This is a genomic window from Streptomyces sp. NPDC002868, from assembly GCF_055563295.1.
Genome location: NZ_JBVHDR010000005.1, coordinates 115343 through 228807, shown reverse-complemented (window position 1 = coordinate 228807; position 113465 = coordinate 115343). Strand labels below are relative to the sequence as shown.

Here is a 113465-nt window from a genome sequence, read left to right as displayed (position 1 = left end):
CGGCCGACTTGGAGCTTCCCGCCGCCCGCGGCGCGCAGATTGCGCACCCACTGGGAGTGGCCGCGCGCCGAGATCAGGTACGGGCCGCCCTCGTAGGGGAGCGGGTTGACCGGGATGCGCCGCCACTCGCCGCTGGTCCGGCCGCGTACGGAGAGCTCAGCGGTGCCCATCAGGCTGATACCGCGGCGGGCGAGCCAGCCGATGGCGCCGTTGAGGATGTTGTCGAACCGGCCGGGCTTGATGTAGTGCGCCTGCGACATGGCGATCTCCCTGCGTCAGCTGGTGCGCGCGAGCAGTGCTCTCCTTGAGAGCAGTCTGCACCGGATCGACGTCGGCTTCGCCTTGATCTCCACTGTTCTCGACGCCCACCGCACCCCCCGTTCGTGCGGGCCGCGACCCCGACGCCGTACTGCGCAGGGAGTACGCGTGATCGCCACGCCTGGCTGACGCCCGCCCGGCCGGGCCCGGTCTAGCGTGGCCGTTATGGAAGAGCAGCGCACCGGCATGTGCGGTGGTCCCCCGTGGGCACGGGGCGGACCACCGGGCTTGCGTCATTGGGAGGCACGGCGGAACGCCGCCAGACTGCCCTGGCCGTCGACCCTCGCAGTGGCCGTGTTCGTCATGGTGGGGTCGGGGTTCGCGGCGCACGGCCAGCCGGACCGCGAGCCGCTCGACGCCTTCGCGCGGGTGCTGCTGCTGGCGGGCCCCGCCCTGCTGCTGCTGCGCAACCGATGGCCGGTCGTCTCCGTCTTCGGCGTCTCGGCGGTGGCGCTCATCTACTTCGGTGCGGGCTATCCCTACGGACCGGTCCTCTTCATCCTCGCCGTGGCCGCTTTCGCGGCCGTCGTCTCCGGGCACCGGCGCGCTGCCTGGTGGGCGATTGGCGGTTTCTGGGTGGGGCATGTGCTGATCGGGCACTGGCTCTACCAATATCTGCCCCCTGAGAAGGACAACGCCACGCCCTGGGGGCAGGACCTGTTCATCGCCGCCTGGGCGGTGGCGATCCTCGCGGCCTCCGAGCTCGTACGCGTACGTCGTGAGGTCTGGGCCCGTGAGCGCGAGGAGCGCGCCGCCGCCGAGAAGCGCCGCGCCGACGAGGAGCGGCTGCGGATCGCGCGTGAACTGCACGACGTCCTCGCGCACTCCATCTCGGTCATCAACGTCCAGGCGGGCGTCGGCCTCGCGCTCCTCGACACGAACCCCGAGCAGGCCCGGACCGCGCTCACCACCATCAAGGCGGCGAGCAAGGAGGCGCTGGGCGAGGTGCGCCAGGTGCTCGACACGCTGCGTACGCCCGGAGACGCCCCGCGCGCGCCCGCGCCCGGTCTCGACCGGCTGCCCGAGCTCGTCGAACAGGCCGCGAGCGCCGGACTGGGCGTCGAGGTCGTAACGGAGGGCGAGCGTGTGGCGCTGCCGCCCGGCACCGATCTCGCCGCCTTCCGGATCGTCCAGGAGGCCCTGACCAACGTCGTACGGCATTCGGGATCGCGCACCGCGCGGGTGCGGATCACCTACGCGCCCGGCCGGCTCGGTCTGCGGATCGACGACGAAGGCCCGGCCACCGGATCGGACGCGGGCGGCAGCGGCAACGGCCTTGTCGGAATGCGGGAGCGGGCCGCCGCGCTCGGTGGCACGATCGAGGCCGGGCCACGGCCGGACGGCGGTTTCCGGGTGTGGGCCGACCTCCCGGTGCAGCCTAAGGAGACGATGTGATCCGGGTATTGCTCGCCGACGATCAGCTGCTGGTCAGGGCAGGGTTCAGGGCGCTGCTCGATGCCCAGCAGGACATCGAGGTGGCGGGCGAGGCCGCCGACGGCGAGGAGGCGGTGCGGCTGGTGGGCGAACTGCGCCCCGATGTCGTGCTGATGGACATCCGGATGCCCCGGCTGGACGGCCTCGCCGCCACCCGCCGGATCACCGGCGACGAGCGGCTGGACGGCGTGAAGGTGGTCATGCTCACCACCTTCGAGCTCGATGAGTACGTCTTCGAGGCGATCCGCTCCGGCGCGTCGGGCTTCCTGGTGAAGGACACCGAACCGGAGGAACTGCTGCGTGCGGTAAGGGCGGTGGTGGAGGGGGACGCGCTGCTGTCCCCGGGCGTGACGCGCCGGCTGATCGCGGAGTTCGCGGCCCGCTCCAAGCCGCCCGCGGACGCCGAGCGCCTTGGCGAGCTCACCGAACGGGAGCGCGAGGTGATGGCCCTGGTCGGCATCGGTCTGTCCAACGAGGAGATCGCCCGTCGCCTGGTCGTCAGCCCGCTCACCGCCAAGACCCATGTGAGCCGCACCATGGTGAAGCTCGGCGCCCGCGACCGGGCCCAACTGGTGGTGCTGGCCTACGAGTCGGGGCTGGTGCGACCGGGCTGGCTCGGCTGACCGTGCGCCCGGGAAAGCGCCACAGCACGGTCACGACGCGTACGACGAAGGCGATCGCCGCCGCTGCCCCGCCCGCGACGAGCAGCCCGCGCTCGGCGGCGTACGGCATGGTGAACATCAGTTTCGGTCCCGCGATCGCACCGAAGGTCAGTGCCGCGACCAGGGTTGCGCTGATGAGCGCGTAGCCGATCTCGACTGTCATCGCGTCCCGGTCCGCCTGTGTACGTCGCCCCATGACCGAAGTGTCACAGGGGCGGCGGCCGACGGGCAAGGAGTCCCGCCGGCCGCCGCCCCCCTCCGGAGCGTGGCGTCGGTCAGTCGCCGACCGTCACCCGCTCGGGCTCGGAATCCGGTACGGACTTCGCGACCAGGACGGTCTTTTGGCGACCGGGTCCCCGCCGGGTGCGCAGCCCCGTCAGCGTGATGAGCAGTCCGGCCGCCGCGACCGCCGTCACCACCACCAGGCCGGGCCGGAAGCTGTCCAGCACCTCCTGCGGGGAGCCGCCCTCGCTGCCGCCCGCGGTGATCACCGCGGTGACCACGGCCAGGAAGATGGCCCCGCCGACCTGGATCGAGGTGTTCAGCAGGCCGGAGACCATGCCCTGTTCGTGGTCCTCCACTCCGTTGGTGGCCTGGATGTTGAGCGAGGGGAAGACCAGCGCGCAGGCCGCGCCGAGCAGCAGCATCGACGGCAGGATCACAGCGGCGTAGCTCGGCGTGAGGTCGATCTGGAGGAAGAGCGCGTACGCGACCACCAGCAGCGTGAAGCCGACGGCGATCACACGTGGCGTGCCGAACCGGTCCACGACCGAGCCGATCTTCGTCGAGGAGAGCGCCACCAGCGCGCCTGCCGGAAGGAAGGCCAGCGCCGTCTGCAGCGCCGACCAGCCGAGCAGGGACTGCATGTACTGCGTGACGAGGAACTGGAAACCGACGTACGAGCCGAAGAAGAAGGCCGCGCCGAGATTGGCCCGGATCTGGCTTCCCGCGCGCAGCACACCCAGCCGGATCAGCGGGTGCGAGCTGCGCCGTTCGATGGTGACGAAGGCGGTGAGCAGCACGGCGACGGCCAGGAAGGACAGCAGGGTGCGGGCCGAGGCCCAGCCCGCTTCGGGGGCCTGTACGACGGTGAAGACGAGCAGCAGCATCGAGGCCGTGCCGGTGACGGCGCCCGGCACGTCGTACCCCTTGCCGGAGTCTTCACGGCTGCTCTGCGGGATCAGCTTGATGCCGGCCACGAGCGCGATCAGGGCGATGGGCGCGGGCAGCAGCATCGTCAGCCGCCAGCTCACCTCGGTGAGCAGCCCGGACAGCACCAGGCCCATGGAGAAGCCGGTGGCGGCGCAGGTGGTGTAGATGGCGAGCGCGCGGTTGCGCTGCGGTCCTTCTTTGAAGGTCGTGGTGATGATCGAGAGCCCGGCGGGCGCGGTGAACGCGGCGCTCAGCCCCTTGATGAAGCGGCTGGCGATCAGCAGCGGTCCGGAGTCGACGAGTCCCCCGAGCAGCGAGGCAAGCGCGAAGACGGCGAGCGCGATCAGGAACACCCGGCGCCGGCCGAGGAGGTCGGCGGCGCGGCCGCCGAGCAGCAGGAGGCCGCCGTATCCGAGGATGTAGCCGCTGACGATCCACTGCAGGGTCGAGGTGGACAGGTCGAGATCGGTGGCGATCGAGGGCAGGGCGACGCCGACCATCGAGACGTCGAGGGCGTCGAGGAACATCGCGGCGCAGAGCACGAGCAGGGTGCCCCACAGCCGCGGGCTCCAGCGCTCCTGCACTACGGGGTCGGTGAGCGGAGAGGTCATGGAGAGGACAGTACATGCGCATGCATTGAATGCAAGTGCATTTAATTCCGATGCAACAAAATGGGCCTTTTCTGCTAACGTGCGGTCATGGCGGCGAAGAAGTCCGAGCGAGCGCTCGCGGATGAGTGGCGGGAGGTCCTCGCGCTGCATGCCCGTACGATCTGCGAGCTCGACCGCGAGCTGCATCAGCACGGGCTCGGCGCCAGTGACTTCGAGGTCCTCGATGTGCTCGCCGAAGAGCAGGCGGAGGACGGCGCATGTTCCTTTCGCGTGCAGGAGCTGGCGTCCCGGGTCCATCTCAGCCAGAGCGCCCTGTCGCGGCTGATCGCGCGGCTGGAGAAGGACGGCCTTGTCATGCGCGGGATGTGCCCCAAGGACCGGCGTGGTGTGCAGGTCTCGCTGACCGAAGCTGGCCGGGCACGCCATGCCGAGGTGCAGCCGCTGCAGCGCGCGGTGCTGTCCCGGATGCTGCCGGGCCCGTCCGAGTAAGCCCGGGCCCGTACGCGTAAGTCCGTGTGACCGTCTATGACCAGGTGACGGCGGACTGCTCGCGCCACAGCTTCGCGAGCTCCGCGTCGCCCGTGACGGACACAGCGGTCTGCGGCAGCCGGTTCCAGAGCGTCAGATAGAGCTGCTCGGCCCTGCCGCTCAACTCGCAGTCCGCGGGACCCTCTTCGCTGGGCTCCGTGCGGGGCGCGTCCGTCGATACCCATACGGTCCACACGTCATCGGTGTCGATCGGCCGCACGCGCAGTGAGCGCGGCGCCTCGGAGCGCACCCGGCTCCGGGAGCGGGCGTGGAAGCCGGTCAGCAGCTCGGCGATGCCGTCGGCCGCGAACTCCGCGGTGATCGGACTGGGCTGGCCGCCCAGGGCCGACTCGACGTCGGCGCGGTGGATCGTGGTCTCGTGCGCCTGCCGCCGGGCCCAGAATGCGAGTGGCGACGGCGCGGGCAGGAAGGTCCAGCACTCCACGTCCGCGGGCGCCTCGCTCAGCGCCGCCACCAGCAGACCGTGACCGTCCCTGAACCACTCGACCAGCTCGTCACCGTCGAGCTCCGACAGCTCATCGGCGGGGTGGAAGCCGACGTATCCCTCGGTGATGAAGGCCGTCGCCCAGCGGTGGACCATGCCCGTGTGCCTGAGCGCGTCCCGCACCTGCCAGCCGGGGCACGTCGGCACTCTCGCGCCCGGGCCCGCTTGGACGGCGGCCGCGGCCAGCAACTGGCCCTCCCGGACGAGGGATTTGATCAGCTCGGCGGTCTCCATGCGGGAAATTGTGCCACTGGGCTCAAGCCCCCTGGGGGTGCGCGGAGCGCGGGCGTCCGCGCAGCAGCTGTACGAAGAAACCGAGGGCGACGGACTGGATGAGCACCGACAGCACCAGGGCGGTGTACATGAACCACGCGGCCGAGGAGACCGCCTCGCCGAACATCGAGCCGACGACGAAGAAGCCGAACACGGTCGGAGCGGTCAGCAGGAACAGCCATATGCCGGCGAACGAGGCGTCCTCGTGATGGACGAAGACGGTGTCGATCGTGACGTAGACCGTCGCCACGGCGACCAGCGCCAGATACGCCTGAGAGGCGCGATTGCCGAAGGCGAGTCGCGTCAGCGTGCCGAGCCGTTCAGACTTCATGGCCTTCTCCCCACCTGGACGTCATTGCTCCCATGGTGGGTCCGGGGCGGCGGTTCTGCCTGAGTACGCCTACTCAGTTGTCCCGCGGCGCCGACGCATTGCGGGCCGTGTACCCCATCAGTGCCGCGCCACCCGCGAGGGCGGCCACCGTCGTCAGCGCCACGGGCAGCGAGAACCAGTCGGCGAGGAAGCCGATCGCGGGCGGCCCGAGCAGCATCCCGCCGTAGCCGAGCGTGGACGCGGCCGCGACCCCGCCGGGGCCGGCCAGCGCGCCCGCCCTGGCCACCGCCACCGGGAAGATGTTCGCGAGGCCCAGGCCGGTGACGGCGAAGCCCAGCAGCGCGAGCCACACGCTGGGCGCGAGCGCGCCGAGCAGCATGCCGGCCGCGGCCGTCGTGCCGCCCGCGACAAGGGTGCGGGTCTGGCCGAGCCGCTCCAGCATGGCCGTGCCGGAGAGCCGGCCGGCCGTCATGGCCAGCGCGAAGAGGGAGTATCCGGCGGCGGCGATGCCGGGGTGTGCGTGCAGATCCTCTTCAAGGTGCAGCGCGCCCCAGTCGGCCATCGCACCTTCTCCGTACGCCGTGCAGAGCGCGATCACGCCGAAGAGGACGACGAGTTGGCGCGTACGTCCCTTCAGCCGGCGCGGCACCGGCTCTTTCGCCGTGGGCCCGGCTGGCGGTGCCGGGTGGCGCAGCAGAACGGGTCCCGCGACGGCGGTGACCAGCAGGCCGACGGCGGTGAGGGTGAGCAGATGCACGGTGGGGGAGAGGCCGCCCGCGACCAGACCGCCGAGGCCCGCGCCGATCATGCCGCCGAGGCTGAACGCCGCGTGGAAGCTCGGCATCACCGGCCGCCGCATGGTCGCGACCAGGTCGACCGCCGCGCTGTTCATCGCGACATTGATTCCGCCGTACGCCGCACCGAAGACCAGCAGCACAAGGCCGAGGGTGAGCGCCGAGTGCGTCAACGGCGGGAGCGCGATGCTCAAAGACAGCAGTACGGCGCTGACGACGGTCACCGGATGGCTGCCGAACCGGCGGCAGAGCCGGCCGGTCAGCGTCATCGTCACCACCGCGCCCGCCGAGACCCCGAGCAGCGCCAGCCCCAGATCGCTCGCCGACGAGCCGGTCTGCTGCTTGATGGCGGGGATGCGGACCACCCAGCCGGCGAAGAGAAAGCCGTCGAGGGCGAAGAACACGGTCAGCGCGGTACGGAGGCGGAACAGGGAGGGTGGGGCGGGGTTTCCGCCGGGTCCCCCCGGAACGGCCGTCCGTAGTTTGTTTAGGTGCGGCACAAACTCAGCATAGGGGCCCGGGACCGATCCGTACAAGGCGGCTGCTCAGCCCCCGGATCATGGGAGACTCGCCTCCATGAACGGCAAGGCGACGACCACCAAAGCAAGGCCGGAGAGGGGCCGCAGCGCGCTCGGCCCCGCGCTGGAACTGGTTCATACGGGCCGTGCGCCCACCCGCGCCGTGCTCACCGCCGAACTCGGCGTCACCCGCGCCACCGCCGGGGCGGTGGCCGCGGAACTCGAAGCGCTCGGCCTCATCCGGGTCGACTCCCGGCCCGGCGCCGCCGCCGGCTCCCAGGGCCGCCCCTCGCACCGGCTCTCCGTCGACGACACGGGTCCCGTCGTCCTCGCCGCCCAGGTGCACGCCGACGGATTCCGCGCCGCGCTGGTCGGACTAGGCGGCCGCACCGTCGCCACCGCCCCCGGCTGCGTCACCGTCTCAGCCGACCCCGCCCAGGTGCTCGGCGAGGTCGTCGACGCGGGCGCGGCCCTGCTGCACGAGAGCGGGCGACGGTGTGTGGGCGCGGGCCTCGCCGTGCCCTCCGCGGTCGCCGAGCCGGACGGCACCGCTCTCAACCCGCTGCACCTCGCCTGGCCCGCAGGCGCCCCCGTCCGGGACATCTTCGCCGAGCGGGTACGCGCGGCGGGCATCCAGGGCCCCGCCTTCACCGGCAACGATGTCAACCTCGCGGCGCTCGCCGAGCACCGGCACGGCGCGGGCCGCGGCGCCCAGCATCTGCTCTGCGTCGCCACAGGTCACCGCGGCGTCGGCGGCGCGCTCGTCCTCGACGGCCGTCTGCACACCGGTAGTTCGGGCCTCGCCCTCGAGGTCGGCCATCTCACCGTCAACCCCGAGGGCCGCCCCTGCCACTGCGGCAGCCGCGGCTGCCTCGACGTCGAGGCCGACCCGCTCGCCTTCCTCACCGCCGCGGGCCGCGACCCGGGCCCCGAGGTCTCGCTGCTGCAGCAGTCCCGGCAGCTGCTGCGTACGGAGTACGACGACCCGGCCGTACGGAACGCGGGCGAGGAGCTCATCGACCGCCTCGGACTCGGGCTCGCCGGGCTGGTCAACATCCTCAACCCCGACCGGATCATCCTCGGCGGGCTGCACCGCGAGCTCCTCGACGCCGACCCCGAGCGACTGCGTGCCGTGGTTGCCGACCGCAGTCTGTGGGGTCGCAGCGGCGGAGTGCCGATCCTGGCCTGCACGCTGGACCACAACAGTCTGGTGGGAGCGGCGGAGTTGGCGTGGCAGCCGGTCCTGGACGACCCGCTGGGCGCACTCGGCTGACGGGCGACGACACCCGTCCGGGGGCACGATGGACGCTTCGCGGCGCACTTTCGGGTAGGCGACGACCTATGACCCAGAAGCCTTCCGGCGCGGAGCACCATGCGCACCGGCTCCGGAACCTGCACAGCAGGATTCTCGCGTCACCCCTCGGGCTCGCCTGGAACCGCGGCCGCGAGGTGGAGCTGATGCACCGCGCGATGGGCTTCGCCGCACTCGGCTTTCTGACGCTTGTCCCGCTCCTGATCGTTGTCGCGGCGGCCGACCCGGCGAGCGGACAGGGCTTCGCCCGCTGGCTGGGCCAGGCGCTCGGGGTCTCGGAGGCATCCCAGGACGAGGTCGAGCGGCTGTTCGGCCTGCCGGGGCAGGCGCTGCAGCGTACGACCGCGTTCGGTCTCGCCGCGCTCACCGTGTTCGGTCTGACCTTCGGTTCGGCGGTACAGACCGGCTACGAGAAGGTCTGGGACCTGCCGACGGCCCGCTGGCACACCATGTGGCGGCATGTCGTCTGGCTGGCCCTGCTCGTCTTCTCCCTGGTGGTCTTCGCCAGCACGCCCGTGCCCACCGACGCTCTCTGGGAGACGATCCTGGGCGCCCTGGCAGATCTGATCGGCACCTGCATCTTCTTCTTGCTGTCCCAGCGTGTGCTGCTCGGCGGCCGGGTCCGCTGGCGGGCCCTGCTGCCGGGGTCGGCGGCGACGGCCGTGGGCCTGCTCGGCCTGCGGGTCTTCTCGCAACTCGTCTTCTCACCGCTGATCGCGTCGACCGCCGTCACCTACGGCCCGTTCGGGACCGTGCTGGTCATCCAGTCCTGGCTCGTCGGTGTCGGCGTGGTCGTCTACGGAGGAGCGCTCGTGGGACGCCTCATCCACGAAGGAAGCGTGCGGCGCCGACTGGGAGGCGAGCCGGAAGACGCTCCCTAGGCCCAGCAGAGGGCGATGGCGCGGGGCGGACCCCCGACCGGAGGTCACCACTGCCGCCCGCGGGGGAGCCCGTCCCGCTGCGGGGCCGAGAGGTGGAGCACCTCGTAGCGGTCGCCTGTCGCCTCGGGCGTTCCGTACTCCCAGAGCGTGAAGTGCAGCAGCTCCCAGTGGCGCGGATCGACGGCAAGTGCCGCGCACACCATGCCGTCCAGCCGCGCCAGGCGCCGCGTCTCCCGTACCGCCTCCTCGATCACGGCGGCGAGCGGAGCAGGCTGCGGAATCCGCTGCTTGCGCCGCACGGCGGTGCGCGGCGCGGCGGCGGCTGCAGGCCCCTCCTCGTACGCGAGCCCGGTCCAGTGCTGCACCTCGGGCCGCCCGAAGTCATCGACGATGCCCTGGAATCCGGGCCCCCAGAGGAAACGGTTCATGCCTTCGGGAGCGGCCCACAGATAGAACGGCGCGTACTGATTCACCGATGAGTCGTGGCCGCGCTCGCGCATCAGATACGCCTTGAGGCCGAGCCCGGAGAAGTCGTCGAGGAGATGCCCCTTCGTCGCGACCCGCTTGCGGATGATCCCCATGTCGTAATCGGCGGGCAAGGTGATTTCGTACTGCATGGCATGCATCAGGCGCTCCCGGTCGTACGCAGCAGGGTGAGCAGTCCCCGTACCGCCGCGTCGAACGCGGCCGTCGAGCCGGACGCGCGAGCCAGCACATAGCCGCCCTGCACGGTCGCGACGATCGTCGCCGCGATCTCGGCGGGCACCAGCGCGGTACTCAACTCTCCTCGCTCCCGGCCCTCCTGGACGATCGCGCCGAGCCGGCCGCGCAGCCAGTCCAGCGTCTCGTCGACCGGGGCGCGCAGCTCGTCGCTCGCGATGACGTCCGGGTCCATCGTCAGGCGTCCCACCGGGCAGCCGCGCAGCACATCGCGCTCCCGCAGCAGATACGCGCTGATCCGCTCGTACGCGGTCCCCTCGCCGCTCAGCGCCGCCTCCGCGGTGGCCCGCATCTCGTCCGCCGTACGCCGGATCGCGGCCAGCGCCAGATCGGGCTTGCCCGTGAAGTGGTGGTACATGCTGCCCTGGCCGGCCCCGGCCTGCTGCTGGATCGCCTTGGGGCTGGTGCCCACGTAGCCGCGCTCCCACAGCAGCTCGCGGGTGGCCTCGATCAGCCGCTCGGGTGTGCTCATGAGCCCACTGTACATACTAGTAGGTACAGAATCCAGAGCGACCGGGAGCAGCCACGAAAGCCCTGAATACTCCCCGGGTGGTACGCGCAGTGCCGCTGGCCGTACGACGACTTCGACCCCCTCCCGGCGGGAGCCTCAAAGGCGACAGGCAACCCACGCACCACCATCGCCACCGAGGAGCTGAGCCGAGATGAACACCCTGGCGTACGCAGACGGGCCAGGCCCGTGGATTCTCTTCTTCCCGCTGATCTGGGCGGCCGTCGTCGTCGGCGTCGTCACCGTTCTGCGCCGCACCGGAGTGTGGCGCGGCCGCCGCGGCCCCTGGCAGGGACCCCGCTCGACGCAGAGGCCTGGCTCGGTGCACGGCGAGAACTCGCCGATCGCGCTGCTCGGCCGCCGCTTCGCCGCCGGTGAGATCGACGAGGACGAGTACTGGCGGCGGCTGTCCGTCCTGGACGAGCAGTTCGGCCGTGTGGGCAAGGACGGTGCGGCATGACCGCCACCGCCACCCGGACCCGCACCGCAGCCCGGGTCGTCGACGCCGTGAAGATCTACGGCAAGGGCGATACCGAAGTGAGGGCCCTGGACGGGGTGAGCGTCGACTTCCCGGTCGGCCGCTTCACAGCGATCATGGGGCCCTCGGGCTCCGGCAAATCGACGCTGATGCACTGCGCCGCCGGGCTCGACACCCTCACCTCGGGCTCCGCCCTCGTCGGCGACACCGACCTCAGCGCTCTCGACGACCGCCGGCTCACCCTGCTGCGGCGCGAGCGCATCGGCTTCGTCTTCCAGGCGTTCAACCTCATCCCCACCCTCACCGTCGCCGAGAACATCACGCTCCCCATGGACTTGGCGGGGGAGCGGGCCGACCAGGAGTGGCTCGACGCCCTCGTCGACACCGTCGGTCTGCGCGACCGGCTGCACCACCGGCCCAGCGAGCTCTCCGGCGGCCAGCAGCAGAGGGTCGCCGTGGCCCGCGCCTTCGCCGGCCGGCCGGACGTCGTCTTCGCCGACGAGCCCACCGGCAACCTCGACTCCCGCTCGGGCGAAGAGGTGCTGCGGCTGCTCGGCCGGGCAGTGCGCCAGACGGACCGCACCGTCGTCATGGTCACCCACGACCCGGTCGCCGCCGCGCACGCCGACGAGGTCGTCTTCCTCGCCGACGGGCGGCTCGTCGACCGGATGGAGGCGCCGACCGCCGATCGCGTCCTCGACCGGCTGAAGGCCTTCGAGGCCAAAGGGGCGACGACATGAGTGGCAGCCGTGCCTCGCTGCTCATCAGCCTCAACTCGCTGCGCGCCCACAAACGGCGTTTCGCCGGGACGTTCACCGCTGTACTGCTCGGCGTCGCCTTCCTGGCGGGCACCCTCGTCATGGGCGACACATTGCGCGGCAGCTTCGACACGCTGTTCGCCGGCGCCAACGGCGGCACCGACGCCGTCGTCCGCAGCTCCAACGTCGTCACCGTCTCCGGCGAGAGCCAGGGCACCCGGCAGCCCGTGCGCACGGATCTCGTCTCGAAGATCGAGAAGACGCCCGGCGTCGCGGCCGCCGTGCCCAGCATCCAGGGCGCCGGACAGTTGGTCGGCGCGGACGGCAAGCCCATCGGCGGGCAGGGCCCGCCCACCGTCGCCGGCAACTGGATCGACGACCCGAAGCTCAACCCGTACCAGCTCGCCGAGGGACGTACCCCGGCCGGAAGCGGCGAGGTCGTCGTCAACCGCGGTGCCGCCGGCAAGGGCGGGCTGAAGATCGGCGACCGCACCGTGCTGCGCACCCCCGACCCGGTGCAGGTCACCGTCGTCGGCCTGGCCACCTTCGGCGGCGAGGACGGCATGGCCCAGGTCACCTACACCGGGATGACCCAGGCCGACGCCGAGAAGTACCTCACCCCGAAGCCGGGCGAGGCGGCGTCCATCCAGGTGCGGGCCGGACCCGGCATCAGCCAGCAGGAACTCGTGGACGCGCTGACGCTCGCACTCCCCAAGGGAGTCGAGGCGATCACCGGACAGGAGTCCACCGAAGAGAACCAGGACATGATCTCCGGTCAGTTCCTGAATCTGTTCACCACCCTGCTGCTGGTCTTCTCCGGCATCGTGCTGCTGGTCGCGACCTTCTCCATCTACAACACCTTCGCGATCGTCATCGCCCAGCGCACCCGTGAGAACGCGCTGCTGCGCGCGCTCGGCGCCTCCCGCCGTCAGGTCGTCGGCTCGACGCTCGTCGAGGCGGCCGTCGTCGCACTGGTCGCGTCCGCCGCGGGACTGCTCGGCGGCATCGGCATCGCCGCCGGACTGCAGGCGCTCTTCCCCCTCATTGGTTTCCCCTTCCCGGAAGGCAGCCTGGTGATCAGCGGCGTCTCGATGCTGCTGCCGCTCGCCGTCGGCGTGCTCGTCTGCCTCGGCTCCGCTCTGATGCCCGCCGTACGCGCCGGGCGCACCGCACCGCTGGCAGCGCTGCGCGAGACGGCCGTCGATCACTCGGCAGCCTCGCGGACACGTGCGTACGCCGGAACGGGCGTCGCCCTGGCCGGTATCGGCATCATCCTGGTCGGCGTCGTCGCATCCCCGTCCCTCTGGCTCGCCGCCGCGGGGGCGGTGCTGGCCCTGGCCGCCTTCGTGGTGCTCGGTCCTGTCGCCTCCTCGCTCGCCGTGCGCGTCCTGGGCAGGCCCCTCGACCGGCTGCGCGGAGTCTCCGGCAGCCTGGCCAAGCGCAAGGCCCTGCGCAGCCCCAAGCGCACCGCCGCCACCGCGACCGCGCTGATGACCGGCGTCGCTGTCGTGTCCCTGTTCACCGTCTTCGGCGCCTCGCTGAAGGCGACCATGGACCAGACGGTCTCCCGGTCCTTCGCCGGCGATGTCGCGGTCAGCGTCCCGGCGTTCGGCGCCGGCGGCAGCGGACTCAGCCCGAAGCTCGCCCCGGCCATCGCCGCACAGCCCGAGGTGCAGACCGCGGTAGGCCTCGGCAAGGGCGTCGCGGAGGTCGACGGCGCGGGACGCCGGCTCACCGTCACCGACCCGGTCGCGCTCGGCAGGGCCTTCGACCTCGGCACGGTGCGGGGCTCGCTCGACGGGCTCGGCACGAACGGCATGGCCGTGGCGGACACCGAGGCGGACAAACGGGGCTGGAAGCCCGGCTCCACCGCCGAACTCGCCTTCACCGACGGCAAGAAGCAGACCTTCACGGTCCGCGCGGTCTTCGAGCAGTCGGAGCTGGCGGGCGACTATGTCATCACCCGAGAGGCCTGGGCCCCGCACCGGGGACAGGACTCCGACACCCTGATCGCCGTCAGCTTCAACGACGGGGTGTCCACCGCCGACGGCACCGCGGCGGTCGAGAAGACCGCGGCGGCGTACGGCAATCCCGAGGTGCAGACCCGCGACGAGTACGCGCAGACCGCGGCCGGAGCCATCGACATGATGCTCACCCTGGTCTACGCCCTGCTCGCGCTCGCCGTGGTGATCGCGCTGCTCGGCATCGCCAACACCCTCACCCTCGCGATCCACGAACGGACCAGGGAACTGGGGCTGTTGCGTGCCGTCGGACAGACCAGGAGCCAGCTGCGCTCGATGGTGCGCTACGAGTCGGTGCTGGTCGCCGCGTTCGGCACGGCAGGTGGCCTGGCGCTCGGCGGACTGCTCGGCTGGGTGCTCGTCAAGGCGTCCGAGGGCGCCGGCGACACCGCCTTCGCGTTCGCCGTACCGCCGGTGCAGCTCCTGGTGGTCGCGCTGGTCGGTCTGTTGGCCGGAGCGGTTGCGGGCTGGCGGCCCGCGCGCCGCGCCGCCCGCCTGGACGTACTGCGCGCCATCGCCACCGAATAGTGCGGCAGAAAATCCAGCCGCCCGGCGATTGAGGGCCGGGGTCTGGGGCGGAGCCCCGGTCAGTGGACCCCGCTCAGTGGACCCCGCTCAGCTCGCGATGGTTGACCGCACGGTGGCGTGTTTGCACAAGGGGCCGTCGGTTGTCGCCCCGTACACCACCGGATACGGCGGCAGCGCCACGGGCGACGGCGCCGAGAGCGTGAACCAGACGCTCTTCCCGGTGTCGCCCTGGGGCCGTACGCCCCAGCTCTCGCTCACCGCCGCTATCAGCGCGAGCCCGCGGCCGGAGGTGGCGAAGTGGTCGGAGTCCTCGACCGTCGGGATACGTGGATCGTGGTCATGAACCGAGACCGTGAGCCGGTCGAGCAGCAGCTCGATCTCCACGGTGCACATCTTGTCCGGCTCGGCGTGCTGGTGGACATTGGTCAGCAACTCGGTGACGCCGAGTGCTGCCTGGTCGATCAAGGGATCGAGATGCCAGTAGCGCAATTGCGCCGAGATGATTCTGCGGACCTGACCGATCCGCGACGGCAGGGCCTGGAGCTCCACCGTGCAGTGCCTGCTTGGCTGGCTGATCACGGCTGCGACTCCCCGAATGAGGTCCGGAAGAAGACGAAGGATCGGATCCAGCAGTTGGCTGGCTGCTGATTTGTCCGGCGGGCTGGATCGCAGCGTGACCGCCGGTGCACCCTGAGTGATGTGAGACCAGCGTGAACCATTGACCACGGTCCCGCAACTCGCAGCACCCGGGTGGTTACTCTCAGCTCCTGGTGCCGCCTGCGCCGCGCAGCGCCTCCAGGAAGCGCCCGGCCAGCGCCCGGCCCTCAGGCCTGCGGCTGCGCTGTCCCATCGTGAGCCGGTACCTCTTGCCGTTGACCGTCGCCACCGTGCTCGCCTCATCGGCGAACCAGGGCTTGCCGGCCCTGACCCCGCGGACAGGAGCACTCTCGATCACCCGGCCGTAGCTGGTGAGCAGCGCCAGCCTGCCGTCCTTGATCCGCACTTGTCCGGCCTTCGTCAGCGAGCGCGGCCACCGTTCGATCCGTACGCCCGTAGCGCTGAATTCGGGCTCTGCCATCCCCATGGACTCTCCGCCCCTTCACACCGTTTCCTGTTGGCAGTCTGCACAACTCCGGGCGTATGCACCAGTACGTGTGGAAGGACCCGGGCAAGTCCAGCCCTGCAAGTGACTCCTATGGATGCCCAAAGTGAACGTTTGTGCAGGTGGGGGGCTTACTGTGGCATGTGGGGACCGAAGTCGACAGGACGAGGAACGGCGCGCATGAGCACGAGTGAGAAGCCAGTGACGGGCGAGGCGATGCCGACCGTCGATGTGGACCGAAGCAATCCGGATTACCGGGCCTGGCTGAAGGAGGCGGTGCGCAAGGTCCAGGCCGACGCCAACCGCTCCGCCGACACCCACCTGCTGCGATTCCCGCTGCCCGAGGAGTGGGGCATCGACCTCTACCTCAAGGACGAGTCCACCCATCCGACAGGCAGCCTCAAGCACCGCCTCGCGCGATCGCTGTTCCTGTACGGCCTGTGCAATGGCTGGATCCGGCCTGGCAAGCCCGTCATTGAGGCGTCCAGCGGCTCGACCGCAGTCTCCGAGGCGTACTTCGCCAAGCTGATCGGCGTCCCCTTCGTCGCGGTGATGCCGCGCACCACCAGCACCGAGAAGATCCGGCTGATCGAATTCCACGGCGGCCAGTGCCACTTCGTCGACGACTCGCGGAAGATGTACGAGGAGTCGGCGGCGCTCGCGGAACGGACCGGCGGCCACTACATGGACCAGTTCACCTACGCGGAACGGGCGACCGACTGGCGCGGCAACAACAACATCGCCGAATCGATCTACCAGCAGCTGAAGTTGGAGCGCTATCCCGAGCCCGCGTGGATCGTCGCGACGGCCGGCACCGGCGGCACCTCGGCGACCATCGCCCGCTACGTCCACTACATGCAGCACGACACCCGTATCTGCGTCCCCGACCCGGAGAACTCCTGTTTCTTCGACGGCTGGACGAACCACGATCCGCACGCCAGCAGTGACTGCGGCTCCCGCATCGAGGGCATCGGACGGCCGCGCATGGAGCCGAGCTTCGTGCCCGGGGCCATCGACCGGATGATGAAGGTGCCGGACGCGGCGAGCGTCGCCGCCGTACGTGCCCTGGACGCGGCCATCGGCCGCAAGGCGGGCGGCTCCACCGGCACCGGCCTGTGGAGCGCGCTGAAGATCATCGGCGAGATGCTGGCCGACGGGCGCAAGGGGAGCGTGGTCACGCTGCTCTGTGACCCGGGCGACCGCTACCTCGACAAGTACTACTCCGACGCCTGGCTGGACGAACAGGGCCTGGACATCGCCCCGTACACCGTGGCGATCGAGGAGTTCCTGGACAGCGGCGTCTGGCCCGGCTGACCGCGTCGGTTCATGTCACTGCGCGGCGGACCGGGCGAGCCTGCGGCCTAGATTGCGGACCGCGCCGCGGAAGGACGTGGCCAGCCCCGGGCGGCCCAGCTTCAGGACGGCGAGCATCGGCGCCGGGGCGTCCGCCGCGAAGGTCCACTGCACCCGGGTGCCGTTCGCGGTGGGGGTGATCCGCCACTCCTCCAACAGGGCACGAAGACCAGGTGCGTTGGTCTCGTCGACGCGGTAGGCGTACCGCTCGCCGGGGTCCGTGGCCAGGATCGTCTCGAGGAAGAGGACGCCGCCTTTGAGCCTGATCTCGCGGCCCGCGCCCCCGTGGGTGGGTGTGGCCGAGCTGACAGCGGTGAACCACGAGGCCCAGCCCGGGACATCCTCGGCGAGCGCTTCGTACAAGGCCTGCGGCGAGGCCGACAACTCGGCCGAGAAGACCAGGCGCAGCGGGGCCGACTGGACGAAGTCGAGTTCCACGGGGCGGAGTCGGCGTGCCATGGACCGTACCTCCAGCTGGAGAGGGGTGGGGCGGGGCCCGCACACCATAGCTGGCGGACCGTCAGTTGTCCGTAGCAGGCGGCCTCGGCCGTGTGAGGAGTCCGTCCAGCGCGCGGCCGAACACCAGCCGCGCCACCCGGACGACCAGAGGGTCGAACAGCCGGGGAACCGGCCGGATACGGAGCTCCTCCACCCAGACCACCACGGCGCCGGACCCCTGGGGGAGCACCTCGATCTCCGCCCAGCCCTTGATCACGTGGCCGCGCTTCTCCAGCCGGCACAGCCCCGGCGCGCCGTCCTCGGGCGGCTGCCAGTGGACGACCTCCATCGGATCGTCGAAGCCGAAGCGGCCAAGTCCGAAGCGGTCAAGCCTGAAGCGGCCAGGGCCGGAGCGGCCAAGTCCGGAGCGCGCCACGAACACCGTGCCGACCCGGGTGGGTGACGGTGTCACCGAGGACACGGTTGTCAACGGCACCTGAGCGGCGTGCGCCCGCCAGTCGGTGACCCGCAGCCAGGCCTCATCGGCGGGCAGAGTAACGGCCCGTGCGATCCGGAAGGTGGTCACCCGGCGTCAGCCGTCCTGCCCGTCGGCGACCTCGCGACCGCCCGCCACCACCAGGCCGGGCAGATGCTCCGCGATCTCCTCGCGCGCCGCGGCCGAAAGACCCGCATCGGTCACCAGCGTGTCCACCTCCGCGAGCCGGGCGAACGAACTCAGGCCCACCGTCCCCCACTTGGTGTGGTCGGCGACCACCACGACCCGGCGCGCGGCCTGGACGAAGCGGCGGTTCGTCTCGGCCTCCGCCAGATTCGGCGTGGAGAGTCCGGCCTCCACCGAGATGCCGTGCACCCCGAGGAACAGCACATCGAAGTGGAGCGAGCGGATCGCCTGGTCGGCGACCGGCCCGACCAGCGAGTCGGAGGGTGTACGCACACCGCCGGTGAGGACCACCGTCGCGGCGCCGGAACGCTGGCCGCCCGCCGCACCCGCCCGCTGCGCCGCGTGGAACACATCCGCGACCCGCACCGAGTTGGTGACCACTGTCAGATCCGGCACCTCGAGCAGATGGTGCGCCAGCGCATAGGTCGTGGTGCCGCCGGACAGCGCGATCGCGCTCCCGGGCACCGCCATCTGCGCGGCCGCCCGCGCGATGTCCTCCTTGGCGCTCAGCTCAAGCGCCGACTTGGCCTCGAATCCCGGCTCGTGCGTGCTCGCCTCAACCACCGGCACCGCGCCGCCGTGGACCTTCTCGATGACCCCCTGCCGGGCCAGGGCGTCCAGATCCCGGCGCACCGTCATGTCGGAGACATTGAGCTTGCGGGTGAGCTCGTTGACCCGCACCCCGCCGCGCCTGCGCACCTCGTCGAGGATCAGGGCGCGCCGCTGCTCCGCGAGCAGGTTCTGGTTGTCGGTCACTGCCGGGGCCGGTCCTTCCATGTCGTCGTACACCGCTCGTCGTACCCGCTCGTCGTACACCGCCTGGGGCGAAGGTGGCTCATCCTCGCACGGGCGACGCGGCCCGTCTCGGGGAGATTCGGTGAGAGCCGTGCGGTGAGCTGCCATGATCCGGGATTCTGGTCATGAACTGCCGCGCGGCCGCGCACTGGTCGATCCTCCCATCGAGAGAGCGAGTCACAGAATTGTCCCCTGCCACTCCGGTCCCGCAGAGCGGAGGGCCCGCGCTGGAACTGCTGGTCCACGGCGTCGGCGGCGCCACCCCGCAGGACATGCTCGGCGACCCACGTACGGTCCGGATCTCCGGCGACGAGAAAGCCGCGGTGTTCCGGCGCACCGACGACGAGGAGGCGGAGCGCCACCCTGAGCGGTACGCGGACCGGCCCATCCCCGAGGCGTACTGCTGGTCCAACCTCACCTCGGGCAACGGCGCGCGGGCCCTGTGGCTGCTGCTGCTCCCCTTCATGGTGGTCAACCTCGCGCACTGGATGCGGCCCCGCGCCAAGGGCCGCGCCAGGACGACCCGGTTATACGGAGTGCTGGTGCGGCTCGTCGCGCTCAGCCTCACCGTGCTGCTGACGGCCGCCGCCTGCGAAGTCGCGCTGGACCTGGTGGCGTGGCAGTGCGCGGGCTCTCCCGACTGCACCCGGGAGAGGTCCTGGCTCGGCTTCCTGTCGAGCGCTCAGGGTGGCTGGTGGTCGCAACCGGGCCGCCGTCTCGCGCTCGCCGCGGTGGTTCCGGCCGCGCTGGTGGGGCTGCTGTGGTACCTCTCCAACCGCACCTGGAGCGCGTACGAATCCCAGCGGCCGCCGACCGGCGAAGACGTGGGGGAGGGCGAGGAAGGCCCGGACGAGGACGCGGACGAGGACGGGGACAAGGGCGAGGACAAGGGCGGCACGAAGCCGACCGTGCGGCCCGCGCTCGGCAGGCCCGGATTCTGGTACGGCCGCCGGCTCGTCGCCCGGCTGCGCGCCGCGCACACCGCAGCCGGATTCCTGACCGTCTCCGCCGCGGTCGCAGGGGCCGCCGCCCGCCACGACCGCCGAGCCGCCGGCACGGCGCTGGAAATCTGCGGTCTGCTGCTGGAGGCAGCTCTCGTCGTGGGGCTGCTCGCCGTGCTCTGGGTCGTCATCCGCAGGGGCCGCAGCGAGCGGCGGATCGACGCCCGCATCGATCGCGCCGCCGTCCGCTATCTGCCCGGCGCCGCCCTCGTACTGCTCGTGCTGTCCCTGCTGTACGCCTCCTGGTCCCGCCCCGGCTGGGTCTCCAGCGCCACCCTCCCCGGCGATGTCACCTTCCGCGTCATCGCCCTCGCCCAGGGCGCCCTGGTTGTTTCCCTCGCAGTGGCCGCACGCGTCCTGCACCGCCGCGCGCGCCACCCGCGTACCGCCATGTCCGGCTTCGGCGGGCCCGCCGTCGCGATGCTCGCATGCGCCCTGGGCGGGGTGATGACCGGCGGAGTCGCCCAGCGTGTGGCCGACTGGCTGGACGGCCCCGGCACGCCCGGCATGGACGGGGAGGGCTCGATTCCGGGGCCTCCGGTGCTGCTCAGTTGGCAGGCCTCGGTCATCCCCGTGCTGCTGATCGTCCTGTTCGTCCCGGCCGTCGTCCTTGCCGTACGGACCTGGCTGAAGGCCCGCCGGCTCGCGGGCCCGGTCGAGGCGGACTACGACGAGGGCCGCCCGGACGCCGTCCGCACCCGGCGGATAGCGGGCACCCGCGCCCGGGCCGCCCTCACCGACGCCGCCCCCTGGTTCGTCGGCATCGTCTCCGGCGCCACCCTGCTCCTCGGCGCGGGCGCGGTCGCCGGCGCCTGGGCGAGCGGCGAAGTGCCCGGCAAGGCGTTCGGTCACCGCGACGGCTTCGTCGAGTCCGCAGCGGAGGCCGCACAGTCCATCGGCTCCTGGCTAATCGGCTTCGGCTTCATACTCTTCGTCACCTGGGGCCGCCGCGCCTACCGCGACGCCTCGGCCCGGCGCACCATCGGCATCCTCTGGGACGTCGGCACCTTCTGGCCGCGCGCGGCACACCCCTTCGCACCCCCCTGCTACGCGGAGCGTGCCGTCCCCGACCTCACCTGGCGGATGTGCACCTGGACCGGACTCACCGGCGGACGGCTCGTCATCTCCGGCCATTCGCAGGGCAGTGTGCTGGCCGCGGCGGCCGTCTGGCAGCTGCCCGCCGCCACCCGCCGCCGGGTGGCGCTGCTGACGTACGGATCACCCCTGGAGCGGCTCTACGGCCGCTGGTTCCCCGCGTACTTCGGACCCGTCGCCCTGCGCGAGCTGCGCGGCGAGGTGAACTGCTGGCGCAATCTGTGGCGGCGTACCGACCCGATCGGCGGGCCGGTGCTGGTCCCTGCCGAGGGCGAACACCCCGCGGTGGACCGGGATGCACTCAAAGACCCGGTGGTGTACGGGCGTTCGGAACGGCATCCGCTGCCGGAACCGATCCTCGGGCACTCCGAGTACCAGGCCGACAAGGCCTTCGACAGGGAACGCCGGGAGCTTCTCGACCGGCTCACCCCGGCGGTGCCCCGGCAGGTCCAGGCGGAGACTCAGGCCCAGGGTCAGGCGGGGACTCAGGCCCCGGGTCAGGCCCAGGCTCAGGGCAGTTCGGGCAGATCCTCCGGGTAGAGCAGGGTCAGGTCGTCGGTGCTCGCCTCGGCGAGCTCGGCGACCCGGCCCGCGTGCCGCTCCACCATCGACTCGAAGGTCTGGCGGGCGGTGCGGCCGTTGCCGAAGGCGGGCCCCTTGGGCAGTGCGGTGAAGTACTTCAGCAGCGCCTCGCCGGTGCCCGTGCCCAGCCGGTACTCATGCTCCTCGGCCTGCTGCTCCACGATCCGCAGCAGCTCCTCGGGCACATAGTCGCTGAAGGTGATGGTCCGTGAAAAACGGGACGCCACACCGGGGTTGACGGACAGGAACCGCTCCATCTCCGCGGTGTACCCGGCGACGATCACCACGACAGCGTCCCGGTGGTCCTCCATCAGCTTCACCAGTGTGTCGATGGCCTCCTTGCCGAAGTCCCGCCCGGAGTCCTCGGGAGACAGGGCGTACGCCTCGTCGATGAAGAGCACTCCGCCGCGCGCCCGGTCGAACGCCTCCTGGGTGCGGATCGCGGTGGAGCCGATGTGCTCGCCGACCAGGTCCACCCGGGAGACCTCGACGAGATGGCCGCGCTCCAGCACCCCGAGCGAGGCAAGGATCTCGCCGTACAGCCGTGCCACGGTCGTCTTGCCGGTGCCGGGGGAGCCGGTGAAAACCAGGTGGCGGCGGGCGGAGGCGGCCTTCAGCCCCGCCTCCTGGCGGCGCCTGCCGACCTCGATCATGTTGGTGAGCGTGCGGACCTCGCGCTTGACGCTGTCCAGGCCGACCAGCGCGTCCAGTTCGCCGAGGACCGCGCCCGAGGTGCGCACGGGCTCGGCCGGCGCGGCCTCGGGGGCGCGCTGGTCGGGGATCGCGCTGAGCAGCCCCGGCGACTGGGTCGCGGTCAGCACGGCCGTCGTCTGCTCGGCCCCCGGCCGTACGCCGCTCTCGTCGCTGGTGCAGTCCTCGACGACCGAGCCGTCGTCCTCCGCCAGCTCGTAACCGCCGCGCGCACAGCGCTCGGTGCGGCAGCGGCTCAGCGTCGTGCGGCAGCCGTCCATCACATGGAAGCCGTAGCCTCCGCTGCCCGTGACCCGGCAGCCGCGGAAGGTGCCGCGGCCCTCCGCCGACACATAGAAACCGGCCTCGGCGGGCGAGGTGACCGTACAGCGTTCGATCACCGGATCGGCGCCCTTGGTGACGATCACGCCGGTCTGTGCGGCGTCGATGGTGCAGCCGTTGAGTGTGCCGCCGCTGCCGTGGTCGCGGAACCAGGCGCCGGTGGACGCCTCCCTGATCCGGCAGTCGTCGAGTTGCGCCGTCGCGCCGTCGCTCACCGACACCGCGGTGTTGCGGACCTGGGAGAGATCACTGTCGACGACATCGGCGCGCGAACCGCGGTCGAGTACGAAGATCGCGTCCGGGACGTCGTGCACGCGGCAGGAGTCGAGCACGGCGGTCGCGCCGTCGCTGACCCAGACGGCCGGATAGTCACCCGTACTGTCATGGATCTCGCACTGGTTGGCGTCCACCCGCGTGCCCGGGTCCCAGACCGACAGGCCGTTGCGCCCGAAGCGGCGCACCGTCGACCGCGTGAGCGTGAGCACGGACCGGGAGCGCAGATCGATCGCGTTCTCCGGGATGTCGTGGATGTCGCAGTCGGAGAGCGTGAGTACGGCGTCCGTGTCGAGGGTTATGCCGTCGGCCGAAGTGCGGTGCACGGTGGAGTCGGTGAGATGGGCGCTCGCGCGGGACGCGATCTGGACGCCGGTGCCCTTGATCTCGTACACCTCGCAGCCGATCGCATCGAGGCCGCTGCCCTCGCCGGTGACGGTCAGGCCCGCGCCCGACGCATGATGTACCCGGCAGCGCTCCAGCCTCGGATGCGCGCCGCCACCCACGGAGACGCCGGACCGGCCGGCCGAGACCACCTCGCACTCCTCGAACACCCCGCCGGCGCCGTCCAGTACGCCGATGCCGACGCCCGCCGGGTTGTCGACGGTGCAGCGGCGGACGGTGGGGCGGGCCGCGCCGCGCACTTCGAGACCGGCAGCGGAACGGGTGACGATCCGCAGATCGATCAGCTCGGGAGTGCCGTCCTCGACCAGCAGCGCGGGCGCTGACGCGTCCTGCCCCTCCACATGGAGGTCCTGGACGATGGCGGAAGCGCGCACGGTGAGAGGCACTCCGTCGGCGGGCGCGATGCGCACCGAGCCGACCGCGCCCTCGGAGCCGCGCAGGGTGACCGCCCGCTGGACGACGAGATTCTCGCGGTACGTCCCCGGCGCGACGGTGAGGATGTCACCGTCCCCTGCGGCCTCCAGGGCTGCGGCGAGTGAGGGGTACTCGCCCGTGCGGCGCCGCCACCGCGATGTGCCGGTGTGCGTCACCTGGACCGTGCCCTGTGCCATGGTGCTGCTCTGCCCCCACCTCGTGATCCTGCTTCCGCCGCGTCTCCGAAGGGGACGCCCCCTGACCCCCGAGGGGGATGCCCAACCGTAGCGCGCGCGACGAGTGGGAGTTGACGAGACGTGACCGGTCAGCTGCCCGCGCCCGTACGACCCCAGTCGGGGCCGGCCGCGGCCCATGCCCGGTCAAGGCGCGCGTATCTGCGCCGTACAAGTCGCGAGACGACCAGCCGTCTGGCACATTCGACGAGTCCCGCGGCGGCGAACGCGGCGCCTGTCCCGGCCAGGACGGCGTGCACGCCGGCAGTCGCCGCGTCCATCGGGCGAGTGACGATCCGGCCGGCGCGGTCGGTCCAGATGGTGAACGTGTCGCCGGGCCGCACGGTCCGCAGCACGGTGGAGACCGTACCGGTGTGCCGACTGCCATCCGCCGCCGTCCACTTCGCGACGATCGGCCGGCGCTTCTCGTGGGCCGCGGAGGACTCGGGGTCGTACGCGGCGGGCTTGTGCGCCGGGGCCGGATTCAGCACCGTCGCGGTGACCGCGTGACGCTGCTCGCGCTGCATGCGTACCGACTGGCGCAGCGACTCGTCGGTCAGGCTCCCGGTGATCCAGCCGACGGCCGGGGCCGCGGTGACGAGAAGCACGGCGGCGACGAGCGCCACCCATGCCTCCAAGCGATCGGTCGCGCGGCGCAGGGGATTGCGGCGCCAGCGCCAGACTCCTGTGGCTGCTCGCACTGTCCTGCACCCCCTTCCGCGTCCGTCATAGCCCGGTACGGCACGGCATAAGCACGAGTGGCGCGAAGAGAGAGGAAAGTCACCCGCCACTCACCCCGCCAACAGTCCAACGCGTCTGTCACCGCGGGGTGTTCCCGGGTTTGAGGGTTCCCAGGTCGTGGTGACCTATGCGAGGACGCTGACGGTGTCGCCGGCCTGGATGACGCCGGTCCGCTCCGGCACCAGGTACTGCCCGAAGACCACCTTGTCCCCGACGCGGCGGTGCCGGGCGAGGGTCCGCAGCGGCTCCTTGCCACGCTCGGCAGTGCGCTGGTCGGTGGTGGTGATGACGCAGCGGCCGCAGGGCCTGGCCACCCGGAAGGTGACCTCGCCCAGGGCGATCCGCTGCCAGTCGTCCTCGGCCCAGGGCGCCGTGCCGTCGACGACGACATTCGGCCGGAACCGGGTCATGGGCAGTGGTCCCTCGTCGGCGTGATCACCCTGTGCGATGAGGGAGTTGAGAGCGTCGAGTGAGGCGAGGGTGGTGACGAGCAGCGGATACGCGTCGCCGAGATGGACCGTCTGGCCGGGGAGTGCGTACTGAGAGTCAATGGGGCGCCGAGTGGCCGGGTCGTCGAGATGGACGAGCCGCACCTCGGCGCCCAGATAGTCGCTGAACCAGTCGTCCGCGGGCCCCTCGACAGGCACCGTCTCGACCTTGTCCCCGAAAAGTTGCACCGCGACAGTCCCGACCGGCTCGGGAACGGCGACGGTCAGCGGCTCGTGCCCGGGCGCGGTCAGCCGGATCCCGCCGTCCGGCATCGCCTCGGCACGGGCCAACGCCAGCCGTGGCTGCTGGCGTTGGGTGACCACCTTGGCCGAGGGGTCGATCAGCGTCCACCGACGGTCCCCGGCGAGTCCCCACGGCTCTACAGCCGCCTCGCCGAGTGCGTACCCCGCCACCGATTTGACTGGGTGGACATGGATGGAGCGGATGGTTGGGTTGGGCATACAGCCATAGTGCCAGCCCCCGCTGACATCCGGCCGGTCAGTACCCCCGGCCCTGGTACGGACGGTTGTACGGGTCGTCGTAGGGGGCGGGCGTCGGCGCAGGACGCGCGGCCGCAGGGCGCATCGCCTCGTAACCGGTGGGCACCGGACGCTGCTGCGGCTGGGCCTGGGGCTGATGGCCCGGGTACCCGCGCGGCACGGAGGCCTGCTGAGGGATGTACGGCGCGGGCGCGTGCTGCAGCGGCACGGGCTGCTGCATCTGCTGCGGGTAGCCGTACGAGCCGTAGGAGGGAGAGGACTGCGAGGGGCCCGCCGGGAGGGCGGGCAGGGCCGCGGGGAGCGCCGGCAGATAGCTGTTGCCGGTGTCGTACGCAGCAGGCACTCGGATCGGGGCGATCTGAGGCGTGCCCCGCTCCGCGACCAGGGAGTCGTAGATGGGGGTGTCGGGGAACGACGGAGCGGAGTAGTAACCGCCGCCGTAGGTGGCGCGGGGGGAGGTCATGGCACATAAGTTAAGCCCACGATGTGCTGGTTGGGGAGCCCGATAAGAGGGTTGTTTCAGTAGATGCGAGTGACCGCGGATCCCCAATGCGAGCGAACCCGGGAAAAACGGTCGCCGGGAAGCGCATAGATCGTGTAAAGGGCAAGCTGAGAGCGGGTTACCCACGGGTCGGCCGGGGCGTCCCGGGCGCCCTGGGGATTAGGTTGGCGGCAGATGAATTTTCCGGGACACCCCGACTCGCGATGGGGGCGAGCATGTCCATGCTAAAAGGAGCCAATACTCCGGTGCCGGCGCAGCACGTTCGCGTCGAATTGGGATGGCGTACAGGTCCCGGTGCACCGGATGTCGACGCCTCTGCGCTCCTCCTCGCATCGGGAAAGGTCCGCTCCGACGCGGACTTCGTCTTCTACAACCAGCCGTCGCACGCCTCGGGAGCCGTACGCCACGAGGGGAAGCAGAGCGCGCCGGACAACGTGACGGATCTGCTGTCGGTCGACCTCGCGCGCGTGGAGCCCGCGATCGAGAAGATCGTGCTGGCCGCTTCGGCGGACGGCGGCAGCTTCGGGCAGGTGCCCGGCCTGTACATCAAGGTGCTTGACGCGGCGTCCGGCGCCGAGATCGCGCGGTACGACAGCCAGGACGCGACGGTCGAGACGGCCTTTGTGCTCGGCGAGCTGTACCGGCGCCAGGGCGCGTGGAAGTTCCGCGCGGTGGGGCAGGGCTACGGCACCGGACTCGAGGGCCTGGCGACGGACTTCGGCATCTCGGTCGACGAGCCTCAGCAGGCGGCCCCGGCTGCCGCTGCGACGGCTCCTGCAACGCCCGCGGCGCCCGTCGCGCCCGCCCCCGTGAAGCCCCTGTCTCCGCCGTCGGCGCCCGCTCCTTCCGCTCCCGTACGTCTGAGCAAGGTGACGCTGACGAAGGAGACCCCGTCCGTATCCCTGACCAAGCAGGGCGGCACCTCCGGCGCGATGCGCGTCAACCTCAGCTGGCAGGTGCGCAAGCAGTTCCAGGGCTGGGGCGCCAAACTCGGCCGGGCCGTCGCCATGCACGCGGACCTCGACCTCGACCTGTGCGCGCTCTACGAACTCGCCGACGGCCGCAAGGGAGTCGTCCAGGCCCTCGGCAACGCCTTCGGCTCGCTCCAGCAGCCCCCGTACATCCATCTCGACGGCGACGACCGCACCGGCGGGACATCCGGCGAGAACCTCACCATCAACCTGGACCACAAGGACCGGCTCCGCCGCGTCGTCATCTTCGTGACCATCTACCAAGGCGCTCGCAGCTTCGCCGATCTGGACGCGACGGTCACCCTCCAGCCGCAGCACGGCGCCGCCATCGACTTCTCGCTCGGCGAGTGCACCGTACCGTCGACCGTCTGCGCGCTCGCACTGATCACCAACACCGGCTCGGATCTCGTCGTCCAGCGCGAAGCCCGCTTCCTGGTCCCGGAGCGCGGTGTGAGCCCGCAGCGGACGATCGACTACGCGTACGGCTGGGGCATGAACTGGACGCCCGGCAGGAAGTAACGCTGGTTGGGCAGGTCACCGGTCCGGCGTGGCCTCGGGACGGGCGTACGTACGCCCCTTCCAGGCCGCGCCGCGCCCGCGGTGGTGCTGTACCGCCGAATCGACGGTCATCAGCAGATACAGCAGGGCGGTGAAGGGCAGCAGGGGCGCGAGCAGCAGCGGCTGCCGGTAGTAGCGCAGCATCGGGAGATACGTCCCCGTCATCACCGCCCACGCGAGCCCCCCGGCCCAGCCGGCCGCCGCATCGTGCCCCCACACGCCGGCGCACAGTGTGACGGGCGGCGCGAGATACACCAGCGCGAGCCCCACCACGGTCCCGGCCAGCAGCAGTGGACTGTGCAGCAGTTGGGCGTACGCGCTGCGCGACACCATCCGCCACAGGTCCGCCAGCCGCGGATACGGCCGCACGCTGTCCACCCCGTCCGCCAGCCCCAGCCAGATCCGGCCGCCTGAGCGCTGCACGGCCCGCGCCAGCGACACATCGTCGATCACCGCCTGCCGGATCGACTCCGGAATGCCCGCCCGCTCGGCCGCCTCCGCGCGCAACAGGACGCAGCCGCCCGCCGCGGCCGCCGTCCGCGACCCCGGGCGGTTGACCCACCGGAAGGGGTAGAGCTGCGAGAAGAAGTAGACGAATGCGGGCACGATCAGCCGCTCCCACCCGCTCGCGACGCGCAGCCGCGCCATCTGGGAGACGAGGTCCAGCCCGTTCATACGGGCCGCGGCCACCAACTCGCGCAGACTGTCCGGCTCATGCGCGATATCGGCATCGGTGAGGAGCAGATACTCGGGACCGTCGGCCCGGGCCAGGGCGATGCCGTGCCGGAGCGCCCAGAGCTTCCCCGTCCAGCCGGGCCCCGGCTCGCCGGGGGAGACCACACACAGCGGCAGCCCGCCATGGCGCTCGGAGAGGGAGCGGGCCAGTTCCCCCGTGCCGTCCGTACTGCCGTCGTCGACCAGCACGATCTCCGCACGGCCCGGATAGACCTGCGCCAGCAGGGAAGGCAGGCTGAGCGGCAGCACCTCGGCCTCGTCTCTCGCGGGCGCGACAACGGCGACATCCGGCCAGTGGTCGGGGGCCTCGCGCGGGGGCAGTCGCTGGTCCGTAAGCCAGAAGAAGCCCTGCCCGAGCAGCAGCCACCCCCATGCGGCCAGTGATCCCACGGCGATCCAGGCAACGGCGCTCATTTGCCGCAGTCTGCCCCACTGCGCCGGTACCGCAAGGGCAGTCGACTATGGTGACCGGGTGAAGATCGCGCTCATGGACTCCGGAATCGGCCTGCTTGCGGCGGCCGCCGCGGTACGCAGGCTGCGGCCGGACGCGGATCTCGTCCTCTCCTCCGACCCCGACGGCATGCCTTGGGGCCCGCGTACGCCCGATGATGTCGCCCGGCGTGCACTCGCCGCGGCCCGCGCGGCCGCCCTGCACCGCCCCGACGCGCTGATCGTCGCCTGCAACACCGCATCGGTGCACGCCCTGCCCACCCTGCGCGCCGAGCTGGAGCCCGGGATCCCGGTCATCGGCACCGTCCCCGCGATCAAGCCGGCCTCGGCCGGCGGCGGCCCCGTCGCGATATGGGCCACGCCAGCCACCACGGGCAGCCCGTACCAGCGTGGTCTCATCCGGGATTTCGCCGACTCGGTCGCCGTCACCGAGGTGCCCTGCCCTGGGCTCGCGGACGCCGTGCAGTGGGCCGACGAGAGCGCCATCGACGCGGCTGTGGCAGCCGCGGCCGCCCTCACGCCCAGTGACGTAAGGGGCGTCGTCCTGGGCTGCACCCATTACGAGCTGGTCGCCGACCGGATCCGTGCCGCTGTCGGACACCCCGTGGCCCTGCACGGCTCGGCCGGGGCGGTCGCCGCGCAGGCACTTCGCCGTATCGGCGAGCAGCCGGCCCCCGACGCCGCTCCGAGCAACCGGCTCACGGTGCTGCTCAGCGGCCGCGAGTCCACCCTCCCCGAGCAGGCGCTCAGTTACCTGGAAGGCGGCCTGGTGGAGGCAGTGAGCCCCGCCCACTGATCGTGATCGGGCCAGCTCAGCGCTCGTCCCAAGGCCCCTACCGGGGCCGCTCCTCCCTTGTGATCCATACGGTCGAGACCATGCCCTGCCGCAGGAATCTGAGTACCCTGCTTGCCATGAGGGACCACTTCCGCGAATCGGGGCACCCCACAGCGCCCCCGCCCGCGATCTGGACCGGCCGTGCGACCAACCGCATTCAGTGGCTGCTCGCCGCGGCGGGTGCCGCCTGCATGGCGCTCGGCATCGAGCTGGCCGTCGACTACGCATGGACCACGGACATCGTCCCACTGCTGATGTCCGTGATCGGCTGCGTCGCGGCGGGCCTGATGATCCTCTACGGGACCCTCGCCTTCGTCCATGTGGCGGTCAAGGTCGACAGCGATGCCGTCGAGGTGCGCTGCGGCCACATCGGCCTGCCGCGTCGGCGGATCCCGCTCTCCCACGTGGTGGACGCGGAGTTCGTAGCGAAGGTCACCCCGTGTCAGTGGGGCGGCTGGGGGTACCGCTGGCGCCCGGAGATGGGCACGGCCGTGGTCGTACGCCGCGGCGAGGGCCTTGTTGTCACGTTGGGCGACGGCAGGATCTTCACGGTCACCGTCGACGACGCGGAAGCGGCGGTGCGGGCGATCCGCGACCGCCTCCACCTGACGGGTACGACCAAGCCCACGGGGGCGTAGCGCTGCGCCGCCGTCGGCCTCTGAGGCCCGGCTGAACCGTGCAGCCCTCTTGAAGACTGGTCGCCGCTATGTCGCCGCTATACCGCGCGACTGTCCGCCTCCGTCCGGCGCGCCACCTGCGTACCCGCCCCCACCCCGCCCTCGGCCGCCACGCGCGCCGTCGCCAGGCCCGCGAGCAGCCCCGCGCCCGCCGTCACCGGGGCGAAGCTCAGCGCATTGCCGACGCTCGCCAGCACCGCCAGCGCCGTGAGCGCGGCGCCCGCGCTCAGTACCACCGGCGTGGACCGTGGCGAGCGCAGTAGGCCGTACAGCATCCAGCCGAACGCCGCCCCCAGCAGCGCCACCCCCACCACACCCTGCTCGGCCGCCTGCTGCAGCGAGGCGGAGTGCGGTTTGCCGTCGGAGCCCAGCGACTGCTGAGCCGTGCTGCTCAGCTTGCCGAAGCGGTCGGGGCCCACGCCCCGTATCGGATCCTCCTGGGCGAGCGCGATCGCGTCCCGCCACAACGCCACCCGGTTCTGGGTCAGCTGGCCCTCCAGCGAGACGGTCAGTCCGTCCGGCAGGGCGTCTTCGGCCACGCCCCAGGACGTGGCGACGACCAGGCCGGCAGCGAGGGCCAGACCTGCGATCGCCACCGTCCGCCGGCGCATCCGAACGGCCGCGAGCGAGCAGAGCAGTACGCCGAGCGCAGCAGCGAACCCGACCATGGATCCGAGTGCGAGCGCGGTGCAGGCGACGGCGAGAGCGAGCACCCGCAGCCCGAGGCGCAGCACGGGCGGACGGGCCGCGGAGGCGGCGCAGCAGGCCGCGCCCGCGGCGAGGACCAGCAGCGCGGCGGCCGCGCCCGTATGCCCGGGCTGGGTGGCCGCTCCGACGTTCGCGCCGGGCACTCCCTGCCGCGAGGCGATCGCCAGGCCGAGGGCCGCGAGTGCCGCGGCCGACGAGGCGGCAACGGGCAGGAGCGTGCCGCAGATGCGGCCGCAGGCATACCCCGCGGCAACGGCGAACACGGCGAGCAGCACACCCTCGGGCCGGGCCTCGCGCCCCGCCGCGCTGATCAGCGACCAGACGGCGCACCCGCTCAGGACGACGACGCCGGCGACATCGCTCGCGCCGCCGCGCTCCCGCGCCGCGGACCGGCTGTCCGGTGCAGCCATCCCGTCGACCCCCCGACCTGTGACGGGCCCTGCCGTAGCAGCCGAACCGGGTCGGGTGGCAGGGACTGGCGCACACGGTAACGGCAGAGACGGGGGTTTGTGGATGGGTTGCGCAGGAACGTTGCTGCGGCCGAGGCTTCGGCAGTCCGGCGCCCGTCCCGGTCGGCACTGCCGACAAGCGCGGTCCGCACTGCCGACAGCGCGGACCGGACTGCCGGGAGCACAGCCTGCCGCCGTAGACTCCGCCAGGTGAGCGCCACCATCACCACCGTCGACACCCCTCAGCCCGCCACCGCCGGCCGACCGTTGCTGCGCCGGTTCGTACGGCCGGGTGCCGCCGCGCTTTCGGGGGTGCTGCTCTTCGTGAGCTTCCCGCCGCGGCCCCTGTGGTGGCTGGTGCTGCCCGCCTTCGCGCTGCTCGGCTGGACGCTGTCCGGACGTCGGCCGCTGCCCGCCCTCGGTCTCGGCTACCTCACCGGCCTCGGCTTTCTGCTGCCGCTCCTCATCTGGACGGGCGAGGAGGTCGGCCCGGTGCCGTGGGTGGCACTGGCCGCGGTGGAAGCGGTGTTCGTCGCGCTCGCCTGCCTGGGCATCGCCGCGGTCTCCCGGCTGCCGGTGTGGCCGGTGTGGGCAGCCGCCGTGTGGATCGTGGGCGAGGCGGCCCGCGCCCGGGTGCCGTTCGGCGGCTTCCCCTGGGGCAAGATCGCCTTTGGCCAGGCGGACGGCTTTTTCCTGCCGCTCGCGGCGCTCGGCGGGACGCCGCTGCTCGGTTTCGCCGTCGCACTGTGCGGATTCGGGCTGTACGAGACCGTCCGCCGGGTCCTTGCCTACCGGCGCGCCGGCGAGCTGCCGCGCAGCGCCGCGGCCGCCGCGCTCCTCAGCGTGCTCGTCCCCGTCACCGCGGCACTCGCCGCCCTGCCGCTCGTCGACGACTCCGCCGAGGACGGCACCGCGACCGTCGCCGCGATCCAGGGCAATGTGCCGCGCCTGGGGCTCGACTTCAACTCCCAGCGCCGTGCGGTCCTCGACAACCATGCGCGCCGCACCGAGCAGCTCGCCGCCGATGTGAAGGCGGGCAAGGTGGCCAAGCCGGACTTCGTGCTGTGGCCGGAGAACTCCTCGGACCTCGACCCGTACCGCAACGGCGACGCCCGGGTGGTCATCGACGACGCGGTGAGGGCGATCGGCGTGCCGACCGTCGTCGGCGCGGTGGTGACTCCCGACACCGGGAAGCTCCGCAACACCCTCATCGAATGGGACCCCACGCGCGGCCCCGTCGACACCTACGACAAGCGCCATGTGCAGCCGTTCGGCGAGTACATCCCGATGCGTTCCCTTGTACGGCTCGTCAACTCGGACGTCGACCGGGTCCGCCGGGACTTCGGCCCGGGCCACAAGGTGGGCGTTTTCGATCTGGCGGGCACCAAGGTGGGCATGGTCACCTGCTTCGAGGCGGCATTCGACGACGCGGCGAGGGACACCGTCACGCACGGTGCCCAACTGATCTCCGTACCCAGCAACAACGCCACTTTCGGGCGCAGCGAGATGACGTATCAGCAGCTGGCGATGTCGCGGGTGCGGGCGGTCGAGCACGGGCGCTCGGTCGTCGTCCCCGTCACCAGCGGCGTCAGCGCGGTGATCATGCCGGACGGGAAGATCGTCCAGAAGACGAAGATGTTCACCCCGGACGCGCTGGTCGCCGAGGTGCCACTGCGCTCGTCGCTGACTCCGGCGACCCGGCTGGGGACCTGGCCGGAGCGCTTCCTGGTGCTGGTCGGGGTGGGCGGTCTGGGCTGGGTGGTCGTTCGAGGCGTACGGACTCGGCGGGAGCAGCGGGAGCAGCGGGAGCAGCGGGTGGAGCGGGTGGAGCCATCGGAGCGGTCGGAGCAGGGCCCGGTCGACGCCGGTTAGGGTCGAAGCCATGGCAACCCCTGACTTCATCCGCGAGATCCGGGCCACCGCCGGGCATCAGCTTCTCTTCCTGCCGGGCGTCAGCGCGGTCGTCTTCGACGACGAGGGGCGGGTGCTGCTGGGCAGACGTGCCGACACCGGCAAGTGGTCGATCATCGGCGGGATTCCGGAGCCCGGGGAGCAGCCGGCGGTGGCGGCTGTGCGGGAGGTGTACGAGGAGACCGCGGTGCAGTGTGTCGCTGAGCGGGTCGTGCTCGTGCAGACGTTGCGGAAGCCGGTCACCTACCCCAACGGCGATCAGTGCCAGTTCATGGACGTCTGCATTCGCTGTCGGGCGGTGGGCGGACAGGCTCGCGTCAATGATGACGAGTCGCTGGAGGTGGGGTGGTTCTCTGCGGACGCGCTGCCGGAGCTGAAGGAGTTCTCGCTCTTCCGGATCAAGCAGGCGCAGACCGAGGGACCGGCATGGTTTGAACCCACCATCGAGCAGTGAAGTATGGGTGGCGACCACATCGGTCGGGGGGTGATCACTGCCTAGGGTGCGAAGCATGACCGCGCCCACCACACCAGGTCCCGCACCTCAGTCTCGTCCTCGTCATCCTCGTACGGTCGACCTCGACCTCGGCGGCCGTACGGCACTCGTCACCGGCGCGGCGGGCGGCATCGGCCGAGCCTGCGCGCTGCGGCTCGCAGCCGCCGGTGCGAAGGTCAGAGCCGTCGACCGGGACGCCGATGGCCTTGAGGCCCTGGCCGCGGACTCCCCGGGGCTGGCCGGCGCCGTGGAACCGCAGGTCCTGGACCTCACCGATCTCGATGCGGCGGAGGCGGCGGCCGCCGGTGCGGACATCCTGGTCAACAACGCGGGGCTGCAACTGGTCCGGCCCATCGAGGAGTTCCCGCCGGACGTCTTCCACACTGTGCTCACCGTGATGCTGGAAGCGCCGTTCCGGCTGATCAGGGGCGCCCTTCCGCACATGTACGCCCAAGGGTGGGGCCGAATCGTCAATATCTCTTCCGCACATGGGCTGCGAGCCTCTGCCTTCAAGTCCGCCTATGTGTCCGCCAAACACGGTCTGGAGGGGCTTTCGAAGACCGCAGCCCTGGAGGGTGCTCCACATGGGGTGACGTCCGTATGTGTCAATCCCAGCTATGTACGGACACCACTGGTCGAGCGACAGATCGCCGATCAGGCCGCGGCCCATTCCGTGGCCGAGGAGCGCGTCCTCGCCGACGTACTGCTCAGGGACTCCGCGATCAAGCGCCTGGTAGAGCCGGAGGAAGTCGCCGAAGCGGTGCTGTATCTGTGCAGCCCGCAGGCCTCCTTCATTACCGGCACCTCGCTCGCCATCGACGGTGGCTGGACCGCCCACTAGACATCCGGGGCTTCCCGAGACATCCCGCGGCCGCCTGCTGAGGGTGACGCGGTTGTCCACAACGGCTTCGTCGTCCACAGGGCTGGTGCGACCACCCGTACGGCAGGTAATCCTGTGTCCATGTCCCACGATCAAGCCTCCTACCTGGAGCTCCTCGCACGCGGTGCCGCCACCGAGGCGTACGACCGGCCCGTGCTGCTCGCCCGCGCGGGCGGCGCGGCACCGGACGAGCTCGCCGCCATCGAGCACGCCAAGCAGCTCGCGCTGCGGGTGCGCGCCGAGCTGGAGGGCCGGCGACGGCGCGAGGCCGAGCTGTCCGCGCTCTTCGAGACCGCGCACGACCTGGCGGGTCTGCGCGACCTCGACGCCGTGCTGCGGGCGATCGTGCAGCGTGCCCGCTCGCTGCTCGGCACCGAGGTCGCCTATCTGAGCCTCAACGACCCGTCGGCGGGCGACACCTATATGCGGGTCACAGAAGGTTCGGTGTCGGCGCGCTTCCAGCAACTGCGGCTGGGCATGGGGGAGGGGCTCGGCGGGCTCGTCGCCCAGACCGCCCGACCGTATGTCACCGACAGCTATTTCGACGACGCCCGCTTCGAACACACGAGGGCGATAGACACGGCCGTCAGCGACGAGGGCCTGGTCGCGATCCTCGGGGTGCCGCTGATGCTCGGCAGCCAGGTGATCGGCGTGCTCTTCGCCGCGGACCGCCGCGAGAGAGTCTTCGAACGCGAACAGGTCGCGCTGCTGGCCTCCTTCGCCGCCCATGCGGCCGTCGCCATCGACACCGCCAACCTGCTGGCGGAGACCCGCTCGGCGCTCGCCGAGCTGGAGCGGGCCAACGAAATCATCCGGGATCACAGCGGCGTCATCGAGCGTGCCTCGGAGGTCCACGACCGGCTGACCGAAGTGGTGCTGCGCGGCGGAGGCGTTCATGACGTGGCCGCCGCCCTGTCCGAAGTCCTGGACGGCTCGGTCGAGTTCACGGACGACGACCTCGACGCGACCGGCGCCGACGGCCGTGCGATACGGCACGGAGACGACTGGGTGGCAGCGGTCTCGGCGGGCGGCGAGCTGCTGGGCGCCCTGGTGCTCCGCGGCCGGCGGGACCTCGATCCCGTCGACCGGCGCACCTTGGAGCGCGCCGCCATGGTCACCTCGCTGCTGCTCCTCGCCCGGCGCTCCGCCCACGCCGCCGAACAGCGTGTACGGGGCGAGCTGCTCGACGACCTCCTCGACGCCGCCGACCGCGACCCGCGGCTGCTGCGCGAGCGGGCTGCCCGGCTTCGGGCCGACCTGGACGCCCCGCATGTGGTGCTCGCAGCCCGCATCGACGGCCCCGGCACGGACGCCGCGGACCGGGACGCGGCCTGCCGGGACTCCACCGGACGGGACACCGCTACCGCCGAGCGGGAGACCGCGGACCGGCAGCGTCTGTGGTCCGCGGCCTCGCACCTGGCCGCGACCCGCTCGGGCCTGGCGGCTGCTCGCGACGGCGGCACCGTACTGCTGCTGCCGCTCGGCCCCGACGACAGTGCGTCCGACGTCGCGCGCCAGACCGCCAGGTCACTGGGCGGCACGCTCAGGGAGTTGGTCACCGTCGGCGCGTCCTCACCGGTGGCCGCGCCCGCCGGCGATCCGAGCCCGATAGCCGGCGCGTACGCACAGGCGCGTCGCTGCCTCGACGCGCTGCGCCTGCTCGGCCGCTCCGGACAGGGCGCCGCGGCACAGGACTTGGGTTTCCTCGGGCTGCTGCTCGCCGACCCCGGCGACATCGACGGCTTCGTACAGCGCACGATGGGCGAGGTCGTCGAGTACGACCGGCGGCGTGGCACTGACCTGGTCCGTACGCTCGACGCGTACTTCGCGAGCGGCATGAGCCCGGCCCGTACGAAGGACGACCTGCACGTCCATGTGAACACTGTGGCCCAGCGCCTGGAACGAATAGGCCGGCTGCTCGGCCCCGACTGGCAGTCACCGGCGAGGGCGCTGGAGATCCAGCTGGCACTGCGGCTGCATGCGATGTCTGCGGCGGTCGCCCACTGAACGCGCCGCTGCGCGGCCCCCGTTGGGATCCGCGCAGCGCCCTACGCCATACGTCTGTCTACCTCCTTACCTGCCGGCCTGCCTGTCAGGCAGTTCGCGCATCGGCCGGCCGAGCCGCCGGCCCGCCGTCCTCCACCGGCTCGGCCTCGACTGCGTTCAGATCCCGCTGCCGGGTCTCGCGTGCACAGCCGATGGCCACGACGGTGAGCAGCGCAGCGGCGATGACGTACAGCGCGATCGGCGTCGACGAGTCGTAGTCGGCGAGGAGCGCGGTGGCGATCAGCGGAGCCGGGGCGCCTGCCGCGACCGACGAGAACTGTGCACCGATGGAGGCCCCGGAATAGCGCATGCGCGTGGCGAACATCTCGGAGAAGAACGCCGCCTGGGGTGCGTACATCGCCCCGTGCAGCACAAGCCCCACCGTAACGGCGAGCAGCAGACTGCCGAAGCTGCCCCTGTCGATGAGCGCGAAGAACGGGAACATCCAGGCGCCGACACCGATCGCGCCGACGAGATACACAGGCCTGCGCCCGATCCGGTCCGACAGCGCGCCCCACGCCGGGATCACCGCGAAGTGCACTGCGGAGGCAATGAGTACGGCATTGAGCGCTGTCTGCTTGCTGAGCTCCACCGCGGTCGTCGCGTAGACGAGGATGAACGCCGTGATGACGTAGTAGCTGATGTTCTCCGCCATCCGCGCGCCCATCGCCACCAGCACATCGCGCCAGTGGTGCCGCAGCACGGCGACCAGCGGCATCTTCTCGACCTGCCCGGAGACCGCCTTGCGCTCCTCGGCCTGTGCCAGCGCCGCCTTGAACACCGGAGATTCATCGACAGAGAGACGTATCCACAAACCGACGATCACGAGCACACCAGAGAGGAGGAACGGAATGCGCCAGCCCCATGAGGTGAAGGCGGCATCCGAGAGCAACGCGGTGAGAGCGGAGAGCACCCCGGTGGCGAGCAACTGCCCGGCGGGCGCCCCGGTCTGCGGCCACGAAGCCCAGAACCCGCGCCGCTTGGCGTCCCCGTGCTCCGACACGAGCAACACGGCCCCGCCCCACTCACCGCCGAGCGCGAACCCCTGCACCAGCCGCAACACGGTGAGCAGCACGGGCGCGGCGCTCCCGATGGTGGCGTGCGTCGGCAGCAGCCCGATGGCGAAGGTCGCCCCACCCATCAGCAGCAGGCTCAGCACCAGCAGCTTCTTGCGGCCGAGCCGGTCGCCGTAGTGCCCGAAGACCAGCGCCCCGAGGGGGCGGGCGGCGAAGCCGACGGCGTAGGTGAGGAAGGAGAGGAGAGTTCCGACGAGCGGGTCGGAGCCGGGGAAGAACAGCTTGTTGAAGACCAGCGCGGCGGCGGATCCGTAGAGGAAGAAGTCGTACCACTCGATGGTGGTGCCTATGAGGCTCGCGGCGACGATGCGCTTGAGTGAGCTGGGAGCTGGTGGAGCGGTTGCGGGGGCGGCCATGGACACCACTTCCGGACAGTTGGCGGGGACGTTTGCGTGTCGCCACACCGTAGGAAGGCGCAGGTCAGGGGCACATGTGGTGGGACACCACAGTTCGGAGGGTCAGTGTGCGCGCGACCACCATGATGGGAGCGCGGGGGCTGAGTCAGGGGCCGGTCCGCTCGTCGCCAACGTCGGCGAGAACAGTGAGGCGACGCCCCGGCTTCATGATCAGTTCAGCCCAGTGCTCGGTTGATCCAACTGGGTGGGACGTTACTGGGTCGCGCCCGCGGTGGTGGCGGCCATGGGCCGGCTCCTGGCACCCGCCGGAACCTGAACGGGCGTCCAGTACGTAGGAAGGGGCCGCCCCGAGGCGAGACCCCTTCCTACGTGGGGGCGGGTGGTTCAGCCGGTTCGGGTGTGGGTCCTCAGTGCTGGGGGCGCTCGGATCGGGGCATCAGGCGCGAGCGTTCGAGTATCCGCAACCAGGAGCAGCGCCTCGGCCAGGAGTGTGACCAGCGGCTGCTGGTCGTCATTGCTCCCTTGCTGGTGCACTCCGGCCGCACCGCCCCAGATCTTCGCGCTGCCTATGCCGCCCCGAACCGTGGTCGACGTGCGCTTGGCTCATCGGATCGGGGGCGGCGTGGCGGGGTGCGTCGGTTGCGGCGTTGGCGTAGCGGTGGGCAGGTGCGCGAAGGCGTCCTTGAGCTCGGATGGGCCGACGACGGTTCAGCGCTGCGCCCCACCACCGGCGCCGTCGGCGCGGTGGTGTCCACTGTGGAGTGCCCGTGCTGCGGGCACGCCCGCAGGCCGGCAACGAACGCCGCCGATTCGCGCGCCGACGGCTGTCGGTGGCCTCTCGCCAGATCAGCAGCCGCTCCGCATCGCCGCCTGCCGCCTCCACATAGGCGCCGGGCTGGCGCGGTTGCTCGCAACGCCTCCGTGAGCAGCCGACCCGGCGAGTCGGGGGGCCGTCCGGGTGAAGTCCCCCGGCCAGCCCGCAACTGCCGTTCACTGCCCGCCCAGGTCTGCGGGCCGGGGATCACGCCTGGGGCATGCAGAGCGCGTTCGTCCAGAGCCGGGTGAGGGTCTCGACCAGCGTCTCGAAGGGCACGGGCTGGTCGGCGGCGAAGGTCACGTACGCCATACGGCTCACCATGGCGCTGAGCGCCCGGGCGGTGACCGCCGGGTCGAGCGCCGGATCGGCGAGTCCCGCCTCCTGGAGCCGCGTGATCGCTGCGGCGCTGCGGTCGATGAACGCCTGCGACCGCTGCAGCCGCAGTTGCAGAAACCGCGGGTCCACGGCGGCGGCCTGCTCCATGGCGGCCATCAGCGCTGCGTTACGGCGGTACGACTCCAGATAGGCGCGGTTGGCTTCCTCAACACCACGCCGCAGCTCCCTGCGGCTGCCGTCGCTGACTCCCGCATGCAGCATCTCGTCCTGCAACTCCGCGAGGACGGCGGCGAAGACGTCGTCCTTGGAGGCGAAGTGCGTGTAGAAGCTGCCGGTTGCGACGCCGGCCTCGGCCGCGATGTCGACGATCCGGGCGTCCAGGTAGCCGTCTCGTTCGAAGATCCGCCGGGCGGCGGCGACCAGGGCGTCCCTGGTGCGGATCCCGCGCGGGGTGCGCCGGGGGGCTGAGGTCTCGGAGGGTGCGTGCTCGGGAGAGGGCATGCGCCGCATCGTAGCCGACTATTGAATCCGAATCCGGATTCAAGTACGTTCCGGGTCCATGGACACCACTGCCACATCCGACGGCTGGAACCTGCTCGTCACCCGCGATGACCTGTCGACCGCCGACCTGGTCGACGCGCCGGTCCCGGAGGTCCGGGACGGTGAGGCGCTGCTGCGGGTCGACCGGGTCGGCCTCACCGCCAACAACGTCACCTACGCCGCGCTCGGCGACTCCTTCCGCTACTGGCAGTTCTTCCCCACCCGCGCAGGCTGGGGCATCGTCCCGCTCTGGGGCTTCGCCAAGGTCGTCGCCTCCCGGGTCGACGGCGTCGAGCCCGGCAGTCGCCTCTATGGCTACTTGCCGTCCGGGAGCCACCTGCTGGTGCGCCCCGGCCGGGTGGACGAGCGCGGCTTCCGGGACGCAAGTCCCCACCGCGCGACGCTGCCGACGCCCTACAACGCCTACACCCTCACCACGGGCGACCTCGCGTACGAGGCCGACCGCGAGGACCTGCAGATCCTCTACCGCCCGCTGTTCTGGACCTCCTTCATGCTGGCCGACTGGCTCGTCGACAACACGTGGCTGGGTGCCCGCACCGCCGTCCTGTCGTCCGCGTCGAGCAAGACCGCCTATGGCGCCGCCTTCCTGCTCCAGGGGCAGGGATGCGAGGTGGTGGGCCTGACATCGCGGCGCAACGTCGCCTTCACCGAGAGCCTGGGCTGCTACGACCGGGTGCTCGCGTACGAGGACGTCCCCCGGCTCTCACCCTCCCGGCCCACCCTGTACGCCGACTTCGCCGGCGACGAAGCCCTGACCGCCACGCTGCGCAGCCACCTCGGCGATGCCCTGGTGCACCACGTGGTGGTCGGCGTCACCAACCAGCAGCCTGGGCCTGCCGGCACCCTGGCCGACACCGGACCGGGCATGTTCTTCGCACCCGACCAGATGCGCAAGCGCGTTGGGGACTGGGGGCGTGAGGGGCTGAACCGCCGCTTCGCCGACGCCTGGCAGAGATTCGCCCCCGTGGTCGAGGAGTGGGTCGACGTCGTCCACAGCCACGGCCCTCAGGCCCTGGAGACGGTCTGGCACGAGGTCCAGTCCGGACGGACCGCCCCGCGCACTGGCCATGTTGTTGTCCTCTGACCGGATCCACCACTCCGTCTCCCGATCGGTCACTGCGTGAACAGGGCCTCCAGCATCGAGGCCGCCGTCTCGTCCACTCGTCGGCCGGGATCGCTGTGCGCCACGGGGACCACCTCCACGCCCCGTCCTGCGCTTGCTCCGGCGCACGGCTGCCCCGCATCCGGGCGTGCTTCCAGCGCGCTCAGCGGTTGGCACGAGTCGCGCGCCGGGCGCCACTCGACCCTCCGGAGGGCCCACTGGGCCCTGTGCGGCGCGCACATGCGCAGGAACACTGGGATGCTGAGGGGGGAGCGCTGCCCATGACCTGACAAACAGTGGCGGTGAGCGCCATGGCTGGGGTGGAGGAGAACGGTCCGGAACCGGCCACGCCGTGTGCCGATCCCCAGGGAGACCCGTTTCTGCGCACGCGGTTCGCCGTACCGACGCGCCCTGCGACGTTCCTGCGGCGGGGGCGGTTGGTCAAGCACCTCGACCAGGCTCTTCTGACGCCGTTGACGATGGTCAACGGAGCCGCGGGCGCGGGCAAGACCCTGCTGGTCGCTGACTGGGCCGCGGGGCGGGACCGGTCCGTCGCCTGGCTCACCACCGACGCGGCGGACCAGGGGTGCGGAATGTTCTGGGCGTACCTGCTCCAGGCCCTGCGCACCTCCGGTGTGCCGCTGCCCGCGGAGGTCGGCTTCCCCGCGGACGCGAGCCGCGTGGATCACACGCTGCTGGCGGGACTCGCCTCCGATCTGAGCGCTCGGGACCGGCCCGTGATCGTGGTGCTCGACGAATACGACCGTGTGACCGACCCGGAGATCGCAGAGCAGCTGGAGTTCGTCCTGCACCACGCAGGACGGGGTATGCGCCTGATCCTCGTCACTCGCACCGAACCGCTGCTGCCGCTGCACCGTTACCGGGCGGCCGGCGACATGACGGAGATCAGGGACGCGGAGCTGGCTTTCACTCCCGAGGAAGCGGCCGCGCTGCTGGAGCTGCACGGGCTGCGCCTTCCGGTGCAGGCTGCGCGCGGGCTCGTGGAGCGCACCCGGGGATGGGCCGCCGGACTACGCCTGTGCGCCCTGGCCGCGCAGGAGAGCCCGGATCCGGAGATGTATCTGAAGGAGTTCGAGGCTGACCGCACCACAGTCGCCGACTTCCTGCTGGCGGAGGTGCTCAATCGGCAGACCCCCGAGACGCAGGACCTCCTGCTGCGGGTCAGCGTCCTCGAGCGCTTCTGTCCCGAGCTGGCGAACGTGCTCACGGAGCGCACCGATGCCGAGTCCATCCTGGCCGGGCTGCACCGCGAGAACGCGTTCGTCGAGTACCTCGGGCATGCCTGGTACCGCCTCCACCCGCTGTTCGGGGAGATCCTCCATGCCCACCTGCGGGTGTGGTCTCCCGGCCTGGAGCCCGAACTCCACCGGCGGGCCGCGGAATGGCTGCGGCGCTCCGGATCCCTCGTGGAGTCGCTCGGCCACGGTGCCGCTGCGGGCGACTGGGAGTTCACCGCCGGTGCCCTCGTCGACGACCTCGCCATCGGTCAGCTCTTCACCGGCCTCCGTTCCGACGACCTGGCCGAGCTGTTCTCACGGATGGGGCCCGAGACCACGAGCCCCGCTACGGACCTCGTCCGCGCGGCCCGTGAGCTGTCCCGGTGCGACCTCGACCGCGGTCTGACCCACCTGCAGCAGGCCGAGCAGAGTCTGGCGGGGGAGCAGATGCCGGCGGGGGACGACTCACCCGGCCTGGCGGCGGCCCAGCTGAGCTATGCCCTGCTGGAAGCCCTGGCGGCCCGGCTGGCCGGTTCGCCGGGAAGGGCGGAGATGGCCGCGGAGGCGGCCGAGAAACTCCAGGAGGAGGTGCCCACACACCTCCTGGACGAGCATCCCGAACTCACCGCTCTCCTGCTGACCCATCTTGGCTCGACGCGGCTGTGGGCCGGGCGCTTCGAGGACGCACGTGCCGCCCTGACCACGGTGGTCGGCTGCTCCGGGGGAGCTTCGACGGCGCTCCCGCGCGAGGAGTCCCTGGGCCACCTGGCCCTGATCGACTACCTGAACGGCTGGCTCGGCAGGGCGGAGCGCAAGGCCCTCGCGGCGTTGACAGAGACGGAGCGGTTCAGCCTGCCCCAGGCGTCCGGCTCCGGCATCGGGCTGCTGGTCCTGGCCGCCGTGGCCGTCGAACGCAACGAACTGGGTCAGGCCCAGGCCCTCCTCGACACGGCTGCAGACGCGCACTGCGCGATGCGGGACCCGGTGATGGAAGCGGGGCGGGCCATCGCCACCGCGCGTCTGCTACTGGCCCGCGGCAACACGCAAGCCGCGCTCGAAGCGGCGGAACCGGCCGTCGCCGCCGACGTGGTCTCCCCCTGGGCGGAGGGGCACACGGCGCTGGTGGCCTCCACCGCACACCTGGCCGAAGGCCGGCCGGAGACGGCCGCGGAGCTGCTGCAAGCGGTGCCCAACGACCAGGTGGCGTGTGCCGTAGGGGCCGCGCGGGCCCAACTCGCCGCGGGGAAGCCCGTCGCGGCGATCGACCTGCTCGACAGAGTGCACCCCGAGGGCCGCACCGGCCCCGCGGTGACCGTCCGGGCCTCGCTGGTGAGGGCGCAGGCCGCGGACGAGGCGGGGGACTCCGCCACCTCGCGCAGGCTCGTTGCCCAGGCGCTCCACGAGGCACGACGCGAGCGGCTGCGGCGCCCCTTCCTCGAAGCCGGACCGTGGATCCGGCCTTTGCTGGGCATGGTGCCACTGCGAGGGCTGGCCGCGGGCTGGCTCACACCCGGTCCGCCGCAGTACGGCTGGCCGCCTCGGTCCGAAGACCAGCCGCCGGCGCCGGTCGTGGAGCAACTGAGTGAACGCGAGCGCGATGTGCTGCAACGGCTGGCCCAGATGATGTCGACGGAAGAGATCGCCGCCGATCTGTATGTGTCGGTGAACACGGTCAAGACCCACCTCAAGAGCGTCTACCGGAAGCTGGCCGTGAACCGGCGCCACGACGCGGTGCGCCGCGCGCGCGAGCTGCGGCTGCTGTGACCACATGGCCGTGAAGAGGCCGGCTCCATGGCGCACCGCCGCGCCCCCCGCGGCCGGGCAGGGGCCTTCACGGCTCTTCCGGCTCGCCCGTGGTGGGTGAGGCACAGGGTGAGTTCTTCGGATGCGATCGGATGCGATGGGGGTGGCGGCAGGGCATGTGCCGGCCGCTGCCCGGCCGACTCGGTCATGGCGGCGTTCATGATGCAGGTGGAGCGCGTGCCGGGCGACGTATCACCTTTACGGGGTGAGGCCGGGCGGTGCGCCGAGGCGGACGATCGCAGGGAAGCGGCGCAGCCCGCCTGTCCCAGGCCACCAGGGGGAGAGCAGCTCATGCGCTACGAGATCCGCGTCGACGGACACATGTCGGAGACGCTGACCAGAGCCTTCCCGGAGCTGGACCACGTGGTGATGTCCGGTCAGACAGTTTTGTTCGGCTGCGTCGTCGACGAGGCGCACCTGTACGGGCTGTTGGCCCGCTGCCAGTCGCTGGGACTACGGGTCCTGGAGATGCGCCAGCTGCCGGAGTGACGCGTCCTTACGACGAGCGATGCCACGAGCGGCGCTTTCGCGCACGGAGCGCCATAGGGGTGGGGGCCGCACGCGAGCAGGGGCGAGGTGCCGCCCGTGCTGCGTCCGTCGAAGGGCAGCAGGTAGTACGCGGTGACGAGGCCCCGCCGCGACGCACAGGGCTCGTGCGACGGACACGGCCGTCGCCCGCCGCCCCGGACCTCGTCTCCGATACGTCGCCTGCCCGGACCGGGCAGGCTCCGTCCGGGCAGCCACTGGATCGTTCATCTCGTGTCTCTTCGTCCGTTCCCTCGCACGTCGGCGCATGTCGGCGCAAGTCTTTCGGCACTCACCTCATCGCCCCGGCGGTGCGCACGGATCACCCGCCGGGGGTGACCCGGTGGCCGACGGCAGGCGGGACGCTGGCCAGGTGAGATCCCCGCACACCGCCACGTCGGCGGTCCAGGAGCAACCCGCTCGATCGCGCGAGGAGGAGCCATGACCGAGTCGCGTGGTCCGGCACCGCGTACCGGACCGGAACGCATGTCCGACGGCGCGGCCCCCGGACCGGCGGGCGACCCCGCGGAAGTGCTGGCGGAACTCGGGCGCTCATGGACGTGGATCCTGGGTTCGGCGGTCGCCACGCTCGTGCCGGGCGTTTTGGTACTGGTCTGGCCGGACGAGACCCTGCACGTCCTGGCGGTCCTCATCGGCCTGTACCTGCTCGTGACCGGGGCGTTCCGGTTCGTTGCGGCCTTCGCCCGGGAGGAGCACGGCGAAAGGCTGCACGGGCTGCTCCTCGCAGTGCTGTACGTCCTGGCCGGGGTGCTGTGTCTGAGGAACCCGCTGCAGACCATCGCCGCGCTCTCGCTGATCGTCGGGATCGTCTGGCTGGTGTCCGGCATTCTCACCCTCTACACGGCCATCGCCACCAAGGACCTGCCCCACCGCGGGTTCGTCCTCGGCGCCGCGGTGATCGGCATCGTTGCGGGGATCGTGGTGCTGGCCCTGCCGGCCGAGTCCGCCACCGCGCTGACCCGGCTGCTGGGTCTGTGGCTCGTCCTACTCGGCCTGGTCGAGGTGGCGGTGGCCTTCGCATGGCGGGCCGCACTCCGCAGGTCAGGCACCGCGGGGCCGCGCGGCCCCGCGGGGACCGTCTGAGCTGCCGCTGACGGAGGCGGCACACACGACCTAGCAGGATTCATGGTCTCGGGCAGGACCTCCGTACCGTCCCACTCCGGCGGAACCACGGATACCGGTCATTTCCTGACCGCCGCCGGGCACCGCCATCGGGGCAGGCGCCCTGGCACTCGTGCTCTGGAACCATCCCACGGTCGGTGCGGTGGTTGCTCGTCCTCGTCCTCGTCCTCGTCCTCGTCCTGGCCCTGGCCGTGCTGGCCCACATGGCAGTGCTCGCCGCCGCCGCGGGTCCCGCCCCGGCCGCGGCCGGCGACGAACCGGGGCGCGCGGTCCCGTGGACCGGTCTTCACGTTCCTGTCCTGGCTGATCGCCGTCTTCCTGGTGGCCGTCTCGGGCCTGGCGGCCGGCGAAGCGGTCGCGTCGTCCGCCTGGTACCGGACGGCCGTCGCCACGCGCCGCCGCGCGGCCGACCGGTGAGCCGGCCCGCGGACCGCGTCGGCCGGGGACGGTCCGCGGCCCATCCACTCACCCGCCTCGGGTGAGGCCGCCGGTCCTTGCCGTGGGCAGGCTGAAGACGGCAGAGAACGGCTGCCGGGCGAATGCCCGGGACGGAGGAGAGACATGAGTGGGCAGATGTACCTCGCGTACGACTATCCGCTGCTGAGCGCCTTCTGGACCATGCTGTTGTTCTTCCTGTGGATCATGTGGTTCATCCTGCTCTTCCGGATCGTCGCCGACATCTTCCGTGACGACACCCTGGGCGGCTGGGCCAAGGCGGGCTGGCTGGTGTTCGTCGTCTTCCTGCCCTTCCTGGGCGTCTTCGTCTACGTGATCGCCCGCGGCAAGAACATGGGCCGCCGGGAGGTGACACAGGCGCGCGTGCAGCAGGAGGCCTTCGACAGCTACATCCGGGAGACCGCCCAGGGCGGCGACGGCCGGCCCAGCAGCGTCGACGAACTCGCCCGGCTGTCCGAGATCCGCGCCCGCGGCGACATCACGGACGAGGAGTTCCGCAGGGCGAAGGAGTTGGTCCTGAGCGGCCACGGCCCGTCGGAAGGCGCGGGCGCTGACACTCCCACCTCCGGTCGCTGACGGCACTGCACGAGACTGAAACGAAGCAGCAGGATGCCTGCGACACACCGCGCGCACGCAGACGGCCAAGTTGCGTGGTCCGGCACAGAACGGAGGCGAGCGGGCAAGGAGGTCGTTCCGCCCCAGCCGTCGGTGAGGGCCGTGCCGGATGGGCGCGTCTGGCACGGCTCGTCCTGCTGACGAGCATGCTGGTGGCGCTCGTCGTCGCCGGTCTGCGGAGCGTGCGCTTCCGGGAGGCCGGGCTGTCCGGGCTGTCTTCCTACGCCACGAAGAGATCAGCCCAGTGGGTGATCCCGCCGGTGTGGACGTGTATGCCGCAGCGGGCCGACAGGGCGGTAACTATGGCGATTCCGCGGCCGTGCTCGTCCGGGTCATCCGACTGCCTGGCCGGGACGGCGCGTCCCGCGTCGGTGACTTCGACGCGCAGGGCACTGCGTTCGTCGACGCGGACCCACGACAACCGCAGCGTCGCCGGTGGCAGGGCGTGGACGAGCGCATTGGTCAGCAGCTCCGAGACCACCAGGAGCGCATCCATGGTGACGTCCGGGCAAAGGCCCCACTCGGCGAGCACCGCGCGGACACGTCGGCGTACGACCGAGACGGCCCCCGGGGAATGCGGCACGGGAGAGACATGATCGACTGCCTCGCGGGCCACTGTGCTGAGCTGAGCCGCCATGTGCCCTCCTCGGTGTAGCGCTGCCGACGGGACGCCGGCCTCAAACGCACGCTAGGGAGCGATGCGGGGCCGGTCAATGAACAGGGGTCGACATTACCGAACGGAGTGCCTGGATCCTGAAAAATCACCCCATCATGCGCACCGTAGACCGGCAAAGGCGGGCCTAGAATCGCTCTATGGCCGGTCCGGTCCAGTCCATCGAACGGGCGGCGGCAATTCTGCGCCTGCTCGCCGGCGGCCCTCGTCGGCTCGGGCTGGGCGAGGTGGCCGCGTCGCTGGGGCTGGCGAAGGGCACCGCCCACGGCATTCTGCGCACCTTGCAGCACGTAGATTTCGTGGAGCAGGACGCGGCGACGGGAAAGTACCAGCTCGGGGCGGCGCTGCTCCACCTCGGCACCAGTTACCTCGACGTCAACGAGCTGCGGTCGCGCTCCATCAACTGGGCCGACGCCCTCGCCGCCCGCAGCGGGGAGGCAGTCCGCCTGGGCACCCCCCTGGAGGGCAGGGTGCTCATTGTCCACCACGTCTTCCGGCCGGACGACACGCTCCAGACCCTGGACGTGGGCGCGCTGCTGCCGCTGCACGCCTCCTCGCTCGGCAAGGTCCTGCTGGCCTACGGCACCGCGACCGTGGAGTCGGCGGTCGACGCCGGGCTGGATGCGTACACCCGGCACACCCTGGTTGTCCCGGAGGAGCTCAACCGAGCACTCGCCGAGATCCGGGAGATCGGATGGGCGGCCGAGGTTCAGGAGATGAGCATGGGTGACGCCGGCGTCGCCGCGCCCATCCGGGGGCACGGGGGCCTCGTGGTGGGCTCCATCGGCGTGTCCGGACCGGTCGAGCGGGTCTGTGATGCCAAGGGCCAACCTCAGCCGGCCCTGATCACCCTGCTCCGTGAGGCCGCACGGGCGATCTCCAGAGACCTGGGGGCGGCCCGCTGGTAGGTCCCACCACCGCATCCTCAATGCATCGGAAGGCGGTCCGGATCATGGTTGAACGGTATGTGATGTCCATTGACCAGGGCACCACCTCCACCCGTTGCATCCTGTTCGACCACCGTGGACGGTTGGTGTCGGTGGCCCAGCGCGAGCACCAGCAGTATTTCCCGAGGCCCGGCTGGGTCGAGCACGACGCCCTCGAGATCTGGCGCAATCTGCGGCGCGTCGTGCCCGAGGCCCTGTCCGGCGTCGGCGCCGCCGGCGGAGAGGTCTCCGCCCTGGGCATCGCGAACCAGCGCGAGACCACGGTGCTCTGGGACCGGCGGACAGGCACCCCGCTGGGGAGAGCGATCGTCTGGCAGGACACCCGCACCGCTCCGCTCGTCGAGGACCTGAGAAACCACCCCGGCGACGATTTCTTCCTGGACCGCTGCTACCTGCCGCCCTCGACCTATTTCTCCGCGCCACGAATCCGCTGGCTGTTCGACCACGTCGCGGGGCTGGAACAGCGAGCCCAGGACGGCGAGGTGCTGTTCGGCACGATGGAGACCTGGCTGATCTGGAACCTCACCGGCGGGACGGCCGGCGGTCAGCACGTCACCGACGCCACCAACGCCAGTCGCACGATGCTCATGAACATGCGCACGCTCACCTGGGACGAGGAACTGCTGGGGTTCTTCGGGGTCCCCCGCGCCATGCTGCCCGAGATCCGGTCCTCGGCGGAAAGCTACGGTGAGGACCGCTCGGTGGTACCGGGCCTCCGCATCGCGAGCGCGCTCGGCGATCAGCAGGCTGCACTCTTCGGGCAGACATGCTTCTCCCCGGGCGAGGCGAAGTGCACCTACGGGACCGGCAGCTTCCTGCTGCTCAACACCGGCAACAACGTCGTACGGTCGCGGAACGGACTTCTCACCACCGTTGCGTACAAGATCGCCGATCAGCCCGCGGTCTACGCGCTGGAAGGCCCGATCGCCGTCACAGGCTCGCTGGTCCAGTGGTTCCGTGACCGTCTGGGACTGATCAGCAGCGCGCCGGAGATCGAGACCCTCGCGCGCACCGTCGAGGACAACGGCGGCTGCTACATAGTCCCGGCGTTCTCCGGTCTCTTCGCGCCCCACTGGCGCAGCGACGCACGCGGTGTCATCGTCGGCCTCACCTCGTACATCACCAAGGGGCACCTGGCCCGAGCTGCGCTGGAAGCCACCGGCTGGCAGACGCGTGAGGTCGTCGACGCCATGAACGCCGACTCCTCGCTGACCCTGAATGAGCTCAAGGTCGACGGCGGCATGACATCCGACAACCTGCTCATGCAGATCCTGGCCGACGTCCTCGACGTGCCCGTGGTGCGGCCCATGGTCGCCGAGACTGTCTCGCTGGGCGCCGCCTACGCCGCCGGGCTGGCCGTCGGCTACTGGTCGGACCTGGAAGTCCTGCGCCGCAACTGGCACCGGGCGGCCCAATGGCTGCCGGACATGGACTCCGCACGGCGCGAATCGGAATACGAAAACTGGCAGCGTGCCGTCGAGCGATCGTTGGGGTGGATCAAACCGTCGGACCGCCTTTGATGGGCAAACCATTACGCATTGTGACCGAGGCGCAATCGTGCAGCGACCCCTTGCGATGGCTCGCGCGGAGCACTGCCGGTGCCGAAGAGAACTGGGGTTGCGGGGCGGATGCTCGGCGGACGCGTCAGGTCCCGGCTGTTGAGGTGCCGACGGGGCCGAGTGGCCCGGTGCGGCGGTGGCTGACTTTGCCGACTGTGGCCTACGGGTTCGTGGCCAGGTCCGGGCGCCTGTGTGGTCAAGCCCTGCCGTGTGCCTTCTGCGAGAGGTGCGACAGCGAGTCGACGGCCACGGCGGCGAGGAGCACACCACCGGTGATCACGGATTGCATCGGCGTCGGGATGCCCAGGAGAACCATTCCCGACGCGATCGACTGGATGACGAGTATGCCGAGCAGGACAGACCAGGTTGTACCGCGGCCGCCGAACAGGCTGACGCCGCCGATGATGGCTGCGGCGACGGCGTTGATCAGCAGGATGCTGGAGCCCGAGGTCTGGCCCACCGCGGCGACGCGTGAGGCCAGGAAGAGCCCGCCGACAGCGGCCAGCGTCCCGGACACCATGAATGCCGAGATCCGCAACCACACCACGTTGATGCCGGCGCGCCGGGCTGCTTCGGCACCCCCGCCGATGGAGAGGATCTTCCGCCCGTAGAACGTGCGGCGAAGGACGAAGTCGAGGCCGACGACGAAGGCCAGGAAGATCAGAAGAGCGAGCGGCAGGCCCTGGAAGCGGTTCAGGATATAGGCGGCGGCGAACGCGACCAGTGCCACCGCGCCCGTGCGCACGGTGATGACACTGAGCGGCCGGGACCGCACGTCGGCGGCCCTGCGGCGGCGTGCGTCCCGGTAGGACGCGAGCAGGAACGCGGCCACGATGAGCGCCGCCAGCCCGTACGCGACTGCCGCGTCGTGGAAGTAGTAACTGGTCAGTGCGTGGATCAGGCCCTGCTCGTGGAGGTTGATGGTGCCGCTCGCGCCCAGAACATAGAGCATGAGGCCGTTCCAGGCCAGCAGCCCTGCCAGGGTGACGACGAACGCCGGTACGCCGATCCTGGCCGAGAAGAACCCCTGAACGGCTCCGATCCCCGCCCCGACGAGCATGGCGGCGACGATCGCCAGCCACTCCGGCAGGCCGTTGCTCACGTTCAGCACGGCGAACACCGCCGCCGTGAGCCCGCTGACGGAGGCGACCGACAGGTCCACCTCGCCGAGCAGCAGCACGAAGGCGATGCCGAGGGCGATCATGCCCGTGCCGACGATGTCCACGCTGAGGTTGGACAGGTTGCGGGGCGACAGGAACTGCTGGTGAAGGCTCTGGAAAACGGTCCAGAGCACGACGACGCCGATGATGCCGGGCAGCGATCCGAGTTCGCCGCTGCGCAGCTTGCGGGTGAAGTCGCCGACGTAGCTCCTGAAACTGCCCTCGCCGCCCGCTGCGCGGCGCTGGCCGACGGCTGTGGGCACGCCGTCGGCCGAATCGCCACCCGCCCTGGTGGGACCGAGATTCTCGGATGCCCGCGTCCTGTTCACATCGCTCCCTCTCACGCCCAGGTCTCGCGATGGGTTACGGCGTTGTCGGTGGCGCCGGTGATGGAGGAGACGATCTGCTCCTGGGACGTGGTCGGCACGCTGAAGAAACCATTGTTGCGACCGAGGTGCAGCACCGCGACCCGGTCCGCGACGGCCTTGACGTCACCCAGGTTGTGGCTGACGAGGAGAACGCCGACCCCGCGTTCCCTCAGCCGGTCGATCAGGTCGAGGAAATGGATGGTCTGCCTGACGCCGAGCGCAGCGGTCGGTTCATCGAGGATGAGCATCCTGGGTTCGCTGAGAAGAGCGCGCGCGATCGCGACCGTCTGGCGTTGGCCCGCGGAGAGGGAGGCGACGGGGACGCGGACGCTGGGGATACGCATGGAGAGGGTGTCCAGCAGGTCCAGTTCCCCGGCCCGGCGCTCCATGGACACTTCGTCGAGGATTCCGGTCCTGCCGATCTCGTGGCCGAGGAAGAGGTTGCCGACGACATCGAGGGTCTCGCACAACGCGAGGTCCTGGAAGACGCTGGCGATGCCCAGGCCCTGGGCATCGCGGGGGCGAGTGATCCGGACGGGACGGCCGTTCCACTTGATGACACCCTCGTCGGCGGGGGCGACGCCGGTGATCACCTTGACGAGGGTGGACTTGCCCGCGCCGTTGTCGCCCACCAGGGCGACGACTTCTCCGGCATGGATCTCCAGCTCGACGTCCGAGAGTGCCCAGACAGCGCCGAACCGTTTACAGACTCCGCGCAGCGCCAGCAGGGGCGTGCTCGGCATGTGAACCACCTCCTTTGCCCGTCCCGTCTCTCCCGGCAGGTGATGCCGCACGATGTGCGGGAGGAGCGGCGTCGGGCGGCCTATTCGGTGAGTCCGGCTTTCCGGCAGGCGGCTTCGACCGCCGGGGTGCAGATCTGGCTGACCGTGTAAAGGCCGCTTTTGACGACCGTGTCCTTGATCGTGCCGACGGTTACGGGGACGAGGGGCCCCAGGACGGCCGGAATCTCCTTGCTTGTGTCATTGCTGACACGGTCCGTTGCAATGGTGTCGAGCTTCTCGCCACGGCCCAGGGCGACGGCCATCTCGGCGGCGGCGTTGGCTTCTGCTTCGAAGGACTTGTAGATGGTGACGTACTGCTCGCCCTTGACGATCCGCCGCACGGCCGAGAGGTCGGCATCCTGACCGGTGACGGGCGGCAGCGGCCTGATACCGGCGGCCTTGAGCGCGGTGACCACGCCACCCGCGAGCCCGTCGTTGGCCGACAGGACGCCGTCGATCCTGTCCGCGCCCAGCTCGGCGATGGCGGCCGACATGTTCCTGAACGCGTTCTCCGGAATCCACTCGGCGGTGTAGTACGACCTGCCGATCTTCACCTTGCCCTTGAGCACGGAGAGCGCGCCCCTCATCAGGTCTCTCGTGTTCGGGTCGGTGGGGTCACCGTTCATCATTACGATCTGGCCGCCGCGCGCCTTGGGACCCATCGCTTTGAGGAGCTCCTCCGCCTGGATCCTGCCGATCTCCTCCGAGTCGTAGCTGGAGTAGGCCGCGATGGGGCCCTCGGCGAGGCGGTCGTAGGAGACCACCGGGACGTGCGCGTCGCGGGCCCTGGTGATCGAGGAGCGGAGCGCCTTGTCATCGACGGGATCCAGGATCAGGACCTTGGCGCCGTCCGCGATCATGGATTCGACCTGCTGCTGCTGAGTGGCCACGTCCGCTGAGGCGTAGGCGTGGGTCACCCTGCAGTCGGGGCACAGCGCCTTGACCTTCTCCACGATCAGGGGCTTGTCGGCGGTCGCCCAGCGAGCGGTGTGAGTGTCCGGGAGCAGCAGTCCGATCGTGAAGCCGCCCCTGCCGGAGGTTCTCCCGCCCGCGTCCTCGCCTGCCTCGCCGACCACCCCGCAGGCGGCGAGACCGGCGAGCGTGCACGCCGCTGTCACGGCGACGACAGCACGACCCGGACAGTTCTTCGTCCGAGGCATCTTCCTGCCACGTCTCCTGAGGCTGTGCACTGTCTGGAGTCGAACCGACATAATCCCCAATGTATGAGAAAACATGAAACAGTGACGGCTGGACAGTGCGGCGGACCCGGCGCGGTGGCAGAGCGATCCCGCCCAGCCCGCGACGCGGACGCCCTGGCAGGCGGGCGATACGCAGCGAGCAAGTTCCAGGGAGGGCGTGGCCGGCGCGGGGGAGGACAGTGGGCTCCATCGCCGCCGCGGCGGCCGCCCCGTGATGCCGCGCAGAAGGCGGCGCCACCTGACCGGTGGTGGACGAGTGCGGGCTTGCCGTGGGGGTCGCGCCGTCGACGACGGAGGTGATCAGCGGCACCAGCGCTGTCATGACTGCCGTCAGGGCCAGGAGAACCAAACCTCTGCCTCTGAGCCGGGACAGCCGGGACAGCCGGAACAGCCGTGACGCCGCGACCATGCCGCCGCTTTGCTGACGCTCTGCTAATTCGGTCCACTCACTGCCGAGTTGATGGGGGTGGTACGTACGTTCAGGACGTGCGGCCGCACACCGCGGGCACGACCCTGTACGGCCGGCCCGGGATCATCCGGTGCGCGAGCGCGAGCGCGAGCGCGACCAGCGTCCGCACCGGCCCGTCCGTACGTAACACTGCGCCATGTAAGGTCTGCGTTTCGCACTTCTCGCCCGCCCGGATGCGTCACGCGTCTTCGGCGTTTCGCTCCTCAGACCAAACCATCCCAGACGCTTCCGTCGGTATTCGAACATCGACCAGAATGCCGCTCCCCTCATGTCACACCCGGAAGGCATGGGTAACAATGCCCAATGAGCAAGAAATATCCCTGTCCGACGCCGAACTCACCGCCGCAATCAGAGAGTTGCAGTCCGACGCCCCAGTGGACGAGTTATACCGCCGGCACCGGTCCGCCGTTTTCTGCTACGCACTCGCCTGCTGCCGCGATCGGCACACCGCCGAAGACCTCACCTCGGAAGCCTTCGTCCGCACACTCCAAGCCGTACGGTCCGGCAGCGGTCCGGAGGCCGCCTGGCGCCCGTACCTCCTCACCGTCGTCCGCCGTACCGCCGCCGACTGGGCGGGCACGGCTCGCCGCACCGAGCTGTCAGCCGACTTCGAGCAGTGGCTCGCCAACGTGTCCGACACCCCCGAGGCCGAGAGCGGCGAGGAGCGGATACTCCGCCTGGAGGAGAACAGCCTTGTCCTACGGGCGTTCCGCTCGTTGCCCGAGCGCTGGCAGACCGTCCTTTGGCACACCGCCGTCGAGGAGGAACCGGCCACGACGATCGGCCCCCTGCTCGGCCTGGGCGCGAGCGGTGTCAGCTCGCTGGCGTCCCGCGCCCGGGAAGGTCTGCGCGAGGCCTACCTGGCGGTGTACGGCGAGAACGCCTCCGGCACCGACGAGTGCCGCCGATACAGCTCCCTGCTCGGCGCCGCCGTGCGCCGCACGGGCCGCCGTACGAACAAGGACCTCGACCGGCACCTTGCGGAGTGTGAGCGCTGCCGCGCGGCGCTCATCGAACTCACCGAACTCAACGAGCGGTTGGGCTCGGTGCTGCCGGCTGGAGTGCTGCTGTGGGGAGGCTCGGCGTATATAGCGACGCGGCTGGCAGAAGCGGGCGCGAGTGCCGGTGGTATGGCCATCGCACCCGGCGCACCGGACGGCTCCGTCCCCCTGGACGGCGGTACGGGGTGGTGGGCCAAGGCCAAGGACGCCCCGCTGTCCTCGGGCGCGGTCGCCGGTTCCGTAGTCGCCGCCATCGGGATCGCAGTCCTCGTCGCGCCGATGCCTTTCGGCGACGACGGGAAGGGGTCGGAGAGCTCGCCGCACGCGCGGGTGGCACAGCCGCCCGTTTCGGTTTCCGATCATCCGCCGCCCGTCACGCTCACAGCCACGCCCTCCCAGACCGCCGCGGCGCGCCAGGCCGGGCACTCCGCCACAGCGTCAGCTCCCGCATCCGGAGAGTCGGCGCAGCCATCGCCCACCGCGGCCGACCTCGGGGTCGTCAAGTGGTCAGGCAGCCTCCGCAACGCGGGAGTCAGCGCCATGTGCGTCGAGCCCGCCGGTACGAGTGTCGTCCAGAACGCGTGCGACGACGGTAAGGACCAGGTCTGGGAGACCTTTTCGTTCAAGGAGAACAAGGACTACACCTGGCTGCGCAACGCCGCCACTGGCGAGTGCATCGACTACCGCGGAGGCACCCAGGAGGTGTCCGACAACGCTGCCAATGTGCGGATCAGGATGGGACCCTGCCGCGCGGTCGGCGACGGGCAGCTGTTCCGCTTCGACCCGTGGTGGGGCGAGAGCGACGGCAGCTACCTGGTGCGCGCCGAACTCGAAGACGGCAAGGCCTGGGACGAGATGCAACTCGGCATGCTGGACTGGTGGGAAGGGAACGACCCGCCGCCTGAGAAGGACGCCCCCGTCGTGCTCACGTACAACTACTACAACGCCCCACGGCTCCGCTACCACATCGACGTCAAGTGACCCACTGGCCAGGGCCCGTGCGACGCCACCCGGCCGCACGGGCCCATTGGGCAAAGCGTTAGCAAAGCGGCGGGATGACCTCCGCCGGGCACAGTCCTCCTTGTGACCGTCTGTACTTACGACACACATCCCGGGGGACCCCGATGGTCCGAAGTGTCCTCGCGCACCAACTTCACCAGCGCTTCAGCGATGCGGAGATCGGACAGTTCGTACGACACGGCAGAACGGCAGCCTCCTTCAAGGACCGGGAAGCTGTCTCGAGGGGCACGGAACAGGTCTTCAGCGACCTCTACGACGCGACGGCGGTCGGTGGCCCGCCCGCAGGCTCGCTACGGGGAAGCTTGTTGCGCTTCGACACCATCGATTTCGGCGATGACGGCCGGACCCGGACCGACATCACGCTCGGCCTCATAGCCCACGGCCCGCCCGGCGCGGAGATCGCCGTCCGCCTCGACCGGCCCGACGCTCCGGTGGTGGCCACGATCCCCATCCCCGAAGCGGGTTCGGCACGTTGGGTGCATGCGCCCATGCGGCCCACCGCCGGTGTCCACGCGGTGTATCTCACGGCGTGCTGCGCCGTGGGCAATTCCTGCGTCAGCATCACCTAATTCACCTTCAGCTGACTCTCCCCGGAATACCTTGCCGGCTCCGGAGCAAGACGTCGGCCGGCAGGCCGGTGACGCCATGCGGGCCTTCACCCATGGCTGCCACCGGACTTGAGTGGAAGGTTTCTCGATGCATTTGGTCCTGGGTTCGCGGCCGCCACGGCAGCCTCTTTCCGACGCTGCTCTGATTCATGCGGTGCGCAAAGGACGAGTCGAACTCTTTCGGCATCTCTATCGCCGCCACTACGCCGCCGTGCAGGCGTACGCCTCCCAATGCATGCCGGGTCCACTGCATGCGCACGAGGTGACATCACAAGTCTTCGCGCAACTGCTGCAACGGATGGTGTCCGGGGAGGGCTTCGTCGGACAACGTCATCCGGGCTGCCTGCGACCCCAGTTACTGGGCAACGTGCGCACCGCGGCGATCACGAGGTGGCATCGGGAGCGCGAAGCGCTGTCGCCGGACTTCCGGGCCTGGGTCGCCGCGGGAGGCCGGTGGCCCTGGGGAGAGGACGGCCAGTTGGCTCTCGCGTTCCAGCGCCTCCCGGCCACCACACAGTGTCTGCTGTGGCATTCGGTGGTGGACCGGGACGATCCCGCGTCGACGGCCCGCATCACGGGGCTGGCCCTCCATGCGGTCAAGGACTGGTGCGACCAGGCCAGAAGCGCGCTGCGCCAGGCCCGTACGGACCTGTATCTCGAGCGGCTGGAGCGTCAGGACTGCAGGGAGGTGATCAAGCGGCTGGCCCTGCGGCTCGAGGCGTCGCCGACCGAGGAGGTCGCGGATCATCTCCGCGTCTGTCCGGCATGCATGGGTGTCTACAAGGACGTGTCCCGGCTCGACGGGCAGCTCGAAGCGCAGCTGCCCGTACGACTGTTGGGGTGGTGGACCGGTCAGGATTACCTGCGTGCGAAGGCGGCCATCCCCGTGCCCCTGGACGATCCGCCGTTCCTGACGAGGCTGATGGAGCAAGCCCGGGTCGATGCCCCCGCACAGCGCTCGCGCGTACGCCGGGCCCGGGCCACGGCGGCCACCACCCCGCGTCACCGGGGAAGAATGTGGGCGGCGTCCCCGCGGCTCCTTCGTCGCTCGCGGGCCGCTGTCGTGGTCATCGGCTTCCTGGTCGGCGTTGGCGTGGGCATGGTCGCGCTGGCCGCTTGCGATCAGCAGCGCGGGGCCCAGGGGCACCCGCCGTCTGCGTCCCGGTCTTCGCCCGCGCCGGACGACTCTCCGTCGCCGGAAGCACCGACTCCCCCTACGTTCCGGGCCGGAGACCGCGTCCCTGCTGATGCGTACACGTTCCAGCGCGGGACAACTGCCGGCTCCGGCCGGGGCACCCGTGTCCTGGGAAGCTCCTCTTTCCTGCGCTACGACCGTGTCGATTTCTCCACCGGGGACGCGCTCGCCCACGCCAGACTCGCGGGGCCGCCGGGCGGCGGTGCGTGGATAGAGCTCGTGCTCGATTCCCCTGCCCGATTACCGCTGGCGCGGATCACGCCAACCGCCGACGGTTCCCTGCACGACATCTCGGTGCCAGTCATCCCTGTCGACGGCGTGCACCGTGTCCATGTGACCGCGCATTGCCCGACGACCGCCGAGCCGTGCATCGAACTCCATGCGTTCGGTACCGAGTCATCCCTGCCCCCGGGCGCGGAATGACGACCGCTTACCGCGGTCGACGGGCTTCGTTGCCGACGGCCGTAGCCGGCAAGAAGCGCGGCCCTCAAGGGCGCCCGGTTACGCCCCCGTCGGCGGCCTGCGCGCAGCGTAGGTTCCCGCGCCCGCCGCCAGCAGCATCACGCAGCCCGTGAAAATCAGCCCGGCTTGGCGCAGCCCGAGCCATGTGGCCATGGCGCCGACACCGACCACCGGCAGCGAGATCCCGGCGTAGGCGACGACGAAGAACGCCGAAATGGTGCCGCCACGATGCTGTGCCGGGGCCGCGCCGCTGACCAGGGTGAGCGCTGCGCGAAAGGCCAGTCCCTGGCCGGTGCCGCCGCACAGGGCGCCCAGGACGAGCAGGAGCATGGATTCGGCGATCAGTGATGACGCCACCAACAGCAGGCCCACGATGAGGATGCCGCACCCCACGGGGAGCGCGAGGCGCGCGCCGATGCGTTGTGTCAAGGACTGCCCGACGGTCGAAGCGAGGAACACGGAGAACACCACCGCGCCCGAGACAGCCAGGTTGTGCACACCCAGCGTCTGCGAGGCAAAGCTCGGCGCGACCGCCGTGAACAGCCCGAGAAGCGCGAAGCCGGCGAACGCCGCCACCGCGGCGGGCGTGAACACACCCTTCACCTCCGGCGGCACCGTGACTCCCTGTGGCTTCAGAGGTGGCCATCGCTTCGGCTCCGCCACCGTCTCCGGCAGGAACCAGGTGATCCCACAGGCCACAGCCACCAGCCCCAGGTGGACCCAGAACGGCAGCATCAGCGGCCAGGGCGTGTACTGCGCCAGAAGGCCGGAGAGCAGTGGCCCGCAGCCCAGACCACCCATGTTCGCCGCGGTGGCGGCGAACCCGGCCCGCGCCTTCTGCCCAGGACCGGCCAGCTCGATGACGGCCGCTGTCGCCGCGCCGCTCAACAGGCCGGCCGCGCAGCCGGACAGCAGCCGCCCCGCGAAGAGCAGAGGCAGACCGCTCTCCAGGAGGAAGCATCCCGCGCTCGCGGCCGACAAGGCCATGGCGATCAGGAGCACCGGTCGGCGGCCGACCTCGTCGGAGTAGTTTCCCGCCACCAGCAGTACGGTGATGACCGCGACGGCGTACACGGCGAAGACGACGGTCACCATCAGCTCGGAGAAGCCGATCTGTTCCTGGTAGAGCCCGTACAACGGTGTGGGCAGGGTGGTCCCGGCCATCCCGATGGCGAACACCGCTGCCGCAGCCGGATAGCCCGGTCGCCAAGCACCGTCTGCGTTCACCGCGCCCCTGCGAACGATCACGCACGTCACCCTACGAGCGCCCCCTCGCTGCCGCCGCCCGGCACGAGGCGGCGCGCTGCCCACGGGGAACGCGGCCGGGTCCGGGGTCTGTGACGTGAACCGGAGTAGTGGGACGATGGCTGCCCGGACCGTATCGGCGGTCGGTACACGTTTCCTGTGGGGCACTCATGAACATCTGGCTCCCATTCCGGCTCTTCGCCGCAACGGCCGTGACCGGCCTGATGCTCACCGCCTGTGGGGGTTCTGGCGGGCCCCCGACCGCGTCGGGATCGCCGTCCGCCGCACCGGGAACGTCCTCACCGTCGCAGTCGCCCGCGACGCCCGTCCCCTCGGCCCCGGCGGCGACGACACCGCCGGGCACGCAAGTGCCGACCACGCCCGCACCCGGCGGCAGCCTGCCAGTGCTCGGCTCCGGGCGTTTCCAGCCGTTGTGGCCGTTCACCACGCTCGCCGAAGCCCAGGCGTGGCAGCGTGACTATCGCTCCGGCGGACACGCGCCCTGGCATCTCGACCCGGACCAGACCGCACTGTCCTTCACCCAGGGCTACCTCGATTTCCGGGACATCGGCCGGATCTCCTCGCACACCGTCAGCGGTCCGCACGCCCGCATCGGCGTCGCACCGAGCGGGCCCGAAGGCGGCACCGCGGCGATTGTCCACCTCATGCGGTACGGCACAGGCCCGGACGCCCCGTGGGAGGTCGTGGGCACCGACGACACGACGTTCTCCCTGACCATGCCCGGATACGGGTCGCTCGTGCGTTCACCGATGGTGACCGGCGGGCGGATCACCGGCGTGGACGAGGGCATCCGCGTGCAGGTGCGCCAGCCATCGTCCGGGGCGCTGTTGGGCACCTCGTGCTGCACCTCGGCGGGCGGCAACGACCAGCCCTGGAAACAGTCGGTGTCCTTCTCCGGAGCCCGCGACCCGGTGCTCACGGTTGTCGCATCCACCGGCGGGCACGTCGCCGAGGTTGAACGCTTCACCGTCACCGCGGTGCGCACCGGCTGACCGGCTCACCTGATCACGAAGAGGGATCGGCGAAGCGGTTTGTGTACCGGCCGATCAGCGACTGTGACCTTCGGCGGCTGCCGGACGTCCCAGCCCACCGTGTTTGCTGGGGCCGGAGGTGTGGGCACCCCACCCGGTACGGGCCGCCGTGGGTCTGCTTCCAGCTCATTGAGTAGTACAGGTAGTTCCGCTCTGTGGTGTCGGTGCCGGACTGGGCGTGAAAGGCGCGCCAGTACTTGTGGCCTTCGCCGGGGGCGTCGCCATCCGGGTAGAGCAGGATGCCCAGAACTCCGTGCAGCGCTTCTCTTTTTTCGGTCATGTAGATGACGTTGGCGCCTTCCCGGTAGTCGGTGATGCGTGCCCAGAACGGCGCGTGCAGGCCGAGTGCCCTGGGCAGTTCCAGGTGGCTTTCGATGGACTCGTCGCCTCCGATCGTCCCGTCGTGGGCGAAGGGCGCCTCGACTGCCATGTACGGCATGGTGAACATCTCGCCTTGGCTTTTGGCGCGGAGGAAGTCTGCGGCTTCCAGCAGAGTCAGCCTTTCGAGGGACCGCGTCTGGAGAGTCTGCGCGGTCTGCAACTCCTTGGGGGCGTACGGGTCGCAGCCAGTCATGGAGAAACCTCCCAGTTCCGGCGAATCATTCTGTGTCCATGAGACGGGCGGGTGTGGTGGCGGCATGCAGCATGTACTCAAGCGGTCCGCGCCGGAAGGCCCGGGTCCAGGCGAGTGCCAGCAGCATGGCAGCTGCGGCGAAGCCGAGGAGGACCGGTAGGGCAGCGGAGTCCGGCAGGTCGTCGATGCCCAGCGCCTTGATGGCGATGATGTGGCCGACGTAAGCGGTCAGCGCGATGGAGCCGACCGCGATGACGGGCGCGGCCAGCCACCGCAGGCGCGCCGACCGGTCCGTGGCGATGAAGCAGGCGGCCAGGATCACGAGGCCGACGCCGGTGTTGCCCAGGATGGACCACGTCGTCTGGCTGTGCGGCGCGGCCACCAGCAGCCAGGCTGGAACGCCTGCGGTCGGGTCCTCGCCCACGCCGTCGGACCACCAGGCCGAGGCCGCCGCCCCGGTGTCCGTGGCCGCGTTCACGGCGGCCAGCGCGCCCGGGACCAGGTGCAGGGCCAGCCATGAGCCTCCATAGCCGAGCACGGCCAGCGCGCCGCCGGACAGGGCGACTTTGGCGGGTACGCCGGGCCGCTTGAGATCGAGCTTGGCCACGGCCATTCCGGCGATGATGAAGGGCAGCCAGGTCAGTACCGGGTACGCGCCGGTAATGAACAATTCGACGATCCCGTCGGAATCGCTGATTCGGGCCAGTGGGTCGTAGGTGATGACGGCATCGGCCCAGCTTCCGCCGTCGACCGCAGCACGGAGCAGGTACAGGGCCTGGGGCAGTACAAGCGCGGTCGACGCGGCGATGACGGCCAGCGTGACGGCCCGTAGCCGGTACAGCGGCAGGGCGAGGACGAAGAGCAGTCCGTAGCAGGCAAGGATCACGTCGACCGGAGTGTCCAGGGCGGCCAAGGCGTATCCCAGGACGATCAGGACGGCGGAGCGGATCAGTACCCTGCCCACGGCCTGCCGCCCCGCACGCCCGGTCCGCGGCTGCGGTCGGCCGGTGAGCAGGACCAGGGAGAACCCGGCAAGCAGAGCGAACAGGGCAGCGGACCGGCCGCGTGCCAGCTCCATCGCCCAGCCCAGCGGGCCGCCCACCGACGGCTCGGGACCGACGTGGGCCGCGTACATGCCGAGGACCGCCAGGCCGCGGGCCAGGTCGATGCCGAGCAGCCGCCCTGTTGACGTCGTACGGCAGGGAGAGCGGCCTGCCCCGGCCTCGGGTGCCGCCTCGCACGGCACGGCCTGCGATACGTCGTGCGTCATAGCTCAAGGGTTGGGGAAAGCTGCCAGTTACAACCATCCGGCAGGTGTCCGGAACCGCCCCCGCCGACTGGCTGGCGCGGCCCCGCCGCCTGGCGGTATTCGGCGTCGGGCACCCGCAGGGCGACCCTCGGCGTGGTACGAATCGGACAGTGGTCCGGTGGCGAGTGGAGCACGTGTGATCCGGGTATTGGTGGTCGACGACGAGGCCCTGATCCGTACGGGCTTTCAGCGCATCCTCGACGCGGCGGACGATATCGAGGTCGTGGCTGCGGTTACCGGCGGCGAGGCGGTCCAGACGGCGCAGCAGACACGTCCCGACGTCGTGCTGCTTGACATCCGGATGCCGGACGTGGATGGACTCACCGTCCTGGCCGGCCTCCGTCGGCTGCCGCACCCTCCGGTGGTTGCCATGCTCACGACGTTCGATATGGACGAGTACGTGGCAACGGCACTTCGCTCGGGCGCCGCCGGCTTCCTGCTCAAGGACACCGACCCCGAGGGACTGCCGTTCCTGGTGCGGACCCTGGCCGACGGTGGCACCGTGCTGTCGTCCAAGGTCACCCGGACGGTCGTGGACGGCTACCTGACCGCCGGCTCCCAGGAACCCGCCGCCCGCAGCCTCGACCGGCTGACCGACCGCGAGCGCGCCGTACTCGTCCTCATCGCCGAGGGACTGTCCAACACCGACATCGCCACACGGATGCACCTGAGTACCGGCACGGTCAAGGACCATGTGAGCGCCATCCTCACCAAGCTGGAGGTGGGCGGCCGCGTCCAGGCCGCCCTGCTCGCCGAACGCGCCGGCCTCCTCAAGCCGCCGCGGGACGAGGAGGAGTGATGACCCCCCGCGGCCTGCCCGCCCCGCTGCTGGACGCCGCCCTGGTCGCGGTCGCGCTGCTCGACGTCTGGGTCCATTTCGACACGGAGGAGCCGCTGCGCATGGCGTGCGCCGTGGCCGCTGCCTTCGCTCTTGTGCTGCGCCGTCGCCTGCCGCTGCTGACCTTCCTGCTCACCCTGCCCGCCGTCCTGTTCTCCGACGCGATCCTCGCCGCGCTGGCCGCGCTGTACACGCTCGCCTCACTCACCCGCCGCCGCACCCTGCTGGCCGTCTGCGCCGCGGCATTCACGTTCAGCAGCATGTCTTCGTGGCCGTCACCGACGTTCGACCTGTCGGAGACCGCGACCTTGATCACTCTGGGTTACACCGCGGCGACGGCGGTTGCTCCTGTCTTCCTCGGCCAGCTCGTCCAGGCCCGGCGTGATCTGTCGTTGCGACTTGCCGAGATCTCCGCGGCGCGTGACCACGAGCGGCTCCTGACCGACCAGACCGTGCTGGCCAAGGAGCGCGCGCAGCTGGCCCGGGAGATGCATGACGTGGTCTCTCACCAGGTCAGCCTGATTGCGGTGCGGGCCGGAGCGCTCCAGGTCGGCGCCCGGGACACCGAGGTCAAGGAAGCCGCAGCCACGATCCGGCGGCTGAGCGTACAGACCCTGGACGAACTGCGGCACATGGTCAGCGTCCTGCGCGCTTCCGGGGGCCGTCCCACGGAGCTGACCCCGCAGCCGTCCCTGGCCGACCTCCAGCGGCTGGTCGAGAGCAGCGGCATCGAGGCCGAGCTGCAGACGGACCTGCCCGACGGCCTTCCGCCGACCGTTCAGCGCGCCATCTACCGCACCGTCCAGGAAGGGCTGACCAACGTACGCAAGCACGCCCCCGGCGCCACCGCGACGGTTCGCATCTGCCACGAGGGCGGCGCCGTCCGTGTCACGGTCACCAATACCGCACCGACCCGGCCCGCTCTCCCTCTGCCCAGTGCGCACTACGGCCTGGTCGGCCTGCGTCAGCGCGCCGCGCTCCTCGGTGGCACTGTCACCTCCGGCCCGACGGCCGACGGCGGCTACGAACTTCGCCTGGAGCTTCCAGCCGGGGGTGCCGTCGTTGCTGACGGTGGCCATCAAGGTTCCCTCGGGGCTGACGGCCCCTGATACCCCGTTGCAAGCATGGTGTGTGCGGCCGGGCGGACTTCGTCGCCGACGAGGTTGACGACCTGGTCGGCGATCATGTCGAGGATGTCCGCCGCGGCTGTGTCATCTCCGAGAACGAGGAAGTTCAGAGTCAGTCCGTCGGTCATGACGGCCAGATAGCGGGCCAACACGGGGACAGGTACGCGGAGTTCGAACTTCATGCTGTGACGAAGCTGCTCGATGAGTTCGGTGTAGGTGTCCGAGTACAGTTCGTACTGCCGTCGTGCCAGATGCTCGAACCCCGGCTGGCGCAGGGCGTACTGCGTGAGTTCGTAAGTGAGCATGTGCTCCCCGGGGTTGGCGGACACATGCTCCCAGTAGGCATGGAATCCCGCCCGGATGGTCTCCCGAAGGGTTGCCTTCGGCCGGATCGCCTCCTTCACCACCGTGACGTAGTGATCGGTGATCGCCGCGATGACGGACTCGAGCAGGGCCTGCTTGGAGTCGAAGCAGTAGTGGAAGACGCTCAGCGAGACGCCCGCCTCGGCGGCGATGGACCGGGTCGTCGTCCTGGAGACACCGTCGCGGGTCATCGCGCGTATCGCTGCCTCGATCAGCTGTCGGCGCCGCTCGGCCGACGGCATTCGTGCCATGTGGTTCCCTTCGGTTCTTGTACCGCGCCGGGGCATGCGGCCGGGGCCGGCCGGATCAGGAGAGCTGATCCGGCCGGCCCCGGCCCTTGGGCGCTCCATCGGTGGCGTCAGCTGCCGTAGACGCCGACTTCGTTGAGGGAGTAGCCCCAGCCGGTGCCGCGCTCCAGCCCGTGGATGCGTACGTAGCGGGCTGACGTTCCGGTGAACTGCGCCGTGTCCAGGCCGCCGTCACCGGCGGTCGTGGACCATACGGACTGCCAGTTCGTGCCGTCGGTGGAGACCTCGATGCGGTATGCCTTCCCGTAGGCGCGCTCCCAGTTGAGGGTGACGCGCTTGATCAGGCTCGGTGCCCCGAGGTCGATCCGGAGCCACTGGTCGTCGCTCCAGTCGCTCGCCCAGCGGGTGTCCGCGTTGCCGTCCACGGCCCTGTCGGGTGCGTAACTCGTGAACAGGCTCCACTCCGACGAGCTGGCCGAGGCGGACGAGCCTGCGGCAAGGTTCACCCCGGCCTTGTGGTTCTCGGAGGCCTTCCAGGTGTCGAGGTAGGACTCGGCGCCCCGGAAGAGGTCGTCCACGACACTCTTGCCGCCGACGATCCGTATGTCCTCCAGCCAGTCCGGGACCAGACCGTAGTGCGCGGCGCCGTCGGTGTTGATGTCCCAGGTGCGCTCGCCGGTGGTCTGCCTGTCGATGACGGCGCTGCCGTCGGCGCTGCGGAAGGGGTACCGCACCGGGTTCGGGGTGTCCGCGCCGCGTGGGCCGGGCCAGCCGCCGACGCCGTTCATGTCGGTGCCGTAGCCATAGCCGACGTTGTACTTGTCGCGCAGCGCGTCCGTGCGCTTCGCCTCCGCGCTGAACTGCTCGGCGCCGTGCATGTACTGGGCGATGAAGCCGCCGAGACGGTAGACCCGCTCGGTCCAGTTGAGGTCCATCCAGCTGTGCGAGGAGATCACACCGGGGTACGACTCGGACTCGAAGATGTCGAAGGTCCGGCCCGCGGCCTTGACGCTCATATGGTCGATCTCCAGCATCATCTTGCGTTTCATCATGCCGCGCACGGCGTACTCGCCGAGCTCGGTGAGACCTCGGGTGTTGCACTGTGCGTCCGCGGCGTACGAGGGGACCGCCACGCCCGGCGGAAGTTCCTTCTCCGCATTGGGCGCCGACGCGAGGCCGATGGGGTTGTCGTGCTGCGGGCCTGTGCACTTCTCCGTCTTCCAGAAGGTGCCGGTCGACAGGAACTGGCCGACGTTGATCGCCGTGCCGAGGGTGCCCTGGTCGAAACGGACCCCGCACAGGGCGTTGTCGAACTTGTGGCACAGGAACATGCTGCGTACGCCCAGCTTGTGCAGCTCGTCCAGACCGCGGTCGATGTCGGCCTTGCCGCACTGCGCGACGTCCAGGATCTGTTTGCAGCCGAACGGCTCGGAGGTCTCGACCCCCAGAACGACTGCCAGCTTGCCCTGCTGGATGACCTGGCGGGCCTGCGCGGTGTCGGTGACGATCCTGAACCAGCCCTTGCCCGGGCCGCCGTACATCTTGTCGATGAAGGCCTGCATGTCGTACGTCTTCTGTGCCTGTAGGCGGATGGAGGTCATCTCGTCGCAGCTGCGGTCCTTGAAGAAGTAGACCGAGCAGATCACGCCGTTGGTGACGAGGTCGTTGACGAGCACCCGCTGACCGCCGCGCCAGGCCCGTTCGACCCAGGCGTAGTAGTTCTGCTGGTGGGTCAGCGAGTCATGGGCCGGCCAGTCCTTGAACGTCGGCCATCCGTTGGGGTCGTGCTTGCCGTCGCCGCCTTTGGTGATGAAGTCGAAGATCGCGAGCGAGCCATCGGGGTAGTGCTCCGGGCAGTCCTTGAGCGCGTCGGCGATTTCCAGTTCGGAGAACGGCTTGCCGCAGATGAGCCGGCCGCCGAAGGCCTCGTTGGACATCAGGTGGTTGTGGGCGTCGACGAAGCCCCGTACCTGTCCCTGGGAGTCGGTCCCCTTGAAGGGCTCGCCCGTGACATTGATCTGGGAGTCGGGCGCGGGCCGCGCGGCCGGGGTCCACCAGCCGGACTCGGCCGATGAACTGGGCGCTGTGCCGAGGACCATGGCCACCACGGTGAGGAGCAACGACAGAACCGCGATGGGCCTGCGTTTGCGGTGCGAGTGTCGAGTCATGGGCATCACTCATGCCTTCGGTGAGCGGATGGTGGGGGGTGAGGAGCCGATGCCGCCCGGGGCCACGTCCGTCCTGGATGGATTGTCATGGCCCGTGCAAGCGATGCGACGAGAATTGCGACTATCACACTCGGAGTCAATAGTCCGGGACAGCCGACCTGATGGCTCGGCGGATCCGCCGAACTCGCGGGCGGGCAGGGGGGATGGCGGACGAACAGGCCGGGCGGGCAGGGGGGATGGCGGACGAACAGGCCTTCAGGACCAACCGCAACCGTGGGCGACGGCCGCTTGTTCAGGCGCGGGACCGTCCAGCCGGGCGATGAAGGGCTGATCGCGATGAAGCTCGCGAACCTGGCGACCTATCCATGGACGTCCGGGCGGCCGCCCGGCTGGGGCGAACCCTTCACGGACGACATTCCGACGTTCCAGGGCTGCCGCAGCGTGTTCCTGGCGGGTGGGCCCTGGATGGCCGGGCAGCCAGCCTTCATCGAGACAAGAGCCGAACGAGTACGGGTGGTCAACGTCGTGCCGATCAGTGAGCAGAACGCGCCGATGCGCTGGCGGCCCGACCGGAGGCGTTCTTCAGCGATCTGCTCGACTCACGGGACGCCCTCACTCCGCCGGCCCTGGCCTGACGCCCCCGGCCAGGGTGCAGGGTCGTCCGCGCTGAGGTGAGCGGCGGGTGATCGGGTTGGATTCGACGGCACCGGCTCCGATGATTCTGCGTCGCGGCGGGAGTCCTGTATTCGACCGCACACTTGAGAGGGTGGACCCATGGCCGATCTGCGCGACACGCTGGATACGCACGTCAGTAAGGGCTCGGTGCCGGGAGCGGTGGGCCTGGTGGCCGGCGGTGACCGGGTCGAGGTGGAGGCCGTGGGATCCGTTGACGTCGAGGGCACCGCCCCGATGGCCAGGGATTCGATCTTCCGCATCGCATCGATCACCAAACCCATCGTCGCCGCGGCCGTCATGATGCTGCTCGAGGACGGCCGGATCGCGCTGGACGACCCGGTCGGGCAGTGGCTGCCGGAGCTGGCGTCACCGAGCGTCGTCCGTACGCCGGCCGCACCGGTGGACGACGTGGTCCCGGCGGTCCGGCCGATCACCGTGTTCCATCTGCTCAGCTCCCGTGCCGGGTACGGCTTCCCCTCCGACTTCTCACTGCCCGCGGTCGCGCCGCTGTTCAGCGAGCTGAAGCAGGGACCGCCGCAGCCGCAGACCGTCCCCCCGCCGGACGAGTGGATGGCGAGGCTGTCGCGCATTCCGCTGCTGCACCAGCCGGGCGACGGCTGGCTGTACAACATCAGCTCCGACCTTCAGGGCGTGCTGATCGCCAGGGTCACGGGCCGGCCCCTGCCCGAGTTCCTGGCCGAGCGACTGTTCGAGCCGCTCGGGATGGCCGACACGGCGTTCGCGGTACCGGCCGCCAAGCTCGACCGGTTCACCAGCTACTACCGGACCGATCCCGAGGGCGGACTCGAGCTGGTCGACGCCGCCGACGGGCAGTGGAGCAGCCCACCGGCCTTCCCGTCCGGCGCGGGCGGTCTGGTCTCGACCGTCGACGACTGGCTCGCCTTCGGCCGGATGCTGCTCGCCGAAGGGACGGCCGGTGGCCGTCGGCTGCTGTCGCCCGAGTCGGTGCGGCAGATGACCACCAATCACCTGACCCCGTCCGAGCGTGAGTCCGCCGGGTTGTTCCTCGAGGGGATGGGCTGGGGATTCGGCGGCGCGGTCGATGTCGAGGCCGTCGAACCGTGGAGCGTGCCGGGACGCTACGGCTGGGTCGGCGGCACCGGTACGGCCGCGCACGCCACACCGTCCACCGGCGCGGTCACCATCGTGCTCAGCCAGCTGCAGATGGGCGGACCCAGCTTCCCTGAGCTGATGCGGGACTTCTGGCGGTACGCGGCCGACGTCTGAGGTAGGGCGTGGTGCCCGGCACGACACGGCGTCGGATGCCCTGTGACTGTCATCGCCCCATGGCCCGGCAGATCGCTGCCCCTCTATGATCACCGACGCGGCCGGCAGGGACCTACGTGGGCATCGGATCCATCTGGCCCGGTTCCCGGGTGGGCACGCTCAGCGGCAGAGGGAGAGTCCATGGAATGGGTGGCGGGATGTGGCATGGTCCTGGGCTTGCTGGCGATCGCGCTGGGCACGGCGTCGATACGCACCGGATGGACGCTGCCCTGGGTCCGCCGGCGCGTCACCCGGCCGCGGATCCACGGACTCGGAGCATTGCTGGTGGGCGCGTCCTGCGTGGTGCAGGGCCTGTTCTACTTCCGAATCGTGCCAAGCCCGTCCTGGGAGATCCGCTTCTTTTCGATGAACGCCCTCACGTTCTCTGGGCTGATCCTCATCGGAGCCGCTCATGTGCTGGCCACGCGCCGTAGAAGTTGACCGATGTCCCTTCATCCGGCCACCGAGCGCTCCAGATCATGTCCGCCGGATCACGTGACTGAAGCACGATCGGGTAGAGTCGCGGTCTTCGATTGGCGGGAGCCGACTGGCCGCTCGACCGATATCACCCCGACAGGGGACGCCGGCCGACGCCCGCCAGTTCGTTGAGAGGGCCGTCGGTCAGCGTGGCGCGCTGATCGATCGCCACCGGCAGCCGTGCCATGGTGGAGGGCTCGATGAGACGGGCCTGCCCCAGGACCGATGCCTGATCCCAGTAGATGTGCTCGCTCGCGATCAGGATGCCGTCGAACGACACGACCGCTATGACCGCGATGCTTATCGCCCTCCCCGTCGGGGCCACGCCGGGGAGGATCCAGGGGACTTCAATGTCATGGGTGAACGAGGCCAGCATCTCCTCGACGATGCGGTCGTCGCCGGTGGTCCGGGTCAGGGTCTCAAGCGTGAAGTCCCGTGGATTGCGGCCGATGAACCAGCGGCGGTAGAAGTCGCGCACGGGTCCCCTGCCGCGGGCGCCCATGGCAGTAGGCACATGGAGCACCGCTGGTGCGTCCGTCATGGTCTCCATCGTCGTGTCGACGTCGAGTGTGGTGAACTCGCTGCTGGTGTGAAGCTCCCACACGCGCTCCAGCTGTGAGCGGACGGTGTCGGTCGTCATGGAAAGGCCTCCTCGGGCTTCCATCCCCAAGCGGTGATCAGTCCGGGTGAGAGTTCGGCGCATTCGGGCGAGTCGAGAGAATGGATGGCCGCGTCGATCGTCGCTTCGTCGACCAGCCCGGTGTCCACGATGGTTGTCCTCGCCCGGTCCCAAGTCTCCGCCCAGAAGCGGCTGATGGGGCTGCCGGGCAGCAGGGGAGGTACATGGATCTCGGCCGCGACGGAGGTGAGACCGGCGTCGCGCAGCAGCCGTGGATACTGCGGCACCCAGGCGACGTCGGTGCCGATGGTGTTTCGCAGCCCTTGCCACATCGCTCGCATGACTTCGGTGTACGGGGTGCTGGGGACGCCTGTCGTCGTCAGGTCGACGGCGTCGCCGAGAACCAGCACGCCGCCAGGGGCCACCAGCTCGCAGAGCTTGGTGATCATGCGCCGGTAGGAGGGCAGATGCATGAGGACGAACGGCGCGTGGACCAGGCGGAACAGGCCCGGGTCGAAGTCCGGCGCGCTGATGTCGGCCTCCAGTACCCGTAGCCCGGCAGTGGGGGACGCCGTGAGGAAGCGTACGTCGCGGTCGACCGCGAGCACGGAAGCGACCCCGGCCCGGCTCAGCAGCTGCCTTGCGACTGTGCCGGTGCCCGCGCCCACGTCCAGGCAGTGCCAGCCTGGACCGGCTCCCAGCTCTCTCAGCCGGGCCAGGGTGGTGGCGTCATAGGTGAGCCCGCCAAGGTCGATGCGCTCGGCCTCGCCGCTCCGCTCAGGCCTGAACACCGTTTCTCCATAGCCCCTGCGGGACGGAAACTGAGTACCTTCATGATGGGGTAGAGGCATGTACGCGTCACCGCCTTACCTCGAGGCGTCGCGCGAGCAGCGTGCGGCCGGGTCGGCGCGCATAGGGCAGCCGCCGACTCGTACTCCTTCATTATGACGGTCAAGGCCGGTCGCTTCCTGTCGCGCCCGGCCCGATGCCAATCGGCCGGACAACGGCGGGGCCGGGCAGAGCGGGCCCAGGCCGTAGAAAGCGGTGCCAGGGGCACAGCCGAGACAATGGCGCCGTACAGCTCGCGACGCGCGTCCAAGTCCCCCTCGAAACATGCCAGTTCGGCTTGGATCGATACTGTCGACGTCATGGCCGTTGCCGGAGATGTGCGCGCTGTCCGTCGTGGTCGGAGATGCCCAGGATCTCCGCCGGACCGCCGTGAGCCCCGAAGGCGTGGGGAATCACGGTGAGGACTCGGCCGCTGGCCGGCCTCGACCATGATCGTGCTGAGTGACAGATCCAGCCGGACAAGCCCGGCCGGAGTCCTACCGGATCCGGGCCGTTGGCCCAAGGGCCTCCGTGCGTCAGGACAGCCTCGGTACGGACACCACTGCGACGGGTCGCGCCCGCTGCCGAGGGCGGGCGGTCCGTCCGTTTCCCGGCAAGTGGCACCGGAACGCGGCATCAGCCCATGCCTAATGCGTAGGGTCCTTGACCGTGGATCGCGCCTCCACGATGCTGTTGTTGCGACACGTGAGGTGCGTGCCGTAATAAGCAACGCAAGTCCCATGGGTGCGTATCAGTCGAGGAGTGGCCATGACTCACCAGGTCCGTGCTGTCGTCGCGCGAGGGAAAGGCGCCCCCGTCAGCCTGGAAACGATCATCGTGCCTGACCCCGGCCCGGGTGAGGCGCTGGTGAACATCGAGGCCTGCGGGGTCTGCCACACCGATCTGCACTATCGCGAGGGCGGCATCAACGACGACTTCCCCTTCCTGCTCGGCCATGAGGCCGCGGGCCGGGTCGAGGCGGTCGGCGAGGGCGTCACCGAGGTCGCACCGGGCGACTTTGTCATCCTGAACTGGCGTGCGGTCTGCGGCCAGTGCCGGGCCTGTATGCGAGGGCGGCCCTGGTACTGCTTCAACACCCACAACGCCAAGCAGAAGATGACCCTCGCCGACGGCACCGAGCTGTCCCCGGCCCTGGGCATCGGCGCTTTCGCCGAGAAGACGCTCGTGGCGGCCGGGCAGTGCACGAAGGTCGACGAGCGGGCGTCGGCCGCGGTCGCCGGGCTCCTGGGCTGCGGCGTGATGGCGGGCATCGGTGCCGCCATCAACACCGGCGCCGTCGGGCGTGGCGATTCCGTCGCCGTCATCGGCTGCGGCGGCGTGGGCGACGCGGCGATCGCCGGGTCCCGGCTCGCGGGCGCGGCGAAGATCATCGCGGTGGACATCGACGATCGGAAGCTGGCCACCGCGAAGAAGATCGGCGCAACCCACACGGTCAACTCCAAGGAGACCGACCCGGTCGAGGCGGTCCGCGAACTGACCGGCGGCTTCGGTGCGGACGTCGTCATCGAGGCCGTCGGCCGCCCGGAGACGTACAAGCAGGCCTTCTACGCCCGCGACCTCGCCGGGACCGTCGTCCTCGTCGGCGTCCCGACTCCGGAGATGAAGCTCGAGCTTCCGCTGCTGGACGTCTTCGGACGCGGCGGATCGCTCAAGTCGTCCTGGTACGGGGACTGCCTCCCGAGCCGCGACTTCCCGATGCTGATCGACCTCCATCTGCAGGGGCGCCTGGACCTGGATGCGTTCGTGACAGAGACGATCGCGCTCGACGATGTCGAGAAGGCCTTCGAGCGGATGCATCACGGTGACGTGCTGCGCTCGGTGGTGGTCTTCTGATGACCGCAAGCATCGACCGACTGGTCACCTCCGGCACCTTCTCCCTGGACGGCGGCACCTGGGACGTCGACAACAACGTGTGGATCGTCGGCGACGACCGGGAAGCGGTCGTCATCGACGCCGCGCACGACGCGGACGCCATCGTGGCCGCGCTCGGGGGCCGGACGCTTCGCGCCATCGTCTGCACACACGCCCACAACGACCACATCGACGCCGCCCCGGCGCTCGCCGGCCGGACCGGCGCTCCGATTGTGCTGCACCCGGACGACCTTCCGTTGTGGAAGCAGACCCACTCCGAGCGGCTGCCCGACGCCGAACTGGCCGACGGGCAGGTCCTGACAGTGGCGGGTGTCGATCTGACGGTGCTGCACACCCCCGGGCACGCCCCCGGAGCGGTCTGCCTGTACGCGCCGGCTCTGAACGCCCTTTTCAGCGGTGACACGCTCTTCGCGGGCGGGCCGGGGGCGACGGGTCGGTCGTACAGTCACTTCGGCACCATCATCGAGTCGATCCGGGACCGGCTGCTGGCACTGCCGGGCGACACTGTCGTGCACACCGGCCATGGGGATACGACCACCATCGCCGCGGAGGCCCCGCATCTGCAGGAGTGGATCGACCGCGGGTTCTGACCGCCTCGCGGCGGCCTCGGGTCAGCATTTCCTCGGGTCAGCACTCGATGACGTTGACCGCGAGGCCTCCGCGCGAGGTCTCCTTGTACTTCACCTTCATGCGTTCGGCTGACTTGATCAGGCCTTTGAACTGCGGGTCTGCGGTCGGCGTCGTGAGCCAGGGGGTCGCCAGGGACTTCTCAGGGACTTTCCGCTGTTGATCTTGCATAAGCCAGGCGTCCATGGCCGCGAGCCCGCGCTTGCCTGCCCCGGGCATGAAGTGAGCGTAGTGGTCGAGAGTGATCTTCGGTGAGGAGTGGCCAAGCCACTCCGAGAGGCTCACGATGGACTCGCCGGCCTCCAGCTGCACGCTCGCATACGTGTGCGTGAGGACGTGGAACATGTCCTCACGCGACAGCTCAAAGATGGGGTACCTGCGGGTGCGGCCGCTGTACCGCTGGACCTTCTCGCCCACCGCCTTGAGGACGCCGGCAGCCACCAGCGCCGGCTTCCAACTCCGCTCGTTCCATGTCCGGTAATTGATCCGGTTGCCCTGCGAGGTGCTCAGGACGAGACGGACCGCGATCGGCTTTCGCTGCCGAGCTTCGAGTGCGGTCGTTGGTGTCTCGGGGTTGCGCCATGGCAGCGTGCACTCCACCGACGGGAAGCGCCGGAAATGCTCACGGGCGCGGAGCGCGAGGTTGGGGGAGAGGCACATCGCGGGTCTTGCCTCCCTTGGGCAAGCAGAAGTACGGCCGTCCCTTCGAGTCCCACCGCAGTTGCCGCCGCACATGGACGACCTCGGCTTCAAGGTCGAAGTCGTCCTCGTCGAGGCCGAACGCTTCCCCTTGGCGCAGGCCGAGTCCAAGACCGAGGTCCACGGCGAATCGGTAGCGCTCCTGCAAGTACACGGCTAGCCGCGGCAGCAGGGCCGGGGGCCAGAAGCCCGAGGAGGCCGCTAGGAGCAGTAACAGCCTTTTGTCGCGGCGCTGTGGTCCGATGGGTTGCGTCACGTCGTAATCGCTGGTGGCGCCCTGCCAGGTGAGTAATGCGATCACGAAGACGGCGAACCAGCGGAACGGGCCTGGTCCCGGCGATCGCTGGACGGTGAGCATCCAGGGCAACTCGGCCCGGCTCGTCAACCACACCCCGCATCTGCCCCGCACGACCGACGAGGACGCTCGGCAGAGCGCTCGACGGGACCAGGCCATGCGGGGCAACTCCAAACGCACGCGAGAGGTCGACCCCACGTCTGGACCCGGACCGCATCAGAACGGCCCTGTTTTCCTACCCATGTCTAGCGTCCAATAGTGGGTCCATGGGCCACCTTTCCAATAGCCAAAGCCAGCCTCGCGGATGTCGTCTGGCGTATACCAGTCATCAAACAGGATGGCATTGCGATGTCCCCAGCCCCACGCCTCATCATCTTGCATCCAGAAGCGCACGACTTTCTCTGCGGTGTCGAATCCCACGGCTACGTTTTCCGACCGCCAGGTGTGGTACCCCGCCTGATGCATCGGCTGTCCAGCATCCCAAACCAGTATTCCGCCAGGACCACGGTGCATGTTGTGATCCTCAGTAACCCAGACCTTGTCTTGGTCTTTCAAGAAGTTGCTGTGGGCGCGCGCTATCCGGATCAGCGCTCCCGAAAGCATGAAGGGATACGCGCGAGTCTCGACCGCCGATCAGAACCCCGACCACCAGATCGACGCCCTGCTGCGGGCCGGCGTCGACCGCGAGAACATCCACATCGACAAGGCGAGCGGCGCGAAGGCCTCCCGCCCGAAGCTCGACCTCGTACTCCAGCTCCTGCGCGAGGCGGACACCTTGAAGGTGACCCGGCTCGACCGGCTCTCCCGCTCAGTCCTGCACCTAGTGACACTCGGCGCCGACCTGCGCGAGCGCAGCATCGGCCTGCACGTCATCGAGCAGGGCATCGACACCTCCACGATGGAGGGCCGCGCCATGTTCGGCATGCTCTCCGTACTTGCCGAGCTCCAGCGCGAGCTGATCGTGGCGAACACCAACGACGGTCTCGCCTCCGCACGGGCCCGCGGTCGCGTCGGCGGCCGCCGCCCCAAGCTCACGGCCGATCAGGCCGCGCTGGCTCAGCAGCTGTACGACGCGCGGGAGAAGACAGTCCAGCAGATCGCCGACCTGTTCGGGGTGCCGCGGTCCACGGTGTACGGGCATCTCGACCGGGAAAAGACGGTCCCGCGCCAGCCGAAGAAGATCTCGGCCGCGAAGCGCTGAAGCCGCTTCACGGTGGGAGGCAAATCGGAGATTCCGGCGGAGATCGGTGTCCTTCACCTGCTGCTGGCGCAGCAGGTGAAGGAGCGTGACGACGGTGACACCGACCAGAAGCGCCGTTCCGAACGCTGGGTGCAGCAGAGCGACATACGTTGCTCCGGCCCCGGCGAGGAGCAGCACCGCGGTTCGCACATCAGAAGCTGTGTCTGAACCTCTTTTCGCAGGTGGCAGGGCTATGGCATGGGGTGTGGAGTCTGCTTGCCGTTCGGTTCAGCGTCGATGGTCGCCGTTCCGAACGGCGATGGTAGTGCGCTGATCTTCAGGCGGCTGCGAGGGTGACCGGCGGCGCCTCGGTCTGGCGGCGAGGCTGGGCATGCGGCGGGACCCGCGGGCTCCCGGGTCCGCCGCTCCCGCAGCATCCCGGGTGCCACAGCGGCGGCGGCACGGTTGCAGTGCCGTCCGGCGGGTGGCGATCTGGGCGGCCGCCCGGCGCCCCGAGCGGCGCACACACCTGCGCAGGCCCGAACCGGCGAGGACCGGGCGAGGATCAAGAGCCGACCGGTTTGGCCGAGTCCGGCGTTTCGACGATCACGGGTGCCCCGGTGAACGCGTCAAGGAGGATGCGGTCGCCGAGCGGGCGGTCCAGTTTCACCTTGACCTCCTTGATGTTCAGGATGCTCGGGCAGGCGCCCTCGGCCCTGTTCAGGATCGAGGCGGACAGCACCACGTTGTCCCCGGTCTGGAGGGCCTTGACGGCCGGGCCGTCGTCGCAGGAGCCGTGTCCGGCCGACACCGTGATGCTCCGGCCGTCCTTGGCCACCGACCTGAGGCCCTGGAGTGGCATCAGGTCATCGGTCTGGGCCTGGGACTCCAGCGGCTTGACCGGTGACTTCACCCGCATCGAATCGCTCAACGCGACGTGCTTGAGTGGGGTGTTGTACCCCTTCAAGGTGAAGAACCACGCCGGGACGCGAGCGGGTCCCCGGCTGGTGGTCATCGTGATTTCACCCAGCTTCGCCCCGGTCACGATCAGCGGGTTCTTGTCGTCGTCCCCGTCCGCGCCCCCGGGCCCGTCGCCGTCCAGCTGCTCGAACACCTTCTGCGCCGAGTGGAGGGGGACAGTTTGCGAACCGCCGCCCTCCCACCGGATCGTGCCCTTCCCCGCCTTGCCGGGCAGTGAGCCCTCCAGGTCGAAGTTCCGGTTCCCGTACGCCACCTTGTCCTCCCCGTTTTGGAAGGTGTGCTGGGGCTCTTGGATCCACAAGTCCAGGGAGAAGAATCCTTCCCTCCACTGCCGGGCGGCCTGCGATCCCTTCCAGGCGTCGGAGACCTGCTGGGCGCGGCCGCCGTCGGGCGCGGCCACTCGAACGCTCGGACCGGGGTCCACGTCGGCGGCCACGGTCTGTTCGCCGCATCCGGCCGCTCCGGCCGCAGCCAGAAGCAGGCAGAGCGCACCCAATCCTCGAACTGTTCGCATATCTCCCCCAGTCGTCGTATCTCACCCGGCGCGGATCGGACGTGCGCCCGGCGCACGAGGTTCCGTCCGCGGCGCATTCCGGCTCGGGTCGCCCCGCGGGTGCGCGTGGACGACGGTGATCTCGAACTCGACGCACTGGAATCCTGAGTAGCCTTCAGGAAGCCGTCGAACGCGCCGAGTCGCCCTGGCGGCATCTGGAATTCCCGGTCGGCTTCGAGCGACTTGGCGTCAGTATGGGCGTCCTCTGGCTGGTCCCGCCCGACGACGACCACGCCATGACCGCCTGGAAGGCCGGCGGGGCGCGGGGGTAGGCGTCCTGCCGGGTGGCGCCACACCGCGCGGTACGGCGCTGCCGAGCGGTCGGACCGGAACGGCGCAAGTTCGCATGTGCACGCGAAGTCGGGGGCGGCGGGAGTCCGGGAGCTCGGCCAGCACTGTTGACGGTGCGGCAAGCGGGATCACTACCGCCCTTCATGACCCGTGGCCTGCGAAAAGAGGATGTGACACAGCTTCTCAGGTGCGCGGGCAGATCGATGCGTATCTGCGCGTCGCCGTCGGTGAACTGCTTGGGCACATGGAGGTAGCGGCGCGGGTCGGTCTGCTCCGGGATGCCGAAGGGTCCGGCAAGCGCCTGATGCAGCGGCACCACCACTCGCGCATCAGCTCCCGCCGCTCGCGCCCGAGGATCCCGTACCCGAGGCCGGCCCGCCGCAGCGGCGGCCGCGGGGCCCGCACCGGCGTACTCGAGGGCCGTGACCGTCGCGTCGGGGGATTCCCATTTACTGGAAACTCGTCAAGCCATGACCGTGTACGACTGGACGATGGGAGCCGTGTAAGCCGAGAGGTTTACGCACGGTTCTGAGAGAGCCGGGGAGTGAAATCCTCCCCGGCTACTCACCCAAGCCCTTGAGCGGACTGCGCCGGTGCTGCCGACGGTCCCGGGCACGCCGGAGCGGCGCAGCTTCGACTACATCCGGCACGGCACCGTGGACCTGTTCGCCGCGCTGAACACCGCTACCGGCAAGGTGATCGGGAAAAGTCCGGCCAGCACCGCGCGGTCGACTTCCGTGACCTCCTGGGCGAGATCGACCGCCAGACCCAGCCCGGCCTGGCCTGGCGGTCCACGTAATCTGCGACAACCTCTCCGCCCACAAGGCACCGGTGGTGCATCGCTGGTTGCTGGAACATCCCCGCTTCGAGCTGCACTTCACCCCCGACGCACTCGTCCTGGATCAACCAGGTCGAACGCTGGTTCGCCGAGCTGGAACGGCGCTGTATGGAACGCGGCGTCTTCTGCTCACTCAACGAACTCAAGACCGCGCTCGAGGACTGGATCAAGACCTGGAACGACACCGCCCGGCCGTTCACGTGGACCAAGACAGCCGACCAGATCATCGACCGCATCTGCCGCTACTGGACAGGATCTCCGGACCAGGACACTAGGCGGGCCGCAGCAGGCGGTGCAGGCCCGGCTCGATGTCCGGGGCGTTGATCGACCCGTAGCCGAAGACGAAGCCCGGGCGTGCGGAGCGGTTTCTGGCGACCTCCGCCAGGGTGTAGACCGCCACGCCTGACGCCCGGGCCCGGCCGGCTCGGTCCGCGAGGGTGGCGGGGTCGGCGAGGTCGCCTCGGGTGAATGCGGTCACGTGCAGGCCCGCGGAGGACGGCACCGGCTCGGCCAGGTCCGCGAAGTGGCTGTTGAGCGCCCGGGTGAGGATCTCGTGCCGGGCCGCGTACGTGTGCCGCATCCGGCGGATGTGCCGGGCGAGCAGCCCGTCGTCGACGAAGCGGGCGAGCGCCGCCTGAGTCGGGACCGGCGTATGCCAGTCGGCGGTGTACTTGGCGGCGCGGAGCGCCGTGCGCAGCGGGGCGGGCGCCACCAGGAAACCGACGCGCAGAGAGGGCGACATCACCTTGGAGAACGACCCCACGTAGATGACGTGTCCAGCCTGGTCGAGGCTCTGCAGCGTCTCGACCGGCCGCCCGCCGAACCGGAATTCGCTGTCGTAGTCGTCCTCGATCACCGCCGCACCGTGCCGCCGCGCCCACCGCAGCAGCGCCGTTCTGCGCCGCAGGGACATCGGCATGCCGAGCGGGAACTGGTGGGCGGGGGTGACGTACACGGCGCGGGTGTCCGGCGGGATGGCGTCCACCACCAGGCCCTCGGCGTCCACCGGTATGCCTGTGACCTCAGCGCCCTGTGACCGGAACAGCAGCCGGGCCGGCGGGTAGCCGGGGTCTTCAACGGCCACCCGGTCGCCCGGTTCGAGCAGCACCCGCCCGATGAGGTCCAGGGCCTGCTGCGTGCCGGTGGTCACCAGCACATCGTCCGGGCCGGTCCGGACGGCGCGGGAGACTCCGATATGCCGGGCCAGCGCGGCCCGCAGCCCGGCGTGACCGGCCGGATCGCCGTATCCGGCCGCCCCGGCCGCCGAGAGGCGCAGTTCCCGGGAGACCAGGGAACGCCAAGCGTCGTACGGGAAGAGCCGGGCATCCGGCAAGCCCACCCGGAAGTCGTGGGCCGCCGTGGTCGGTCCGGAGGTCTCCGGGCCCGCCCACTGGGACAGGCCCGCCCATACGGCGCGCGGGCGCAGTCCGGAGTCGGTGGTACCGGTGGTTGTCGCGGCGTCGCGGGAGGGCAGACCTGTCGCCTGCACGTAGGTCCCGGAGCCGACCCGACTGTCCGCGTAGCCCTCGGCGACCAACCGTTCGTAGGCGACGCCGACGGTGTTGCGGGCCACCGCGAGGCGGTGGGCCAGCTGCCGGGTCGGGGGCAGCGGATCGCCGGGGCGCAGCAGCCCGTCGTGGATCGCGGTGCGCAGCTGGCGGTAGATCTGGCCGGACAGGTCGCGGTGCCCGTCGAGCGTGACGTGAACATCCATCGTGACTCTCGGCTGCTGCCTCTTGGCTTGCGGCTTGCCTATTGGCTCAATCATTTGGCGGGTTATTGGCTCTGGAGCTGAGCCTCTGAGTGATATTACGCTCCGGCCATGGACATACGACGACTGGACCGCCAAGCGCTGTTGCTCACTGGGGAAGTGGTCTCCCGGGTGAAGGCCGATCACTTGAGGCTGGCGACGCCGTGCGCGGACTGGACCGTGTACGGCCTGCTTCGCCATCTGGTCAGTCAGAACGAGGGGTTCGCTGCCTCCGCCCGCGGCGTGGGCGAGCCGTGGGCGGTATGGCGCGACGGTGACCTCGGCGACGATCCGGCCGGAGCGTACGAGGCGTCGGCGGACGAGGTGGCCGCGGCGTTCGCGGAAGACGACGTGCTGGAGCGGCGGTTCGCGCTGCCGGAGGTGGGTGAGGGCTTCGGTGTCCCCGGGCGGATCGCGATCGGCGTCCATCTGCTCGACTACGTGGTGCACGCCTGGGACGTCGCGGTGGCGATCGGCGCCCCCTGGGAGCCCGCCGCCGAACTCACCACCGCCGCCCTGCGCGTCGCCGCCCAGGTCCCGGACGAGGGCCGTGGCGCCGGTGCCGCGTTCCGCCGGCGGATCGCCGTTCCCGGCGACGCGTCGCCGGACCACCGGCTGCTCGCACTGCTCGGCCGCGATCCGTCCTGGACGCCGGGGCCATGCTGAGCAGCCGTGTCTGATGCCTCCATGACAAGATTGGGTCATTCGGCCGTGGGGCACGGCAGAGCTGGTCGTAGCTGGTGAGGGCGGCTGGACCGTCGAATGCGACCCCCACCACCGTCGGCACGTCCCCTGCGGCCGCTACGCGAGTTGCCCGAAGCGCCATCGGTCCCTGCGCTCACCACTGGCGCAACGGCCTTCCCTACCCACCCCGCTTGGCATTTCGTACAAGCAACGCCTCGACAGGCACACATATGTTCAGGCCTGCAAGGCGCTAGTCATTGGGTGCAGCCGGTTCCCATATTCGAAGGAGCAACAGATGGCGATCGAAAGCGTCTCCCCCTACCTGCGGTACGACGACGCAGATGCCGCGCTGGACTGGATGGAGCAGGTCTTGGGCTTCACCGGCGCGGTCCGCTGGCGCGACGACTCGGGGCGGACATTCGAAGCCGACATCTATGCCGGACCGACGAAGATCGGAGTCAGCGGCGGCGGCACGAGCGACGACGGGAAAAACGCCATCCTCATCGTGCATGTCGACGACGTCGATGCACACTTTGAGCGGGTCCGTGCCGCAGCCGACACCGAGGTGGAGCCCCCGACGGACCAGCCCTACGGGCCCCGGACCTTCACCATCACCGATCCCTGGGGATACCAGTGGAACTTCTGGCAGGGCGAAGCCACGCCACCCGAGTGATCAGTACGATCGACCTGCCGTGGGAGGCCCTGGCCGGTCCCACGTTCACCAATCCCACGACGCGCCCCATGCGGGCGGGTTGGCCCCACCGTCGCGCAACGGCAGGGGTAGCAGGTTGCCGTCGTCCTTGCCTGCCCCGTGCAGGACGAGGGCCCGGAATGGGAGTTTTCCCTTCCCCGCACGGAGGGGGCCGGGACGTTTTGGTGGGATGCGGCGGCGGCCGGGATCACGGCCGGGCAGGATCCGAGTGCCGCTGCGGTGCAGATTGCCCGCGCGGTGATGAAGGGGAAGGAGGGCTGGGCGGCGGGCGTCACCCGGTGTGTCGCCACGTCGGGCGCGTAACCCGGCGTATTTGGAGTTGCAGCATCTGCTGCGGAAGGCTCGTCAACACGGCGACCGGCCCTGGGCCCGCGCCGTGCGTCAGCGGATGACCCGCCTGCCGAGCGCGGATCCGAATGATCCGAGTTACCGGAGGCTGCGCTACATCCGTCACGCAGACGATCACCTCCTCCGTTTCACCGGGCCGAAAGCCGAAGCCGAGCAGATCAAGAAACGCCTGGCAGTGTTCCTGCGTGAGGAACTCAAGCTGGAGCTCTCCCAGGAGATGACGCTGATCACTCAGACCGCGTTTGAGATCTCGATCTGGAGCGGTGCACGGTTCCAGTCCGGTCCGTAAACCGGTTGTGCCGTGGTGAATAATGAGGACCGTGGTCACCAAGGAGCGTGCCGTCCAGTTGGTTGAGGCTCTGCTGTCGAGAGAGCGGCAGGAGTCGCCATGGTTGCCCGAACTTGCTGTCCTCGACGTGGAGGAACATGCCCTCGGGTGGCTGGTCTTCTGGCAGTCGGTGGAGTACATCCGCAGCCGTGAACTTGAGAAGATGCTGGTGGGCCACGGCCCTTATCTGGTGGACCGACTGGACGGAAGCATCCACCACATCCCCGTCACCACGTACGTTGGCGAGGACTGGGAGGAGCTCTACCTTCGGCAGATCAAGGGCGTCAGACCGCCTGATCCGCTGATCACGTCTGTTCAAGTGCTCGTGCACTCCGACGGAACCATGGCCGCGATACGCCACCTCCGCAAACAGGCCCCGCTCCTTGGACCGCAGGAGGCGAAGGCCTACGTCATGGCCGTACGGGATGGAGCCGAACCTCCAGAAGCACTGGTGAGCCTCACCCGGAAACAGGAGACGTTCCCGCCGCTGTCAATCGAGACGCTGGCCGACCCGGCTCAGTAGCGATCCGGCAAAGAGGCCGCGGACCGGGCCGTGTAGCTGGTCCTCGTCGGGTGAGCCTGCGAGCATGATGCCGATCATCGCCCAGCGGATCATGGTCTCCGACCGGGCTGGGCTGGTCTCGTAGTCACGGGCCAGGCGTCGATGAGCAGTGATCCACGAAAACGTCCGCTCGATCGCCCATCGCTTCGGCTGGACCTGGAATCCACGCTGGTCGGGGGCCTTGCGAACGATCTCCAATTCGCGGCCGAGGATCGAGGCGGCCCACTCGACCAGGCGGCCCGCGAAGCCCTGGTCCGCCCAGACCTTCCGAACGCCCGGGTGGTCGAGACGGGTCCACAACAGCGGACGACGGGCACCATCACGGTCCTGGCTACTCGCCCCGACCACATGAACGGCCAGCAGGAGTCCGAGCGTGTCGGTGACGATGAACCGCTTGCGGCCCTTGACCTTCTTCCCCGCGTCGAAGCCCCTGGTCACGGCCGGAACGGTGTCAGCCGTACGGACGGACTGCGAGTCGATCAGGCCCGCGCTCGGCTCGGCGTTCCGCCCGTCGGCTACACGGACCCTGCCTCGCAATGCGTTGTGGATGCACTCGACGGTGCCGTCGTCATGCCACCACGTGAAGTACCAGTACACCGTCGGCCACGGAGCGAAGTCTTTCGGCAGCTGTCCCCAGGCGCACCCGGTCCGCACCACGTAGAAGATCGCACCCACGATCCGCCGCCGCGGGTGCTTCTCCCGACGCCCACCCTTCGGTCCCACCCGAGCTGCCGGCAGCAACGGCTCCACCAACGCCCACTGCGCGTCCGTCAGATCCGACGGGTCGTACAGCAGCGGGTCGACGTCCTGTTCGCCGACGAAGCCCATGATCTCCACCGTCTTGCGGGTGGCCAGGGGCAAGTGGTCCAGGTCCTCATCGCGCAGGACGACCATGCGTCCGTCTGGCGCCTCCCAGCCCCTGCTGATCTCGGCTTCGCTGACCTCGCGGCTTCGGCTTCGCACACCCTTCGGTGCCGAATTCTGGACCCGTCGACGGTGTGGACCTGGTGCATCCGCGGCCGCGGATCCTCGGTCGCGGCGTACAGACGCACCGGCACGCTGACCATTCCGCAGGTGACGTGACCTGTCCAAAGGGCGCGCATGATCCAACTGTGCACACCCGGGCCGACAGCCGCGGCGGTTGCTCCACCAGGAACGTTCCAGCTCCCGTCGGCCTCGGCACGCGAGTTCACCGGCGTCGGCGCTGTGACTGAGCACTTCAGTCGGCGGGTTTCGCCAAGCACCGCGCTCAGGACGTGGCCGGAAGATCAATTCGGTCTGTCACTTCAGGAGGCGGTAGCTGCGCCGACTGCTTGTTGCCTGCTTCTTCGTCGAGCCGGTCAACGAGGAGCATCGCCACATCGTCTGCCAGGTGGCCCCCTGTGTGACGGATCAACGCCTGGTGCAGTTGTTCCAGGAACTGCGGCGGGGTGCAGGTGTGCACCGCTTCCATGGCCTCGGGCAAGGCGAAGAAATCGTTGTCAGGATTGCGGGCCTCGATTACGCCGTCGGTGTGCAGCAGCAGACGGTCACCGGGTGCGAGCGGATAGCTCTCCGCCTTGGCGGGAGGACCGGTCATGAAGTCGTCCAGGCCCAGGGGTGGCAGTGGTGAGCTGGGCATCAGGGCGTGAACCTTGCCCTGGTGCAGCAGCAGCGGAGGCGGATGGCCGCGATTGACCACCTGGACCTCGAAGCCGTCGGGCACCTGAGCTACGAGCGCAGTGACGAAATCCTCCGCCCGGTCTTCCCTCTCGTCCTGGCCGCCCGCACCCGGCGCGGCTTGCTCCCGGTGCAGCGCAGCCGCGCAGTGGTTCACCACCTCTACTAGGTCGTTCTCATAGTGCACGGACTCCCGGAAGGCGCCCAGCACGGCTGCGGCCAAACGCACAGCAGGCAGCCCTTTGCCGCGGACGTCCCCCACGATCACCCGGACCCCATACCGGGTCTGTACGGCCTCGTACAGATCGCCGCCGATCTGCGCTCCCGTCTCAGCCGCGAGGTACATGCTGGCCGCCCGCACCGGGCCCAGCCGGGCCGGTACAGGCCGCAGCAGGACTCTTTGTGCTGCCACGGCGACCCGGCGAACCTGGTTGAGCTCGCTCTGCCTGCGCGTGCGCACAGCCTTACTCGTGATGACACTGGCCACGGACACCACGAGGAGGCCCAGGAGGTTGCTGTAGATCAGCATGCCACCCCACGCCTCGTGCAGGGTGGTGGTGATCAGGCTGACGGCCAGGGCTCCAGCCACTGCCGACAGGGTGCCTTTCGGGCCCATCGTCAGCGAAGCCAGTGCCGGCATCGCGATGAGAAGAGGGCCGGTGTAGATATCGTGCGCAGGCGAGAGCTCGATCCCCAACCCGAGCAGTATGATCACGAACGGCACGCACTGCACGACTCGGAAAAGTGCCCGGCTGTGACCGCCCGCTCCCGGCCGAGGAGCTGGGCGGAAGAGTGTCCGCATGGGTACAGCCTGCCTCGCTGAAGTCGAGTGTTCCACTCATCACTCCTGCGGCCTCCCGGGGCATCCGGGGACCCGTGGCCGACACCTCCCCCACCGCTACGCAGCCCGCTGCGCTCAGCTTGTCCTTTAACCTCCGGCCCCGGATCGCTCCGTGAGCGCGTGGGGTCGTTGGACGGTTTTCCGGCCGCCAGGCCGCCCACACCCAACTCCGCCTCGCCCGGCCGCTGGCCGCGGACCTCCGCCGCCCCTGGGAGAAGCCCACCGAGCCCGGCCGGCTCACCCCCGCCCGGGTTCGCCGGGGGTTCAGGAACCTCCGCCCGAACTTGCCCTGTCCGGCCCGTGCGCCGAAACCCAACCGGCCCGGCCCCGGCCGCCCGCCCGGCTCGAAGAACCGGTACCCCGCCACCCGCTACGACGTGGGCAAATCGGTCAGGCGGCCCGAGACCATCGCCGAACGTGACCAAGTCAGACCATAAAGAACAAGCTTACCGGCCGTCCGGTGATGTTCACCCGTTTACCCTCGGCGCCATAGCGGCTCTGTTTTAACCGGTCGAATCGCAAACCGCGCGACGTACTGCGCAAGGCGCAAGGCCTGGTCGAGCACGCCTCCAACGACAACCTGGACACCATCGACGAGAAAGCTGTCGCCCGCTATCTCGACGCGGTCGGCCCTGACACGGAAGAGGACATCGGCCCCGTCGTGGCCGGACCCGTGACCACTTCCCCTGATTGGAGCGAAGGGTGAGCCCTTGTCCCCATGGGACCGGAGCGGCGGCGTGACCGTTAGCGCCTGCCGTATCTGTGGCTCCTCCCTGGCACCGTGGGAGAGGGGCCGCTGCGGATGCGGCGGGCCGCGCCGGATGGGTAACGCGGAGATCATTTACGCGATCGCCTGCTCCGTCCCCGCCGCCGTGCACGTCCGTGACTTCGTGCGCTTGGTCGACCGCGACTACGGCCGACACCTCAGCGAGCCGACCGCAAACGCCGTCCTCTCGCCCGACCGGCGTTTCTGCTGGGCAGGGAAAGGTATGTATGCCCTGTACCGGCACGGTCCGCTGCCGGGCCCGCGCAATCTGGAGGAGGCCAGCCGTCTGATCCTCGTCGCAGCCGATGTGCCTCTGACGATCGACGCGTTGGACTACTGCCTCAAGCGGCTCGGCTACCGATACAACGTCGCTTCCCTCAAGAACGCGATCAGCCGCTCAGCCAGGATCACTTGGCAGCGGGACGGCCGGTGGGCCCATATCAGGGGAGTGGCCGCCGAGCGGGAGCTCCGGCGTGAGATACCTGTCGTGCCAGAGAGACAGCAGACCACCTGGATCGCCATGCGCGATCTTCTCGCCCACCAGGTTCGGGAAGCTCTGGCACAACGCGCCGAACGGCTGAGCGACCTCGGCAATCCGCACCGATTCGGTCTCGACTGGACTGAAGACCCCGAGACAGCGAATTGAGGGGTGCTTTACGACCCAGGTCGCGGCGGTGCCGTAAACCCGGGGCCGACCAGCCACTCTGCGCTCGCTGGGCGGCCCCGGTTCACGACCACGTGCCGGTCGCTGCATTCCATGTGCGAGTGGCGGCAGGGCCTTGAGGAGAGGTTCCGCGAAGGCGATGACCTGCCGGATCACGTCTGTGAAGGATTCCGACGGCATCAGTGACGGCCGTTTGCCACTCGCTGCGCCGACGGCTGACGGCAACCAACCCGTGGTCGCGCAGAGCGTGGGCAGTCCGCCGCATACCGGGATCTTGCGTGTTTCGGCGTCTTCACCGGCAGCGATGCGTTCCAACAGGGTGAGCTGACGAGAGTTCAACGAGTCCCAGCAGTGCGCATCAGCTCACACCTGAAGCAAAGCGACACGCAAGTGGATCAGACAAAGGTTCCCAGTGCTGGCCCTGCCGCCTGCAACCCAGGCAGGGGCCTCGAACCTGCTGGTGAGACCCCTGCTGATCATCGTTTTCCCAGGGACTTTTCAGGGACTTTCAGCTCTGTCAGAGGGACTCTTCAGGGACAATCCGCCGTGCAGACGGGGAAGGCCCTGACAGAGCCGAAAGAAGAGAAACCGCTGATCAGGTGTGGCTTTCTCAGCACTCGATGACGTTGACCGCGAGGCCGCCGCGCGCCGTCTCCTTGTACTTCACCTTCATGTCGGCGCCGGTCTCGCGCATGGTCTTGATGACCTTGTCGAGCGAGACCACATGAGTGCCATCGCCGCGCAGCGCCATCCGCGCCGCATTGATCGCCTTGACCGAGGCGATGGCATTCCGCTCGATGCAGGGGATCTGGACCAGGCCCCCGACCGGGTCGCAGGTCAGTCCGAGGTTGTGCTCCATGCCGATCTCCGCCGCGTTCTCGACCTGTTCCGGCGTGCCGCCGAGTGCCTCGGCAAGACCGGCGGCCGCCATGGAGCAGGCCGACCCGACCTCGCCCTGGCAGCCCACCTCCGCCCCGGAGATCGAGGCGTTCTCCTTGAACAGTGCCCCCACCGCGCCGGCGGCGAGCAGAAAGCGGACGACTCCGTCCTCGTCGGCCCCGGGAACGAAGCGGGTGTAGTAGTGGAGCACCGCAGGCACGATCCCGGCGGCGCCGTTGGTGGGCGCCGTCACTATGCGGCCGCCCGAGGCGTTCTCCTCGTTCACGGCCAGGGCGAAGAGATTGACCCAGTCCATGACCTTCAGCGGGTCCGTGGACTGCGCGTCCTCATCGAGGGTGCGCAGCAGCTGGGGAGCGCGACGTGGCACCTTCAGCCCCCCGGGCAGGGTGGTCTCGGTCCGTGAGCAGCCGCGGCCGACGCACTCCCGCATCACGGTCCAGATTCGCAGCAGGCCGGCTCGGACCTCGCTCTCGCTCCGCCAGGACAGTTCGTTGGCGAGCATCACCCCGCTGAGGGGCAGGCCGGACTCGTAGGCGCGCAGTAGCAGTTCGGACGCGGAGCGGAAGGGGAGGCGTACGGGCGTGTCGTCGGGCTTGATCCGGTCGGCTCCTGTCGCGCTCTCGTCGACGACGAAGCCCCCGCCCACCGAGTAGTACGTACGCGTACTCAGCTCGCCGCCGTCGTGGTCCAGGGCCTGGAACCGCATGCCGTTGGGGTGGAAGGGAAGGGTGCGGCGGCGGTGCAGCACCAGGTGCTCGGGCTCGCTGAAGTCCACCTCCTTGACGCCCAGGAGTCGCAGCCGACCCGTCTCGCGGATCCCGTGCACGCGGTCGTCCACGGTGTCGGTGTCGACTGTTTCGGGGGCCTCGCCCTCCAGGCCCAGGAGGACCGCCTTGTCGCTGCCGTGACCGTGGCCGGTGGCGCCGAGGGATCCGAAGAGCTCTGCCCGCACCGAGACGGCGCGGGACAGCAGACCGTCCTCGTCCAGTGCGGTGACGAAGAGGCGGGCGGCCTTCATGGGCCCCACCGTGTGCGAGCTGGAGGGCCCGATACCCACTTTGAACAGGTCGAAGACGCTGATCGACACGTCGTTCCCTCCGGATCCGAAGTTGTGTAGTACGCACAGCGTTGCGTAAAAAGAAACATGGAACAAGGGGTCGCCCGCCCGGAGGATGCCTTGACACGGGCTTTGGGGGACTTCAAACTGGCGTTGCGCTAACCGCAATCCGTTTCGCTATATGCACCCGAGTCACCCGAGGTGTCATGATGATTCCCGCGTGCCGTCTCGCGGATCTGCCGCGAGGCGAGGCCTACCGGCTCGATGTCGATCCGCCCGTCTCGGTGTTCCACACCGATGACGGCGAGGTCTTCGCCATCGACGACACTTGCACCCACCAGGATGCGTCGCTCGCCGACGGCTGGCTGGAGGGCCGCGAGGTCGAATGCCCGCTGCATGCCTCGAAGTTCGACCTCCGGACGGGGGCCGTCGACTCACCGCCTGCCAAGCTCCCCGTCCGCACCCATCAGGTCCTGATCGAGGACGGCATGATCTACGTGCAGCCGTCCACGGCGGCTCCGAATCTTCCGCCCTGCATCGCGGCGCGGCTCGCCGGAGGTCTCGCGTGAGAACCGTGGCCGTGGTGGGCGCCTCGCTCGCCGGACTGTCGGCCGCACGTTCCCTGCGCAAGCAGGGCTACGACGGACGGCTCGTCGTGATCGGTGACGAGCCGCACCGCCCGTACGACAGGCCGCCGCTGTCCAAGGAGTTCCTCGCCGGCACGATCCGCGAAACGGATCTCGCGCTGGAGGCGGACGGCGAGGATCTGCAGGCGGAGTGGCTGCTCGGCGTGCGGGCCGCGGGATTCGACCCCGGTGACCACGCCGTGCGGCTTGCGGACGGCCGGTCCGTCCGGGCCGACGGGGTCGTCGTCGCCACGGGTGCGACCGCGCGCACGCTGCCGGGCGGCGAGGGCCTCACCGGGGTGCATACGCTGCGCACCCTGGACGACGCCCGTGCCCTGCGGGCCGACCTCGCCCGGGGCGGGCGGCTGGTGGTGATCGGCGGCGGGTTCATCGGCGCCGAGGTCGCCTCGACCGCGTACGGCCTGGGACTTGACGTGACGGTCGTCGAGGCGGCGCCGACTCCGCTGGCCGGACCGCTCGGCGAGGTCATGGGCGGCGTCGTCTCCACGCTCCATGCGGACCACGGCGTACGCCTGCTGTGCGGCGTCGGCGTCAAAGGGCTGAGCGGGGCGGCTCGTGTCGAGGCGGTCCTGCTCGAGGACGGCCGCAGCATCCCGGCCGACACGGTCGTCGTCGGCGTGGGCGCCCGCCCGTGCGTCGAGTGGCTGGAGGGATCCGGCGTCGTACTGGACGACGGCGTCAGGTGCGGCGTGGACGGCCGCGCAAGCGTGTCCGGTGTGGTTGCGGTCGGCGACTGCGCCTCCTGGTACGACCCGGTCGCCGGGGTCCACCGTCGCGTCGAGCACTGGACCGGCGCGCGGGAACGGCCCGACGCGGCCGTGGCCGCGCTGCTGTCCGGCGGTGCGGCGACACCGGCGGTGCCCAAGCCGCCGTACTTCTGGTCGGACCAGTACGGCGTACGGATCCAGTTCGCCGGGCATTCCGCCGGGGCCGACAGTGTGACCGTCGAGGAGGGGCTCCCGGACGACCGCAGCTTCCTCGCGGTCTACCGGCGGTCGGGGCATCCGGTCGCGGTCCTCGGGATGAACCAGCCGCGCCTGTTCACCCGCTGGCGCAAGCAGCTCTCCGTCGCCACGCTCTGACGCCACTCGTGCGGTGTCACCTGCTGTTGCTCATCACGCCATGTATTGCATATCGCACCCGCCGTTCGGACTACCTCGTCCCCGGCGCGACGACCGACCGACGACGTCACCCCGCGAGGAGTGCATTGTGACCTCGACCAGCCTGCCGGACAGCCTGATCGCCACGCTCCCCGGCTCCTACTACACCGATCCCGGGATCTTCGCCCAGGAGCAGGAGCGCATCTTCGAGGCGATGTGGTTCTGCGTCGCGCGCTCCTCCGACCTGGCCAAGCCCGGCGCCTTCCGGACCGTCGACGTGGGCAGCGAGAGCATCCTCGTCACCCGGGCCCGGGACAACTCCGTCCGAGCCTTCTTCAACGTCTGCCGGCACCGCGGCGCCAAGCTCTGCACGGAGGAGACCGGCGAGGTCAAGCGCGCCTTCCAGTGCCCGTACCACGCTTGGACGTACGACCTGACGGGCAAGCTCGTCGCGGCGCCCAACCTCACGAAGATGCCCGACATCGGCCGTGTCGAGTACGGCCTGGCGAATGTGGCCTCTCGCGAATGGCTGGGCTATGTCTGGGTCTGTCTCGCGGAGACCCCGCCCTCCTTCGAGGAACAGGTCATCGGTGAGGTCGTCGCACGGCTCGGCGATGTGGAGTCGATCGAGCGCTACGACATGGAAAGCCTCGAAGTCGGCAGGCGGATCGTCTACGACGTGAAGGCGAACTGGAAGCTCATCATCGAGAACTTCATGGAGTGCTACCACTGCGCCACGATCCACCCGGAGCTCACCGAGGTTCTGCCGGAGTTCGCCGACGGCTATGCCGCGCAGTACTACGTCGGCCACGGCGCCGAATTCGGCGCGGAGATACAGGGCTTCACCGTGGACGGCTCCGAAGGCCTGGACCGCATCCCCGGGGTCTCCGAGGGCCAGGACCGCCGCTACTACGCGATCACCGTCCCGCCGCAGGTGTTCATCAATCTCGTCCCCGACCACGTGATCTTCCACAGGATGTACCCGGTCGCCGTCGACCGCACGATCGTCGAGTGCGACTGGCTCTACCTCAAGGACGTGGTGGACAGCGGCAGGGATGTCAGCCGGTCCGTGGAGCTCTTCGACCGGGTCAACCGGCAGGACTTCGACGCCTGCGAGCGCTGCCAGCCCGCGATGAGCTCCCGCCTGTACGCCAAGGGCGGGGTACTCGTACCCAGCGAGCACCACATCGGCGCGTTCCACGACTGGATCCACGAGCGCCTCGGCACCCGGCAGGCGGAGTAGCGCGGCAAGACCTGGGCCGCCGGGAATCCCCGCGGTGACCCACGCCCTACCTGCGGATCCGGCTCTACCGCGCCCGGGTCAGCCCAGGTAGCCCATTCGGTGACTGATCTCCTCGGCCCCCTTGATCAGCAGCGGGGCGACCTCGCGCATGCGCTCCTCGGTAAAGCGGTACGAGGGTCCTGAGGCGCTGAGCGCCGCGATGACCTCTCCGTCCCGGTCGCGGACCGGCGCGGCCATGGCGTGCAGTCCGAGCTCCAGTTCCCCCAGGGTCCAGGAGTAGCCGTGTTCTCTGGCCTCGGCGAGGTTCTTCTCGAGCTTTGTCTTCGCGGTCAGGGTGCGCGGGGTCATCTTCTTCAGGCCCGCCTCCGACAGGAGCTCGGCACGCTCCTTGGCGGGCAGGTGGGCCAGCAGGATCTTGCCGCTGGAGGTGGCGTGCAGCGGGGTCAGCTGGCCGACCCAGTTGTGCGCCCCCACCGCCGCAGGTCCGCGCACCTGGAAGAGGTTGATCGCGAAGTGCTCCTGTCTGACGGCGACGTTGACGGTCTCGCCGATCTCCTCTGCGAGGCGCTCGCAGACCGGGCGGCCCTGCTGCGTGATGTCGATGCGGCCCGTGACCGCGCCGGCCAGGCGCACGATGCCGAAGCCGAGGCGGTACTTGCCGCGCTCGCCCGCCTGCTCCACCAGACCGCGCGCCTCCAGCGCGCCGAGCAGGCGGAATGCGGTGGACTTATGGACGTCGATCTCGGCTGCCACGTCACTGACGCCCGCTTCACCGTGTTGGGCAAGGATTTCCAGCACGCTGATGGCGCGGTCGACGGACTGGACTCCGCCGGGCTGCGAACCGGTCGTTTCGGTATCTGGACTGTAGTTGCTCACAACGAAACTATACGCGCAGTAAACAACAGCTGCGCAGAGGTGCGCACGTCCCGGTAAGTTGCGTGGCTCGCAACCTGGTGCGTATAGCGCTACTCGTACTAGCATGCCGGGCGTATCGAACGGCGCGAGCGAGACGAGGCAGCCATGGCTCCCCTGCAATACGACTTCGTCATCGTCGGCGGCGGATCGGCCGGCAGCGCACTGGCGAACCGGCTCTCCGCTGATCCGGGCAACCGCGTGCTGGTGCTGGAGGCCGGCCGGTCCGACTATCCGTGGGACGTGTTCATCCACATGCCGGCGGCGCTGACCTACCCCATCGGCAGCCGCTTCTACGACTGGAAGTACGAATCCGAGCCCGAGCCCCACATGGGCGGTCGGCGCGTCTACCACGCCCGCGGCAAGGTGCTCGGCGGCTCCAGCAGCATCAACGGCATGATCTTCCAGCGCGGCAACCCCATGGACTATGAGCGGTGGGCGGCCGACCCGGGCATGGAGACCTGGGACTACGCCCACTGCCTGCCGTACTTCCAGCGCATGGAGAACTGCCTGGCGGCCGACCCCGACGACGAGTTCCGCGGCCACGACGGCCCCCTCGTTCTCGAACGCGGCCCGGCCTCCAGCCCGCTCTTCCCCGCCTTCCTCGAGGCCGTCCAGGAAGCCGGCTACCCCCGCACAGACGACGTCAACGGCTACCGGCAGGAAGGCTTCGCCCCCTTCGACCGCAACGTCCACCGCGGACGCCGTCTGTCGGCATCGAAGGCCTACCTCAAGCCCGTGAAGAGGCGGCCGAATCTTGACGTCAAGACCCGTGCCCTGGTCACCCGCGTGCTCTTCGAGGGCAAGCGCGCCGTCGGCGTCGAGTACCGGCGCGGCCGCGGCAAGCCCCAGCAGGTCCGCGCCCGCGAGGTCATCCTCTGCGGCGGCGCGATCAACTCGCCGCAGCTGCTGCAGCTCTCCGGCGTCGGCAACGCCGAGGAGCTGAGCGCGCTCGGCATCGACGTCGTCCATGACCTCCCGGGCGTCGGCGAGAACATGCAGGACCACTTGGAGGTGTACGTCCAGTACGCCTGCAAGCAGCCTGTCTCCATGCAGCCGTACATGGCGAAGTGGCGCGCCCCGTTCATCGGCCTCCAGTGGCTCTTCCGCAAGGGCCCGGCCGCGACCAATCACTTCGAGGCCGGCGGCTTCGCCCGCAGCAACGAGGACGTGGACTACCCCAACCTGATGTTCCACTTCCTGCCCATCGCGGTCCGCTACGACGGCTCCTCGCCGTCGGGCGGGCACGGCTATCAGGTGCACGTCGGACCCATGTACTCCGACGCCCTCGGCTCCGTGAAGATCAAGAGCAAGGACCCGCGCGAGCACCCGGCCCTGCGCTTCAACTATCTGTCCACCGAACAGGACCGCCGTGAGTGGGCCGAGGCGATCCGGGTGACCCGCAAGCTCCTCAACCAGCCCGCGCTCGCCCCGTACAACGACGGAGAGATCTCACCCGGGCCGTCCGTGGAGAGCGACGAGGAGATCCTTGCCTGGGTCGCGAAGGAGGGCGAGACGGCCCTGCACCCGTCCTGCACCTGCAAGATGGGCACCGACGAGATGGCCGTGGTCGACCCGGAGAGCATGCGGGTGCACGGCGTGGAGGGGCTGCGCGTCGTGGACGCCTCCGTGATGCCGTACGTCACCAACGGGAACATCTACGCACCCGTGATGATGATCGCCGAGAAGGCCGCCGACCTCATCCTCGGCAAGGAGCCGCTTCCGCCCTCCAAGGCCCAGTACTACCGGCACCGCGACCCACGGTGAGAACACTGCTGAAGAGCGTCCGCTACGAGGTCCTGCCGGCGAAGTCCACGCAGGACAAGGTGCTCGCCCATGTGCCGCGCGACGTGGTGGTCACGGTCACCGCGTCGCCGGTCAAGGGTCTTGAGCCGACCCTTGACCTCGCCACCCGGCTGGCGGCGCACGGCTACCGCGTCGTGCCGCACGTGCCCGCGCGGCTGCTGCGGGACGGCACCCACGTGGCGGAGGTCGTCCACCGGCTGCGCGAGGCAGGCGTGGACGACGTCTTCGTACCTGCCGGGGACGCCGATCCGCCCGCGGGCCCGTACGAGGGCGCGCTGCCCGTGCTACGGCACCTCGCCGAGCTGGGCAGCCCCTTCGCCAGGGTCGGCATCACCGGCTACCCGGAGAGTCATCCGCTCATCGACGACGACGTCACCATCCAGGCGATGTGGGACAAGCACGCCCATGCGACGTACATAGTCAGCAACCTGTGCTTCGACTCGCGTGCGCTGGGGGAGTGGGTGACGCGGGTACGGCGGCGCGATGTCACGCTCCCGGTGTACGTGGGCGTGGCCGGGCCCGTCGAGCGTACGAAGCTGCTGTCGATGGCGGCGAAGATCGGTGTGGGGGAGTCGGCGCGCTTCCTGGCGCGGCACGCGTCCTGGTTCGTGCGCTTCGCGGTGCCGGGCGGCTACGCGCCGGAGCGGCTGCTGCGGCGCAGTGCGCCCGTGCTGACCGAGCCTTCGGCGGCGGTGGCGGGCCTGCACGTGTTCACGTTCAACCAGATCGCCGAGACGGAGCGCTGGCGGCAGGCCATGCTGGACCGCCTCGACGGGTGTTAGCCCCCACCCCGTTGTCCTCAATCTCCCCCGGACGAAGTCCGGGGGAGATTGAGGAGCGGGGTTCGGGGCGGAGCCCCGAAATCCAGCCTCGCCGGCGATTGAGGCGCGGGGGTCCGGGGGCGGAGCCCCCGGTTACAGGCTCAGCGGAAAACCACCGTACGGTTCCCGTCGATCATGACGCGGCTCTCGCTGTGCCACTTCACCGCATGCGCCAGCACCTGCGCCTCCACGTCCCGCCCCACCGTGACCAGCTCGTCCGGGTCGAGCGAGTGATCCACGCGGACCACGTCCTGCTCGATGATCTGCCCCTCGTCCAGGTCCGGCGTCACATAGTGCGCCGTGGCGCCGACGAGCTTCACGCCGCGGTCGTACGCCTGCCCGTACGGGCGTGCGCCCTTGAAACTCGGCAGGAAGGAGTGATGGATGTTGATGGCCCGGCCCTCGAGCTGCTTGCACAGGTCGTCGGAGAGGATCTGCATGTAGCGGGCGAGCACCACCAGGTCGATGTCCAGCTCGCGCACCAGCTCCAGAAGACGTGCCTCGGCGTCGGCCTTCGTGTCCCTGGTCACCGGGATGTGGTGGAAGGGGATGCCATAGGTCCCGGCCAGCTCCTCGAACTCCTCGTGGTTGGAGACGATGGCCGGGATTTCGATGTTGAGCGCGCCGGTGCGCCGGCGGAAGAGCAGGTCGTTCAGGCAGTGGCCGAATTTCGACACCATGATGAGCGTGCGGGTCGGGGTCGAGGCGTCCTGGAGGGTCCACGAGATCCGGTAGGCCTCGGCGACGGGGCCGAATCGGTCACGCAGGTGTTTCACATCGGTGTCGGGGTCGGACACATCGAAGTGGACCCTCATGAAGAAACGGTCCTGAAGCCGGTCGTCGAACTGCTGGCTCTCCAGGATGTTGCCGGAGTTCCTGACCAGGTAGCCGCTCACGGCGTGCACCAGTCCGGGCTGGTCCGGGCACGAGAGCGTGAGGACGTATTCGCGGCCAGGTTGCGGTCGAGGGGACATACATGGCCTCCGTTGGTGCGTATTGCACAACACGGTGAGTGATACGCAACATGGTCAGCCTCTCGTGGGCCGTGGTCAAGAGAGTCGGGACAACTGGGTCTCGGGGAGGAATCGGCCCGTCTCGTCCTCTTGACGCGGGTCACACGTTCGGCCATGGTGTTCCACCACAAGCAATGCGGTGCATGATGCGCAACGAACTTCGGTCGAAGGGCTCCGCTCGTGGCAGATCTGTATCTGGACGGAGAATGGCGCGATCCGGTGGCCGGAGGCCACCGGGAGATCCTCTGCCCCGCAGATGGCACGCTTGCGGCGGTCGTGTCCGAAGGGACGCGGGCCGACAGCGAGGCCGCGATCGCAGCGGCCCGCCGGGCTTTCGACGAAGGCTCCTGGCCGCGAACCCCCGAGCGGGAGCGCGGCGCGCTGCTGCTGCGCACCGCCGATCTGATCGAGCGCGACGCCAAGGAGTTCGCCCGCGCCGAATCGCTGGACACCGGCAAGCGACTGGTGGAGAGCGAGTACGACATCGCCGATGTGGTCTCCTGCTTCCGCTACTACGGCGGGATCGCGGGCACCAGCACCGGCCGGGTGGTCGACACCGGACGCGACGACGCCGTCAGCCGTGTCACGTATGAACCGGTCGGCGTGTGCGGGTTGATCACCCCGTGGAACTACCCGCTGCTCCAGGCGTCGTGGAAGGTCGCCCCCGCTCTTCTGGCCGGCAACACGATCGTTGTGAAGCCGAGCGAGCTCACCCCCTCCACAACCATCCTGCTGATGCGGGCACTTGAGGAGGCCGGTCTGCCGGCCGGTGCCGCCAACCTTGTGCTGGGCTCCGGTCCCGAGGTGGGCGCACCGCTGTCGGAAGACCCTGCCGTCGACATGATCTCCTTCACCGGGGGCCTGGACACCGGCCGAAGGATCATGGCCACAGCCGCCGCGACTGTGAAGAAGGTCGCCCTCGAACTGGGCGGCAAGAACCCCAACGTCGTCTTCGCCGACGCCGATTTCGAGACCGCGGTGGACTTCGCTCTCACGGCCGTCTTCCTGCATTCGGGGCAGGTCTGCTCGGCCGGCGCCCGCCTGATCGTCGAGGACTCCCTCCACGACGCCTTCGTCGACGAGGTCGTGCGGCGCGCCGGGCGCATCCGTCTGGGTGGCCCCTTCGATCCCGAGGCCGATACGGGACCGCTGGTCTCTGCACAGCACCGGGAGAAGGTCGAAGTCTATGTCGCGGCGGGCCTGGCCGAGGGCGCCGTACTTCGCTGCGGAGGCACGCGCCCCGGGGACCCCGCGCTCCGGAACGGCTACTACTACCCGCCGACCGTGCTCGACGAGTGCCGCCAGGACATGCGCGTGGTGCATGAGGAGTCCTTCGGACCCGTGCTCACCGTCGAGCGCTTCAGCGGCGAGGACGACGCCGTACGTATCGCCAATGACACCGAGTACGGACTCGCCGGAGCCGTATGGACGCAGGACGCCGGCAAGGCCCAGCGGGTCGCGCGGCGGCTGCGCCACGGCACCGTGTGGATCAACGACTACCACCCCTATGTACCGCAGGCGGAGTGGGGTGGCTTCGGGCACTCGGGCGTGGGCCGGGAACTGGGGCCGACGGGCCTGGACGAATACCGCGAGCCCAAGCACATCTGGCAGAACATCCAACCCCGGCCGCAGCACTGGTTCCGCGGCTGAACGCCGAAGAGAGGTCGATCGTGACCCCAACGCAGACTGAAATGCCGCAGCGGCGCGGCATGTCCAAGGACCAGGACCGGCCACCGGTCATCTCCGTGCGCGGGCTGTGGAAGGTGTTCGGACCGAAGGCCGACCAGGTGCCGGATTCCGAGGAGCTGTGCGGACTTACGCGCCGCGAGCTCATGGACCGCACGGGATGCACCGCCGCCGTACGGGATGTGAACTTCGACGTGTCGCCCGGCGAGGTCTTCGTCGTGATGGGCCTGTCCGGCTCCGGCAAGTCCACACTGGTGCGATGTCTCACCCGGCTGATCGAACCCACCGCGGGCGAAGTCAACTTCGAGGGCGAGGACATCCGCGGCGCGGACGCCAAACGGCTGCGCGAGCTGCGGCGCCGCAAGTTCTCCATGGTCTTCCAGCACTTCGGACTGCTGCCGCACCGCAGGGTTGTCGACAACGTCTCGTACGGCCTGGAGATACGCGGCATGGGCAAGGCCGAGCGCGCCGAGCGGGCCCTGGAGGTCGTCGAACTGGTCGGCCTGGCCGGATACGAGAACTCCTACCCCGACCAGCTCTCCGGCGGAATGCAGCAGCGCGTCGGTCTCGCCCGGGCGCTCGCCGGTGACCCGGACGTGCTCTTCTTCGACGAGCCGTTCTCCGCGCTCGACCCGATGATCCGGCGCGACATGCAGAACGAGGTCATCCGCCTGCACCACGAGGTCGGCAAGACCATGGTGTTCATCACCCACGACCTGTCCGAGGCGCTCAAGCTCGGCGATCGCATCCTCATCATGCGCGACGGCAAGATGGTCCAGTGCGGCACCGGTGACGAACTGGTCGGCGCGCCCGCCGACGATTATGTCCGCGAGTTCGTCAAGGATGTGTCCCGCGCCGAAGTCCTTACCCTGCGCTGGATCATGCGGGACCCCGAGCCCGGAGACGCCCTCGACGGCCCGGAGCTGGGGCCGGACGTTGTGGTGCGCGAGGCGACGCGGGCGGTGCTCGCCGCCGACAGGCCGGTCAAGGTCGTCGAGGGCGGGCGGCTGCTGGGCATCGTCGGCGACGAGGAGATCCTCGCGGTCGTGGCCGGGCAGGAAGGCGGCGCGTGATGGCCGTCGTCGTCAAAACAGCCGCGCCTGTCGCCTCCGTACGCCGAGTCAGCCGCCGCGTCGTGGTGGCCGCGATCGTGATCGCCTGGCTGGTGCTGTTCGCCGCCCTGCGCGGGCGGCAGACCCTGGCGCTGGCGGCGGCCGACCTGACGGACCTGCACCGCTGGTTCAACTCGGTCAACGACAGCATCGGGGCGAACCGCAACAGCAACCCGCTCTTCCTCTACTTCTTCAACGAGATCCGACTGGTCATCGACAATCTCGTCACCTTCGTCCAGTCGCTGATCTCCCAGCCGCAGGGCGGGCGTCCGGTCCCCGTCATCGGCTGGCTGGGCGTCGTCGCCCTCGCCGGCTATGTCTCCTGGGCGTTCGGGAACATCCGCGTCGCGGCACTGGCCGTGGCCGGGTTCGTCTTCTTCGGGCTGCAGGGGCTGTGGCAGGAGAGCATGGACACGCTGGCCCTGACCCTGTCGGCGGTCTTCGTGTCTCTGCTCATCGGCATCCCGCTCGGCATCTGGGCCGGGCTCTCCGACCGGGTGAACCGCGCCATCACGCCGTTCCTGGACTTCATGCAGACGATGCCGACCTTCGTCTATCTGGCCCCGCTCACCCTGTTCTTCCTCATCGGCCCGGCATCCGCCACGATCGCCACGCTCATCTACGCGGCGCCTCCCGCCATCCGCATCACCGCGCACGCCATCCGCTCGGTGCCCGCCACCACGGTCGAGGCCGCCGAGTCGCTGGGATCCACCCGGCAGCAGACGCTCACCAAGGTGCTGCTGCCCATGTCCAAGCGGACCGTCGTGATGGGCGTGAACCAGACCATCATGGCCGCGCTGTCCATGGTCACCATCGCTGCCCTGATCGACGCGCCCGGTCTGGGCAAGACCGTCGTCAAGGCGCTGCAGACCCTCGACGTCGGTGTCGCCTTCAACGCCGGCCTCGCCATCGTCGTCATGGCCATCGTGCTGGACCGGGTGACGACCGCGGCAGGTGACCGCGTAGAGGCCGCCAGGAAGCGTGGCGCCGGCCGCTTCACGAAGTGGCGCCGTCCCCTGCTGCTGGCCGGCGGCGTGGCGGCCGCTGTGTGCGTGTGGCTGTCCCACACCTATGTATGGGCAGCCCAGTTCCCCGGCGACGCCGGAGTCGGCGGCGCGATCGCGCGCACGGCGGACTCGGTCACGCTATGGACGCAGGACACCTTCGGCGGACTGACCAACGGAACCAGGGACCTGATCACCACAGCGCTGCTCAACCCCTTCGAGACGCTGCTCACCGAGTCACCCTGGTGGCTGGTCGGCGTCGTCCTCGTCGCCGTCGGCTCAGTGCTCGGCGGGTGGCGCGCGGGTGTCACGGCGGCGGTCTGCGTAGCCCTGCTCGTCGGGACCGGGGTGTGGTCGGACAGCATGACGACGCTGGCCTCCACGGCGGTGGCCACCCTGATCGTCATGTTGCTCGGCGTCGTGGCCGGTGTCTGGATGGGTCGCAGTGCGCTGGTCGACCGGCTGATCAGACCCAGCCTCGACGCGGGCCAGACCATGCCCTCGTTCGTGTACTTGGTGCCGTTCCTGGCGCTGTTCGGTGCGACGCGCTTCACGGCGATCATCGCCGCGGTCGTCTTCGCGGCCCCCGTGACGATCAAGATCATCGCGGACGGTGTGCGAGCGGTGCCACAGACCACGGTGGAGGCCGCCACGGCAGCCGGCTCCAGCACCTGGCAGATCATCACCAAGGTCCAGCTCCCCATGTCACGCAGCGCCCTGACACTCGCGACCAACCAGGGACTGATCTACGTCCTGTCCATGGTGGTCGTGGGCGGTCTCGTCGGTGCGGGCGCCCTGGGCTACGACGTCGTAGCCGGTTTCTCCCAGGGCCAGTTGTACGGCAAGGGCCTCGCGGCAGGACTCGCCATCGTTCTGCTCGGGGTCATGTTCGACCGGATAACCCAGGCAGCGGCACGGCGCACGACGCGAACGCCCGGTGCCCGCTAAGCCGGCCACAACCCAGCGGCCACAGGAAAGAAGCACAGGAGGCAGCACATGTCAGGGAACTTCATCACGCAGTCGCGGCCCGCGAGACGGCGGGCCGTGGCGGCCGGGCTGGCGCTGGGCCTGGCCGCGCTCACCGGCTGCGGCGGCGCCAAGGTCGGCGAGTCGGGATCGGACAAGGCGGGGGGCGACTCCGGGAAGTGCGGCACGTTCAACCTCGCGATCAACCCCTGGGTCGGATACGAGGCAAACGCGGCGGTCATCGCGTATGTCGCCGAGCAGGACCTGAAGTGTCAGGTCACCAAGAAGGATCTCAAGGAAGAGGTCGCCTGGCAGGGCTTCGGCACCGGCGAGGTGGACGCCGTCGTCGAGAACTGGGGCCACGACGACCTGAAGAAGAAGTACATCACCGACCAGAAAACCGCCATTCAGGCCGGTACGACCGGCAACAAGGGCGTCATCGGCTGGTTCGTGCCGCCGTGGCTGGCCAAGGAACACCCGGACATCACCGACTGGAAGAACCTCAACAAGTACGCCGCCAAGTTCAAGACGTCGGAGTCGGGCGCCAAGGGCCAGTTCCTCGACGGCGACCCGTCGTTCGTCACGAACGATGCCGCACTGGTGAAGAATCTCAAGCTTGACTACAAGGTTGTCTACGGCGGCAGCGAGGCTGCGCTCATCCAGGCGTTCCGACAGGCCGAGGCGAAGAAGACCTGGGTGATCGGGTACTTCTACGAGCCGCAGTGGTTCCTGTCGGAGGTCGACCTGGTGAAGGTGAATCTGCCGAAGTACGCGCCCGGCTGTGACGCCGATGCGGAGAAGATCGCCTGCGACTACCCCGAGTATCAGCTGGACAAGATCGTCAGCAGTAAGTTCGCCGAATCGGGCAGCCCTGCCTATGACCTCGTGAAGAACTTCACCTGGACCAACGACGACCAGAACCTCGTGGCGAAGTACATCGCCGAGGACAAGATGACGCCGGAGGCGGCGGCCAAGAAGTGGGTGGACGCCAACCGCGACAAGGTCGACGCCTGGCTCAAGAAGAGCTGATCCACCGGCTCGGCACGAGCTGATCCACAAGAGGGACCGGGACGCACAGCCGTGCCCGGCGGGCTGCCGTGACAGCCCGCCGGGCACGGCTCTTTTTTGCCCCGGTTACGGCCGTGAAGGCCCCTTGACACCCACCCTCGGCGACCGGCATCGTGAGTTGCGCAACCTGAAGCATGTTGCGCTGACAGCAACTGGACTGCTTTAAAAGGCGGAGGTGCGGCGATGGCGGGACCCCGAGTGGTCATCATCGGAGCGGGCGTCGTGGGAGCGGCGCTTGCCGACGAACTGTCCTCCGCAGGCTGGAGCGACATCACGGTCGTCGACCAGGGGCCCCTGCCCGCCACCGGCGGGTCCTCGTCCCATGCTCCGGGGCTGGTCTTCCAGACGAACTCCTCGAAGACCATGACCGAGCTCGCCCGCTACACCGTCGAGAAGTTCTGCAGCCTCGACGTCGACGGACAGCCCTGCTTCCTGCAGGTCGGGGGCCTCGAGGTGGCCACCACCCCCGAACGCCTCACTGAGCTGCACCGCCGCCACGGCTGGGTCACCGCCTGGGGCATCGAGTCCCGGCTGCTGAGCCCTGAGGAGTGCATCGAACTGCACCCGCTGGTGGACGGCGGGCGTGTCCTCGGTGGCCTCCTGGTCCCCACCGACGGCCTGGCCAAGGCGGTGCTCGCCGTCGAGGCCCAGATCCGGCGGGCCACCGAGCGCGGCGTACGCTTCCTCGCCCGCCACGAAGTCCTCGACGTCGTCCAGGACGAGGGCAAGGTCAGCGCGGTCGTCACCGACCAGGGAGAAATCCCCGCGGACATCGTCGTGTGCTGTGCCGGCATCTGGGGCCCGAGGATCGCCCGCATGGTCGGCATGAACCTGCCGCTGACCCCGCTCGCCCACCAGCTCGCCTGGACCGGTCCCGTACCCGCGCTGGAAGGCCAGGCCGAGGAGGCCGTCCGGCCGATCCTGCGCCACCAGGACGCGGATCTGTACTACCGCGACCGCTTCGACCGCATCGGCATCGGCTACTACGGCCACCGGCCCATGCCCGTCGACCCGGAGGACATCGCCTCGGTGGACGAGGCCGAGCTGATGCCCTCGGTCCTGAAGTTCACCGAGGACGACTTCGCCGACGCCTGGGCCGAGACTCAGGCCCTGCTGCCGGCGACGCGCGACGCCAAGATCGAAGAGGGCATCAACGGCCTGTTCTCCTTCACCACCGACGGCCTGCCGCTGCTGGGCGAATCACCGGACGTCAAGGGCTTCTGGGTCGCTGAGGCCGTGTGGGTCACCCACTCCGCCGGCGTCGCCCGCGCGGTGGCCGAATGGCTCGTGGACGGCCACTGTTCGTCCTTCGATCTGCACGAGTGCGACGTCAACCGCTTCGAGCCGCACCAGCTCTCGCCGGAGTACGTCCTGGCCCGCGACTGCCAGAACTTCGTCGAGGTCTACGACATCCTCCACCCCCTCCAGCCTGCAGGCGAGCCACGGCCCCTGCGCACCAGCCCCTTCTACGCCCGCCAGCAGGAACTCGGCGCCTTCTTCCTGGAGGCCACCGGCTGGGAACGGCCCCAGTGGTACGAAGCGAACGAGCACCTGGCAACCGGGCGTTCCATTCCCACTCCCAACGACTGGGCAGCGCGCTACTGGTCGCCCATCGTCGGCGCGGAGGCCCAGACCACCCGCGAGACCGTCGCGATGTACGACATGACGGCACTCAAGCGCCTGGAAGTCACCGGTCGCGGCGCCGCCGCCTTCCTCCAGCGGCTGTCCACCGGCAACGTCGACAAGTCGGTCGGCTCGGTGACGTACACCTTGCTCCTCGACGAGGACGGCGGCATCCGCAGCGACATCACCGTCGCCCGCCTCGGCCGCGACCACTTCCAGGTCGGCGCCAACGGCAACCTGGACCTCGACTGGTTCGGCCGGCACCTGCCGGCGGACGGGTCGGTCCAGGTACGCGACATCACCGCCGGCACCTGCTGCATCGGTCTGTGGGGCCCACTGGCCCGCGAGGTCCTCCAGCCGCTCGCCGACTCGGACTTCTCCAACGACGGTCTGAAGTACTTCCGCGCCAAGCGCGCCCACATCGGCTCCGTCCCCGTCACCGCGATGCGCCTGTCGTACGTCGGCGAACGCGGCTGGGAGCTGTACACCACCGCGGACATGGGCGTGAAACTGTGGGACACCCTGTGGCAGGCCGCCCAGCCGCTCGGCGGTATCGCCGCCGGCCGCGGCGCCTTCAACAGCCTCCGTCTGGAGAAGGGTTACCGCTCCTTCGGCACCGACATGACCTATGAGCACGACCCCTACGAGGCGGGTGTCGGCTTCGCCGTCAAGCTCGACAAGGACGACTTCATCGGCAAGGCAGCGCTGGAGCGGCGAAAGGCCGATGTGCGGCGCCGCCTTACCTGTCTGACCATCGACGACCCGCAGGCCGTGGTCATGGGCAAGGAGCCGGTGTACGACGGCGACCGCTCCGTCGGCTACGTCACCAGTGCCGCGTACGGCTACACGATCGGCAAGGGCATCGCCTATGCGTGGCTGCCCGCCGAACTCGCCACGACCGGCACGGCCGTGCAGATCGGCTACTTCGACCAGCGCGTCGAAGCGGTCGTCGCCGACGAGCCGCTGTTCGACCCCTCCATGTCCCGCCTGCGCGGCTGAGCCCGCACCGCCCAAGAAGAGGAGCGATGTGAACGCACGGATTCTGGACGGCAAGCGGACCGCGGCCGCGATCCGCACCGAACTCGCCGAGCGCGTCGCCAAGCTGGCCGCGCGGGGAATCAGGCCGGGCCTCGGCACCGTACTTGTCGGCGACGACCCCGGCAGCCACGCGTACGTCGCCGGGAAGCACCGCGACTGTGAACAGGCCGGGATCGCCTCAATCCGGCGCGAACTGCCCGCCGACGCTACGCAGGGGCAGGTGGAGGCCGTCATCGACGAGCTCAACGCCGACCCCGCCTGCACCGGCTACATCGTCCAACTGCCGCTGCCGCGGGGCCTCGACGCCAACGCAGTACTGGAGCGCATGGACCCGGCCAAGGACGCTGACGGCCTGCACCCCGTCAGCCTCGGCCGCCTTGCGCTCGGCGTCGAGGCCCCGCTGCCCTGCACCCCGCGCGGCATCGTGGAACTGCTGCGCCGCCACGATGTCCCCCTCGCCGGAGCGCGGGTGTGCGTCATCGGGCGAGGCATCACCGTCGGCCGGCCGATCGGGATGCTGCTCACCCGCAAGTCCGAGAACGCCACCGTGACCCTGTGCCACACCGGAACCAAGGGTTTGGCCTGGCACGTACGCGAGGCGGACATCGTCATCGCGGCCGCCGGATCACCCGGACTGATCACCCCCGAGATGCTCCGGCCCGGTGCCGTCGTCCTCGACGTCGGAATCACCCGCACCGACGAAGGGCTGATCGGCGACGTCCACCCCGACGCCGCCACGGTCGCCGGATGGGTCGCGCCCATGCCCGGCGGCGTAGGACCCATGACGCGGGCGATGCTGCTCGCCAATGTCGTTGAGGCCGCCGAGAGGAACGCCGCATGAACACGCTGAACGCGCCACTCGCCGAGCTGGACCCGGAGGTCCACGCCGCCGTCGCCGCCGAGCTGGACCGCCAGCAGTCCACCCTCGAAATGATCGCGTCGGAGAACTTCGCCCCCTCGGCGGTCATGGAGGCCCAGGGTTCGGTCCTGACGAACAAGTACGCCGAGGGCTACCCGGGCCGCCGCTACTACGGCGGCTGTGAACACGTCGACGTGACCGAGCGGCTGGCCATCGAGCGGATCAAGTCCCTCTTCGGCGCCGGGTTCGCCAATGTGCAGCCGCACTCGGGCGCCCAGGCGAACACCGCCGTCTTCTTCGCTCTGCTGAAGCCCGGTGACACCGTCCTCGGCCTCGACCTCGCGCACGGCGGGCACCTCACCCACGGCATGCGCATCAACTACAGCGGCAAGATGCTCAATGTCGTGCCCTATCACGTGGACGAGACCGACAACCTGGTCGACATGGACGAGGTGGAGCGGCTCGCCAAGGAGCACAGCCCCAAGATGATCATCGCGGGCTGGTCGGCGTATCCCCGGCAGCTGGACTTCGCGGCCTTCCGGCGGATCGCCGACGAGGTGGGCGCGTATCTGATGGTCGACATGGCCCACTTCGCGGGCCTCGTGGCCGCCGGGCTGCACCCCAATCCCGTACCGCACGCCCATGTCACCACCACGACCACCCACAAGACGCTCGGCGGCCCGCGTGGCGGCGTCATCCTCACCAATGAGGCCGACCTCGCCAAGAAGATCAACTCGGCGGTGTTCCCCGGTATGCAGGGCGGACCGCTGGAGCATGTCATCGCCGCGAAGGCGGTGTCGTTCAGGCTCGCCGCGTCGCCGGAGTTCGCCGAGCGGCAGGCCCGCACGCTCGCCGGGGCCCGCATCCTCGCCGAACGGCTCACGCAGCCCGACGCGACCGCGGCCGGAGTGAGCGTCCTCACCGGCGGCACTGATGTCCACCTGGTCCTGGTCGATCTCAGGGCGTCGGAACTGGACGGGAAGCAGGCGGAAGACCTGCTGCACGACATCGGCATCACGGTCAACCGCAACGCCGTCCCCTTCGATCCCCGCCCGCCCATGGTCACTTCAGGGCTGCGCATCGGCACCCCCGCTCTGGCCACCCGCGGCTTCACCGAAGAGGACTTCGCCGAAGTCGCCGACGTGATCGCGCTCGCGCTCCAGCCCGCCCCGGATGTCGCCGCGCTCCGCGCCCGTACGCAGGCGCTGGCCGCCAAACACCCGCTGTACCCGCACCTTTCAGGAGACGCCCGATGAGCCCCCGCACCCCGGGTGCCGACCTCCCAGAGCACCCCGACTGGCTGTGGCGCACGCCCGAGCCGAAGCCGTCGTACGACGTGGTGATCGTGGGCGGCGGCGGACACGGTCTCGCGACCGCCCACTACCTGGCGAAGAACCACGGCATCACCAATGTGGCCGTGCTGGAGAAGGGCTGGCTCGCGGGCGGCAACATGGCCCGCAACACCACCATCATCCGTTCCAACTATCTGTGGGACGAGAGCGCCGGAATCTACGAGCACGCCCTCAAGCTGTGGGAGGGGCTGGCGGACGAACTCGACTACCCGATCCTCTTCTCCCAGCGCGGTGTGCTGAACCTCGCCCACAGCCTGCAGGATGTCCGCGACAGCGTGCGTCGTGTCGAGGCCAACCGGCTCAACGGCGTCGACGCCGAATGGCTGGACCCGCGGCAGGTCAAGGACGTCTGCCCCATCGTCAATATCTCGCCCGACGTGCGGTATCCGGTGATGGGCGGCACCTACCAGCCGCGGGCCGGCATCGCCAAGCACGATCACGTCGCCTGGGGGCTGGCGCGTTCCGCAGACGCCGCCGGCGTCGACATCATCCAGAACTGCGAAGTCACCGGCATCGACATCCAGGGCGGGCGGGTCGTCGGAGTGCAGACCACGCTCGGCCCCATCGCCGCCGGCAAGGTGGCGCTCTGCTCGGCCGGTCACACCTCGGTGCTGGCCGCCATGGCGGGCTTCGAGCTGCCGCTGCAGAGCCACCCGCTCCAGGCGCTGGTCTCCGAGCTGCTTGAGCCCGTGCACCCCACGGTCGTGATGTCCAACGCGGTGCATGTGTACGTCAGCCAGGCCCACAAGGGCGAACTGGTGATGGGCGCGGGCATCGACGCGTACAACGCCTACACACAGCGCGGCGCCTTCCACATCATCGAGCACCAGATGTCGGCCGCCCTGGAACTCTTCCCGGTCTTCGCCCGTGCCCATGTGCTGCGTACCTGGGGCGGCATCGTCGATGTCAGCCCCGACGCCTCGCCGATCATCGGGCTCAGCCCGGTCGACAACCTCTACCTCAACTGCGGCTGGGGGACCGGCGGGTTCAAGGCCACCCCGGGCGTCGGCTGGGTCTACGCCCACACCATCGCCCACGACACCCCCCACCACCTCAACGCCCCCTTCTCGCTCGACCGATTCACCACCGGCGCGCTCGTCGACGAGCACGGCGCGGCCGCGGTGGCCCACTGAGGAGCCGAATCGATGCTGCTCATCCCATGCCCCTGGTGCGGGCCCCGTGACGAAGCCGAATTCCACTACGGCGGTCAGGCACACGTGCCCTATCCCGAGGACAGCGCTGCCCTGACCGACCAGGAGTGGGCGCGCTACCTCTTCTTCCGCGACAACCCCAAGGGGCCGTTCGCGGAGCGCTGGAGCCATGCGGCCGGATGCCGTCGTTGGTTCAACGCTGTGCGTAATACGGCGACGAACGAGATCCTGGCGGTGTACCGGACGGGGGAGCCGCGCCCAGCTCATCCAGCCCCTCCGGCGTTTGAGGAGCTGGGGGTCCCCCCACGCCCGCAGGGCGTAGGGGGCGGGTCTGGGGGCGGAGCCCACAGCGGGGTCCGGGGCGAAGCCCCGGTCTCGGGATGGGGGTACCTCCCAGGCGAAGCTCTGGGGGAGGGCGGGGTGGGGGAGAACCTGCCGCCCACCGGCCCGCACCCGGCGACGAAACCCCAGGCACCCGAGGCTGCTGGCACGGGCACTCAGCCCTTCCGCCTCACCACGGGCGGTCGCGTAGCCCGGGACGAACGGGTCACCTTCACCTTCGACGGCACGACGTACGAAGGCTTCCGCGGCGACACCCTCGCCTCCGCCCTCCTCGCCAACGGCATCATCCAGGCCGGCACCAGCATCAAGCTCGGCCGCCCGCGCGGCATCTTCTCCGCCGGAGTCGAGGAGCCCAACGCCGTCGTCCAGATCGAGGAGCCGTTCCCCGAGCCCATGCTGCCCGCGACGGCCGTGGAGCTGTACGACGGGCTCGTCGCGAGCAGCCTCCCCGGCCAAGGACGGCTCGCCACCGAACCCGACCCCGCGCGCTACGACGCCGTCCACGCCCACTGCGACCTGCTCGTCATCGGCGCAGGACCGGCCGGACTCGCGGCCGCGTCCGCCGCCGCCGGCAGCGGGGCGCGCGTCATCCTCGCCGACGACCAGCCCGAGCTGGGGGGAAGCCTCCTCGGCACAGGCCAACTCCTGAACTGGGCAGGCGAGTTGGGCGAGCGGCTCGCTGCCGAGCCAGAGGTCCGCGTGCTGCGCCGCACCACCGTCTTCGGCTACTACGACGACAATCACGTCCTCGCTGTCGAGCGCCGCACCAACCACCTCGGCGGCGAAGCCCCCGAGTACGTCTCCCGCGAGCGCGTCTGGCGCATCCGCGCCCGCCGCGTCGTCCTCGCCACCGGAGCACACGAGCGGTCGCTGGCCTTCGCCGACAACGACCGCCCCGGCGTCATGCTGGCGGCATCCGCCCGTACGTACGCCAATCGCTATGGCGTCCTGCCCGGCCGTCGCGCCGTTGTCTTCACCACCAACGACAGTGCCTATGCGGCCGCGCTCGACCTGGCGGCGGCGGGTGTGGAGATCGCGGCGGTCGTCGACACCCGCCTCGAACCGGGGGAGTGGGCGCGACGCGCCCAGGACGCCGGGATCGAGGTGCTCGCCGGGCATGCCGTCACGGGTACCGAGGGCGGTGCGCGCCTCACGGCGGTGACTGTCGCCCCGTACGGAGAGTCCGCGGGGAACCGCGAGTTCGCCGTCGACCTGCTGCTGGTCTCCGGTGGATGGAACCCCGTCGCGCATCTGTTCAGCCAGGCGGGCGGAAAGCTGCGCTACGACGAGACGCTCGGCACGTTCGTCCCGGACACCTGCGGTCAGGCGGTCGAGGCCGCAGGCTCCGTCGCCGGTGTCTTCGACCTGCCCGGCGTCCTCGCTCAGGGCGCCGCGGCGGGCACCCGAGCGATCGAGGCCGAGGGCTATGTGGCCGGCGTACCCCAACTCCCGGTCGCGGCCGGCGAACCCCAGTCCCCGTCCATGCAGGTCTTCGTCGTCCCCGGCGCCGCAGGCGCGCCCCGCTTCATCGACCTTCAGCGTGATGTCACCGTCGACGACCTCGCCCGCGCGACCGGCGCCGGTATGCGCTCGGTCGAGCACACCAAGCGCTACACCACCGCGGGCACCGCCAACGACCAGGGCAAGACCTCCGGTGTCCTCGCCAGCGGCACCGTCGCCCAGCTCCTTGGCGTGGACATCTCCGCCCTCGGCACTACGACGTTTCGCCCTCCCTACACCCCCGTCTCCTTCGCCACCCTCGCGGGCCGCGACCGCGGCGCGCTCCATGACCCCGTGCGCGTGACCGCCCTGCACGACTGGCACGTTGAGCATGGCGCGCTCTTCGAGAACGTCGGTCAGTGGAAGCGGCCCTGGTACTACCCTCAGGACGGCGAGGACATGAAGGCCGCCGTGCTCCGTGAATGCGGTGCGGCCCGCGAGGGCGTCGCCTTCATGGACGCCTCCACCCTCGGCAAGATCGATGTGCAGGGGCCGGACGCCGCCGTGTTCCTCGACCGGCTCTACACCAACATGATGAGCACCCTCAAGGTCGGCATGATCCGCTACGGCGTCATGTGCCGCCTCGACGGCATGATCTTCGACGACGGCACCGTCATCCGCCTCGCCCAGGACCGTTTCCTTGTCACCACCACGACCGGCAACGCGGCCGCCGTCCTGGACTGGATGGAGGAGTGGCTGCAGACCGAGTGGCCCGAACTACGCGTCCACTGCACCTCCGTCACCGAGCAGTGGGCCACCGTCGCCCTCGTCGGCCCCCGCTCCCGGGACGTACTGGGCGGCCTCGCACCGGACCTCGCCGTGGACAACGACAGCTTCCCGTTCATGGCATGGCGCGAGTCGGCCGTCGCCGGAATCCCGGCCCGCGTCTGCCGGATCAGCTTCTCCGGCGAACTGGCCTACGAGATCAACGTGTCGCCATGGGAAGCCCGCGCGCTGTGGGAGGCGCTCTACGAGGCGGGGAGCCGATTCGGCATCACCCCGTACGGCACCGAGACCATGCACGTCCTGCGCGCCGAGAAGGGCTATCCGATCATCGGCCAGGACACCGACGGCACCGTCACCCCGCAGGACCTCGGCATGAGCTGGGCGGTGTCCAAGAAGAAGCCCGATTTCGTCGGCAAGCGCTCCCACGCACGCGCCGACACCACGCGTGGTGACCGCAAGCACCTTGTCGGCCTGCTCCCGGAAGACCCGGACTCGTTCCTCCCCGAGGGCACCCACCTGGTCGCCGACAGCGTGCTCCCCGAGCCACCGGTGCCGATGCTCGGTCATGTCACATCGAGCTACCACAGCGCGGCGCTCGGCCGAACGTTCGCACTGGCCTTGATCAAGGGCGGCCGGGACCGCATCGGCGAGCGGCTGTTTGCACCTGTGGGCGACCGTCTGGTCCCAGTGACCGTCGCAAGTCCCGTCCTCTACGACCCCGAGGGAGCCCGCCGCGATGGCTGACACCGCTACCCGCCACAGCCCCCTGGCGCACGCCGCCGGCCGCTTCGCCGCGGCCACGCGCGCCTCGGGCGGCGACCTGCGCCTGGCCGAACTGCCTTTCCTCGCCCAGGTCAACGTCCGGCTCGACCCCAAGGGGCCGGCTGCTGACGCCGTCGGGCTTGCTCTAGGTCTCCAACTGCCTCTCGAACCCAACACCGTCGTACACGCCGGTGACCGCTCTGCCCTCTGGCTCGGCCCCGACGAATGGCTCGTCGTCGGCCCGCCCGGCAGTCAGGCGGGCCTGGAGCACCAGATCCGGGCTGCCGCCGGCGACGAGCCGGCAGCAGCCACGGATGTCTCGGCCCAGCGCACCACCCTGCTCGTCGCGGGCCCTCGCGCCCGCGACCTGCTGGCCCACGGCTGCCCGTTGGACCTGTACCCGCGTTCCTTCGGTCCTGGTCGCTGCGCCCAGACCACCCTGGCCCGCGCGCAGGTCGTGCTGGTTGCACGCGACGAGGCCCGGGCCGGGTTCTGGCTGCTGGTCCGTTCGTCCTTCGCCGGGTATATGGCGGACTGGCTGTTGGATGCCGCGTCGGAGTACGTCTGAGTCTGACGTCGAGAATCAGGCTGATGATGAGCACGAGGAATACCAGGGCCAGCTGCCCCAGTGCGGATCCGTAGAGACCAAGTGGCACTGTGGCAAGGACGGCTGCCGCGGTGGCAAGCCGCAGCCAAGGACCGCCGACCATTGGTGAGTGAGAGCCAGCTCGGCCCGCTCGATGTCCGGCATGAAATCGGTCATGCGGACATGTCCTAGGTCTTACGACCCTGGAGCTGATGGCGCCGGTCGCCGGTCTGCAGGTCCGGCCGCCGGCCCGGCCGCGTCGGTGGCGCGGGGGAGGGTGCCCAGGAACCGGCGGACATCTCGTCGGAGTTGAGCACGTCCTCGCCGTACAGATCCTGCAGCCAGTTGGCCTGGTAAATGGTGTCGAGGTAGCGATCGCCCAGATCCGGGGCGATGGCCACCGCGGTGATTTCACGCGCGTCATGCTGCGTCAACCAGCCCATTGCGCCGCTGACCACCGTGCCGGTGGAGCCACCGAACAGGAATCCGTGCCTGGCCAGACGATGGCACGTACGGATGGTGTCCGCCTCCTCGACGCGTATCACCTCATCCACATAGGACTCGTCGAGCAGCGGCGGACGGATGCTCATGCCCAGGCCGGGAATCATCCGGCGGCCCGGCGCACCACCGAAGGCCACCGAACCTACGCTGTCCAGTGCGATGATCCGCACCGGCCGGTGCCACTCTCGGAAGTAGCGCGCGCAGCCCATCAGGGTCCCGGTAGTGCCGGCTCCGACGAACAGCACGTCCAGCCCCGGGAACTGGCGGGCGATCTCCGGCGCTGTCTTGCCGTAGTGCGCCTTCCAGTTGCTCGGATTGGTGTACTGGCTGAGCCACACGTAGCGGTCATCGGAGGCGCACAGTGCGCGGACATAGTCGAGCCGCGCGCCCAGGAAGCCGCCGTAGGCCTCCTGTCCGGCGACGATGTGCACCTGGCTGCCCAACGCCTCCATCATCAACCTGGTCGACAGGTTGCAGCGGGAGTCCGTCACGCACAGGAAGCGGTAGCCCTTGCTCGCCGCGATCATGCTCAGCGCCACGCCGAGGTTTCCGGACGAGGACTCGACCAGGATCGAATCCGGCGTCAGGACTCCATCCCGCTCAGCGGTCTCCACCATCTCGGTCGCGGCCTTCAGCTTGATGGAGCCGGCGAAGTTGAAGCCCTCACACTTCAGGAATAGCGAGTGCCCGAAGATCGACCGAAGGTCGACATAGAGCTCTTCTTCATTGAAGGCGTAAGGAACGGATATGACGGGCACGATGGTCTCCTCACCTGCAGCAGAGCATGGGGAGCCCTGCGTCAGCGGCCGCGGTCCAGTACGCCCTGATCTGCGGCGACTTGACCGGCGATCTCTCCTGGGATTACTCCTGCATAAGGCCTCCTGGGCTCTCGGCCGGCTCATCCGTACCGGCTCAGTTCGTGGAAGAAGTCATTGACGACGTGCAACTCTCCGGAGCGGACCACCTCGTCGTAGACGTACTTGCCGACCGCGAGGTCGAGCACCCCGAGGCCGAAGGGCGAGAACACCAGCGGCCGGTCCGCCGGCAGCGTCACCC

General features: G+C 69.8%; 101 protein-coding genes and 3 pseudogenes (2 of these 104 running past the window's edge). 58 read left to right on the top strand and 46 right to left on the bottom strand.

The window, feature by feature from the left end; genetic code table 11:
- On the bottom strand, positions 1–260 hold the 5' portion of the coding sequence (locus tag ACZ3H8_RS17730) for a nitroreductase family deazaflavin-dependent oxidoreductase (protein ID WP_467402701.1). The gene continues 190 nt to the left of window position 1, outside the view; only the first 260 of its 450 coding nucleotides appear in the window; it begins with the start codon at positions 258–260; its stop codon lies beyond the left edge, outside the window.
- 223 nt (positions 261–483) lie between these two features.
- On the opposite strand from ACZ3H8_RS17730, the gene ACZ3H8_RS17725 reads away from it, so the two are divergent.
- Together ACZ3H8_RS17725 and ACZ3H8_RS17720 are read left to right on the top strand one after the other, a co-directional pair.
- Positions 484–1713 (top strand): sensor histidine kinase, encoded by a 1230-nt coding sequence (locus tag ACZ3H8_RS17725; RefSeq protein ID WP_467402700.1) that lies wholly within the window; start codon positions 484–486, stop codon positions 1711–1713.
- On the top strand, positions 1710–2375 hold the full coding sequence (locus tag ACZ3H8_RS17720) for a response regulator transcription factor (RefSeq protein WP_307664959.1): 666 nt from the start codon (positions 1710–1712) through the stop codon (positions 2373–2375). Before ACZ3H8_RS17725 ends, ACZ3H8_RS17720 begins: the two co-directional genes overlap by 4 nt.
- Here ACZ3H8_RS17720 and ACZ3H8_RS17715 read toward each other — a convergent pair.
- On the bottom strand, positions 2260–2577 hold the full coding sequence (locus tag ACZ3H8_RS17715) for a DUF6332 family protein (RefSeq protein ID WP_467403234.1): 318 nt from the start codon (positions 2575–2577) through the stop codon (positions 2260–2262). The genes ACZ3H8_RS17720 and ACZ3H8_RS17715 overlap by 116 nt on opposite strands.
- Positions 2578–2689: 112 nt before the next feature.
- Positions 2690–4177, bottom strand: a complete 1488-nt coding sequence (locus tag ACZ3H8_RS17710; protein ID WP_467402697.1) for an MFS transporter — start codon at positions 4175–4177, stop codon at positions 2690–2692.
- 87 nt (positions 4178–4264) lie between these two features.
- Here ACZ3H8_RS17710 and ACZ3H8_RS17705 point away from each other — a divergent pair, with 87 nt between their 5' ends.
- The gene (locus ACZ3H8_RS17705) at positions 4265–4666 is read left to right on the top strand and encodes a MarR family winged helix-turn-helix transcriptional regulator (RefSeq protein WP_467402695.1); all 402 of its coding nucleotides are present in this window, start codon (positions 4265–4267) and stop codon (positions 4664–4666) included.
- A 34-nt stretch (positions 4667–4700) separates the two neighbouring features.
- Here the strand turns inward: ACZ3H8_RS17705 and ACZ3H8_RS17700 are convergent, their stop codons facing one another.
- The 3 genes from ACZ3H8_RS17700 to ACZ3H8_RS17690 form a co-directional block, all read right to left on the bottom strand.
- The gene (locus ACZ3H8_RS17700; RefSeq protein WP_467402693.1) at positions 4701–5444 is read right to left on the bottom strand and encodes a maleylpyruvate isomerase family mycothiol-dependent enzyme; all 744 of its coding nucleotides are present in this window, start codon (positions 5442–5444) and stop codon (positions 4701–4703) included.
- A 22-nt stretch (positions 5445–5466) separates the two neighbouring features.
- Positions 5467–5814, bottom strand: coding sequence for an SCO4225 family membrane protein (locus tag ACZ3H8_RS17695; protein WP_467402690.1), 348 nt, complete (start codon positions 5812–5814; stop codon positions 5467–5469).
- Positions 5815–5887: 73 nt separating this feature from the next.
- A complete protein-coding gene (locus tag ACZ3H8_RS17690) occupies positions 5888–7108 on the bottom strand; it encodes an MFS transporter (RefSeq protein ID WP_467402688.1) in 1221 nt (406 codons plus the stop codon).
- Positions 7109–7184: 76 nt separating this feature from the next.
- Here ACZ3H8_RS17690 and ACZ3H8_RS17685 point away from each other — a divergent pair, with 76 nt between their 5' ends.
- Together ACZ3H8_RS17685 and ACZ3H8_RS17680 are read left to right on the top strand one after the other, a co-directional pair.
- Complete coding sequence (locus tag ACZ3H8_RS17685) at positions 7185–8399, top strand: ROK family protein (RefSeq protein WP_467402686.1); 1215 nt, start codon at positions 7185–7187, stop codon at positions 8397–8399.
- Between the two features lie 68 nt (positions 8400–8467).
- Positions 8468–9319 (top strand): YhjD/YihY/BrkB family envelope integrity protein, encoded by an 852-nt coding sequence (locus ACZ3H8_RS17680; protein WP_467402683.1) that lies wholly within the window; start codon positions 8468–8470, stop codon positions 9317–9319.
- Positions 9320–9363: 44 nt separating this feature from the next.
- On the opposite strand, the gene ACZ3H8_RS17675 is transcribed toward ACZ3H8_RS17680, so the two are convergent.
- Positions 9364–9945, bottom strand: a complete 582-nt coding sequence (locus ACZ3H8_RS17675; RefSeq protein WP_467402682.1) for a DUF4865 family protein — start codon at positions 9943–9945, stop codon at positions 9364–9366.
- Positions 9945–10511 carry a TetR/AcrR family transcriptional regulator gene (locus ACZ3H8_RS17670; protein WP_467402679.1) on the bottom strand — a complete coding sequence of 189 codons (567 nt, stop codon included), beginning with the start codon at positions 10509–10511 and terminating at the stop codon, positions 9945–9947. Before ACZ3H8_RS17670 ends, ACZ3H8_RS17675 begins: the two co-directional genes overlap by 1 nt.
- Before the next feature lie 190 nt (positions 10512–10701).
- On the opposite strand from ACZ3H8_RS17670, the gene ACZ3H8_RS17665 reads away from it, so the two are divergent.
- Genes ACZ3H8_RS17665 through ACZ3H8_RS17655 form a run of 3 tightly spaced genes read left to right on the top strand, consistent with a single transcriptional unit; the run spans position 10702 to position 14332 of the window.
- Positions 10702–11007, top strand: coding sequence for an SHOCT domain-containing protein (locus ACZ3H8_RS17665; RefSeq protein WP_467402678.1), 306 nt, complete (start codon positions 10702–10704; stop codon positions 11005–11007).
- The gene (locus tag ACZ3H8_RS17660) at positions 11004–11765 is read left to right on the top strand and encodes an ABC transporter ATP-binding protein (protein WP_467402676.1); all 762 of its coding nucleotides are present in this window, start codon (positions 11004–11006) and stop codon (positions 11763–11765) included. The genes ACZ3H8_RS17665 and ACZ3H8_RS17660 overlap by 4 nt, the downstream gene beginning before the upstream one ends.
- A complete protein-coding gene (locus tag ACZ3H8_RS17655) occupies positions 11762–14332 on the top strand; it encodes an ABC transporter permease (RefSeq protein WP_467402673.1) in 2571 nt (856 codons plus the stop codon). Before ACZ3H8_RS17660 ends, ACZ3H8_RS17655 begins: the two co-directional genes overlap by 4 nt.
- Positions 14333–14419: 87 nt before the next feature.
- On the opposite strand, the gene ACZ3H8_RS17650 is transcribed toward ACZ3H8_RS17655, so the two are convergent.
- Together ACZ3H8_RS17650 and ACZ3H8_RS17645 are read right to left on the bottom strand one after the other, a co-directional pair.
- Positions 14420–14911, bottom strand: coding sequence for an ATP-binding protein (locus ACZ3H8_RS17650; RefSeq protein ID WP_467402671.1), 492 nt, complete (start codon positions 14909–14911; stop codon positions 14420–14422).
- 181 nt (positions 14912–15092) lie between these two features.
- On the bottom strand, positions 15093–15416 hold the full coding sequence (locus ACZ3H8_RS17645; RefSeq protein WP_398985838.1) for a hypothetical protein: 324 nt from the start codon (positions 15414–15416) through the stop codon (positions 15093–15095).
- Between the two features lie 198 nt (positions 15417–15614).
- On the opposite strand from ACZ3H8_RS17645, the gene ACZ3H8_RS17640 reads away from it, so the two are divergent.
- Complete coding sequence (locus ACZ3H8_RS17640) at positions 15615–16748, top strand: PLP-dependent cysteine synthase family protein (RefSeq protein WP_467402668.1); 1134 nt, start codon at positions 15615–15617, stop codon at positions 16746–16748.
- A gap of 15 nt (positions 16749–16763) precedes the next feature.
- Here ACZ3H8_RS17640 and ACZ3H8_RS17635 read toward each other — a convergent pair whose 3' ends face one another.
- The 3 genes from ACZ3H8_RS17635 to ACZ3H8_RS17625 all read right to left on the bottom strand — a co-directional run bounded on the left by ACZ3H8_RS17635 (position 16764) and on the right by ACZ3H8_RS17625 (position 18663).
- Positions 16764–17246, bottom strand: coding sequence for an SRPBCC family protein (locus ACZ3H8_RS17635; protein ID WP_467402666.1), 483 nt, complete (start codon positions 17244–17246; stop codon positions 16764–16766).
- Positions 17247–17307: 61 nt separating this feature from the next.
- On the bottom strand, positions 17308–17811 hold the full coding sequence (locus tag ACZ3H8_RS17630; protein WP_467402663.1) for an SRPBCC family protein: 504 nt from the start codon (positions 17809–17811) through the stop codon (positions 17308–17310).
- 6 nt (positions 17812–17817) lie between these two features.
- The gene (locus ACZ3H8_RS17625) at positions 17818–18663 is read right to left on the bottom strand and encodes a DeoR/GlpR family DNA-binding transcription regulator (RefSeq protein WP_467402662.1); all 846 of its coding nucleotides are present in this window, start codon (positions 18661–18663) and stop codon (positions 17818–17820) included.
- A gap of 224 nt (positions 18664–18887) precedes the next feature.
- Here ACZ3H8_RS17625 and ACZ3H8_RS17620 point away from each other — a divergent pair, with 224 nt between their 5' ends.
- Complete coding sequence (locus ACZ3H8_RS17620; RefSeq protein ID WP_467402660.1) at positions 18888–21338, top strand: hypothetical protein; 2451 nt, start codon at positions 18888–18890, stop codon at positions 21336–21338.
- On the opposite strand, the gene ACZ3H8_RS17615 is transcribed toward ACZ3H8_RS17620, so the two are convergent.
- The 4 genes from ACZ3H8_RS17615 to ACZ3H8_RS17600 all read right to left on the bottom strand — a co-directional run bounded on the left by ACZ3H8_RS17615 (position 21308) and on the right by ACZ3H8_RS17600 (position 25930).
- Positions 21308–23701, bottom strand: coding sequence for a right-handed parallel beta-helix repeat-containing protein (locus ACZ3H8_RS17615; RefSeq protein WP_467402658.1), 2394 nt, complete (start codon positions 23699–23701; stop codon positions 21308–21310). The genes ACZ3H8_RS17620 and ACZ3H8_RS17615 overlap by 31 nt on opposite strands.
- Positions 23702–23829: 128 nt before the next feature.
- Positions 23830–24438, bottom strand: a complete 609-nt coding sequence (locus ACZ3H8_RS17610; RefSeq protein WP_467402656.1) for an Rv1733c family protein — start codon at positions 24436–24438, stop codon at positions 23830–23832.
- A 165-nt stretch (positions 24439–24603) separates the two neighbouring features.
- Complete coding sequence (locus ACZ3H8_RS17605) at positions 24604–25428, bottom strand: MOSC domain-containing protein (protein ID WP_467402654.1); 825 nt, start codon at positions 25426–25428, stop codon at positions 24604–24606.
- 37 nt (positions 25429–25465) lie between these two features.
- A complete protein-coding gene (locus tag ACZ3H8_RS17600; RefSeq protein WP_467402651.1) occupies positions 25466–25930 on the bottom strand; it encodes a DUF6643 family protein in 465 nt (154 codons plus the stop codon).
- A gap of 242 nt (positions 25931–26172) precedes the next feature.
- On the opposite strand from ACZ3H8_RS17600, the gene ACZ3H8_RS17595 reads away from it, so the two are divergent.
- Complete coding sequence (locus ACZ3H8_RS17595) at positions 26173–27459, top strand: TerD family protein (protein WP_467402650.1); 1287 nt, start codon at positions 26173–26175, stop codon at positions 27457–27459.
- Between the two features lie 15 nt (positions 27460–27474).
- Here the strand turns inward: ACZ3H8_RS17595 and ACZ3H8_RS17590 are convergent, their stop codons facing one another.
- On the bottom strand, positions 27475–28647 hold the full coding sequence (locus tag ACZ3H8_RS17590; protein ID WP_467402648.1) for a glycosyltransferase: 1173 nt from the start codon (positions 28645–28647) through the stop codon (positions 27475–27477).
- Positions 28648–28705: 58 nt separating this feature from the next.
- On the opposite strand from ACZ3H8_RS17590, the gene ACZ3H8_RS17585 reads away from it, so the two are divergent.
- Together ACZ3H8_RS17585 and ACZ3H8_RS17580 are read left to right on the top strand one after the other, a co-directional pair.
- Positions 28706–29479: a glutamate racemase gene (locus tag ACZ3H8_RS17585; protein WP_467402645.1), complete on the top strand. Its 774-nt coding sequence runs from the start codon at positions 28706–28708 to the stop codon at positions 29477–29479.
- 116 nt (positions 29480–29595) lie between these two features.
- On the top strand, positions 29596–30156 hold the full coding sequence (locus ACZ3H8_RS17580; RefSeq protein WP_467402643.1) for a hypothetical protein: 561 nt from the start codon (positions 29596–29598) through the stop codon (positions 30154–30156).
- Between the two features lie 77 nt (positions 30157–30233).
- Here the strand turns inward: ACZ3H8_RS17580 and ACZ3H8_RS17575 are convergent, their stop codons facing one another.
- A complete protein-coding gene (locus ACZ3H8_RS17575) occupies positions 30234–31313 on the bottom strand; it encodes an O-antigen ligase family protein (RefSeq protein WP_467402640.1) in 1080 nt (359 codons plus the stop codon).
- A 249-nt stretch (positions 31314–31562) separates the two neighbouring features.
- Here ACZ3H8_RS17575 and lnt point away from each other — a divergent pair, with 249 nt between their 5' ends.
- The 4 genes from lnt to ACZ3H8_RS17555 all read left to right on the top strand — a co-directional run bounded on the left by lnt (position 31563) and on the right by ACZ3H8_RS17555 (position 36643).
- Complete coding sequence (gene lnt, locus ACZ3H8_RS17570) at positions 31563–33224, top strand: apolipoprotein N-acyltransferase (protein ID WP_467402637.1); 1662 nt, start codon at positions 31563–31565, stop codon at positions 33222–33224.
- Between the two features lie 10 nt (positions 33225–33234).
- A complete protein-coding gene (locus ACZ3H8_RS17565) occupies positions 33235–33717 on the top strand; it encodes an NUDIX hydrolase (RefSeq protein ID WP_467402636.1) in 483 nt (160 codons plus the stop codon).
- A 55-nt stretch (positions 33718–33772) separates the two neighbouring features.
- A complete protein-coding gene (locus ACZ3H8_RS17560) occupies positions 33773–34597 on the top strand; it encodes a 3-hydroxybutyrate dehydrogenase (protein ID WP_398985805.1) in 825 nt (274 codons plus the stop codon).
- A gap of 120 nt (positions 34598–34717) precedes the next feature.
- Complete coding sequence (locus tag ACZ3H8_RS17555; RefSeq protein WP_467402633.1) at positions 34718–36643, top strand: helix-turn-helix domain-containing protein; 1926 nt, start codon at positions 34718–34720, stop codon at positions 36641–36643.
- Between the two features lie 85 nt (positions 36644–36728).
- Here ACZ3H8_RS17555 and ACZ3H8_RS17550 read toward each other — a convergent pair whose 3' ends face one another.
- Complete coding sequence (locus ACZ3H8_RS17550) at positions 36729–38114, bottom strand: MFS transporter (protein WP_467402631.1); 1386 nt, start codon at positions 38112–38114, stop codon at positions 36729–36731.
- A 1021-nt stretch (positions 38115–39135) separates the two neighbouring features.
- Positions 39136–39768 (bottom strand): TetR/AcrR family transcriptional regulator, encoded by a 633-nt coding sequence (locus ACZ3H8_RS17545; protein WP_467402628.1) that lies wholly within the window; start codon positions 39766–39768, stop codon positions 39136–39138.
- Positions 39769–39826: 58 nt separating this feature from the next.
- Between ACZ3H8_RS17545 and ACZ3H8_RS17540 the strand changes: the two genes are divergently transcribed.
- From ACZ3H8_RS17540 to ACZ3H8_RS17525, 4 genes are all read left to right on the top strand, one after another.
- Entirely contained in the window at positions 39827–40912 is a 1086-nt protein-coding gene (locus ACZ3H8_RS17540) for a DUF2855 family protein (RefSeq protein WP_467402626.1), read from the top strand.
- A gap of 329 nt (positions 40913–41241) precedes the next feature.
- Positions 41242–43932, top strand: coding sequence for a winged helix-turn-helix domain-containing protein (locus tag ACZ3H8_RS17535; protein WP_467402625.1), 2691 nt, complete (start codon positions 41242–41244; stop codon positions 43930–43932).
- Positions 43933–44262: 330 nt separating this feature from the next.
- Positions 44263–44460 carry a hypothetical protein gene (locus ACZ3H8_RS17530; protein ID WP_307664996.1) on the top strand — a complete coding sequence of 66 codons (198 nt, stop codon included), beginning with the start codon at positions 44263–44265 and terminating at the stop codon, positions 44458–44460.
- A gap of 477 nt (positions 44461–44937) precedes the next feature.
- Positions 44938–45600: an HdeD family acid-resistance protein gene (locus ACZ3H8_RS17525; RefSeq protein ID WP_467402621.1), complete on the top strand. Its 663-nt coding sequence runs from the start codon at positions 44938–44940 to the stop codon at positions 45598–45600.
- A gap of 98 nt (positions 45601–45698) precedes the next feature.
- Here the strand turns inward: ACZ3H8_RS17525 and ACZ3H8_RS17520 are convergent, their stop codons facing one another.
- A complete protein-coding gene (locus ACZ3H8_RS17520; protein WP_467402620.1) occupies positions 45699–46100 on the bottom strand; it encodes a hypothetical protein in 402 nt (133 codons plus the stop codon).
- Positions 46101–46200: 100 nt separating this feature from the next.
- Between ACZ3H8_RS17520 and ACZ3H8_RS17515 the strand changes: the two genes are divergently transcribed.
- Positions 46201–46671, top strand: coding sequence for an SHOCT domain-containing protein (locus tag ACZ3H8_RS17515; RefSeq protein WP_467402617.1), 471 nt, complete (start codon positions 46201–46203; stop codon positions 46669–46671).
- 259 nt (positions 46672–46930) lie between these two features.
- Here ACZ3H8_RS17515 and ACZ3H8_RS17510 read toward each other — a convergent pair whose 3' ends face one another.
- The gene (locus tag ACZ3H8_RS17510; protein WP_467402614.1) at positions 46931–47347 is read right to left on the bottom strand and encodes an ATP-binding protein; all 417 of its coding nucleotides are present in this window, start codon (positions 47345–47347) and stop codon (positions 46931–46933) included.
- A gap of 176 nt (positions 47348–47523) precedes the next feature.
- Here ACZ3H8_RS17510 and ACZ3H8_RS17505 point away from each other — a divergent pair, with 176 nt between their 5' ends.
- Both ACZ3H8_RS17505 and glpK read left to right on the top strand, forming a co-directional pair.
- The gene (locus ACZ3H8_RS17505) at positions 47524–48291 is read left to right on the top strand and encodes an IclR family transcriptional regulator (protein WP_467402612.1); all 768 of its coding nucleotides are present in this window, start codon (positions 47524–47526) and stop codon (positions 48289–48291) included.
- A 44-nt stretch (positions 48292–48335) separates the two neighbouring features.
- Positions 48336–49850: a glycerol kinase GlpK gene (gene glpK / locus ACZ3H8_RS17500; protein WP_467402611.1), complete on the top strand. Its 1515-nt coding sequence runs from the start codon at positions 48336–48338 to the stop codon at positions 49848–49850.
- Between the two features lie 235 nt (positions 49851–50085).
- Here the strand turns inward: glpK and ACZ3H8_RS17495 are convergent, their stop codons facing one another.
- The 3 genes from ACZ3H8_RS17495 to ACZ3H8_RS17485 form a co-directional block, all read right to left on the bottom strand.
- Positions 50086–51378, bottom strand: coding sequence for a sugar ABC transporter permease (locus ACZ3H8_RS17495; RefSeq protein WP_467402608.1), 1293 nt, complete (start codon positions 51376–51378; stop codon positions 50086–50088).
- An 11-nt stretch (positions 51379–51389) separates the two neighbouring features.
- Positions 51390–52160 (bottom strand): ATP-binding cassette domain-containing protein, encoded by a 771-nt coding sequence (locus ACZ3H8_RS17490; protein WP_467402606.1) that lies wholly within the window; start codon positions 52158–52160, stop codon positions 51390–51392.
- 80 nt (positions 52161–52240) lie between these two features.
- Positions 52241–53359: a sugar ABC transporter substrate-binding protein gene (locus tag ACZ3H8_RS17485; protein WP_467402604.1), complete on the bottom strand. Its 1119-nt coding sequence runs from the start codon at positions 53357–53359 to the stop codon at positions 52241–52243.
- Between the two features lie 804 nt (positions 53360–54163).
- Here ACZ3H8_RS17485 and ACZ3H8_RS17480 point away from each other — a divergent pair.
- The 3 genes from ACZ3H8_RS17480 to ACZ3H8_RS17470 all read left to right on the top strand — a co-directional run bounded on the left by ACZ3H8_RS17480 (position 54164) and on the right by ACZ3H8_RS17470 (position 58114).
- Positions 54164–55849, top strand: coding sequence for a sigma-70 family RNA polymerase sigma factor (locus tag ACZ3H8_RS17480; RefSeq protein WP_467402602.1), 1686 nt, complete (start codon positions 54164–54166; stop codon positions 55847–55849).
- Positions 55850–55992: 143 nt separating this feature from the next.
- Positions 55993–56457, top strand: coding sequence for a hypothetical protein (locus ACZ3H8_RS17475; RefSeq protein WP_467402600.1), 465 nt, complete (start codon positions 55993–55995; stop codon positions 56455–56457).
- A 193-nt stretch (positions 56458–56650) separates the two neighbouring features.
- Positions 56651–58114 (top strand): hypothetical protein, encoded by a 1464-nt coding sequence (locus ACZ3H8_RS17470; protein WP_467402598.1) that lies wholly within the window; start codon positions 56651–56653, stop codon positions 58112–58114.
- 78 nt (positions 58115–58192) lie between these two features.
- Here ACZ3H8_RS17470 and ACZ3H8_RS17465 read toward each other — a convergent pair whose 3' ends face one another.
- Positions 58193–59401 carry an MFS transporter gene (locus ACZ3H8_RS17465; protein ID WP_467402596.1) on the bottom strand — a complete coding sequence of 403 codons (1209 nt, stop codon included), beginning with the start codon at positions 59399–59401 and terminating at the stop codon, positions 58193–58195.
- Between the two features lie 167 nt (positions 59402–59568).
- Here ACZ3H8_RS17465 and ACZ3H8_RS17460 point away from each other — a divergent pair, with 167 nt between their 5' ends.
- The gene (locus ACZ3H8_RS17460; protein WP_467402594.1) at positions 59569–60411 is read left to right on the top strand and encodes a hypothetical protein; all 843 of its coding nucleotides are present in this window, start codon (positions 59569–59571) and stop codon (positions 60409–60411) included.
- 13 nt (positions 60412–60424) lie between these two features.
- On the opposite strand, the gene ACZ3H8_RS17455 is transcribed toward ACZ3H8_RS17460, so the two are convergent.
- Both ACZ3H8_RS17455 and ACZ3H8_RS17450 read right to left on the bottom strand, forming a co-directional pair.
- Positions 60425–61024, bottom strand: a complete 600-nt coding sequence (locus ACZ3H8_RS17455; protein ID WP_467402591.1) for a hypothetical protein — start codon at positions 61022–61024, stop codon at positions 60425–60427.
- 25 nt (positions 61025–61049) lie between these two features.
- On the bottom strand, positions 61050–62294 hold the full coding sequence (locus ACZ3H8_RS17450) for a DUF418 domain-containing protein (protein ID WP_467402590.1): 1245 nt from the start codon (positions 62292–62294) through the stop codon (positions 61050–61052).
- A 175-nt stretch (positions 62295–62469) separates the two neighbouring features.
- Here ACZ3H8_RS17450 and ACZ3H8_RS17445 point away from each other — a divergent pair, with 175 nt between their 5' ends.
- On the top strand, positions 62470–63132 hold the full coding sequence (locus ACZ3H8_RS17445) for a response regulator (protein ID WP_467402587.1): 663 nt from the start codon (positions 62470–62472) through the stop codon (positions 63130–63132).
- Complete coding sequence (locus ACZ3H8_RS17440) at positions 63132–64280, top strand: sensor histidine kinase (RefSeq protein ID WP_467402586.1); 1149 nt, start codon at positions 63132–63134, stop codon at positions 64278–64280. Before ACZ3H8_RS17445 ends, ACZ3H8_RS17440 begins: the two co-directional genes overlap by 1 nt.
- Here ACZ3H8_RS17440 and ACZ3H8_RS17435 read toward each other — a convergent pair.
- Both ACZ3H8_RS17435 and ACZ3H8_RS17430 read right to left on the bottom strand, forming a co-directional pair.
- Complete coding sequence (locus ACZ3H8_RS17435; protein WP_467402584.1) at positions 64250–64912, bottom strand: TetR/AcrR family transcriptional regulator; 663 nt, start codon at positions 64910–64912, stop codon at positions 64250–64252. The genes ACZ3H8_RS17440 and ACZ3H8_RS17435 overlap by 31 nt on opposite strands.
- Before the next feature lie 107 nt (positions 64913–65019).
- Complete coding sequence (locus tag ACZ3H8_RS17430) at positions 65020–67077, bottom strand: galactose-binding domain-containing protein (RefSeq protein WP_467402581.1); 2058 nt, start codon at positions 67075–67077, stop codon at positions 65020–65022.
- A 273-nt stretch (positions 67078–67350) separates the two neighbouring features.
- Here ACZ3H8_RS17430 and ACZ3H8_RS17425 point away from each other — a divergent pair, with 273 nt between their 5' ends.
- The 3 genes from ACZ3H8_RS17425 to ACZ3H8_RS17415 all read left to right on the top strand — a co-directional run bounded on the left by ACZ3H8_RS17425 (position 67351) and on the right by ACZ3H8_RS17415 (position 69480).
- Positions 67351–67752 carry a hypothetical protein gene (locus tag ACZ3H8_RS17425; protein ID WP_467402579.1) on the top strand — a complete coding sequence of 134 codons (402 nt, stop codon included), beginning with the start codon at positions 67351–67353 and terminating at the stop codon, positions 67750–67752.
- A 99-nt stretch (positions 67753–67851) separates the two neighbouring features.
- On the top strand, positions 67852–69000 hold the full coding sequence (locus ACZ3H8_RS17420; protein WP_467402577.1) for a serine hydrolase domain-containing protein: 1149 nt from the start codon (positions 67852–67854) through the stop codon (positions 68998–69000).
- A 180-nt stretch (positions 69001–69180) separates the two neighbouring features.
- Positions 69181–69480, top strand: a complete 300-nt coding sequence (locus ACZ3H8_RS17415) for a hypothetical protein (RefSeq protein WP_467402576.1) — start codon at positions 69181–69183, stop codon at positions 69478–69480.
- Between the two features lie 124 nt (positions 69481–69604).
- Here ACZ3H8_RS17415 and ACZ3H8_RS17410 read toward each other — a convergent pair whose 3' ends face one another.
- Together ACZ3H8_RS17410 and ACZ3H8_RS17405 are read right to left on the bottom strand one after the other, a co-directional pair.
- Positions 69605–70156 (bottom strand): nuclear transport factor 2 family protein, encoded by a 552-nt coding sequence (locus ACZ3H8_RS17410; RefSeq protein ID WP_467402574.1) that lies wholly within the window; start codon positions 70154–70156, stop codon positions 69605–69607.
- Complete coding sequence (locus ACZ3H8_RS17405; RefSeq protein WP_467402572.1) at positions 70153–70986, bottom strand: class I SAM-dependent methyltransferase; 834 nt, start codon at positions 70984–70986, stop codon at positions 70153–70155. The genes ACZ3H8_RS17410 and ACZ3H8_RS17405 overlap by 4 nt, the downstream gene beginning before the upstream one ends.
- 745 nt (positions 70987–71731) lie before the next feature.
- On the opposite strand from ACZ3H8_RS17405, the gene ACZ3H8_RS17400 reads away from it, so the two are divergent.
- Both ACZ3H8_RS17400 and ACZ3H8_RS17395 read left to right on the top strand, forming a co-directional pair.
- A complete protein-coding gene (locus tag ACZ3H8_RS17400; protein WP_467402570.1) occupies positions 71732–72817 on the top strand; it encodes an S-(hydroxymethyl)mycothiol dehydrogenase in 1086 nt (361 codons plus the stop codon).
- Positions 72817–73446 carry an MBL fold metallo-hydrolase gene (locus ACZ3H8_RS17395; RefSeq protein WP_467402567.1) on the top strand — a complete coding sequence of 210 codons (630 nt, stop codon included), beginning with the start codon at positions 72817–72819 and terminating at the stop codon, positions 73444–73446. Before ACZ3H8_RS17400 ends, ACZ3H8_RS17395 begins: the two co-directional genes overlap by 1 nt.
- 37 nt (positions 73447–73483) lie before the next feature.
- Here the strand turns inward: ACZ3H8_RS17395 and ACZ3H8_RS17390 are convergent, their stop codons facing one another.
- The 3 genes from ACZ3H8_RS17390 to ACZ3H8_RS17380 form a co-directional block, all read right to left on the bottom strand.
- Positions 73484–74143: a hypothetical protein gene (locus tag ACZ3H8_RS17390; RefSeq protein WP_467402566.1), complete on the bottom strand. Its 660-nt coding sequence runs from the start codon at positions 74141–74143 to the stop codon at positions 73484–73486.
- Positions 74106–74483 carry a hypothetical protein gene (locus ACZ3H8_RS17385; protein WP_467402563.1) on the bottom strand — a complete coding sequence of 126 codons (378 nt, stop codon included), beginning with the start codon at positions 74481–74483 and terminating at the stop codon, positions 74106–74108. The genes ACZ3H8_RS17390 and ACZ3H8_RS17385 overlap by 38 nt, the downstream gene beginning before the upstream one ends.
- A 210-nt stretch (positions 74484–74693) precedes the next feature.
- Entirely contained in the window at positions 74694–75032 is a 339-nt protein-coding gene (locus ACZ3H8_RS17380) for a CAP domain-containing protein (protein ID WP_467402561.1), read from the bottom strand.
- 46 nt (positions 75033–75078) lie between these two features.
- Between ACZ3H8_RS17380 and ACZ3H8_RS17375 the strand changes: the two genes are divergently transcribed.
- On the top strand, positions 75079–75678 hold the full coding sequence (locus ACZ3H8_RS17375) for a recombinase family protein (RefSeq protein WP_467402559.1): 600 nt from the start codon (positions 75079–75081) through the stop codon (positions 75676–75678).
- Positions 75679–75690: 12 nt separating this feature from the next.
- Positions 75691–75885, top strand: coding sequence for a hypothetical protein (locus tag ACZ3H8_RS17370; RefSeq protein ID WP_467402556.1), 195 nt, complete (start codon positions 75691–75693; stop codon positions 75883–75885).
- Between the two features lie 337 nt (positions 75886–76222).
- On the opposite strand, the gene ACZ3H8_RS17365 is transcribed toward ACZ3H8_RS17370, so the two are convergent.
- Positions 76223–77152: a hypothetical protein gene (locus ACZ3H8_RS17365; RefSeq protein WP_467402553.1), complete on the bottom strand. Its 930-nt coding sequence runs from the start codon at positions 77150–77152 to the stop codon at positions 76223–76225.
- Positions 77153–78591: 1439 nt separating this feature from the next.
- Positions 78592–80034 (bottom strand): MocR-like pyridoxine biosynthesis transcription factor PdxR, encoded by a 1443-nt coding sequence (gene pdxR / locus ACZ3H8_RS17360; protein WP_467402551.1) that lies wholly within the window; start codon positions 80032–80034, stop codon positions 78592–78594.
- Between the two features lie 108 nt (positions 80035–80142).
- Here pdxR and ACZ3H8_RS17355 point away from each other — a divergent pair, with 108 nt between their 5' ends.
- The 4 genes from ACZ3H8_RS17355 (at position 80143) to ACZ3H8_RS17340 (ending at position 82665) form a co-directional block, all read left to right on the top strand.
- Complete coding sequence (locus tag ACZ3H8_RS17355) at positions 80143–80736, top strand: TIGR03086 family metal-binding protein (RefSeq protein ID WP_467402549.1); 594 nt, start codon at positions 80143–80145, stop codon at positions 80734–80736.
- A 313-nt stretch (positions 80737–81049) separates the two neighbouring features.
- Positions 81050–81427: a VOC family protein gene (locus tag ACZ3H8_RS17350; RefSeq protein WP_467402547.1), complete on the top strand. Its 378-nt coding sequence runs from the start codon at positions 81050–81052 to the stop codon at positions 81425–81427.
- Positions 81428–81779: 352 nt separating this feature from the next.
- The gene (locus tag ACZ3H8_RS17345; RefSeq protein ID WP_467402544.1) at positions 81780–82103 is read left to right on the top strand and encodes a hypothetical protein; all 324 of its coding nucleotides are present in this window, start codon (positions 81780–81782) and stop codon (positions 82101–82103) included.
- Positions 82104–82134: 31 nt separating this feature from the next.
- Positions 82135–82665 carry a YrhB domain-containing protein gene (locus ACZ3H8_RS17340; protein ID WP_467402542.1) on the top strand — a complete coding sequence of 177 codons (531 nt, stop codon included), beginning with the start codon at positions 82135–82137 and terminating at the stop codon, positions 82663–82665.
- A gap of 46 nt (positions 82666–82711) precedes the next feature.
- Here the strand turns inward: ACZ3H8_RS17340 and ACZ3H8_RS17335 are convergent.
- From ACZ3H8_RS17335 to ACZ3H8_RS17325, 3 genes and pseudogenes are all read right to left on the bottom strand, one after another.
- A pseudogene (locus ACZ3H8_RS17335) lies at positions 82712–83532 on the bottom strand (IS5 family transposase); the annotation flags it as partial.
- A gap of 9 nt (positions 83533–83541) precedes the next feature.
- Positions 83542–83717 (bottom strand): annotated as a pseudogene (locus tag ACZ3H8_RS17330) (non-homologous end joining protein Ku); the annotation flags it as partial.
- 236 nt (positions 83718–83953) lie between these two features.
- A complete protein-coding gene (locus ACZ3H8_RS17325) occupies positions 83954–85087 on the bottom strand; it encodes a PP2C family protein-serine/threonine phosphatase (RefSeq protein WP_467402540.1) in 1134 nt (377 codons plus the stop codon).
- 269 nt (positions 85088–85356) lie between these two features.
- On the opposite strand from ACZ3H8_RS17325, the pseudogene ACZ3H8_RS17320 reads away from it, so the two are divergent.
- Both ACZ3H8_RS17320 and ACZ3H8_RS17315 read left to right on the top strand, forming a co-directional pair.
- A pseudogene (locus tag ACZ3H8_RS17320) lies at positions 85357–85641 on the top strand (NF041680 family putative transposase); the annotation flags it as partial.
- A 384-nt stretch (positions 85642–86025) separates the two neighbouring features.
- A complete protein-coding gene (locus ACZ3H8_RS17315; protein ID WP_467402539.1) occupies positions 86026–86616 on the top strand; it encodes a hypothetical protein in 591 nt (196 codons plus the stop codon).
- A 628-nt stretch (positions 86617–87244) separates the two neighbouring features.
- On the opposite strand, the gene ACZ3H8_RS17310 is transcribed toward ACZ3H8_RS17315, so the two are convergent.
- On the bottom strand, positions 87245–88621 hold the full coding sequence (locus ACZ3H8_RS17310; protein WP_467402537.1) for an L-serine ammonia-lyase: 1377 nt from the start codon (positions 88619–88621) through the stop codon (positions 87245–87247).
- A 176-nt stretch (positions 88622–88797) separates the two neighbouring features.
- On the opposite strand from ACZ3H8_RS17310, the gene ACZ3H8_RS17305 reads away from it, so the two are divergent.
- The 3 genes from ACZ3H8_RS17305 (at position 88798) to ACZ3H8_RS17295 (ending at position 91581) form a co-directional block, all read left to right on the top strand.
- Entirely contained in the window at positions 88798–89160 is a 363-nt protein-coding gene (locus tag ACZ3H8_RS17305; protein ID WP_467402535.1) for a bifunctional 3-phenylpropionate/cinnamic acid dioxygenase ferredoxin subunit, read from the top strand.
- Positions 89157–90320: an NAD(P)/FAD-dependent oxidoreductase gene (locus ACZ3H8_RS17300; protein WP_467402533.1), complete on the top strand. Its 1164-nt coding sequence runs from the start codon at positions 89157–89159 to the stop codon at positions 90318–90320. The genes ACZ3H8_RS17305 and ACZ3H8_RS17300 overlap by 4 nt, the downstream gene beginning before the upstream one ends.
- 127 nt (positions 90321–90447) lie before the next feature.
- A complete protein-coding gene (locus ACZ3H8_RS17295) occupies positions 90448–91581 on the top strand; it encodes an aromatic ring-hydroxylating oxygenase subunit alpha (protein WP_467402530.1) in 1134 nt (377 codons plus the stop codon).
- Positions 91582–91659: 78 nt separating this feature from the next.
- Here ACZ3H8_RS17295 and ACZ3H8_RS17290 read toward each other — a convergent pair whose 3' ends face one another.
- On the bottom strand, positions 91660–92457 hold the full coding sequence (locus ACZ3H8_RS17290; protein ID WP_467402528.1) for an IclR family transcriptional regulator: 798 nt from the start codon (positions 92455–92457) through the stop codon (positions 91660–91662).
- 144 nt (positions 92458–92601) lie between these two features.
- Between ACZ3H8_RS17290 and betA the strand changes: the two genes are divergently transcribed.
- Both betA and ACZ3H8_RS17280 read left to right on the top strand, forming a co-directional pair.
- The gene (betA, locus tag ACZ3H8_RS17285) at positions 92602–94260 is read left to right on the top strand and encodes a choline dehydrogenase (RefSeq protein ID WP_467402527.1); all 1659 of its coding nucleotides are present in this window, start codon (positions 92602–92604) and stop codon (positions 94258–94260) included.
- Entirely contained in the window at positions 94257–95081 is an 825-nt protein-coding gene (locus tag ACZ3H8_RS17280) for a methylenetetrahydrofolate reductase (RefSeq protein ID WP_467402525.1), read from the top strand. Before betA ends, ACZ3H8_RS17280 begins: the two co-directional genes overlap by 4 nt.
- A gap of 140 nt (positions 95082–95221) precedes the next feature.
- On the opposite strand, the gene purU is transcribed toward ACZ3H8_RS17280, so the two are convergent.
- Positions 95222–96094, bottom strand: coding sequence for a formyltetrahydrofolate deformylase (gene purU / locus ACZ3H8_RS17275; protein WP_467402523.1), 873 nt, complete (start codon positions 96092–96094; stop codon positions 95222–95224).
- A gap of 219 nt (positions 96095–96313) precedes the next feature.
- Here purU and ACZ3H8_RS17270 point away from each other — a divergent pair, with 219 nt between their 5' ends.
- The 10 genes from ACZ3H8_RS17270 to ACZ3H8_RS17225 all read left to right on the top strand — a co-directional run bounded on the left by ACZ3H8_RS17270 (position 96314) and on the right by ACZ3H8_RS17225 (position 111890).
- Positions 96314–97783: an aldehyde dehydrogenase family protein gene (locus tag ACZ3H8_RS17270; RefSeq protein ID WP_467402520.1), complete on the top strand. Its 1470-nt coding sequence runs from the start codon at positions 96314–96316 to the stop codon at positions 97781–97783.
- Positions 97784–97803: 20 nt separating this feature from the next.
- Complete coding sequence (locus ACZ3H8_RS17265) at positions 97804–98892, top strand: quaternary amine ABC transporter ATP-binding protein (protein WP_467402519.1); 1089 nt, start codon at positions 97804–97806, stop codon at positions 98890–98892.
- Positions 98892–100883 carry an ABC transporter permease gene (locus ACZ3H8_RS17260; RefSeq protein WP_467402517.1) on the top strand — a complete coding sequence of 664 codons (1992 nt, stop codon included), beginning with the start codon at positions 98892–98894 and terminating at the stop codon, positions 100881–100883. The genes ACZ3H8_RS17265 and ACZ3H8_RS17260 overlap by 1 nt, the downstream gene beginning before the upstream one ends.
- 48 nt (positions 100884–100931) lie before the next feature.
- Positions 100932–101930 carry an ABC transporter substrate-binding protein gene (locus tag ACZ3H8_RS17255; RefSeq protein WP_467402514.1) on the top strand — a complete coding sequence of 333 codons (999 nt, stop codon included), beginning with the start codon at positions 100932–100934 and terminating at the stop codon, positions 101928–101930.
- A gap of 222 nt (positions 101931–102152) precedes the next feature.
- A complete protein-coding gene (locus tag ACZ3H8_RS17250) occupies positions 102153–104591 on the top strand; it encodes a GcvT family protein (RefSeq protein WP_467402513.1) in 2439 nt (812 codons plus the stop codon).
- A gap of 28 nt (positions 104592–104619) precedes the next feature.
- Positions 104620–105471, top strand: coding sequence for a bifunctional methylenetetrahydrofolate dehydrogenase/methenyltetrahydrofolate cyclohydrolase (locus tag ACZ3H8_RS17245; protein WP_467402511.1), 852 nt, complete (start codon positions 104620–104622; stop codon positions 105469–105471).
- Positions 105468–106745, top strand: a complete 1278-nt coding sequence (gene glyA, locus ACZ3H8_RS17240) for a serine hydroxymethyltransferase (protein WP_467402509.1) — start codon at positions 105468–105470, stop codon at positions 106743–106745. Before ACZ3H8_RS17245 ends, glyA begins: the two co-directional genes overlap by 4 nt.
- Positions 106742–107974: a sarcosine oxidase subunit beta family protein gene (locus ACZ3H8_RS17235; protein WP_467402507.1), complete on the top strand. Its 1233-nt coding sequence runs from the start codon at positions 106742–106744 to the stop codon at positions 107972–107974. Before glyA ends, ACZ3H8_RS17235 begins: the two co-directional genes overlap by 4 nt.
- A gap of 12 nt (positions 107975–107986) precedes the next feature.
- A complete protein-coding gene (locus tag ACZ3H8_RS17230) occupies positions 107987–111304 on the top strand; it encodes a sarcosine oxidase subunit delta family protein (protein ID WP_467402504.1) in 3318 nt (1105 codons plus the stop codon).
- Positions 111297–111890, top strand: coding sequence for a sarcosine oxidase subunit gamma (locus ACZ3H8_RS17225; RefSeq protein WP_467402502.1), 594 nt, complete (start codon positions 111297–111299; stop codon positions 111888–111890). The genes ACZ3H8_RS17230 and ACZ3H8_RS17225 overlap by 8 nt, the downstream gene beginning before the upstream one ends.
- A gap of 206 nt (positions 111891–112096) precedes the next feature.
- Here ACZ3H8_RS17225 and sbnA read toward each other — a convergent pair whose 3' ends face one another.
- The gene (gene sbnA, locus ACZ3H8_RS17220) at positions 112097–113167 is read right to left on the bottom strand and encodes a 2,3-diaminopropionate biosynthesis protein SbnA (RefSeq protein ID WP_467402501.1); all 1071 of its coding nucleotides are present in this window, start codon (positions 113165–113167) and stop codon (positions 112097–112099) included.
- Between the two features lie 140 nt (positions 113168–113307).
- On the bottom strand, positions 113308–113465 hold the final stretch of the coding sequence (gene sbnB, locus ACZ3H8_RS17215; protein WP_467402498.1) for a 2,3-diaminopropionate biosynthesis protein SbnB. It continues 913 nt past the right edge of the window; only the last 158 of its 1071 coding nucleotides appear in the window; its start codon lies beyond the right edge, outside the window; it ends in the stop codon at positions 113308–113310.

Coding starts and splice junctions, on each gene's coding strand:
- ACZ3H8_RS17545 (WP_467402628.1), bottom strand. CDS start 39,768: ATGCCCTCTCCCGAGCACGCACCCTCCGAGACCTCAGCCCCCCGGCGC.
- ACZ3H8_RS17575 (WP_467402640.1), bottom strand. CDS start 31,313: ATGGCTGCACCGGACAGCCGGTCCGCGGCGCGGGAGCGCGGCGGCGCG.
- ACZ3H8_RS17505 (WP_467402612.1), top strand. CDS start 47,524: ATGGCCGGTCCGGTCCAGTCCATCGAACGGGCGGCGGCAATTCTGCGC.
- ACZ3H8_RS17315 (WP_467402539.1), top strand. CDS start 86,026: ATGGGTAACGCGGAGATCATTTACGCGATCGCCTGCTCCGTCCCCGCC.
- ACZ3H8_RS17640 (WP_467402668.1), top strand. CDS start 15,615: ATGAGCACGAGTGAGAAGCCAGTGACGGGCGAGGCGATGCCGACCGTC.
- ACZ3H8_RS17605 (WP_467402654.1), bottom strand. CDS start 25,428: ATGCCCAACCCAACCATCCGCTCCATCCATGTCCACCCAGTCAAATCG.
- ACZ3H8_RS17655 (WP_467402673.1), top strand. CDS start 11,762: ATGAGTGGCAGCCGTGCCTCGCTGCTCATCAGCCTCAACTCGCTGCGC.
- ACZ3H8_RS17725 (WP_467402700.1), top strand. CDS start 484: ATGGAAGAGCAGCGCACCGGCATGTGCGGTGGTCCCCCGTGGGCACGG.
- ACZ3H8_RS17395 (WP_467402567.1), top strand. CDS start 72,817: ATGACCGCAAGCATCGACCGACTGGTCACCTCCGGCACCTTCTCCCTG.
- ACZ3H8_RS17675 (WP_467402682.1), bottom strand. CDS start 9,945: ATGCATGCCATGCAGTACGAAATCACCTTGCCCGCCGATTACGACATG.
- ACZ3H8_RS17235 (WP_467402507.1), top strand. CDS start 106,742: ATGAGCCCCCGCACCCCGGGTGCCGACCTCCCAGAGCACCCCGACTGG.
- ACZ3H8_RS17695 (WP_467402690.1), bottom strand. CDS start 5,814: ATGAAGTCTGAACGGCTCGGCACGCTGACGCGACTCGCCTTCGGCAAT.
- ACZ3H8_RS17375 (WP_467402559.1), top strand. CDS start 75,079: ATGAAGGGATACGCGCGAGTCTCGACCGCCGATCAGAACCCCGACCAC.
- ACZ3H8_RS17710 (WP_467402697.1), bottom strand. CDS start 4,177: ATGACCTCTCCGCTCACCGACCCCGTAGTGCAGGAGCGCTGGAGCCCG.
- ACZ3H8_RS17540 (WP_467402626.1), top strand. CDS start 39,827: ATGGACACCACTGCCACATCCGACGGCTGGAACCTGCTCGTCACCCGC.
- ACZ3H8_RS17685 (WP_467402686.1), top strand. CDS start 7,185: ATGAACGGCAAGGCGACGACCACCAAAGCAAGGCCGGAGAGGGGCCGC.
- ACZ3H8_RS17555 (WP_467402633.1), top strand. CDS start 34,718: ATGTCCCACGATCAAGCCTCCTACCTGGAGCTCCTCGCACGCGGTGCC.
- ACZ3H8_RS17595 (WP_467402650.1), top strand. CDS start 26,173: ATGGGGGCGAGCATGTCCATGCTAAAAGGAGCCAATACTCCGGTGCCG.
- ACZ3H8_RS17660 (WP_467402676.1), top strand. CDS start 11,004: ATGACCGCCACCGCCACCCGGACCCGCACCGCAGCCCGGGTCGTCGAC.
- betA (WP_467402527.1), top strand. CDS start 92,602: ATGGCTCCCCTGCAATACGACTTCGTCATCGTCGGCGGCGGATCGGCC.
- ACZ3H8_RS17615 (WP_467402658.1), bottom strand. CDS start 23,701: ATGGCACAGGGCACGGTCCAGGTGACGCACACCGGCACATCGCGGTGG.
- ACZ3H8_RS17485 (WP_467402604.1), bottom strand. CDS start 53,359: ATGCCTCGGACGAAGAACTGTCCGGGTCGTGCTGTCGTCGCCGTGACA.
- ACZ3H8_RS17420 (WP_467402577.1), top strand. CDS start 67,852: ATGGCCGATCTGCGCGACACGCTGGATACGCACGTCAGTAAGGGCTCG.
- ACZ3H8_RS17490 (WP_467402606.1), bottom strand. CDS start 52,160: ATGCCGAGCACGCCCCTGCTGGCGCTGCGCGGAGTCTGTAAACGGTTC.
- ACZ3H8_RS17440 (WP_467402586.1), top strand. CDS start 63,132: ATGACCCCCCGCGGCCTGCCCGCCCCGCTGCTGGACGCCGCCCTGGTC.
- ACZ3H8_RS17580 (WP_467402643.1), top strand. CDS start 29,596: ATGAGGGACCACTTCCGCGAATCGGGGCACCCCACAGCGCCCCCGCCC.
- ACZ3H8_RS17405 (WP_467402572.1), bottom strand. CDS start 70,986: ATGCCTCTACCCCATCATGAAGGTACTCAGTTTCCGTCCCGCAGGGGC.
- ACZ3H8_RS17565 (WP_467402636.1), top strand. CDS start 33,235: ATGGCAACCCCTGACTTCATCCGCGAGATCCGGGCCACCGCCGGGCAT.
- ACZ3H8_RS17480 (WP_467402602.1), top strand. CDS start 54,164: ATGCCCAATGAGCAAGAAATATCCCTGTCCGACGCCGAACTCACCGCC.
- ACZ3H8_RS17635 (WP_467402666.1), bottom strand. CDS start 17,246: ATGGCACGCCGACTCCGCCCCGTGGAACTCGACTTCGTCCAGTCGGCC.
- ACZ3H8_RS17230 (WP_467402504.1), top strand. CDS start 107,987: ATGCTGCTCATCCCATGCCCCTGGTGCGGGCCCCGTGACGAAGCCGAA.
- ACZ3H8_RS17715 (WP_467403234.1), bottom strand. CDS start 2,577: ATGACAGTCGAGATCGGCTACGCGCTCATCAGCGCAACCCTGGTCGCG.
- ACZ3H8_RS17515 (WP_467402617.1), top strand. CDS start 46,201: ATGAGTGGGCAGATGTACCTCGCGTACGACTATCCGCTGCTGAGCGCC.
- purU (WP_467402523.1), bottom strand. CDS start 96,094: ATGTCCCCTCGACCGCAACCTGGCCGCGAATACGTCCTCACGCTCTCG.
- ACZ3H8_RS17530 (WP_307664996.1), top strand. CDS start 44,263: ATGCGCTACGAGATCCGCGTCGACGGACACATGTCGGAGACGCTGACC.
- ACZ3H8_RS17455 (WP_467402591.1), bottom strand. CDS start 61,024: ATGACTGGCTGCGACCCGTACGCCCCCAAGGAGTTGCAGACCGCGCAG.
- ACZ3H8_RS17415 (WP_467402576.1), top strand. CDS start 69,181: ATGGAATGGGTGGCGGGATGTGGCATGGTCCTGGGCTTGCTGGCGATC.
- ACZ3H8_RS17700 (WP_467402693.1), bottom strand. CDS start 5,444: ATGGAGACCGCCGAGCTGATCAAATCCCTCGTCCGGGAGGGCCAGTTG.
- ACZ3H8_RS17475 (WP_467402600.1), top strand. CDS start 55,993: ATGGTCCGAAGTGTCCTCGCGCACCAACTTCACCAGCGCTTCAGCGAT.
- ACZ3H8_RS17410 (WP_467402574.1), bottom strand. CDS start 70,156: ATGACGACCGACACCGTCCGCTCACAGCTGGAGCGCGTGTGGGAGCTT.
- ACZ3H8_RS17535 (WP_467402625.1), top strand. CDS start 41,242: ATGGCTGGGGTGGAGGAGAACGGTCCGGAACCGGCCACGCCGTGTGCC.
- ACZ3H8_RS17680 (WP_467402683.1), top strand. CDS start 8,468: ATGACCCAGAAGCCTTCCGGCGCGGAGCACCATGCGCACCGGCTCCGG.
- glpK (WP_467402611.1), top strand. CDS start 48,336: ATGGTTGAACGGTATGTGATGTCCATTGACCAGGGCACCACCTCCACC.
- ACZ3H8_RS17260 (WP_467402517.1), top strand. CDS start 98,892: ATGGCCGTCGTCGTCAAAACAGCCGCGCCTGTCGCCTCCGTACGCCGA.
- ACZ3H8_RS17255 (WP_467402514.1), top strand. CDS start 100,932: ATGTCAGGGAACTTCATCACGCAGTCGCGGCCCGCGAGACGGCGGGCC.
- ACZ3H8_RS17305 (WP_467402535.1), top strand. CDS start 88,798: ATGATGATTCCCGCGTGCCGTCTCGCGGATCTGCCGCGAGGCGAGGCC.
- ACZ3H8_RS17250 (WP_467402513.1), top strand. CDS start 102,153: ATGGCGGGACCCCGAGTGGTCATCATCGGAGCGGGCGTCGTGGGAGCG.
- ACZ3H8_RS17400 (WP_467402570.1), top strand. CDS start 71,732: ATGACTCACCAGGTCCGTGCTGTCGTCGCGCGAGGGAAAGGCGCCCCC.
- ACZ3H8_RS17525 (WP_467402621.1), top strand. CDS start 44,938: ATGACCGAGTCGCGTGGTCCGGCACCGCGTACCGGACCGGAACGCATG.
- ACZ3H8_RS17365 (WP_467402553.1), bottom strand. CDS start 77,152: ATGCGAACAGTTCGAGGATTGGGTGCGCTCTGCCTGCTTCTGGCTGCG.
- ACZ3H8_RS17665 (WP_467402678.1), top strand. CDS start 10,702: ATGAACACCCTGGCGTACGCAGACGGGCCAGGCCCGTGGATTCTCTTC.
- ACZ3H8_RS17520 (WP_467402620.1), bottom strand. CDS start 46,100: ATGGGCCGCGGACCGTCCCCGGCCGACGCGGTCCGCGGGCCGGCTCAC.
- ACZ3H8_RS17435 (WP_467402584.1), bottom strand. CDS start 64,912: ATGGCACGAATGCCGTCGGCCGAGCGGCGCCGACAGCTGATCGAGGCA.
- ACZ3H8_RS17450 (WP_467402590.1), bottom strand. CDS start 62,294: ATGACGCACGACGTATCGCAGGCCGTGCCGTGCGAGGCGGCACCCGAG.
- ACZ3H8_RS17670 (WP_467402679.1), bottom strand. CDS start 10,511: ATGAGCACACCCGAGCGGCTGATCGAGGCCACCCGCGAGCTGCTGTGG.
- ACZ3H8_RS17460 (WP_467402594.1), top strand. CDS start 59,569: ATGAACATCTGGCTCCCATTCCGGCTCTTCGCCGCAACGGCCGTGACC.
- ACZ3H8_RS17645 (WP_398985838.1), bottom strand. CDS start 15,416: ATGGGGATGGCAGAGCCCGAATTCAGCGCTACGGGCGTACGGATCGAA.
- ACZ3H8_RS17600 (WP_467402651.1), bottom strand. CDS start 25,930: ATGACCTCCCCCCGCGCCACCTACGGCGGCGGTTACTACTCCGCTCCG.
- ACZ3H8_RS17590 (WP_467402648.1), bottom strand. CDS start 28,647: ATGAGCGCCGTTGCCTGGATCGCCGTGGGATCACTGGCCGCATGGGGG.
- ACZ3H8_RS17550 (WP_467402631.1), bottom strand. CDS start 38,114: ATGGCCGCCCCCGCAACCGCTCCACCAGCTCCCAGCTCACTCAAGCGC.
- ACZ3H8_RS17355 (WP_467402549.1), top strand. CDS start 80,143: ATGGACATACGACGACTGGACCGCCAAGCGCTGTTGCTCACTGGGGAA.
- pdxR (WP_467402551.1), bottom strand. CDS start 80,034: ATGGATGTTCACGTCACGCTCGACGGGCACCGCGACCTGTCCGGCCAG.
- glyA (WP_467402509.1), top strand. CDS start 105,468: ATGAACACGCTGAACGCGCCACTCGCCGAGCTGGACCCGGAGGTCCAC.
- ACZ3H8_RS17560 (WP_398985805.1), top strand. CDS start 33,773: ATGACCGCGCCCACCACACCAGGTCCCGCACCTCAGTCTCGTCCTCGT.
- ACZ3H8_RS17510 (WP_467402614.1), bottom strand. CDS start 47,347: ATGGCGGCTCAGCTCAGCACAGTGGCCCGCGAGGCAGTCGATCATGTC.
- ACZ3H8_RS17430 (WP_467402581.1), bottom strand. CDS start 67,077: ATGACTCGACACTCGCACCGCAAACGCAGGCCCATCGCGGTTCTGTCG.
- ACZ3H8_RS17705 (WP_467402695.1), top strand. CDS start 4,265: ATGGCGGCGAAGAAGTCCGAGCGAGCGCTCGCGGATGAGTGGCGGGAG.
- ACZ3H8_RS17390 (WP_467402566.1), bottom strand. CDS start 74,143: ATGTGCCTCTCCCCCAACCTCGCGCTCCGCGCCCGTGAGCATTTCCGG.
- ACZ3H8_RS17350 (WP_467402547.1), top strand. CDS start 81,050: ATGGCGATCGAAAGCGTCTCCCCCTACCTGCGGTACGACGACGCAGAT.
- ACZ3H8_RS17225 (WP_467402502.1), top strand. CDS start 111,297: ATGGCTGACACCGCTACCCGCCACAGCCCCCTGGCGCACGCCGCCGGC.